123 protein-coding genes and 2 pseudogenes are annotated in these 115,343 nt (G+C 31.6%); 82 read left to right on the top strand and 43 right to left on the bottom strand.

What is annotated here, in order from left to right:
• The first annotated feature begins 130 nt into the window (after positions 1 to 130).
• The 3 genes from F9279_RS08850 to F9279_RS08840 all read left to right on the top strand — a co-directional run bounded on the left by F9279_RS08850 (position 131) and on the right by F9279_RS08840 (position 3,770).
• A complete protein-coding gene (locus F9279_RS08850) occupies positions 131 to 424 on the top strand; it encodes a DUF4258 domain-containing protein (RefSeq protein ID WP_016204952.1) in 294 nt (97 codons plus the stop codon).
• A 23-nt stretch (positions 425 to 447) separates the two neighbouring features.
• Positions 448 to 1,710 carry a DUF3854 domain-containing protein gene (locus F9279_RS08845; RefSeq protein WP_016204951.1) on the top strand — a complete coding sequence of 421 codons (1,263 nt, stop codon included), beginning with the start codon at positions 448 to 450 and terminating at the stop codon, positions 1,708 to 1,710.
• A gap of 167 nt (positions 1,711 to 1,877) precedes the next feature.
• Positions 1,878 to 3,770: a TniQ family protein gene (locus tag F9279_RS08840; RefSeq protein ID WP_016204950.1), complete on the top strand. Its 1,893-nt coding sequence runs from the start codon at positions 1,878 to 1,880 to the stop codon at positions 3,768 to 3,770.
• Between the two features lie 76 nt (positions 3,771 to 3,846).
• Here the strand turns inward: F9279_RS08840 and F9279_RS08835 are convergent, their stop codons facing one another.
• The gene (locus F9279_RS08835; protein WP_016204949.1) at positions 3,847 to 5,658 is read right to left on the bottom strand and encodes a TniQ family protein; all 1,812 of its coding nucleotides are present in this window, start codon (positions 5,656 to 5,658) and stop codon (positions 3,847 to 3,849) included.
• A 62-nt stretch (positions 5,659 to 5,720) separates the two neighbouring features.
• On the opposite strand from F9279_RS08835, the gene F9279_RS08830 reads away from it, so the two are divergent.
• The 5 genes from F9279_RS08830 (at position 5,721) to F9279_RS08810 (ending at position 10,763) form a co-directional block, all read left to right on the top strand.
• On the top strand, positions 5,721 to 6,359 hold the full coding sequence (locus F9279_RS08830) for a TnsA endonuclease N-terminal domain-containing protein (RefSeq protein ID WP_053215733.1): 639 nt from the start codon (positions 5,721 to 5,723) through the stop codon (positions 6,357 to 6,359).
• A gap of 6 nt (positions 6,360 to 6,365) precedes the next feature.
• A complete protein-coding gene (locus F9279_RS08825) occupies positions 6,366 to 8,441 on the top strand; it encodes a Mu transposase C-terminal domain-containing protein (protein ID WP_016204946.1) in 2,076 nt (691 codons plus the stop codon).
• A gap of 10 nt (positions 8,442 to 8,451) precedes the next feature.
• On the top strand, positions 8,452 to 9,423 hold the full coding sequence (locus F9279_RS08820) for a TniB family NTP-binding protein (RefSeq protein WP_016204945.1): 972 nt from the start codon (positions 8,452 to 8,454) through the stop codon (positions 9,421 to 9,423).
• Positions 9,424 to 9,707: 284 nt separating this feature from the next.
• On the top strand, positions 9,708 to 10,166 hold the full coding sequence (locus tag F9279_RS08815; RefSeq protein ID WP_016204944.1) for a MarR family winged helix-turn-helix transcriptional regulator: 459 nt from the start codon (positions 9,708 to 9,710) through the stop codon (positions 10,164 to 10,166).
• Positions 10,167 to 10,235: 69 nt separating this feature from the next.
• Positions 10,236 to 10,763: an arsinothricin resistance N-acetyltransferase ArsN1 family A gene (locus F9279_RS08810; RefSeq protein WP_016204943.1), complete on the top strand. Its 528-nt coding sequence runs from the start codon at positions 10,236 to 10,238 to the stop codon at positions 10,761 to 10,763.
• Positions 10,764 to 11,126: 363 nt separating this feature from the next.
• Here the strand turns inward: F9279_RS08810 and F9279_RS08805 are convergent, their stop codons facing one another.
• A complete protein-coding gene (locus F9279_RS08805; protein WP_016204942.1) occupies positions 11,127 to 11,684 on the bottom strand; it encodes a recombinase family protein in 558 nt (185 codons plus the stop codon).
• Positions 11,685 to 11,858: 174 nt separating this feature from the next.
• Here F9279_RS08805 and F9279_RS08800 point away from each other — a divergent pair, with 174 nt between their 5' ends.
• The 3 genes from F9279_RS08800 (at position 11,859) to F9279_RS08790 (ending at position 14,348) form a co-directional block, all read left to right on the top strand.
• Positions 11,859 to 13,322 (top strand): SulP family inorganic anion transporter, encoded by a 1,464-nt coding sequence (locus F9279_RS08800; RefSeq protein ID WP_016204941.1) that lies wholly within the window; start codon positions 11,859 to 11,861, stop codon positions 13,320 to 13,322.
• 20 nt (positions 13,323 to 13,342) lie between these two features.
• Positions 13,343 to 13,762, top strand: a complete 420-nt coding sequence (locus F9279_RS08795; protein ID WP_016204940.1) for a universal stress protein — start codon at positions 13,343 to 13,345, stop codon at positions 13,760 to 13,762.
• A 166-nt stretch (positions 13,763 to 13,928) separates the two neighbouring features.
• The gene (locus F9279_RS08790) at positions 13,929 to 14,348 is read left to right on the top strand and encodes a universal stress protein (RefSeq protein ID WP_016204939.1); all 420 of its coding nucleotides are present in this window, start codon (positions 13,929 to 13,931) and stop codon (positions 14,346 to 14,348) included.
• 33 nt (positions 14,349 to 14,381) lie between these two features.
• Here F9279_RS08790 and F9279_RS08785 read toward each other — a convergent pair whose 3' ends face one another.
• The 3 genes from F9279_RS08785 to rnjA all read right to left on the bottom strand — a co-directional run bounded on the left by F9279_RS08785 (position 14,382) and on the right by rnjA (position 18,345).
• On the bottom strand, positions 14,382 to 15,656 hold the full coding sequence (locus F9279_RS08785; protein WP_016204938.1) for an MFS transporter: 1,275 nt from the start codon (positions 15,654 to 15,656) through the stop codon (positions 14,382 to 14,384).
• Between the two features lie 174 nt (positions 15,657 to 15,830).
• Positions 15,831 to 16,373 carry a recombinase family protein gene (locus F9279_RS08780; protein WP_016204937.1) on the bottom strand — a complete coding sequence of 181 codons (543 nt, stop codon included), beginning with the start codon at positions 16,371 to 16,373 and terminating at the stop codon, positions 15,831 to 15,833.
• A 301-nt stretch (positions 16,374 to 16,674) separates the two neighbouring features.
• A complete protein-coding gene (rnjA, locus tag F9279_RS08775) occupies positions 16,675 to 18,345 on the bottom strand; it encodes a ribonuclease J1 (protein ID WP_047945031.1) in 1,671 nt (556 codons plus the stop codon).
• Positions 18,346 to 18,618: 273 nt separating this feature from the next.
• Here rnjA and F9279_RS08770 point away from each other — a divergent pair, with 273 nt between their 5' ends.
• The 13 genes from F9279_RS08770 (at position 18,619) to F9279_RS08710 (ending at position 30,467) form a co-directional block, all read left to right on the top strand.
• Positions 18,619 to 19,077: a MarR family winged helix-turn-helix transcriptional regulator gene (locus tag F9279_RS08770; RefSeq protein WP_016204934.1), complete on the top strand. Its 459-nt coding sequence runs from the start codon at positions 18,619 to 18,621 to the stop codon at positions 19,075 to 19,077.
• 69 nt (positions 19,078 to 19,146) lie between these two features.
• Positions 19,147 to 19,674, top strand: coding sequence for an arsinothricin resistance N-acetyltransferase ArsN1 family A (locus tag F9279_RS08765; RefSeq protein ID WP_016204933.1), 528 nt, complete (start codon positions 19,147 to 19,149; stop codon positions 19,672 to 19,674).
• Between the two features lies 1 nt (position 19,675).
• The gene (locus F9279_RS08760; protein WP_109769256.1) at positions 19,676 to 21,046 is read left to right on the top strand and encodes an NAD(P)-binding domain-containing protein; all 1,371 of its coding nucleotides are present in this window, start codon (positions 19,676 to 19,678) and stop codon (positions 21,044 to 21,046) included.
• A gap of 22 nt (positions 21,047 to 21,068) precedes the next feature.
• Positions 21,069 to 21,278 (top strand): hypothetical protein, encoded by a 210-nt coding sequence (locus F9279_RS08755; RefSeq protein ID WP_016204931.1) that lies wholly within the window; start codon positions 21,069 to 21,071, stop codon positions 21,276 to 21,278.
• A gap of 113 nt (positions 21,279 to 21,391) precedes the next feature.
• On the top strand, positions 21,392 to 21,730 hold the full coding sequence (locus F9279_RS08750; protein WP_016204930.1) for an ArsR/SmtB family transcription factor: 339 nt from the start codon (positions 21,392 to 21,394) through the stop codon (positions 21,728 to 21,730).
• 167 nt (positions 21,731 to 21,897) lie between these two features.
• Positions 21,898 to 22,227: an ArsR/SmtB family transcription factor gene (locus tag F9279_RS08745; RefSeq protein ID WP_016204929.1), complete on the top strand. Its 330-nt coding sequence runs from the start codon at positions 21,898 to 21,900 to the stop codon at positions 22,225 to 22,227.
• A gap of 15 nt (positions 22,228 to 22,242) precedes the next feature.
• Positions 22,243 to 23,541, top strand: a complete 1,299-nt coding sequence (locus F9279_RS08740) for an arsenic transporter (protein ID WP_016204928.1) — start codon at positions 22,243 to 22,245, stop codon at positions 23,539 to 23,541.
• 60 nt (positions 23,542 to 23,601) lie between these two features.
• Positions 23,602 to 25,245 (top strand): FAD-dependent oxidoreductase, encoded by a 1,644-nt coding sequence (locus F9279_RS08735; RefSeq protein WP_016204927.1) that lies wholly within the window; start codon positions 23,602 to 23,604, stop codon positions 25,243 to 25,245.
• A 410-nt stretch (positions 25,246 to 25,655) separates the two neighbouring features.
• Positions 25,656 to 26,477 (top strand): alpha/beta fold hydrolase, encoded by an 822-nt coding sequence (locus F9279_RS08730; protein ID WP_047945083.1) that lies wholly within the window; start codon positions 25,656 to 25,658, stop codon positions 26,475 to 26,477.
• 59 nt (positions 26,478 to 26,536) lie between these two features.
• Positions 26,537 to 27,148: a hypothetical protein gene (locus F9279_RS08725; protein ID WP_047945082.1), complete on the top strand. Its 612-nt coding sequence runs from the start codon at positions 26,537 to 26,539 to the stop codon at positions 27,146 to 27,148.
• Positions 27,149 to 27,220: 72 nt separating this feature from the next.
• Positions 27,221 to 28,687: a hypothetical protein gene (locus F9279_RS08720; protein ID WP_109769258.1), complete on the top strand. Its 1,467-nt coding sequence runs from the start codon at positions 27,221 to 27,223 to the stop codon at positions 28,685 to 28,687.
• Between the two features lie 394 nt (positions 28,688 to 29,081).
• Positions 29,082 to 29,414 carry a hypothetical protein gene (locus tag F9279_RS08715; protein ID WP_016204923.1) on the top strand — a complete coding sequence of 111 codons (333 nt, stop codon included), beginning with the start codon at positions 29,082 to 29,084 and terminating at the stop codon, positions 29,412 to 29,414.
• 768 nt (positions 29,415 to 30,182) lie between these two features.
• Positions 30,183 to 30,467, top strand: a complete 285-nt coding sequence (locus F9279_RS08710; protein WP_016204921.1) for a hypothetical protein — start codon at positions 30,183 to 30,185, stop codon at positions 30,465 to 30,467.
• Positions 30,468 to 30,590: 123 nt separating this feature from the next.
• Here the strand turns inward: F9279_RS08710 and F9279_RS08705 are convergent, their stop codons facing one another.
• Positions 30,591 to 33,557 carry a Tn3 family transposase gene (locus F9279_RS08705; protein WP_152112362.1) on the bottom strand — a complete coding sequence of 989 codons (2,967 nt, stop codon included), beginning with the start codon at positions 33,555 to 33,557 and terminating at the stop codon, positions 30,591 to 30,593.
• Between the two features lie 147 nt (positions 33,558 to 33,704).
• Here F9279_RS08705 and F9279_RS08700 point away from each other — a divergent pair, with 147 nt between their 5' ends.
• The 7 genes from F9279_RS08700 to F9279_RS08670 all read left to right on the top strand — a co-directional run bounded on the left by F9279_RS08700 (position 33,705) and on the right by F9279_RS08670 (position 38,509).
• Positions 33,705 to 34,280: a recombinase family protein gene (locus F9279_RS08700; protein ID WP_016204422.1), complete on the top strand. Its 576-nt coding sequence runs from the start codon at positions 33,705 to 33,707 to the stop codon at positions 34,278 to 34,280.
• Positions 34,281 to 34,717: 437 nt separating this feature from the next.
• A complete protein-coding gene (locus F9279_RS08695) occupies positions 34,718 to 35,371 on the top strand; it encodes an ArsR/SmtB family transcription factor (RefSeq protein WP_016204421.1) in 654 nt (217 codons plus the stop codon).
• A 19-nt stretch (positions 35,372 to 35,390) separates the two neighbouring features.
• A complete protein-coding gene (locus F9279_RS08690) occupies positions 35,391 to 36,119 on the top strand; it encodes an MBL fold metallo-hydrolase (protein ID WP_016204420.1) in 729 nt (242 codons plus the stop codon).
• A 48-nt stretch (positions 36,120 to 36,167) separates the two neighbouring features.
• Positions 36,168 to 37,385, top strand: a complete 1,218-nt coding sequence (locus tag F9279_RS08685; RefSeq protein ID WP_016204419.1) for an MFS transporter — start codon at positions 36,168 to 36,170, stop codon at positions 37,383 to 37,385.
• A 136-nt stretch (positions 37,386 to 37,521) separates the two neighbouring features.
• A complete protein-coding gene (locus tag F9279_RS25950; protein ID WP_250637168.1) occupies positions 37,522 to 37,854 on the top strand; it encodes a class I SAM-dependent methyltransferase in 333 nt (110 codons plus the stop codon).
• Entirely contained in the window at positions 37,847 to 38,113 is a 267-nt protein-coding gene (locus tag F9279_RS25945; protein ID WP_142385655.1) for a class I SAM-dependent methyltransferase, read from the top strand. Before F9279_RS25950 ends, F9279_RS25945 begins: the two co-directional genes overlap by 8 nt.
• Positions 38,114 to 38,125: 12 nt before the next feature.
• Positions 38,126 to 38,509: a DUF302 domain-containing protein gene (locus tag F9279_RS08670; RefSeq protein WP_019380820.1), complete on the top strand. Its 384-nt coding sequence runs from the start codon at positions 38,126 to 38,128 to the stop codon at positions 38,507 to 38,509.
• A 130-nt stretch (positions 38,510 to 38,639) separates the two neighbouring features.
• Here F9279_RS08670 and F9279_RS25120 read toward each other — a convergent pair whose 3' ends face one another.
• On the bottom strand, positions 38,640 to 38,816 hold the full coding sequence (locus F9279_RS25120) for a hypothetical protein (protein WP_019380821.1): 177 nt from the start codon (positions 38,814 to 38,816) through the stop codon (positions 38,640 to 38,642).
• A gap of 338 nt (positions 38,817 to 39,154) precedes the next feature.
• Between F9279_RS25120 and F9279_RS08665 the strand changes: the two genes are divergently transcribed.
• Genes F9279_RS08665 through F9279_RS08635 form a run of 7 tightly spaced genes read left to right on the top strand, consistent with a single transcriptional unit; the run spans position 39,155 to position 42,954 of the window.
• The gene (locus F9279_RS08665; protein WP_016204414.1) at positions 39,155 to 39,475 is read left to right on the top strand and encodes a rhodanese-like domain-containing protein; all 321 of its coding nucleotides are present in this window, start codon (positions 39,155 to 39,157) and stop codon (positions 39,473 to 39,475) included.
• Between the two features lie 20 nt (positions 39,476 to 39,495).
• Positions 39,496 to 40,068 carry a sulfurtransferase TusA family protein gene (locus F9279_RS08660; RefSeq protein WP_016204413.1) on the top strand — a complete coding sequence of 191 codons (573 nt, stop codon included), beginning with the start codon at positions 39,496 to 39,498 and terminating at the stop codon, positions 40,066 to 40,068.
• 16 nt (positions 40,069 to 40,084) lie between these two features.
• The gene (locus F9279_RS08655; protein WP_016204412.1) at positions 40,085 to 40,474 is read left to right on the top strand and encodes a DsrE/DsrF/DrsH-like family protein; all 390 of its coding nucleotides are present in this window, start codon (positions 40,085 to 40,087) and stop codon (positions 40,472 to 40,474) included.
• A gap of 14 nt (positions 40,475 to 40,488) precedes the next feature.
• The gene (locus F9279_RS08650; protein WP_016204411.1) at positions 40,489 to 40,725 is read left to right on the top strand and encodes a glutaredoxin family protein; all 237 of its coding nucleotides are present in this window, start codon (positions 40,489 to 40,491) and stop codon (positions 40,723 to 40,725) included.
• A 13-nt stretch (positions 40,726 to 40,738) separates the two neighbouring features.
• Positions 40,739 to 41,875 carry an MBL fold metallo-hydrolase gene (locus tag F9279_RS08645; protein WP_016204410.1) on the top strand — a complete coding sequence of 379 codons (1,137 nt, stop codon included), beginning with the start codon at positions 40,739 to 40,741 and terminating at the stop codon, positions 41,873 to 41,875.
• Between the two features lie 11 nt (positions 41,876 to 41,886).
• Complete coding sequence (locus F9279_RS08640; RefSeq protein ID WP_016204409.1) at positions 41,887 to 42,114, top strand: sulfurtransferase TusA family protein; 228 nt, start codon at positions 41,887 to 41,889, stop codon at positions 42,112 to 42,114.
• Between the two features lie 60 nt (positions 42,115 to 42,174).
• On the top strand, positions 42,175 to 42,954 hold the full coding sequence (locus tag F9279_RS08635) for a sulfite exporter TauE/SafE family protein (RefSeq protein ID WP_019380822.1): 780 nt from the start codon (positions 42,175 to 42,177) through the stop codon (positions 42,952 to 42,954).
• Here the strand turns inward: F9279_RS08635 and F9279_RS25650 are convergent.
• Positions 42,951 to 43,130 carry a hypothetical protein gene (locus F9279_RS25650; RefSeq protein WP_016204406.1) on the bottom strand — a complete coding sequence of 60 codons (180 nt, stop codon included), beginning with the start codon at positions 43,128 to 43,130 and terminating at the stop codon, positions 42,951 to 42,953. The genes F9279_RS08635 and F9279_RS25650 overlap by 4 nt on opposite strands.
• A gap of 111 nt (positions 43,131 to 43,241) precedes the next feature.
• On the opposite strand from F9279_RS25650, the gene F9279_RS08625 reads away from it, so the two are divergent.
• The 24 genes and pseudogenes from F9279_RS08625 (at position 43,242) to trxB (ending at position 57,498) form a co-directional block, all read left to right on the top strand.
• Positions 43,242 to 43,643 (top strand): DUF2892 domain-containing protein, encoded by a 402-nt coding sequence (locus F9279_RS08625; protein ID WP_016204405.1) that lies wholly within the window; start codon positions 43,242 to 43,244, stop codon positions 43,641 to 43,643.
• Positions 43,644 to 43,793: 150 nt separating this feature from the next.
• Positions 43,794 to 44,297: a DUF2243 domain-containing protein gene (locus F9279_RS08620; RefSeq protein ID WP_016204404.1), complete on the top strand. Its 504-nt coding sequence runs from the start codon at positions 43,794 to 43,796 to the stop codon at positions 44,295 to 44,297.
• Positions 44,278 to 45,081, top strand: a complete 804-nt coding sequence (locus F9279_RS08615; RefSeq protein WP_016204403.1) for a cytochrome c oxidase assembly protein — start codon at positions 44,278 to 44,280, stop codon at positions 45,079 to 45,081. Before F9279_RS08620 ends, F9279_RS08615 begins: the two co-directional genes overlap by 20 nt.
• A 96-nt stretch (positions 45,082 to 45,177) precedes the next feature.
• Positions 45,178 to 45,549, top strand: coding sequence for a rhodanese-like domain-containing protein (locus tag F9279_RS08610; RefSeq protein ID WP_016204402.1), 372 nt, complete (start codon positions 45,178 to 45,180; stop codon positions 45,547 to 45,549).
• Between the two features lie 12 nt (positions 45,550 to 45,561).
• On the top strand, positions 45,562 to 45,825 hold the full coding sequence (locus F9279_RS08605; protein WP_016204401.1) for a metal-sensitive transcriptional regulator: 264 nt from the start codon (positions 45,562 to 45,564) through the stop codon (positions 45,823 to 45,825).
• 124 nt (positions 45,826 to 45,949) lie between these two features.
• Positions 45,950 to 46,429 carry a DsrE/DsrF/DrsH-like family protein gene (locus tag F9279_RS08600; RefSeq protein WP_016204400.1) on the top strand — a complete coding sequence of 160 codons (480 nt, stop codon included), beginning with the start codon at positions 45,950 to 45,952 and terminating at the stop codon, positions 46,427 to 46,429.
• Positions 46,430 to 46,473: 44 nt separating this feature from the next.
• Positions 46,474 to 46,836 carry a rhodanese-like domain-containing protein gene (locus F9279_RS08595; protein WP_016204399.1) on the top strand — a complete coding sequence of 121 codons (363 nt, stop codon included), beginning with the start codon at positions 46,474 to 46,476 and terminating at the stop codon, positions 46,834 to 46,836.
• 15 nt (positions 46,837 to 46,851) lie between these two features.
• Entirely contained in the window at positions 46,852 to 47,148 is a 297-nt protein-coding gene (locus F9279_RS08590) for a rhodanese-like domain-containing protein (RefSeq protein WP_016204398.1), read from the top strand.
• Positions 47,149 to 47,208: 60 nt separating this feature from the next.
• Positions 47,209 to 47,784, top strand: a complete 576-nt coding sequence (locus tag F9279_RS08585) for a sulfurtransferase TusA family protein (RefSeq protein WP_016204397.1) — start codon at positions 47,209 to 47,211, stop codon at positions 47,782 to 47,784.
• 16 nt (positions 47,785 to 47,800) lie between these two features.
• Positions 47,801 to 48,034: a glutaredoxin family protein gene (locus F9279_RS08580; RefSeq protein WP_016204396.1), complete on the top strand. Its 234-nt coding sequence runs from the start codon at positions 47,801 to 47,803 to the stop codon at positions 48,032 to 48,034.
• A gap of 12 nt (positions 48,035 to 48,046) precedes the next feature.
• Complete coding sequence (locus tag F9279_RS08575; protein ID WP_016204395.1) at positions 48,047 to 48,439, top strand: DsrE/DsrF/DrsH-like family protein; 393 nt, start codon at positions 48,047 to 48,049, stop codon at positions 48,437 to 48,439.
• Between the two features lie 51 nt (positions 48,440 to 48,490).
• Positions 48,491 to 49,619 (top strand): annotated as a pseudogene (locus tag F9279_RS08570) (MBL fold metallo-hydrolase); the annotation flags it as partial.
• A gap of 26 nt (positions 49,620 to 49,645) precedes the next feature.
• Positions 49,646 to 49,873 carry a sulfurtransferase TusA family protein gene (locus tag F9279_RS08565; RefSeq protein ID WP_016204393.1) on the top strand — a complete coding sequence of 76 codons (228 nt, stop codon included), beginning with the start codon at positions 49,646 to 49,648 and terminating at the stop codon, positions 49,871 to 49,873.
• A 52-nt stretch (positions 49,874 to 49,925) separates the two neighbouring features.
• Entirely contained in the window at positions 49,926 to 50,702 is a 777-nt protein-coding gene (locus F9279_RS08560) for a sulfite exporter TauE/SafE family protein (RefSeq protein WP_016204392.1), read from the top strand.
• Positions 50,703 to 50,754: 52 nt separating this feature from the next.
• Positions 50,755 to 51,102, top strand: a complete 348-nt coding sequence (locus tag F9279_RS08555) for a DsrE/DsrF/DrsH-like family protein (protein ID WP_016204391.1) — start codon at positions 50,755 to 50,757, stop codon at positions 51,100 to 51,102.
• 14 nt (positions 51,103 to 51,116) lie between these two features.
• A complete protein-coding gene (locus F9279_RS08550) occupies positions 51,117 to 51,497 on the top strand; it encodes a peroxiredoxin family protein (protein ID WP_016204390.1) in 381 nt (126 codons plus the stop codon).
• Between the two features lie 319 nt (positions 51,498 to 51,816).
• On the top strand, positions 51,817 to 52,209 hold the full coding sequence (locus F9279_RS08545; RefSeq protein ID WP_019380827.1) for a rhodanese-like domain-containing protein: 393 nt from the start codon (positions 51,817 to 51,819) through the stop codon (positions 52,207 to 52,209).
• Between the two features lie 225 nt (positions 52,210 to 52,434).
• The gene (locus tag F9279_RS08540; RefSeq protein ID WP_016204387.1) at positions 52,435 to 53,097 is read left to right on the top strand and encodes a hypothetical protein; all 663 of its coding nucleotides are present in this window, start codon (positions 52,435 to 52,437) and stop codon (positions 53,095 to 53,097) included.
• A gap of 19 nt (positions 53,098 to 53,116) precedes the next feature.
• A complete protein-coding gene (locus F9279_RS08535; RefSeq protein ID WP_019380828.1) occupies positions 53,117 to 53,842 on the top strand; it encodes a cytochrome c biogenesis CcdA family protein in 726 nt (241 codons plus the stop codon).
• Positions 53,839 to 54,405, top strand: a complete 567-nt coding sequence (locus F9279_RS08530; RefSeq protein ID WP_016204386.1) for a peroxiredoxin family protein — start codon at positions 53,839 to 53,841, stop codon at positions 54,403 to 54,405. Before F9279_RS08535 ends, F9279_RS08530 begins: the two co-directional genes overlap by 4 nt.
• Before the next feature lie 26 nt (positions 54,406 to 54,431).
• Positions 54,432 to 55,031, top strand: coding sequence for a class I SAM-dependent methyltransferase (locus F9279_RS08525; RefSeq protein WP_016204385.1), 600 nt, complete (start codon positions 54,432 to 54,434; stop codon positions 55,029 to 55,031).
• Positions 55,032 to 55,078: 47 nt separating this feature from the next.
• Entirely contained in the window at positions 55,079 to 55,228 is a 150-nt protein-coding gene (locus F9279_RS25115) for a hypothetical protein (protein ID WP_019380829.1), read from the top strand.
• 7 nt (positions 55,229 to 55,235) lie between these two features.
• Positions 55,236 to 56,378, top strand: a complete 1,143-nt coding sequence (locus F9279_RS08520; RefSeq protein ID WP_193224518.1) for an MFS transporter — start codon at positions 55,236 to 55,238, stop codon at positions 56,376 to 56,378.
• Positions 56,379 to 56,546: 168 nt separating this feature from the next.
• A pseudogene (gene trxB, locus F9279_RS08515) lies at positions 56,547 to 57,498 on the top strand (thioredoxin-disulfide reductase).
• Between the two features lie 102 nt (positions 57,499 to 57,600).
• Here the strand turns inward: trxB and F9279_RS25940 are convergent.
• Positions 57,601 to 57,732, bottom strand: a complete 132-nt coding sequence (locus F9279_RS25940; RefSeq protein WP_264298238.1) for a hypothetical protein — start codon at positions 57,730 to 57,732, stop codon at positions 57,601 to 57,603.
• A gap of 715 nt (positions 57,733 to 58,447) precedes the next feature.
• The gene (locus F9279_RS08510; protein WP_016204248.1) at positions 58,448 to 59,782 is read right to left on the bottom strand and encodes a hypothetical protein; all 1,335 of its coding nucleotides are present in this window, start codon (positions 59,780 to 59,782) and stop codon (positions 58,448 to 58,450) included.
• 849 nt (positions 59,783 to 60,631) lie between these two features.
• Here F9279_RS08510 and F9279_RS08505 point away from each other — a divergent pair.
• The 8 genes from F9279_RS08505 to F9279_RS08470 all read left to right on the top strand — a co-directional run bounded on the left by F9279_RS08505 (position 60,632) and on the right by F9279_RS08470 (position 72,095).
• Positions 60,632 to 61,015, top strand: a complete 384-nt coding sequence (locus tag F9279_RS08505; RefSeq protein ID WP_016204246.1) for a pilin — start codon at positions 60,632 to 60,634, stop codon at positions 61,013 to 61,015.
• A gap of 68 nt (positions 61,016 to 61,083) precedes the next feature.
• The gene (locus tag F9279_RS08500) at positions 61,084 to 61,434 is read left to right on the top strand and encodes a PrgI family mobile element protein (RefSeq protein ID WP_016204245.1); all 351 of its coding nucleotides are present in this window, start codon (positions 61,084 to 61,086) and stop codon (positions 61,432 to 61,434) included.
• A 1-nt stretch (position 61,435) separates the two neighbouring features.
• Entirely contained in the window at positions 61,436 to 62,344 is a 909-nt protein-coding gene (locus F9279_RS08495) for a hypothetical protein (RefSeq protein WP_016204244.1), read from the top strand.
• Positions 62,292 to 64,406: a VirB4 family type IV secretion system protein gene (locus tag F9279_RS08490; RefSeq protein ID WP_047944562.1), complete on the top strand. Its 2,115-nt coding sequence runs from the start codon at positions 62,292 to 62,294 to the stop codon at positions 64,404 to 64,406. Before F9279_RS08495 ends, F9279_RS08490 begins: the two co-directional genes overlap by 53 nt.
• Before the next feature lie 20 nt (positions 64,407 to 64,426).
• Positions 64,427 to 68,809, top strand: a complete 4,383-nt coding sequence (locus tag F9279_RS08485) for a hypothetical protein (protein ID WP_053215801.1) — start codon at positions 64,427 to 64,429, stop codon at positions 68,807 to 68,809.
• Between the two features lie 6 nt (positions 68,810 to 68,815).
• Positions 68,816 to 70,888 (top strand): peptidoglycan DD-metalloendopeptidase family protein, encoded by a 2,073-nt coding sequence (locus F9279_RS08480; RefSeq protein ID WP_226793379.1) that lies wholly within the window; start codon positions 68,816 to 68,818, stop codon positions 70,886 to 70,888.
• Positions 70,889 to 70,905: 17 nt separating this feature from the next.
• Positions 70,906 to 71,451, top strand: a complete 546-nt coding sequence (locus F9279_RS08475) for a hypothetical protein (protein ID WP_152112361.1) — start codon at positions 70,906 to 70,908, stop codon at positions 71,449 to 71,451.
• Positions 71,448 to 72,095, top strand: coding sequence for a hypothetical protein (locus tag F9279_RS08470; protein WP_152112360.1), 648 nt, complete (start codon positions 71,448 to 71,450; stop codon positions 72,093 to 72,095). The genes F9279_RS08475 and F9279_RS08470 overlap by 4 nt, the downstream gene beginning before the upstream one ends.
• Here F9279_RS08470 and F9279_RS08465 read toward each other — a convergent pair whose 3' ends face one another.
• Both F9279_RS08465 and F9279_RS08460 read right to left on the bottom strand, forming a co-directional pair.
• Positions 72,096 to 72,842 carry a hypothetical protein gene (locus F9279_RS08465; RefSeq protein ID WP_152112359.1) on the bottom strand — a complete coding sequence of 249 codons (747 nt, stop codon included), beginning with the start codon at positions 72,840 to 72,842 and terminating at the stop codon, positions 72,096 to 72,098.
• Entirely contained in the window at positions 72,835 to 74,016 is a 1,182-nt protein-coding gene (locus F9279_RS08460; protein ID WP_152112358.1) for a hypothetical protein, read from the bottom strand. The genes F9279_RS08465 and F9279_RS08460 overlap by 8 nt, the downstream gene beginning before the upstream one ends.
• Before the next feature lie 347 nt (positions 74,017 to 74,363).
• Between F9279_RS08460 and F9279_RS08455 the strand changes: the two genes are divergently transcribed.
• The 4 genes from F9279_RS08455 (at position 74,364) to F9279_RS08445 (ending at position 77,319) form a co-directional block, all read left to right on the top strand.
• Positions 74,364 to 75,200 carry a DNA polymerase LigD gene (locus tag F9279_RS08455; protein ID WP_193224517.1) on the top strand — a complete coding sequence of 279 codons (837 nt, stop codon included), beginning with the start codon at positions 74,364 to 74,366 and terminating at the stop codon, positions 75,198 to 75,200.
• A gap of 133 nt (positions 75,201 to 75,333) precedes the next feature.
• Positions 75,334 to 75,486, top strand: coding sequence for a hypothetical protein (locus tag F9279_RS25110; protein WP_162837595.1), 153 nt, complete (start codon positions 75,334 to 75,336; stop codon positions 75,484 to 75,486).
• A 338-nt stretch (positions 75,487 to 75,824) separates the two neighbouring features.
• Positions 75,825 to 76,046, top strand: coding sequence for a hypothetical protein (locus F9279_RS08450; RefSeq protein WP_016204233.1), 222 nt, complete (start codon positions 75,825 to 75,827; stop codon positions 76,044 to 76,046).
• Positions 76,047 to 76,056: 10 nt separating this feature from the next.
• The gene (locus F9279_RS08445) at positions 76,057 to 77,319 is read left to right on the top strand and encodes a DNA polymerase thumb domain-containing protein (protein ID WP_152112356.1); all 1,263 of its coding nucleotides are present in this window, start codon (positions 76,057 to 76,059) and stop codon (positions 77,317 to 77,319) included.
• Between the two features lie 20 nt (positions 77,320 to 77,339).
• Here F9279_RS08445 and F9279_RS08440 read toward each other — a convergent pair whose 3' ends face one another.
• The gene (locus F9279_RS08440) at positions 77,340 to 77,987 is read right to left on the bottom strand and encodes a hypothetical protein (protein WP_152112355.1); all 648 of its coding nucleotides are present in this window, start codon (positions 77,985 to 77,987) and stop codon (positions 77,340 to 77,342) included.
• 64 nt (positions 77,988 to 78,051) lie between these two features.
• The gene (locus tag F9279_RS08435; protein ID WP_152112354.1) at positions 78,052 to 79,023 is read right to left on the bottom strand and encodes a DNA adenine methylase; all 972 of its coding nucleotides are present in this window, start codon (positions 79,021 to 79,023) and stop codon (positions 78,052 to 78,054) included.
• A gap of 93 nt (positions 79,024 to 79,116) precedes the next feature.
• Between F9279_RS08435 and F9279_RS08430 the strand changes: the two genes are divergently transcribed.
• From F9279_RS08430 to F9279_RS08415, 4 genes are all read left to right on the top strand, one after another.
• Positions 79,117 to 79,362 (top strand): helix-turn-helix domain-containing protein, encoded by a 246-nt coding sequence (locus F9279_RS08430; RefSeq protein ID WP_152112353.1) that lies wholly within the window; start codon positions 79,117 to 79,119, stop codon positions 79,360 to 79,362.
• A gap of 29 nt (positions 79,363 to 79,391) precedes the next feature.
• Complete coding sequence (locus tag F9279_RS08425; protein ID WP_152112352.1) at positions 79,392 to 80,165, top strand: hypothetical protein; 774 nt, start codon at positions 79,392 to 79,394, stop codon at positions 80,163 to 80,165.
• A gap of 84 nt (positions 80,166 to 80,249) precedes the next feature.
• Positions 80,250 to 80,489 (top strand): hypothetical protein, encoded by a 240-nt coding sequence (locus F9279_RS08420; RefSeq protein ID WP_144545499.1) that lies wholly within the window; start codon positions 80,250 to 80,252, stop codon positions 80,487 to 80,489.
• A gap of 35 nt (positions 80,490 to 80,524) precedes the next feature.
• A complete protein-coding gene (locus F9279_RS08415) occupies positions 80,525 to 80,743 on the top strand; it encodes a hypothetical protein (protein ID WP_144545497.1) in 219 nt (72 codons plus the stop codon).
• 152 nt (positions 80,744 to 80,895) lie between these two features.
• On the opposite strand, the gene xerS is transcribed toward F9279_RS08415, so the two are convergent.
• Positions 80,896 to 82,011, bottom strand: coding sequence for a tyrosine recombinase XerS (gene xerS, locus F9279_RS08410; RefSeq protein ID WP_226793376.1), 1,116 nt, complete (start codon positions 82,009 to 82,011; stop codon positions 80,896 to 80,898).
• 322 nt (positions 82,012 to 82,333) lie between these two features.
• On the opposite strand from xerS, the gene F9279_RS08405 reads away from it, so the two are divergent.
• From F9279_RS08405 to F9279_RS08395, 3 genes are all read left to right on the top strand, one after another.
• Entirely contained in the window at positions 82,334 to 84,481 is a 2,148-nt protein-coding gene (locus F9279_RS08405) for an ATP-dependent nuclease (protein WP_152112350.1), read from the top strand.
• Positions 84,466 to 86,148 (top strand): ATP-dependent helicase, encoded by a 1,683-nt coding sequence (locus F9279_RS08400; protein WP_152112349.1) that lies wholly within the window; start codon positions 84,466 to 84,468, stop codon positions 86,146 to 86,148. Before F9279_RS08405 ends, F9279_RS08400 begins: the two co-directional genes overlap by 16 nt.
• Positions 86,149 to 86,887: 739 nt before the next feature.
• On the top strand, positions 86,888 to 87,541 hold the full coding sequence (locus F9279_RS08395; protein WP_152112348.1) for a hypothetical protein: 654 nt from the start codon (positions 86,888 to 86,890) through the stop codon (positions 87,539 to 87,541).
• 512 nt (positions 87,542 to 88,053) lie between these two features.
• Here the strand turns inward: F9279_RS08395 and F9279_RS08385 are convergent.
• The 28 genes from F9279_RS08385 to F9279_RS08255 form a co-directional block, all read right to left on the bottom strand.
• Positions 88,054 to 89,736 (bottom strand): hypothetical protein, encoded by a 1,683-nt coding sequence (locus F9279_RS08385; protein WP_152112347.1) that lies wholly within the window; start codon positions 89,734 to 89,736, stop codon positions 88,054 to 88,056.
• A gap of 156 nt (positions 89,737 to 89,892) precedes the next feature.
• Positions 89,893 to 90,288 (bottom strand): hypothetical protein, encoded by a 396-nt coding sequence (locus tag F9279_RS08380; RefSeq protein ID WP_152112346.1) that lies wholly within the window; start codon positions 90,286 to 90,288, stop codon positions 89,893 to 89,895.
• Complete coding sequence (locus F9279_RS08375; RefSeq protein ID WP_152112345.1) at positions 90,288 to 90,875, bottom strand: DUF6037 family protein; 588 nt, start codon at positions 90,873 to 90,875, stop codon at positions 90,288 to 90,290. Before F9279_RS08375 ends, F9279_RS08380 begins: the two co-directional genes overlap by 1 nt.
• A gap of 125 nt (positions 90,876 to 91,000) precedes the next feature.
• Positions 91,001 to 91,438 carry a helix-turn-helix domain-containing protein gene (locus F9279_RS08370; RefSeq protein ID WP_152112344.1) on the bottom strand — a complete coding sequence of 146 codons (438 nt, stop codon included), beginning with the start codon at positions 91,436 to 91,438 and terminating at the stop codon, positions 91,001 to 91,003.
• Positions 91,401 to 92,198 (bottom strand): hypothetical protein, encoded by a 798-nt coding sequence (locus tag F9279_RS08365; protein WP_152112343.1) that lies wholly within the window; start codon positions 92,196 to 92,198, stop codon positions 91,401 to 91,403. The genes F9279_RS08370 and F9279_RS08365 overlap by 38 nt, the downstream gene beginning before the upstream one ends.
• Positions 92,199 to 92,290: 92 nt before the next feature.
• Positions 92,291 to 92,845, bottom strand: a complete 555-nt coding sequence (locus tag F9279_RS08360) for a hypothetical protein (protein WP_152112342.1) — start codon at positions 92,843 to 92,845, stop codon at positions 92,291 to 92,293.
• Between the two features lie 22 nt (positions 92,846 to 92,867).
• The gene (locus tag F9279_RS08355; protein WP_152112341.1) at positions 92,868 to 93,674 is read right to left on the bottom strand and encodes a DUF3800 domain-containing protein; all 807 of its coding nucleotides are present in this window, start codon (positions 93,672 to 93,674) and stop codon (positions 92,868 to 92,870) included.
• Positions 93,675 to 94,127: 453 nt separating this feature from the next.
• A complete protein-coding gene (locus F9279_RS08350; protein WP_152112340.1) occupies positions 94,128 to 98,165 on the bottom strand; it encodes a hypothetical protein in 4,038 nt (1,345 codons plus the stop codon).
• A 53-nt stretch (positions 98,166 to 98,218) separates the two neighbouring features.
• Positions 98,219 to 98,773, bottom strand: coding sequence for a GNAT family N-acetyltransferase (locus tag F9279_RS08345; RefSeq protein ID WP_152112339.1), 555 nt, complete (start codon positions 98,771 to 98,773; stop codon positions 98,219 to 98,221).
• 358 nt (positions 98,774 to 99,131) lie between these two features.
• Positions 99,132 to 99,326: a DUF2187 family protein gene (locus F9279_RS08340; protein WP_047944806.1), complete on the bottom strand. Its 195-nt coding sequence runs from the start codon at positions 99,324 to 99,326 to the stop codon at positions 99,132 to 99,134.
• 26 nt (positions 99,327 to 99,352) lie between these two features.
• The gene (locus F9279_RS08335) at positions 99,353 to 100,948 is read right to left on the bottom strand and encodes an NlpC/P60 family protein (RefSeq protein ID WP_193224516.1); all 1,596 of its coding nucleotides are present in this window, start codon (positions 100,946 to 100,948) and stop codon (positions 99,353 to 99,355) included.
• A gap of 261 nt (positions 100,949 to 101,209) precedes the next feature.
• Positions 101,210 to 101,491: a hypothetical protein gene (locus tag F9279_RS08330; protein WP_144545662.1), complete on the bottom strand. Its 282-nt coding sequence runs from the start codon at positions 101,489 to 101,491 to the stop codon at positions 101,210 to 101,212.
• A 15-nt stretch (positions 101,492 to 101,506) separates the two neighbouring features.
• Entirely contained in the window at positions 101,507 to 101,962 is a 456-nt protein-coding gene (locus F9279_RS08325) for a hypothetical protein (protein ID WP_152112338.1), read from the bottom strand.
• Between the two features lie 265 nt (positions 101,963 to 102,227).
• A complete protein-coding gene (locus tag F9279_RS08320) occupies positions 102,228 to 102,482 on the bottom strand; it encodes a hypothetical protein (RefSeq protein WP_016204214.1) in 255 nt (84 codons plus the stop codon).
• A gap of 115 nt (positions 102,483 to 102,597) precedes the next feature.
• Positions 102,598 to 102,924: a DUF4257 domain-containing protein gene (locus F9279_RS08315; protein ID WP_016204213.1), complete on the bottom strand. Its 327-nt coding sequence runs from the start codon at positions 102,922 to 102,924 to the stop codon at positions 102,598 to 102,600.
• A gap of 296 nt (positions 102,925 to 103,220) precedes the next feature.
• Positions 103,221 to 103,466: a hypothetical protein gene (locus tag F9279_RS08310; RefSeq protein WP_144545658.1), complete on the bottom strand. Its 246-nt coding sequence runs from the start codon at positions 103,464 to 103,466 to the stop codon at positions 103,221 to 103,223.
• Between the two features lie 30 nt (positions 103,467 to 103,496).
• A complete protein-coding gene (locus F9279_RS08305) occupies positions 103,497 to 103,670 on the bottom strand; it encodes an aspartyl-phosphate phosphatase Spo0E family protein (protein ID WP_016204211.1) in 174 nt (57 codons plus the stop codon).
• A 40-nt stretch (positions 103,671 to 103,710) separates the two neighbouring features.
• Positions 103,711 to 104,331: a thermonuclease family protein gene (locus F9279_RS08300; protein WP_144545656.1), complete on the bottom strand. Its 621-nt coding sequence runs from the start codon at positions 104,329 to 104,331 to the stop codon at positions 103,711 to 103,713.
• Between the two features lie 185 nt (positions 104,332 to 104,516).
• Complete coding sequence (locus F9279_RS25105; RefSeq protein ID WP_186325669.1) at positions 104,517 to 104,690, bottom strand: hypothetical protein; 174 nt, start codon at positions 104,688 to 104,690, stop codon at positions 104,517 to 104,519.
• A 12-nt stretch (positions 104,691 to 104,702) separates the two neighbouring features.
• Positions 104,703 to 104,891, bottom strand: a complete 189-nt coding sequence (locus tag F9279_RS08295) for a hypothetical protein (protein ID WP_047944802.1) — start codon at positions 104,889 to 104,891, stop codon at positions 104,703 to 104,705.
• Positions 104,892 to 104,956: 65 nt separating this feature from the next.
• The gene (locus F9279_RS08290) at positions 104,957 to 105,256 is read right to left on the bottom strand and encodes a hypothetical protein (RefSeq protein ID WP_144545654.1); all 300 of its coding nucleotides are present in this window, start codon (positions 105,254 to 105,256) and stop codon (positions 104,957 to 104,959) included.
• A gap of 54 nt (positions 105,257 to 105,310) precedes the next feature.
• Entirely contained in the window at positions 105,311 to 105,538 is a 228-nt protein-coding gene (locus F9279_RS08285) for a hypothetical protein (RefSeq protein ID WP_047944800.1), read from the bottom strand.
• Between the two features lie 212 nt (positions 105,539 to 105,750).
• Complete coding sequence (locus tag F9279_RS08280; RefSeq protein ID WP_226793373.1) at positions 105,751 to 106,332, bottom strand: hypothetical protein; 582 nt, start codon at positions 106,330 to 106,332, stop codon at positions 105,751 to 105,753.
• Between the two features lie 294 nt (positions 106,333 to 106,626).
• Positions 106,627 to 109,323, bottom strand: a complete 2,697-nt coding sequence (locus F9279_RS08275; RefSeq protein ID WP_152112337.1) for an AAA family ATPase — start codon at positions 109,321 to 109,323, stop codon at positions 106,627 to 106,629.
• Positions 109,289 to 109,849, bottom strand: coding sequence for an ABC-three component system middle component 1 (locus tag F9279_RS08270; RefSeq protein ID WP_152112336.1), 561 nt, complete (start codon positions 109,847 to 109,849; stop codon positions 109,289 to 109,291). The genes F9279_RS08275 and F9279_RS08270 overlap by 35 nt, the downstream gene beginning before the upstream one ends.
• Positions 109,846 to 111,588: a dsDNA nuclease domain-containing protein gene (locus tag F9279_RS08265; RefSeq protein WP_226793370.1), complete on the bottom strand. Its 1,743-nt coding sequence runs from the start codon at positions 111,586 to 111,588 to the stop codon at positions 109,846 to 109,848. Before F9279_RS08265 ends, F9279_RS08270 begins: the two co-directional genes overlap by 4 nt.
• Before the next feature lie 130 nt (positions 111,589 to 111,718).
• Complete coding sequence (locus F9279_RS08260; protein ID WP_152112334.1) at positions 111,719 to 112,699, bottom strand: helix-turn-helix domain-containing protein; 981 nt, start codon at positions 112,697 to 112,699, stop codon at positions 111,719 to 111,721.
• Between the two features lie 134 nt (positions 112,700 to 112,833).
• Positions 112,834 to 113,157, bottom strand: a complete 324-nt coding sequence (locus F9279_RS08255) for a hypothetical protein (RefSeq protein ID WP_144545643.1) — start codon at positions 113,155 to 113,157, stop codon at positions 112,834 to 112,836.
• Between the two features lie 284 nt (positions 113,158 to 113,441).
• On the opposite strand from F9279_RS08255, the gene F9279_RS08250 reads away from it, so the two are divergent.
• The gene (locus F9279_RS08250; protein ID WP_047944793.1) at positions 113,442 to 114,605 is read left to right on the top strand and encodes a tyrosine-type recombinase/integrase; all 1,164 of its coding nucleotides are present in this window, start codon (positions 113,442 to 113,444) and stop codon (positions 114,603 to 114,605) included.
• Positions 114,606 to 115,343 lie beyond the last annotated feature (738 nt).

The raw sequence follows: 115,343 nt of genomic DNA, 5'->3' as shown, positions 1-115,343 counted from the left end.
TAGTATTTTGTTGCTTTCTTTTTGATAAGCGGTTTAATAATTAATAATAGCGGACTTTGGTTCGTAGTTTTGAGGAGTATTTCTGTCCTTTAACTACATACCAAAGTCTTTTTTTTTGGAGGTGAAGGAGATGAAATTACAAGAAGTAAAAAAAGTACTATTTAGTGGAAAAGGCAAAATCATAATCAGCATTCATACTATGCAGCGATTAGAGCAAAGAGGTTATACCAAAGCAGATATAGTTACTGCCATATTAAATGGAGAAATAGTGGAAAGGCAATCCATTTCAAAAGTTGCAGTACTTGGAAGAGATACTGACGATAATCCAGTGGTTGTAGTAATTGCAAAAGTATCAAATCATCAATTTAAGATTGTTACAACTATGCCACCAATTGATCGTAGTAGATTTAAATATTGTATTTAACAAGACGAAAGAGGAGGATAAGTATGAATTCCTTATATAGAAAAACAAAAGTAAAAGGGTTTTATGAATATTATCGTACTCCTTGTCCTATTTGTGGCAAAACAGGAGCATGCATGACCAATGAAGATAATAGCAAAGTAGTATGCATTCGAGTAGAAAGTGACATTCATTTTTCAAAAAACTCCGCGTTAATTAGTTACTTGCATGTATTAAAAAAAGATAATAGAAATAAAGTGAATGTAAAGGAAATGGCTGAAGAAGTAAATGGATTTCCCAAAAAGGACAGTATCACATTAGATACAATCTATCATGCGCTTTTAGATAATCTAATTTTAGATGATTTTCATTATAATCATTTAACTTCAAATGAACGCAAATTGAGTGATGAACAAATAACTATCAGAAATTATAAATCATTCCCTGATAAGCCGTGGACTATTGTTAAAGCCATTAGCAATGATTTAGGGATAAATGATTTTCAAGGGATACCAGGGTTCTATTTTCAAAATGGTTATTGGAGTATAGCAGGAATGAAAGGAATTCTCATTCCTTACAGAAACCAATATAACCAAATCGAAGGCTTTCAATATAGAATTGATAACCCACCGAATATAGTGGAAGTTAAACTTAATGGGAAAGAATTTCAGGCTAAAGTAATCAAACAGCCAAATGTTGTAGAAGTAAAATATAAAGGAAATATCATATTTCAAGGCGAGGTTCCTCTACAAAAGGAATGGACTACTATTACAGATAATAATGAGTTATTGGGATGGATTAGAGTTAAAAAAGCGAATAGATATTACTGGTTAAGTTCTGCCAATAAACCTAATGGGACAGGTTCTGGTAATCCAGCACCTATTCATGTATCAATTCCTAGTACAAAGTTAAAAAAATGGGTTCCTGGTACTCTTTATAAAGCTAAAACCGTGTGGCTTGGTGAAGGAGCTTTAAAAGGAGATATAGCAGTTGACTTAATGGCTAATCTATATGATCCATTAGAGATAGATCAAATTGGAGATACTTTCATTAGTCTTCCTGGTGTAGGAGCATGGAGGTTAGCAATCCCAGTATTGAAAGAGATGGGGGTTCAAACTATTAATATTTGTTTCGATGCAGATGCTATTGAGAATGTTTATGTAAAAAAACATCTATTGGAGTGTGCAAAGGAATTAAAAAAACAAAAATTTCATGCTAATTTAATTGTTTGGAAAGAATCGGATGGAAAAGGGATTGATGATTTATTATTAAAAAATAAAATCCCTAACATTAAAAGGATTTATTTGTGATTTTTCATAATTCTCCGGAATAATTTCATAATTGACCGGAATAGTTTTTCATAATTATTCGGAATGAAAAATTGAGTAATCTTAAATTGATTTAAGATTACTCAATTATATATTATTATATCTTTTAAACTTATAAGTAAAATAACTTTTTTGGGGGTGATTATTTATTGAACAAAAAATTACTTTGTGTAGTTAAACCTAGAAAAGATGAAAATATCTTTAGTTATATTAATAGATTATCAATTGAAAATATGTATGAAACAAATACATGGATATTAAACGATTCTGATTTTAATCACTATATTGGTCCTCGCAATCTGCTACCATGGAAATTTGATTTTTCATCTTTAATGAATTTAACTGGCTTGTCACTTAATGAATTATTAATAACTACATTTTATAACGAGTTTGATTATGAAAAAGGAAAATTTAAGCATTTTAATTTTACTTTGTATCAAGACAGTTTGATGAATGCTCATGCTAAGGTATGTCCTAGATGCCTTGAAACTGTTGGTATTCATCATAAATTATGGGATATAAGAATTTTTTTAGTATGTCCAATACATAATTGTTTCCTTGTTTCTTCATGTAGTAGCTGTGGAAAACCAATTAAACAATATAGAAAGAAGTTTTATTATTGTAAATGTAATAAGGACTTAAGGACCTTAAAAGTTAAAAATGCTGACGAAAGCAATTCCTTCGTGTCAAGAATCATCTATTATAAATTTAACTCTGATACCAGAAATTTTAAAGAAAGTAATCTAAATTTGTTAACTAAACTTGATCTAAAATATATCTTATTGATTTATCACTTTTTTATAAGATTGTACTATAGAGATAAGAGTAGAGTAGGGAGTATTTCAATTCCATTTGAATATGAAGATAGGGAATTTACTACCTTAATTATGAACATTACAAAAAGATTCGAAAATTGGCCTGTTAATTATTCTGATTTTTTGGAATTGTACAGAAATTTTAAGAAGTGTAAGCCTAAATATGATAGAGGCAGTTATATTAATAACTTTGGCTACTTTTTTATTGATTTATATAATAAGTATAATCATCCTCAAATGGACTTCTTAAGAAATGAATTTGAAAATTATATATTTAAAAACTGGGATAGTTCATTAATTTCAAATAGTAGGAGTTTTAACAAGGATATTTATAGTGCTTATTATCTTTCATTATCACAAGTCGCTAACATGTTAAAATGCAAACATGTTACTGTAAAAAAACTTATAGCTAATGGATTTCTTAAAGCGAGTATTACCAAGGAGAGAGAAGAATTTTTATTAATATCAAGAGAAAGTGTTAATAGATATCTTTCAAATAAAAGATTCTTGGTTAATAGAAAAGTAACAAGTAGTATTTTAAACATATCACTTAACGGTGTGATTTCTTTAGAAAAGACTCTTTTGGAAGTAAAAAGTTCTCCAATCATTAATGGTACTAATGAAGTATTATATGACCGGCGGAAGATTGACCAAATCTTCCGAATTATAGAGAAAAGGTATGAAAGATATTGTTTACAAAGTAATCAAATTTCTTGTAATGAAGAAGAGCTAACAGATATTACAAAGAGTATTAAATATTCAGTAGGCACTAATTTATCCGATATGATTACACTTATAGTCAAGGGGAAAATACGTGTGGTTGATAAAAGAGTGAAAGATACAGGCTTAAAACGATATCTTATTAGAAAAAATGAAGTATGGGAAGAGTCATTAAAAAATAAGTTAGAAACAGGAAAAGGGGTATTATCTCGACTGGAACTAGTTAAATACCTAGGGATAAAAAATAGTCAAATTAGTTTGTTAATCAAATATGGGCTATTAAAACCAACCGAACTAATGGAAAAGCCATATTTTTCAGTAAATGAAGCAAAAAAATACAAAAATAATTATATTAATTTATCTCAGCTTAGTGATCTTGTTTCCCAAGACATTGACTTACTGTTAAACACATTAACTAGTAAAGACATTAGCCCTGTATTAAATCATTTCCAGAATAAATTTAAAATATATAGTAAAAGTGATGTAAAGCTAATTATAGAAGAATAAATATAAAATCTCAGCTTTTTTGAATAATTAATAAAATTCAGTAGATTCAGTCATTAGAAAGCTATTTTAATCTTTATTAGATTATGTTAATTACGCTTTTTAAGAATAATAAGCGTTTACCATCGTTTAATTCAGGTCCTGAAACAGCAATCAATTTCCCCTTATTATATTTTTTTAATATTCTTTTTGTACTAATAGATTTAATCATAGAAATTTGAAAGGTTGTAAAGTACTTGGATTCAAATTTAGTAAAGGAATCGTTTGTAATAGCCCCTGAGCTATTAGTTTTAAGTCTATTTGTACAAATCCAATATTCAATATCCTTTTTCTTAACACCAAACAAGAAGGCAACATCTTTTTGCGATAAAACTCCACTTTGTTTAGCCAGTTTAACAACAATATTTCGAACTATTTTAAAAAGTACTCTTTTTGAAACCAAAGAATTACCCAAAACTTTTTTATCTAATTCGAATGGTAAGCACCCTGCCAACATTGCTTTAATTACAACAAAAGAGTAATGTACACCAACCCACTGAAAGGCTTTATTTAAAATAATTTTTGGTCCAATTATTAGAGTGGTTCTCTGTTGTAACCTTAAAGTGATTTCTTCTAATTTGCCAATAGGGATTTGCCATTGCATTACAGAACCAGTTTGTATGTTAATAGCTGGCCATAATACATTATTGGAAAGTATGTTAAAAGTAACTTTTGGGCTTGTCCGCCAAGTATTCCGTAAGTGTTCTTTTGAAATCGATTCTTTGTAAAGGGACAACCATTTTTCGATTTCAATTTTTTTCACAAAGAAAAATTCCATTTCCTTGAAGTTACACATAAACAGCTGAAAATAATCACTTCTTTTAATTGTATCTTCTTTTAATTTAGTAATTTCACATGCCTTTTTTATACTAATAAATTGATTTGGATAACTATTTGGTAATTGATTCTTAAGTATATAGTTCATAAACTCAGTGTGCAATGGTTCCAAATTAGTGCCAATTAACTTATTAACAGCATTACAAAATAGACGAAAACTATTAAGGTTGTTTTTATTTTTCATCAATCTAATGAATGTATAAAATTGCTTTGGCCAATCCCTCAATAATATGTAAGCGTGTATGTATAAAGGACAAGATTGAATAAGTGTTTTTGATTTTTTTAAACGGCTATTAACAACTGCGTTTCCGCTATATTTAAAACCATCTAATGTTATAATCTCATCAATATTGATTGTTTGTGGTATCCAAGTTGCTAAAAACTCTAATGCATAATAGAATGTCGAAGAATTTGAAATCCAATCATTAATATTAACAGTTTTATCATGGGAGAAAAATTTATCAACCTCTTGTTGATAATTAAATAGAAGAGATAATGTAACATTTTTGGGTTTAGCTGAAGATAAAGGCATCCCACAAACACATTTATCGGAAATAACGGTCTTAATATTTATATCTCTAGAACAATACATACATTTATCAATTAGAAATAATTTGTGCTTTCTACATATAAAACTATATGTAAAACTCCAGTCTAAACGGTGAATCGGTTCCTCTATTAAACATACTGGACAAACCTTTGTTGTTTGGTATGAAAACCAAGGGCACTTAATAGTGTTCTTGGTATAATCTACTCTTAAACCGTGAAATTCTAATAGATAAGTAAAAGTCATACTGTTTGCAAGCTGATATTCGATGCGTAAAAAGTTTGAAGTATCTTTAATATGGTTTTGTTCGCCCCAATTCATTAAATTAACATTAGGCTGATAACCTGTAAATACGGAAAAGTGATCATTAATCCATTTTATGTTATCCATTAAGTTTTCTTTTGCCGTCCTATAAAAGAATCCAGTAAGGCTTTCGTTGTTCTTAGGCTTTAAATAAAAAAGTAACATGATGTTCTTCACCTCAAATATAATAATCTCCAAAAAAATACTCTGGTAAACTAGGTGATAATATGGAACAAGTTAGAAAAATAAAACCATCCAAAAAAGGCAGCTTTAGAGGCTTTATAAATAGCAAAAAGTCTAATGAAATGGTTGCTTGGGAGAGTCTGTTAGAGAAGGACTTCATTAAGGTTTTAGATTTTGATCCTTCAATCATAAAAATTCAATCTCAACCAATAAAAATAGAATACAGATATAAAGGGAAGATATACAAATATTTTCCTGATTTTTTAGTGGAAACTAAGGATAAACAGTATATTATTTTTGAAGTTAAGCCAGAGGATAAGATTAAAGAAGAAGATAATAAAGTTAAATTTGAAGTAGGGAAAATATATTGTGAAAAAAAAGGATGGAAATTCAAAATAGTTACAGAAAAAGATATAAGACAAGGATATCTAATACAAAACCTCGATAAGATTAGAGGAGTCGACGAAAGGTTAACTAAAGAAAGTACAAAAATAAAAATTTATAATTTTATACAAAAAAATGGAAAAAGTAAGATGGAAGATATCATAAAGTTTGATGATAGTATACCTAGTCCAGAAATTTATTCGAATTTATACTATATGATTTATAATCAGCAATTAAATATTGATCTCATAAATGAATTACTCAATGATGAAACTTTTATAGATATTGTGAGGGGATAGTTACTAATGAGTATGTTTGCATTTTTAGCAGGAACAAAGTTAATGATAGATGAAGATAGATATATAGTTAGAAGAGAAATAAATGGAGCAATCGAACTAGAGAATTTAAATTACAATAAAATCGAGATTTGGGATAAAGAACACTTATTAGAAAAGTGGAATAAAGAAGAATTAGTATTCAGAAATAACGATTGGCGCAGCAGTGAATCTGAAATTAGGGACTTTTCATTGCTAGATATAGATTCAGTTAACGAGGCTAAAAGAAGGTATAAAATTATAAAACCAGTGATAGACGGAGAGATACTACCTGCAGAAATTAAGAGTTATTTAGATACGATAGAACCAAAAGTTAGTAAAACAACCTTTTATGAATGGAAGAGTAGATGGGAAAAATATGAAGATATTCGAACTCTTGTAAAAAAGAAGCCTGGTCCCAAAAATCATTATACAAAGGGAGAGATAGTCGAACTAATAGAAGAACTGGTAAATGAATTCCAATATAGTGGTGAAAAGTTTACAGATGAACATCTTTTTTCTGAATTTTCATTAAGAATCGAAGAAATTAACAGATTTAGAGATGATAAAAATAAAATTAAAATAGTATCTCGTTCTACATTTTATAGAAGGAAGAAAACTATAGAAGACAAATTTAGAAAAGAAGAGATTAGGCTTGGTAAAGTTGAAACTGAATTGAGGAAGAAAGGTTCTAGAAAAGAAGTTGTAATTACTAAACCCTTGGAAAGAGTGGAGATTGATTGGACACCTGTCGATGTCTTATTAATTAATCCATCGACACTAAAGCCAGAACGTCCTTGGCTAGTCTATGCAATAGATAAAGCTACCGGTCATCCACTAGGATTTTATGTAACATTTAAGGATGTAAATGCATCTGCGGTGAAACAATGTCTATTACATTCTATTATGCCAAAAACGTACCTGAAAAAATTATATCCCTTAATAGAAAATGATTGGGTAGCATATGGAAAACCCTCTGAGGTAGTATTTGATAATTCAATAATAAATGAATCGTATGATGTTAAGGATACTTGCCAACAGTTAAATATAAATGTTCACTTTTGTAAAGTTGGTGCTGGTTATCAAAAGGGAACTATCGAGAGAGGATTTAGAACACTTAACACTACATGGATTCATACATTAAAAGGAACGACTTTTTCAAATGTTTATGAGAAAGGATTATATGATTCTGTAGGAGAAGCTTGTATAACAATGCAGACGTTTATTTATATGGCTCATCTGGTGATGGTAGATGTAATTGCGAATTCTTATGATAAGAGACGAGGAGGAAAGCCAAAGGATCTATGGCTTAAAGGATTAGTGAATAATCCTTTGCTACAATTACCTATACCACAAAGCAAAAAAGAGCTTAAATTAATTTTTATGAGTGGAATAGATTATAGAAAGATACAAAATAAAGGCGTTGTTATAGAAAACGAATACTATAATAGTAAAGATTTAATGGAACTTAGAGCTAACTTAATTAACGAGGTAAAACACGAAAAGAAAATTGGGTCTGTTAAAGTTCGATATGACTTAGCGGATATGAGATCTGTTTATGTTTATGATAAATTTAAAAAAATATATATTCAAGCAAATAACACATCTCTTGAAAGAAAGGAAATTCCCACGAATTTACCTGTTTATTTGTCTCAGTTAGAACTAGACTCTTCGGTAAGAACACTTGGCGCTAACAAAGATGATGTAACTAATTTAGCAAAAACCATAAGAAAAGTAAAAGAGCTCACAAATTGTGATAAAAAGAAATATAACCAACAAAAACGCAACTTGGAACAGTTGAATAAACGAGATTTGCCTAAGAGTTATAATTATGAAGGTATTTCTTCAATGGGATTAGCGGAACTACAAATAGAAAGTCCTATTGAAGCTGATACAATAGTTGTTCATTTTGATGAACAGAAAGAAAGGGAAAATAAACAGAAAAAATATGCAACTAAAAGTAAAAAAGAGCAATTACAAGATGAAGAAACAATGATTGGGAAAAGTAATAGTGATTATATTGATTTAGACTCATTACCAGATTATGGAGTGAGTTTCAAAAAATGAGGTCATAACGATGAATGAATTATTTAAGCCACTAAAAGGTAAAATTCCTGATGTCAAAGAAATAAAAAAAAGGAAAGAGCACGTTAAAAGTATCATTATTCAATATCCGCGTTATAAAAAAATATTAGATAAAATAGAAGAACACCATCAGTTATCCTTTGGTTCTGTTCAGCCTGATGGTTTATTTATATATGGTGAAACTGGTCTTGGGAAATCTACTCTACTCAAAGAGTATGAAAGTAAATATCCGAGAAAAATTATTGATGGTTTTACAAAAATTCCGATTTTATATTTAACAGTTCCTGTAGGAGCAACACCAAAGTCAGTGGCTTCTAAAATATTGTTGAATATGGGAGATCCAAACTATGATCGTGGTACAGAGAATAATATGACTGTCAGAATATTATCTTTTGTTGAAAAGTGTGAAGTTGAAATGATTATAGTAGATGAGTTTCAACATTTAATTGATAGCGAAAGTAAAAATGTATTAAACAAAGCATCTAATTGGGTGAAAAATTTATCTAATGAAGTTAGAATACCAATATTAGTATGCGGAATGCCTGAATCAAATAAAGTCTTTGTTTATAATGAACAATTAGACCGCCGCTTTTGTGAAAAGCAAAGTTTACAGCCTTTTTCCTACCAATCGAAAGAAGAGGAAATAGAATTTAGAGCGTTTTTAAATGGATTAGATAAGCAACTGCCCTTTCCTGAGCAAGCTTTCTTAGCTGATCCAGTATTAGCAAAGAAGATTTTTTATGCAACTAAAGGAAATCCTTATTATATAAAAAAACTAATAGAAGAATCAACCGTACAGGCTTTAAAAAGTGGGAGTGATTTAATTTCTGAGGATGACTTGTATATTTCATTTAAATCCATTTCATTATCAACAAGACCCTTTGTTATCAATCCATTTAATGATGAGAAATTTAATTTGATTGATGCATTTGAGAAAGAGAAAAGGATGAAAAAATACATATAATAACGCGTAATAAGAAGGTGAAAAATAAATGAACTCGTTTTTACTAATATTAACGCTTTTATAATTGATAAACGTCTAGAACCTTGTTTCATAAGGGATTAGACGTTTTTTATGAGATTTAAGGTTAATAGTAATTAACGCTTAATTTAAAAGTTAACACTCATTTTATTTTAGTGGAGGAGTCTCTTGTGTAACTAAAGGGGGAGTTGAATAAGGTATAAGTTCAAAATATTATTTGACATTATCAATTAATGATGATAACATCTAATTAGAGGCGATAATATATGAAAACACAGGATAAAATTCAAATACGTGAATTGCTCCAGCAATTGGTAAGGGACTTTGGTCTTCTTCAGAAAGACGGATCTGATTGTTGTGGAATTACAGTATCACAAAGTCACATTGTTTATGAGTTAAGTAAGAGCCCAAATGTATCTCTACAGACATTGGCAGAAAAGTTAATGATGGATACAGGGCTTTTAAGTAGACAGGTAAATAAACTGGTTGAACTTAACTTTATTTTAAGAGTTCCAGATCCTAATGATAGAAGGTATGTCCTTTTGTCACTTACGGATGAAGGGGAATTGAAGGCAGAGGAAATTTCCAATCAAATGTTAGAGTATCTAGGTAATATTTTTCAACATATTCAGGAAGATAAACATCAACAGGTAATGGAAAGTCTAAGTTTGCTTCTATATGCAATGAATAAAAACAATGGGCTAGGTAGTTGTGCCACCAAATAAGGTGGCTTTCATTAAATATTATAATTGATAAAGTCAATTAATGTGAAAGTCAATTAAGGAGTTGGAAAAATGATTAGGAAAGTAGAGGAAAGGGATTTATTGGCTATATTAGAGATTTATAATCAAGGAATTGAAGATGGAATAGCCACCTTTGAAGAAGAACTTAAAGACGAAAACTATATTTACAAATGGTTTAATCTCCATAATGGAAGATATTGTGCTTTCGTAGCAACAAACGAACAAGGAGAAATAACTGGTTGGGCTTCCATAAATGCTTATAATACAAGAGCTGTTTACCAGGGTGTAGGAGAACTATCCATATATATACATAGGGGATTTAGGGGGAAAGGAATAGGTCAGCAATTATTACGGGTCTTAGAAGAAGAAGCAAAATCACATGGTTTTTACAAGTTAGTGCTCTTTACATTCCCTATCAATGCTTTAGGTCAAGGTCTGTATCGAAAGCAGAATTATAGGAAAGTTGGATTATTTAAAAATCAAGGAAAATTAAGAGGGGAATTTGTAGATGTAATGATTATGGAAAAATTGCTTTTTGATCAAGATTATTATTTGTTAAAAACAAAGGAGAGTAAATAATATGTCAGAATTCAAAATCGGATTAATTTAGTAATTTTTCCGGAATGATTTGTCATAAATATTCGTAATATAATTGAGTTGTTGTATTAAAATAAAGTTCTAGATGAAAAAAGTTGCTTTTTTACAAAAAGTTCTCAACTGATTTGAAGTTAAATGTAAAATAACTAAATATTTAGTATTATTTCATCTAAGATTAATTAAAATAGACAAAAAATTGGAAAACCTCTGTTCTTAAATTTGACAGAGGTTTTTATATTTTTTCCAATCAATATAAGGAAATTAACAATTATCAGCCAGCACTTGATGTTACCTAAAAATACTTGAAAAAATCACAAATTGGTAGTCACCCAATATAATTTAAGCTTAGGATTTTCCCTCCCAATTTGATAAATATCTGTATAAGCTGGACTTACTAATTCCAGTTGTATTTTGAATTTCTATTAATGAAAACTGCTTACTAATATACATATCAATTGCTTTTTGAATATTACGTAAAGACTTTTTGGGTCTACCTGTATTTTTCCCCTGGTTTTTAGCTGTTTTTATTCCTATTTTAGTGTTTTCACTTATAATATCGCCCTGAAGGTTTATTAGATGTTGTACATATTCATTAAACTTTTCTTCCATTACATTACTCGTATCAATATTCTCTTTAATAAACAAAATATAAGCATCTTTTTCCCTAATAATATTTAATATCTCCTTTAATTTTTTTAATGAATCAGCAATTGTATAAAATTTTTCAACCACAATCTTATCGTGTTTATTTAAGTTTAATAACATCTTTTTAAGTGTAGTTTTATTCTTGTGAGAACTAAGTTCTTCAGTATAGATTACGTTACAATGATAGGTAGTAAGACTTTCTAACTGATCTATACAATTAGGGTCATCTTCAACAGGCCTCATATAACCAATTAACATGTATTAGCCTCCTTAGTTTTTAAGCGTTTAAATAAACCATATCATAAAAATTATTTGAAAAAAAGAACCAAAATGGTTCCATTTTGGTTCTTTTGGTGTTAGACTGTTCAAAGTAAGTTAAAAAAGCTGATTATATATTTATTATATAAAATATTATAACGGAGGTATTTTTTAGTGATTGAAAAAATGAAGAGAGATTGGTTTTCAAATATTCCCGCAGATATTCTATCTGGAATAGTAGTTGCCTTGGCACTGATTCCAGAAGCAATAGCGTTTTCCATTATTGCGGGTGTTGATCCAATGGTTGGCCTGTATGCCTCTTTTTGTATGGCTGTAACCATTTCTTTTGTTGGCGGAAGACCAGCTATGATTTCGGCTGCGACTGGAGCTATGGCATTACTAATGGTGCCATTAGTAAAAGACTACGGTATAAACTACTTATTAGCAGCCACTATATTAACAGGTATTATCCAAGTTGTTTTTGGAGTTTTAAAAATAGCAAAGCTAATGAAGTTTATTCCGAGGGCAGTTATGGTTGGCTTTGTTAATTCTTTAGCTATTTTAATATTTATGGCACAAGTCCCTCATTTTATAGGTATCTCCAATATGACTTATATCTTTGTAGCCATTACATTATTGATTGTCTATATCTTACCAAGATTTATAAAGACGGTTCCAGCACCATTAATTGCAATTGTTTTATTAACAAGTTTAGCAATTTTCTCTGACTTTGATTTAAGAACAGTTGGAGATTTAGGTAATATCACTCAATCGTTACCATCTTTCTTTATTCCTGATGTACCACTTAATTTTGAAACATTAAAGATTATTTTTCCATATTCCATTGCATTAGCTATTGTAGGTTTATTAGAATCTCTTTTAACTGCTTCCATTGTGGACGACATGACTGGAACAGGTAGTAATAAAAATAGGGAAGCTAGAGGGCAAGGAATTGCCAATGTTATTACAGGTTTTTTTGGTGGTATGGCAAGTTGTGCGATGATAGGACAATCCGTTATAAACGTAAAGTCAGGTGGTAGAGGTAGGTTATCTACACTTGTTGCTGGACTATTTCTTATGTTTCTAATTTTGGTATTAGGGAATATAGTAGTCCAAATTCCAATGGCAGTCCTGGTAGGTATAATGATCATGGTTTCTATTGGTACATTTGACTGGTCATCTTTTACTTACCTAAAAAACGCTCCAAAAACAGATGCAGCAGTTATGTTAGTCACTGTTATCATCGTAGTAGCAACACATGATTTATCTATCGGTGTTATAGCAGGAGTTATATTAAGCGCCATCTTTTTTGTGGCTAAAATATCTAAAATTAAGTTGGTTAGGAATGTGAATAACCAGAATATTACTTTCGAGGTAGAAGGGCAGTTATTTTTCGCTTCCGTGGAAGAGTTCGTGGAGCAATTTGATTTTTCTGTGGAGAATAAGAATATTATTATTGATTTCACCAATGCGCACATATGGGATGATTCAGCTGTTGGTGCGATCGATAAAGTAGTGATTAAATATCGAGAAAATCATAACAACGTGACTATTAAAAACTTAAATGCAGCAAGTAAAAAAATCGTGGATAAGTTGGCAGTATTTAACGATCCAAATGCAAAATTATCTGCACACTAAAAAGGGGAGTGAAGTGTATAATGTATAAAAAAATACTATTAGCCATTGATGGATCAGAACATTCTAAAAGAGCAACAGAGGAAGCAATGAAAATTGCTTCTTTAAGTGAAGAAAGTACAATAAAATTAGTTTATGTTGTGGATTTTTCCAAATCAAAAGATGAGGTTTTACACGCTCATAATAAGGAGGAATTGGAGTTATCTCGCAAGAAAAAATTATTGCCTTTTGAAGAGTTATTAAATGCCAATAATATTGATTTTAGTTTTGAATTATTACACGGAGACCCTGGACCAGCTATAGTAGAACATGCTAATAAAAAAAAGTTTGATATGGTTGTAATCGGAAGCAGAGGACTTAACACTCTACAAGAAATGGTACTAGGCAGCGTCAGCCATAAGGTGGTTAAAAGAGCCAATTGCCCAGTATTGATAGTAAAATAATTGTATTATAAAACCCACTTTAAAAAAAGTGGGTTTTATTTTTGAGGAAAATGGAAATGAATGAGTTTAATTGAAAATAAAATAAAAATAACATAAATTAAGTTCCCGTTTTATATAAAAAGTTATATTATATATGTAAGCGCTTGCTTAGTTGGGAGGAATGAAAATGTATAGAAATATCTTATTAGCAACCGATGGTTCCGTACACTCAAAAAGAGCTGCATTAAACGCAATTTATATTGCTAACTGTTGCTCAGAATCTAAAGTAGAAATCGTTATGGTAAGTGATCCTTCAAAGGCAAAGACTGAGACCCTTCATAATTGGAATAGCTCTGAATTTGTTGATAAAAATAGAGGGAAAATTTCAGAAGTGGAAAAGTTAGTGAAAGAATCGGGGCTCAATTATGAAGTTGTTATATTAAAGGGAGAACCAGGTCAAGTTTTAGTAGACTACATTAATAACAAGGGTACAGATCTTGCAATAATGGGAAGCAGAGGATTAAACGTCCTACAGGAATTTGTTTTAGGTAGTGTAAGTCATAAAGTAACTAAAAGAGCTAACTGTCCAGTATTAATTGTAAAATAAACTTGCTAATTAGAAAGAAGGTTAAAACCTCCTCTAATTAGCTCTTTTTGCTATTGTTACTTTCTGAGGTTTTTTTGCAAGGATTGCTCCAAATATTCCAAGAATCGGAAATAACAGTAAAAATAATAAGCTTTCTATATAACTGTGAAAATAATCATATCCTATTCCTAGTGGCAATGGACCAATTGCAGAACCTACAACCATAACCATCATAGCAATCCCGTTTATACTCCCTAGGTATTTTCTTCCGAAATAATCAGACCATATAATATTGAGTGTAATTCTTTCTATTCCATTGCTTGCTCCCCATAATATTCCAAAAATAATTCCAATCCAAATGCTTTTTACATTTATTAACAGAATGAGGAATGTAATCTCTGTTAAGAATATCCCCATCAAAAGGATTTTTGTTTGTATTTTTTCTAGTATAAAACCTGACAAAAATGAAATTGGGAATCCAACTAATGCCATCAGGCTTAAAACACTAGCTGCTAACTGCGGGGACAGGTGCTGTTCTTGAAATATGGATAAGAGATGGAATGTAATAGCTGTATTTACAAGTGCAGGGATTCCCACGCAAACTAAAATTGCCCAAAAAGCTTTAGTTTGCATAGCTTCTTTTAAGGTCCAATCCATCACTAAATAAGAATGGGATATTTTATTATGAGATTTATTCTTGAATTTTTCTGTAATACCATCTGGCAAGGCTCCAATATCCTCAGGCCTATTTCTCACTCCTATTATAGCAAGGGGTGTGAAAATAATTAGTAATGCGACTCCCCATATTTGCCAGGTTGTTTGCCAGTCCCACTTATCAATTAACCACGTATTTGCAATAGGAAAAAAAGCAGCACTTGAAAAGCTTCCTATAGCCATAAAACTCATTGCTCTTCCTCGTTTTTTTATAAACCATTGTGGCACTATGGTATTAGGAATTAACGTCATACTTCCTTGACCCAAGAACCTAATCAAGAAAAAACCAATTCCTAACATCCAAATATTGGTAACAAAACTATTGAAAAAACAAGCTAATGAAAACAAGACACTTACTATTCCGAGCATTCTACGATAACCAAAGCGATCCATAAACTTTCCCATAAACATTATCAGAAATCCAGAGCATAAAGTAGCGATGGAATATAGACTGGATATTTCGGTTCTATTCCACCCAAAACTTTTTATGTATTCCTCAATGAATGTCGAATTTGAATAGGTTTGACCAGGCCCTGAAAAAAATGTACCTAAACCTGCTATAAAAACAATAAACCAACCGTAAAATATAGAAGTATTCCTCTTCCTTTTATTCATAGTATTAACTACACTCCTTTTGATTAAAAAGATGAGAAGATGGCTATCTAAAATAATTCTTGTATTAAGGAGCCAACCTCTAAAGTGATGAATTATAGTGGAGAATAGCTACACTAAGTAATGATTTAGTTTCACTAGTAATTAATTGGAGATTTGTAAAACACTGATGAAGTATTATTTTTCTAGATATCGATACAGAGTAGTTTTACTGATTCCGGTATGTTCCTTTATTTGGGCAAGACTGAATTTTCCACTTTTGTACATTGACATGGCAAGTTTAACATTTTTATCTGGCTTTTTTGGTCTTCCAGGTGCTTTTCCATTTTTTTTTGCTTCAAATAATCCTTCTTTGGTTTTTTCACTAATCAAGTCTGTTTGGAATTCAACTAAATGATTTAGTATCCCAGTAAATTCATAGTGTTTTGTTATGCTAGTATCGACATTTTCATGTAACGACTGCAAAAATGCGTTCTTTTTCTGAACTTTCTCCATTATTTCCAGAAGATGACGGGTGGAATCAGCAAGTGCGAAAAATTTAGTAATAACAATTTTGTCCTCACTTGAAAGAGAGTTTATTAATTCTATTAATTTTATTCTTTTTTTGGCTGAGGAATGGTCTTCTAAAATGATAGATGTGCAATTTATTGCTTCTAATTGAGTTATTTGTTTTTTGCAAGTAAGATCTTCTTGTGTTGGTCTAGCGTAGCCATATAACATATTTATCCTCCTGATGGTGTTGTGACCAAACTATAATAACATATTTTTTTATTGTACTTCCTATGATTTTCCTCTTATTAGAGATAATGTTTTTATTAAGTTTAATTGGACACAAGGTAAATCAATCAACTATGATAGATAATAATTTTTTCATATTTTTATTTATCAGGAGGATAATTGGCTTAGCTTAACAGTGCATCTCTAATTATTACTTTATATAAAAAGGTTTCTTAAAGTAGTTGAAAAAAGAAACCCTTTGTTAGTTTCTGTGACAATTTTTATAAAAGAAAATATTGTATTCTTACACTTCTATAATAATGGGTAGTAACATTGGTCGACGTCCAGTTTCAGCATATAAGAATGGACTAAGAACTTCCACAATCTCTTGTTTAATTTTCCCCCAATTTAATATATCTTGTTTGAGTAGTGTGGATACACATTCATTTACCACTTTTTCTATTGTTCTCATAAGTTCTTCAGACCCACGCATATAAACGAATCCTCTTGTAACTATTGCAGGTGGAGATACTAACTGCTTTTTTTTACTATCCATACTTAGACTTATGATGATAATTCCTTCTTCGGATAAAATTTTGCGATCACGTAATACAATATTTCCTATATCACCTATACCGCTTCCATCAACATAGACACCTTGGGAAGGTATTGTTTTACTGTTAATTCGTGCTTCATCTTCAGAGATTTCTAGTACTTGACCATTATCCATAACAAAGCAATTTTCTAGTGAAACACCCCAATCAACAGCTAATTCTACGTGTTTTTTTAACATTCGGTATTCTCCATGAATGGGCATGAAGTATTTGGGCTTTATTAGTGATATCATTAATTTTTGTTCTTCTTGGGTACCATGACCAGATGTATGAATATCACTAATTTTATGGTGTATAACATTTGCACCTACTCGGAATAATTGATTAATTGTCCGATTAACACTTATAATATTCCCAGGAATAGGAGAGGAAGAAAAAACAACTGTGTCACCTTTGACAATATGAATTTGTCGATGATTACCATTTGCTATTCTCGACAATGCAGCCATAGGTTCTCCTTGACTTCCTGTACATATAATAGTTACTTCATGAGTTGGAAGATAATTAATTTGACTGATTTCAACAAATATATCTTCAGGAGCCTGTATATAACCTAGGTTTTTTCCTATCTGAATTGTTTTTTCCATACTTCTTCCAACGATAGCGATTTTCCGCTTATAACGAATAGAAGCTTCAACTACTTGTTGTATTCTATGAATGTTTGATGCAAATGTCGCAAATAAAATACGAGATTGTGTTGCTTCGAATATCTCTTTAATCGATTCTCCAACTTTTTTTTCAGACATTGAAAAACCGGGTACTTCACTATTTGTACTATCAGATAATAAACATAAAACTCCTTCTCGACCAATTTCTGCTATTTTGTGAAGGTTGGCTTCTATCCCCATTGGTGTAAAATCAAATTTAAAATCACCTGTATGCACAATATTTCCATCAGGTGTGGTGATTACTACGCCGAAAGAATCTGGAATGCTATGTGTTGTTCGGAAAAATCTTACTTTTATATTGTCAAATTGAACATCAATATCATCTGAAATATGTATCATTTCTACATAACCTGTTTTATGTTCCTCTAACTTACTCTGAATTAATGCTGTTGCTAGAGCCCCTGCATAAATAGGTACTTTTATACGCTTAAATAAAAAAGGAACTCCACCTATATGATCTTCGTGTCCATGTGTAATAAATAAACCTTTAATTTTGTCTTTGTTTTTCTCCAAGTACGTATAATCAGGTATAACATAGTCTATACCTAATAATTCGGATTCAGGAAATTTAAATCCAGCATCTACAATTATAATTTCATCATTGTACTCGATTACATACATGTTTTTTCCGATTTCTCCTAGACCACCTAAAGCAAATATTTTTGTTTTGCTGCTATATTGTAAACTATTCATATTCTAACTCCTTCTAAATTAAAATTCGATAAGAGAAATTAATATCGATATATATCTAGATTTTATTAATGATTTTTCTAAATTTCGAAGAATTACTTTTGATATAAATATTTTATCTTCATCTTTCATACCATTATTAAGCATAGTCTATCATTTGTAGACCTAAAAAGGAACCTTTTTGAAACTGTTTCTTATGTCTCATAAGAATTAGGAAGTTTAACATTTGACAATATCAATTAATGACGTTATCATTTAGTGTAGAGGCGATAATATATGAAAACCCAGGATAAAATTCAAATACGTGAGTTGTTACAACAGTTGGTAAGGGACTTTGGACTTCTTCAGAAAGATGGTTCTGACTGTTGTGGAATTACAGTATCGCAAAGTCACATTGTCTATGAGTTAAGTAAGAGTCCGAATATATCTCTACAGACATTGGCAGAAAAGTTAATCATGGATACAGGACTTTTAAGTCGTCAGGTTAATAAATTGGTTGAGCTTCACTTCATCTCAAGAGTTCCAGACCCTAATGATAGAAGATATGTCCTTTTGTCACTTACAGATGAAGGGGAATCGAAAGCAGATGAAATTTCCAATCAAATGATGGAGTATCTCGGTAATATTTTCGAGCACATACAGGAAGATAAGCATCAACAGGTTTTAGAAAGTCTAAGTTTGCTATTGGTTGCAATGAACAAAAATAATGGGTTAGGTAGTTGTGCCACCAAATAAGGTGGCCTTCATTAAACAATATAGTTGATAAAGTCAATTAATGAAAAAGTCAATTAAGGGGATGGAAAAATGATTAGGAAAGTAGAGAAAAGGGATTTATCGGCTATATTAGAGATTTATAATCAAGGAATTGAAGATGGAATAGCCAGCTTTGAAGAAGAATCTAAAGACGAAAACTATATTTACAATTGTTTTAATCTTCATAATGGAAGATATTGTGCTTTCGTAGCAACCAATGAACAAGGAGAAATTATGGGGTGGGCTTCGATTAACCCATACAATAGTAGGGCTGCTTATGATTGCGTAGGAGAAATATCCATATATATACATAGGGGATTTAGGGGCCAAGGACTAGGACAGCAACTATTACATGTCTTAGAAGAAGAAGCAAAATCACAGGATTTCTACAAACTAGTGCTCTCTACATTTCCTATAAATACTTTAGGCCAAGGTTTATACCGAAAACTAAACTATAGGGAGGTTGGATTATTTAAAAATCAAGGAAGATTAAGAGGCAAATTTGTAGATGTAATGATAATGGAAAAGTTGCTTTTTGATCAAGATTACTATTTGTTAAATACAAAGGAGAGTAATTAATATGTCTGATTTTATCTTATCATCTTGCTGTCAGCCATCGGATGAAACTCAAGAAAATACAACTATCAGTAAAGAACTACCTATTGCTATTATTGGGGCAGGTCCTGTAGGTTTAGCTGCTGCAGCTCATTTGATTCAATATAAGCAAAAAGTGATTGTTCTAGAAGCTGGAACAGAAGTGGGAGCAAACATCCTTACTTGGAAGCATATAAAACTATTCTCACAATGGAAATACAACATCGATAAAGCAGCATCTACTTTATTAGAGAGAGATGGATGGGAACAACCGAATCTTGAGGAAATACCTACTGGTAAAGAACTCGTGGAAAATTATTTAATCCCTTTATCAAAGATTCCAGAATTACAAGAAGTAATAGCTTTAAATACAAAAGTCATTTCTATAGCCAAAAAAAATACCGATAAAATGAAGACAGCTAACAGAGAGAATGTCCCATTTGTTATTTATACAGAGTATAAAGGGACTATTCAAGTTCTTGAGTCAAGAGCTGTCATTGATGCTACTGGTACATGGGGAAATCCTAATCCAGCTAACTCCAATGGAGTTTGGTTAGAATCAGAAAAATCCCTGAAGGACAACATTTTTTATGGGTTACCTGATATCTTGGGAGAAAGTATAAACCGCTACAAAAATAAGAAAGTAGCAGTTATAGGAAGCGGTCACTCTGCCATTAATGCTTTATTAGAATTAGGGATTTTAAAGGAAAAGAACCCTAAAACAGAAATTATATGGATTATCCGCAAAGAACGGGTAGAGGATGCATATGGTGGAGAGGAAAAGGATGCCTTAGAAGCAAGAGGATTATTAGGCAGCAGGATTCATGGATTGGTGGATAAAGGGATCGTTCAAGTACACACTTCCTTTAGAGTAGATCAGTTGATAAAAAGGAATAATACCTCAACGCTAAATATTATAGGAGAAGTGAACGGTGTAAAGCTGGAAATTGAATCGATTGATGAAGTTATTGTCAATACAGGAAATCGACCTAGTTACTCTTTTTTAAATGAATTACGTACAAAAGTTGATTTTGCTACTGAAAGTGTAGAGGCAATTTCTCCTTTAATTGATCCTAATTTGCATAGCTGTGGAACAGTTCGTCCACATGGTGAAAAAGAATTGAGGCAGCCTGAGAAGAATCTATATATTGTTGGATCTAAAAGCTATGGTCGAGCTCCAACCTTCTTAATGGCTACAGGATATGAACAGGTACGTTCAATAGCAGCATTTATGGCAGGAGATATAGAATCTTCTGAAAAAGTAGAGCTAGATTTACCTGAGACAGGGGTTTGTAGCGTGAGTTTCTCTAATATTACACCTAATAATAGTTGTGAGACGAATTCGTGTTGCTCCTAATAATTAAGAGTGAGGGTTATATATGGTTATAAATAAAGGTGGCAATCTAAGTAAAGATTATTTTAAAGCTTACTTGAAATTAATCATGAATAGTTTGGAAGTTTCCATTGAATTAGCAAGAGAGAAGGCTTTTGCAAGATTATTTAGCAATAAAGAAAATACACTTGGATCTATATCCTATAGTAATTTCATTCGAGCTTATTGCGAATTAGAGAAGGAAATAGCTCATTAATTAAATATACTATTGAAAAGAGAAAATAAGAGTTTAACTAACTCTTATTTTCTTGCATACTATGACTACTCCATTTAGTATAAAGGTAATTCAAATGGAACGGATGATTATACATGACTATTGAACAAATAGATACTATTGCGAATATTTTGAAACTACTAGGTGATAAGACAAGGTTATCCATAATGGGAATGCTAATGATAAATGACTGCTGTGTATGTGAATTTGTGGATGTGTTTCAAATGTCACAGCCAGCTATAAGTCAACATTTGAGAAAATTAAAAGATGCTGGTCTGGTTAAAGAGCAAAGAAAAGGCAAATGGGTTATCTATTCTCTAGAGCAAGGAAATCAATATTTCCCTATGATTAAAAACATTTTAAATTACATTCCAAATCAAAATGAAAAATTTATTTGGCTTGAGGAAAACGGAATGCGTATTTCTTGTGAATAAATAAAATAATAAGGGTTAATGTGGTTGACATTAACTTTTTTTATAATTAACATATAAGCATATAATTATATACGCAAATGAGTTCTTCATTAATATCTTTGATTGGTTACATGAGTACCATTTTTTTTTGAAGATACTAAGGGAGGTAAATAAATCTGGCAACTGTAATGGATATAAAGGATACTGCAAATGTATTAAAGCTTTTAGGAGATAAAACAAGATTATCTATGGTAAGCATGTTGGATGAACAGGAGTGTTGTGTCTGTGAATTTGTTGAACTTTTTAATATGTCACAACCTTCTATTAGCCAGCATTTACGGAAGATGCGAGATCTTGGAATTGTTAAAGAACAAAGAAAAGGTCAGTGGGTGGTTTATTCTTTAAACACAACAAGTGAATACTACGTATTAGTTAAAGAGTTATTAAAACATGTTCCAAGTCAGAGAGAAAAATTACTATGGCTAGAGGAAAAGGGTTTAAGAATTATATGTAATTAATGGAGGTTAACAGCTTTGTTACAAACTATATTAGCAATAATTATCTTTTTAGTAACACTGACATTAGTTATCTGGCAACCGAAAAATCTTTCGATTGGTTGGTCAGCATGTGGCGGGGCAATATTAGCTCTTCTTGTTGGTGTAGTTGATTTCAATGATGTCATTGACGTAACTGGAATTGTTTGGAATGCAACACTTGCATTTGTCGCAATCATTATTATTTCTTTAATCTTAGATGAAATAGGATTTTTTGAATGGGCAGCTTTACATATGGCAAGAGTTGCTGGTGGTAATGGACTCAAGATGTTTGTTTACGTTGCTATTTTAGGTGCTATTGTTGCAGCGTTTTTTGCAAACGATGGGGCAGCACTAATTTTAACACCAATCGTTTTAGCGATGGTTAGAGCTTTAAAGTTAGACGAGAAAATGGTTTTTCCGTTTATCATTGCAAGTGGTTTTATAGCAGACACTACATCATTACCTTTAGTTGTTAGTAATTTGGTCAACATTGTTTCTGCTGATTTCTTTGATATCGGATTTGTAGAATATGCATCCAGAATGATTGTGCCAAATATTTTTTCTTTAATAGCAAGTATCCTGGTGTTGTACTTATATTTCCGTAAAAGAATTCCAAAGGTTTATGATTTAAATCAATTAAAAGTACCACAAGAAGCAATAAAAGATTTAAAGATGTTTCGTTTATCTTGGATGATTTTAGCTGTTTTACTTATTGGCTATTTCGTGAGTGAATTCCTGTCTATTCCAGTCTCAATCATAGCAGGTGTAATTGCGATTATTTTCCTTGTATTTGCAAGAAGAAGCGCTGCTGTATCTATTAAGAAAGTAGTAAAGGGTGCTCCGTGGGCAATTGTATTCTTCTCTATTGGAATGTATGTCGTAATTTATGGATTGCGTAATGTAGGTTTAACAGACCTGCTATCTAGTGTTATTCAAGCAGCTGCAGACCAAGGATTGTTTGTTGCAACCATGGGAATGGGATTCATTGCAGCAATCATATCGTCCATAATGAATAATATGCCAACTGTACTTATTGATGCATTAGCAATTGCAGATACAAATGCTACAGGAGTAATAAAAGAAGGGTTAATTTATGCCAATGTTATTGGATCTGATTTAGGTCCTAAGATTACACCAATTGGTTCATTAGCAACGTTGTTATGGCTCCATGTTTTATCTCAAAAAGGTGTAAAAATATCATGGGGAACTTATTTTAAAACAGGTATTGTCTTAACTATTCCAACCCTTTTGATAACTCTAATCGGCTTATATCTGTGGCTTTCCATTCTTTCATAAATGAACGGGAATTGTTAATTATACAGAGTAATATTGATACTAATTTTGGAGGATATAAATATGAAAGTACTAATTATAGGATCTGTAGCAGCAGGAACATCTGTAGCAGCAAAGGCACGTAGGAACGATGAAAATGCGGAAATCACTCTATATAATGCAGACTATGACATTTCTTATTCCATATGCGGTATTCCTTATTTTCTAGGTGGAGAAGTAGAAAATCTGGAAACATTAACTCCAAGAAGTGCTGCTTGGTTTAAAAAGCGATATAACGTAGATATTTTTACTCGTCATGAAGTAACTACAATTGATGCCGAGCAGAAGAAAGTTCAAGTGAAGAACTTAGATACAAATGAAATAAAAGAAGACTCTTATGATGTATTGGTTTTTGCAACAGGGGCTTCTCCAATTAAACCTGATATTGATGGAGTAGATGGAGAGCATGTTTTCCAAGTTCGTACGATACAAAATACAGCAGCTATTGATCAATATATGAAAGCAAACCAACCAAAGAAAGCAACCATCATAGGAGCTGGCTATATTGGATTAGAAATGGCAGAACAGCTTACTCATAGAGGTTTAGAGGTAACAATCGTACAACGTAGTAATCATGTAATGGCACATATGGATAAAGATATCGCTTCACGAGTGGAAGAACACTTAGTTAAAAAAGGAGTCAATCTCATCTTAAATGATGAGGTAACTGCGATAAGCAAGAAGGAAGTACAAACTAAATCAGGAAAAGCTATTGAAACGGATATTGTTATATTAGCTACGGGTGTTCGTCCAAATACACAATTGGCTAAGGAAATCGGTGTTGAAATTGGTAGTACTGGAGCTATTGCAGTTAACTCCAAAATGCAGACTAACCTTCCTGATGTTTATGCTGTTGGTGATGTTGCTGAAAGCTACTCCGTTATTACAGGAAAACCTATCTATCGTCCATTAGGAAGTACAGCTAATAAAATGGGAAGAATAGCTGGAGATGTAATAACGGGAGGTTCTTTAGAACACCGAGGTATTTTAGGTACTGGTATCTTAAGAGTATTTGATTTGGCTGTTGGTCAAACAGGTATGAATGAAGTAGAAGCATTAGAAGAAGGCTATGATATCGAAATACTTCATAATATTAAACCGGCTAGAGCAGAGTACCTCGGAGGAAAAGAATTAGTTATTAAAGCAATTGCTGATAGAGAAACTGGCAGAATATTAGGTGTACAAATAGTTGGAGAAGAAGGTGTAGATAAACGGATTGATGTATTTGTAACAGCAATGACGTTTAAAGCAAAAGCAGAAGATTTATTCCATCTAGATCTTGCCTATGCACCTCCATTCAGTACAACAAAAGATCCAGTAATGTACACTGGAATGGCTCTGCAAAATGCTATTGAAAAGAAAAATAAGCTAATTACACCAAAGGAACTAACGGAGAGAATAGAAAAAGGAGAAGCTCTTCAAGTAATTGATACCAGAGCACCAAAACAACATAATGTATCAAAAGTGGAGAGTGCAATAAATATACCACTAGGTGAATTACGTGTGAAAAGTAGAGAGCTTGATCGTAACTTACCAACCGTAACTTACTGTAATGGTGGAGTCACTGGGAATGCTGCACAAAATGTTTTGCGTAACTTAGGGTTTAATGATATATATAATCTTTCTGGTGGAAATAAGAATTACCAAAATTATATGAAGAACAAATAATAATTAACATTTAGACCTCGGGTGTAGAGTACTTGGGGTCTTTTTTTGCAAAAGTGTTATATATCCAATACTAAGTTAAGAAGAAGAGCTTGTAAAAAAATGTACTTAAACAAATGAGTGCTTCCCTTGAATTATTGGAACTTCTCTTCCTTATGTCGCTATGGGAGCAGAATAATTATACAAGGTGATTATTATGATTTTTTCGTTCCAGATAGAAATTGATATAATGAACTCTAATCAAACTTACAATCTTGTTTCAAAAGATAAAGAGATGGTGAAAGTTAGTAATTTTGAAAGATAGCGAAGTTTCAATGTATTTCGCTTATTGTAATGAATGATGAAGCATATCTTGGTATAATTGACTATGAGTGTTAACATTTTGTTATATATGGATAAATGAGGGATTTGAATTGGCGTTAAATTTATTGTTACATAAAAAAAATGATATAAAAAATGATAATTTAATCGTACTGATACATGGACTTGGTGCATCTGATAATACATGGAAACAGGATGGTATTTCATGGATAGATCTATTTTTAACTGATGATACATTTAAAAATGTAGATGTAGCGGAAATAACTTATGATACATTCCATTTAGCAAACGGATTATTGGCTCTAATGGGAATTAAAAAACTTAAACTAGGTAAATTTAAAAGTTTTTCTGTTGGAAAAGGTCCTTTTACTACTATTGAAACTTTGGCTAGGGAATTAAAAAGAGAAATTGACTCGAAAAAAATTAAGCAATATAAAAATGTATTATTAATCGGTCATAGTATGGGTGGATTAGTAGCTATAAGATATATTCTCGAGGAACTTGAACATAATCAAACTCATAATGTAAAAGGTATGATTAGTTTAGCTACACCATATAATGGTTCTTCATTTGCTTTATATAATCAATTAATAAAGAGTATAAACAAGCATGCTCAAATTCCATCTTTAGAGCCTAATAGCAGTTTTTTAGATGAAACGATAAGATTATGGCAAAAGCATTTAGAAACAATTAATTTAGATTTTAAATTTTTCTTTGGAACAGAGGATACTATTGTGCCAGAAAACAGCGCCATTCCACATATTGTCAGATCGAAATGGACAGGAGGAATTCCTCTTCCAGGAGATCATAGTGGGATCTTAAAAGTAGAAAATCATAGTTCTATAAGTTACAGACATGTTAGTGAAGCAGTAAATGAGATTTTTGAAAGAGATATTGTATTAAAAAAAAAATAATAGATGAGCAAAGAAAGCTAACTTTAGCAAAATCTATTTCACGACTTAAGGCAAATGGTTTGGATAAAGAACAAGCTTTATATTTTTTAGAGAATAAACACTATAATTTTGAATATTTAAAGCCAACTGACGAAAAACGATTAGTAGTAATAGAAGGTGAGTTTGGACTAGGTAAATCTTTTGCTATTGATAAGATTTATTTAGATTTGTTATTAAGAGCAGAGAATGAATTTGATTTTCCTATTCCGATAAGTATAAATGCAGCACAATTAGACATTGACGTTCAAAAGTATCTAGAAAAAATAGTTCTTGATAAATCAAAAAGATACTGGATTATAGTAGATGGAATGGATGAAGTATCAGTATCAATCGCATCAAATATATTAGAAAATATGCGTATTGCTATTGAAAGATGGGATAATCTCTGCATAATCCTTACAAGCAGACCATTAAGTATTTTTGCTAATATCTCTGAAAAGATAAGAATGAAAGGTTTGAATGAAGATGAAGCATTAGAGATAGTAAATTTTATCAATAATCAGCAAAAACTTTATCATTTTTACAATCTACCTAAAGACATAGAAGTAGTAATTCAACGTCCTCTTTTCGCGATTTTACTTGGATTATATTTAAGAAAAACAAATAATATAATCCCAAATACCAGTGGCTAACTACTAGCATACTTAATAGAAAACGCCTTTAAAAATGTAGAAATAAATGAATCAAATACAAATCAGTTACTAATGAATTTAGCTATGATAAGTACTAGCAGTGGAAATGTTCCTGTTAAAAAGACTGAAATAGGTGACATTGTCGAAGTTAGGAGTCTCTTAAACAGTGGTTTGATTATTGAAGAAAATGGTTACATATCATTTGTTCTTCCGATATTGAATCAATGGTTTGCTGCTAAGTCGTTATCCGAAAATATGATAAATATTAATCACATAATTGAAAAGGGTACTTTAGATTACTGGAAATATCCTCTTATTATTCTAATTACCATATTTAAGGAGGATACTATTGACAATATTCTTCGCGAAATTGTAGAAAAGGTACCAGGTTTTGCTTCAGTACTAATAGAGGAAAGTATAAAAAAATGGGGAATTCATAATGATATAACCTCTTTATCAACACAAGAATGTGGAGAAAAAATTAGAATGACCATGAGTTCTTGGATAAAATCTTTAGGCATCTTAGCTGATATTATTGCACCAGTGGATATGAATCGAACTATCCTACCTATTGGAATAATGAAAGATGACGAATGGTTATATATATCTTGGTATAGGGGAAGAAAAAAACTGCCTGAAATCAATATCCTAGATGGAAATAAGATTGAATATGACTGGCTAAGTTATAAAGGAGCTAGACCAGGTGATAGATCAAGTTGGTATTGGAGATGGACATTCGAGGAATTAAGGGGTAAATTAACAAAAATAATTAAAAATAAGGCATTGCCCATCTGTACAGAGATAATTTATAAAGAATTAATGTGGAGCACTTCCTTAAAAATAGTCAGGAAAGGCTCTTTATACACCAAAAGTATCAGTATAAATGAAATAAAATCTAGAATTGAAAAAGAATATCAGAATATTTCAGATATAAATGTAAATAAAAAACGAGTTCCAATGTCATTGTATAAGGATTACATTGCAAATTTAGAGATTAAAGGTATTAATGTTGTAGAATGTCCGATACCTGGGGAGGATATTGAAAATCCTAAAGACAATTGGGTATGGAGTGCCTACTCCGATGAACAGCTATATATAAGAACTGTAAAAATTTATAAAGAAGTGATTATTGGATATAAAGAGATTGTTGAAACATTCTTCCCATTATTAAAAAATAGGTTAAGGAAGTTTGTACTTTATCCTTTTACTCTAAAAGGAGATTTACAAGCACCTAAAGAAACAGATGGATTCTCTGCGGGTCCGGGATTAAATTGGCACTTAGAACCTTTGCCATCAGATTATAAAGATTTTATTTTAGATATCCAATTTACAAAAGAAGATTCAGATGATTTTCATCTTGATGATAATATTATCTATGAAATTGGTAAAAAAATTAAAGAATATCGTCGAGATGATTGTATGTGGTTAAGTGTGACTCGTACTGGTCAAGTATTAGATATATTCGAGGATACACCAATAACTGACATTATTTATAAATGGCTAGAGCAAGACTTGAAATCAATAAATTGGGTTGATTAGTATTATATAGAGAGTTAATTAAAATCCTAAAATTTACACCCAAATTTAAAGTTACACATTTTGATTATTTTATCATTTGTGTAGCTTTTTTGAATTATTTTTGCCCCAAAAGTTGCTCTTCCTCCTGCATAGCCACCTTTATATTCTTTGTAGTTCTGTAGCTAATATATTATTTCTAATAGAAAACAAAATATTTTTTCCGATTAAATATGAAAAAATAATTAGTATTTATCTATTAAAATGACCGTTCCTGATAATTATGAAGAAAACAATAAAAAAATAGGCGCTTTAGCAAGATTGCATTCCGAAAGATTATGAAAAATAACATATTGATGGAATTTAGTATAAGTATAAAGAAGTTATAATCTAAAAAATTTAAAAGGTGGACCTTAATATGCCAGTATATAGCATTTTTAATAATACTAAAGTGAAAGTAACTCCAACGGAAGCAGCAATAGATGTTGCAGCCGCTTATATAGGAAATAAAACGCTAACCATCTTACCTAGTTTTAACGGACAAGACTATAAAGGTGATACAATCACTCTCTTTATAGTAGGTGGAAGTTATAAAGGACATGAATATTTACCTGAATCGGGTATTACCAAAATACAAATAAGATATAAATATAATTTAAACGTATTCTTATGTAAATTAAGAGAATACTTCAAGGTCAATATTCTTCATGAAGACATAGTTGATTCACTTTCAGATATCAAAATTAGTTAAATGTAACAATTAAAATGGCATTCAAAAATCTCTCGGCTTGATAGGTACATTATTCAACCGAGAGATTTTTAATATTTAGAAAATGTATTTTATTTTCTACACTTAATAAATAAAGTACATTATTTATTAAGTGTAGAACTATCATAACAACCAAAGATAATTTCTTAGATAAAAACTTATTAATAAGAAATTGAAATTCCTTTTTATTCCTTGTGTTTTCTATTGTTGAACAAGGTTCTTTAATTAATAATCTTTTTCTTTCTTCAAGTAACAATCCTACATCTTTGTCTTCCTCTTTTTTTAGTAAAGCTGCATATTAATGTTAATTCAAAACAAATAGATGAACTATTATATGTTATTCGATTGGAAAATATTCTAAGAAGGTATCGATGAGGTTTTTGAGGTCGGTGGAAGTATTGGTTGCATCATATTGGTTTTTTAGATGGAGTAACAAATCATAGTCGTTCAATTATATCCCTCCTTTCATATTAATCTTTCTATTTCATAAGTATATAATCCTACTAGTTCACAATTTATTCAAAAAAAGTTTAATTTTTGGTACACTCTCTTCACTTTTTCCCTATAACTCTTTAGATGTTTAATATTAACCGTTTGTCCTAATAGAAGTTAAGATTGCAAGTATCTAATTATAGGGCTGAAATTACTCGAACATTTTCCGGTTATATATAAAGGACAGTTAACTATAATAAAGTCACGAACGAAGTAATCTATTTACTTAGAAAGTTCAAAGTGAAAGGAGATAATAAAATGAAGAAAAAAGAAGTAATTAACCAATTAGAAAATTTCTTAAATGAGGTAAACAGAAGAAAGGAAGATCAACTTTTAAAAAAGTTGTATGATAAGCAAATTCTTGATGAATTATCTTCAGATGTTCTTTATATTAAGGTCATCTTAGAAGGAAGTTCAAATAACGAAATTCTTCTCAGCGAAATGGAAGAATTACAAATTCATTTTGACCATATGAAAGAACTTGTTGAATCAGATCTCTTTAGTCCACTCTATCATTTAATGATAGGTTTAGAGTTCTTTTAGAATAAAAGATCCGTTTAACTGGACTGTGTTAGAAAGATTCCCACTCTTTGGGGTAGCGTCAGGAAAATGCGGATTTACAACGATAAGCCTATTTTCCTGACGAATTCTCTATTTTTAACAACGTTAAGAAAGTTTCAATGGTCTTAAAGAATCTAACGAAACTTTTTTATCGGAATTAAAATGGTATTCTCCTAATAAATTAATATGTTCCCAACCTAGAGGTGACATATGGTGCAATAATTCTTCATTTAAACTATCTGACCGTTTTTGATATTCAACTGCTTTTGTTAGATGTAAAGTATTCCAGATACTGATGGCATTGATGATTATGTTTAAGGCACTGGCTCTTTGCAATTGATGCTGTATGGTTCGTTCCCTAAGCTCTCCTTGCTTTCCGAAGAAAATAGCTCGTGCCAGTCCATTCATAGATTCTCCTTTATTCAATCCTCTTTGTATTTTTCTTCTTAAAGATTCATCTGAAATATAATTAAGAATAAAGATAGTTTTTTCTATTCGTCCCATCTCACGTAAGGCTGTAGCTAGGCTGTTTTGTCTTGAATAAGAACCTAATTTCCCCATAATAAGGGATGCTGAAACTGTTCCTTCTCGTATAGAATGAGCTAATCGCAAAACATCCTCATAATTTTCTTTAATGACCTTTGTATTTATTTGTCCACGTAAAATGGCTTCTAATTTTGGATATTCACTTGCTTTATCTATTGTAAATAATTTCGAATCTGATAAATCTCTTATTCTTGGAGCAAAATTAAATCCTAATAAATGAGTCAGTCCAAATATTTGGTCTGTATAACCGGCTGTGTCTGTATAATGCTCTTCTATGTTTAGATCCGTCTCATGGTGCAACAAACCATCTAAAACATGAATCGCATCCCTTGAATTAGTATGAATAATCTTGGTGTAGTAAGAAGAGAATTGATCACTAGTAAAACGATAGATGGTTGCTCCTTTTCCGGTTCCATAATGTGGATTTGCATCTGCATGTAGTGATGAAACACCTAGCTGCATTCTCATACCATCCGATGAGGATGTTGTACCGTCGCCCCAATAGGAAGACAATTGTAATTTATGATGAAAATTTACTAATATGGCTTGTGCTTTATTCATGGCATCTTCATACATGCGCCATTGAGATACATTGGCTAGTTGCTTATATGTAAGTCCGGGTGTTGCTTCAGCCATCTTACTCAAACCAATATTCATTCCCATTCCTAAAAGGGCTGCCATAATAATAATCGTTTCTTCTTTATCCGGTTTTCGATTATTGGAAGCATGAGTGAATTGTTCATGAAATCCTGTTATATAAGCAACATCCATGAGTAAATCGGTTAATTTTATTCTTGGGAGCATCTGATACAGGCTCGCACTAAATTTTTTTGCTTCTTCCGGAACATCTTTTTCCAAGCGTGCAATTGATATCTTTCCTTTTTCAAGAGAAACTCCGTCCAACTTAACGGAATTGGCAGCTAACCACTTTAACCTTTCATTAAGACTTTTGGTTCTCTCCGTCATATAATCTTCGAATGATAAACTAACTGATAATCTCGTATTCTCCTTCGCTTCATTCCATGTATCTTCTGAAAATAAATATTCCTCAAAATCTCTATATTGCCTGCTACCAACAATGGAAACATCTCCTGCCCGAACATGCTCCCGAAGTTCCGTTAAAACAGCCATTTCATAGTAATGACGATTAATTGTTGTACCATCATCCTCGTATAAATGCCTTTTCCAACGTTTTGAAATAAAATCCACTGGTGAGTCATCAGGTACTTTTCGCTTTCCAGATTCATTCATTCCTCGGATAATCTCTACAGCTTGTAAAAGTGGCTCATTTGCCTTTGTAGAATGAAAGTCTAATACTCTTAATAGCGTCGGCGTATATTTTCTAAGTGAATAAAAGCGTTTTTGCAGTAAGTCTAAATAATCATAGTCAGCAGGACGTGCAAGCTCCTGAGCTTCTTCTACAGAAGAAACAAAAGAATTCCATTCAATAACAGATTCCAAAACCTCAAAAACATCTAGTTTATCCTTTTTTGCTTTGATTAAAGCCTGTCCGATGTTCGTAAAGTGTATTACCTTCTCATTTAGCTTTTTACCGTTTTGTTTCTGAATTTCTTCTTGCGCCTTACGGCCTTTTGATAACAGACTTAGTATTTGTCTGTCATGAATTTCAAATGCCTTATCCGTTAACTCCTGAGTAAGATGTAATAAATAGACGGTTAATATCGAATATCGTTTATTTTCTTGAAAGTCACGGAATGCATAAGGCTCATATCTTGAACCTAAGCGAGATAGCTGTAACAGGCGATTGCGATGCAAATGACTAATTTGTACCGTTTCTAACTCCATTCCTCGTATGTATTCGAGTCGTTCTATTACTTTTAGAAATGTTTCGGGTGAAGGATGACCTGGTGGTTCCTTTAACCAACCCAATATCGTTTTATTGGATTCGGATGGATGCTGCGAAGTAATGACCTCTTCCAGCTTTTCTTTTTGCTTTTTTGTTAGAGATTGATTAACCATGTTAAATAGCTTCTTTTCAGCCATCGCCCTTGCCTCCCACACCATTCTCTCAAGTGTGGTGAAAGCAGGTAATATGATTTTATTTCTTCTTAGAAAATCTATGCATTCATGTAGTAAATGTATGGCATCACCATTTTCCAAAGCTACTTGATGAAGATGCTTAAATGTCATTCGATATTCTTTTAGAGTAAAAGTTACAAAGTCGTATTCACTTCGAATTTCTTTCAAATGATCCCAAAGTGTATTTTCTCTTTGAGGATAAAGACTAATCGTGGATGGTGTGGCACCGATTTGTTTCGATATATAATGTATGACGGAATCTGGGATGCTTTTGATATGAGTGTATGGCCATCCGGGATACCGAAGAACGGCCAATTGAACTGCGAACCCTAAACGATTTTCTTCTCTCCTTCGCCTATTTATAATTTCTAAATCTCGTTTGGAAAAAGTGTAGTAGGTTCCCAATACCCATTCATCTTCAGGGATTTGCATTAAAGCAAGTCTCTGATCTGGTGTAAGTAATTCTCTACCTCTCGCAATTTTCATATAGTCTCATCCCATTTCTGTAATTTTTCAGTTAATTAGTTTAATTATATATCAATAGAGTGTACTCTATTGATACAAGTATAGTAGACTGATAAAATCATAGTTAAGAGTGTCTCATAAGACTTGTCTCAAAAACGAGGTGAAATTTTGCAGAAAATCGGTTATATACGCGTCAGTTCGACTAGCCAAAATCCTTCAAGGCAATTTCAGCAATTGAACGAAATTGGAATGGATATTATTTATGAAGAAAAAATTTCAGGAGCCACAAAGGATCGTGAACAACTTCAAAAAATGTTAGAGGATTTACAGGAAGGTGACGTTATTTATGTTACAGATTTAACTCGGATCACTCGAAGTACGCAAGATTTATTTGAATTGATTGATTTAATACGAAATAAAAAGGCAAGCTTAAAATCACTTAAGGATACATGGCTAGATTTATCAGAAGATAATCCATACAGCCAATTCTTAATTACGGTAATGGCTGGTGTTAACCAATTAGAGCGAGACCTTATTCGTTTGCGTCAGCGTGAAGGAATTGAGCTCGCAAAGAAAGAAGGGAAGTTTAAAGGACGGTTAAAGAAATATCATAAAAATCACGCAGGAATGAATTATGCAGTAAAGCTATATAAAGAAGGAAATATGACTGTAAATCAAATTTGTGAAATTACAAATGTATCTAGGGCTTCATTATATAGAAAGCTGTCAGAAGTGAACAATTAGTCACTCCTTATTCCATATAAGGCCCCGATTGTGGAGTATCTCTAATTACGTAGTAGACTAAATACTGCGCAATAAATAATGTCTTAAATTAAGTTATTGCAAGAAAGATAGCAGAAATAAAAAGAGATAAACAGCTATCCATTATTAATGGTTTTTCTTTTTCCACCGTGGTTTGCGGTGTTTTTTTATAAATAAAAAGACCCTATACCTCTTCGGAAAATCTAACGATTGCAGCAAACATTTTGGCTAAAGCATATCCTTCCTAGTTTCATTATTAACTTTATATATCATTTAATCTTCTCAGCTTGGTTAATAATAAAATACATTAAATTTTTCAAACTATATTTTTCCACTTAGCAAACCACTTTACAAATTAAATCATATATTATACAATTCAACTATTCAATCAATAAGTTGAATAGATTAGAGGTGATTATATGGAACCTAGAGAATTTAAAGATCTTGTTTACAGTCAATTTGCTCGAATTAGTAAAGCTCTATCTAGTCCTAAGCGCTTTGAGTTATTAGATTATTTATCTCAAGGACCAAAAACAGTGGAGAGGTTATCCAAAGAAGCAAAGATGTCTGTAGCAAATACATCAAAACACCTTCAGGCACTACTAGAGGCTAGATTAGTTAAATTTAGTAAGGATAAAAACTTTGTATTCTACTCTTTAACAGATGATAACGTAATTGAACTCCTGCATTCGATTAAAAATTTAGCCGAAATGCAGTTTAGTGATATTACACACGTAAGAAAAGGTTATATAGGAAGAGATGAAAGGATTAAAATGGTTCATCTTAAAGATATGTTGAAAGAGATACAAAATGGTGAGGCTGTTCTAATTGATGTTAGACCAGAAGATGAATATAAAAATCAACATATTACGGGAGCTCTATCGATACCTGTTGAAGATCTAGAGGAGCATATTTCTTCTCTTCCAAAAGATAAAAAAATAATTGCTTATTGTCGTGGACCTTATTGTGCTTTTGCAACACAAGCAGTAGAAACATTAAACTCCCTTGGATACGAAGCTTATCGCATGGAAGAAGGGGTTCATGAGTGGAAACAATCTGATTATATTCATTAATTTTAAGGAGGAATTAAAAATGTTATTTCGTCAATATTTACACACTAATCCAGTAGCAGCATCATATTTTTTTGGGTGTGGAAGTCAATCACAAGGAGTGGTGGTAGACCCACTAGAAGATCAAGTTGATTTTTATGTAGAAGAAGCTGAAAAGTTAGGCATGAATATTGTTTATGTAATTGATACACATCTTCATGCTGACCATGTATCAGGTGCAAGAAAATTAGCTGAGAAAACAGGTGCAAAATATGTCCTTCATTCTTCAGCAGAAACAAGCTTTAACTTTACTCCAGTAGAAGACGGGGATGAATTATTAGCTGGAAATACACTATTAAAGTTCTTGCATACCCCAGGTCATACACCAGAGCACATTTCTATCGTGGTTTCTGATAAACGTCGAGCTGATGAACCTTGGTTTGTCTTAACAGGTCATACGTTAATGGTTGGAGATGCAGGTAGAACTGAATTGGCTGTATCTATTGAAGAAGGGGCAAAAGATTTGTATCAAAGCTTAAAAAAGATCACTCAATTAGAAGACCATGTTGAAATTTATCCTGGAGCGTTTTCAGGATCAGTTTGTGGACGTGGTTTAAGTGGGAAACCTTCTTCAACCATTGGATTTGAAAAACGTCACAATGAAGCAATGAGATTTGATAACGAGAAGGAATTTGTTGATTTTATGACAACGAACGTACCACCACAACCAGAAGGTTTTAAAGAGATGAGAAAAACAAATCAAGGAAAATAATAAAGTGGAGAACCTCTATTTGGTTCTCCCTTTTTGGAGGTGAATGGTTTGAGTAAAGTACAAATTGGAATTAAAGAAAATTTAATAAATTTCATACTTCTAGTTGTTACGAACTTCTTTGTTGGTTCAATGGTTGGTTTAGAAAGAACCATTCTCCCGATTATTGGTGAAGAAGATTTTGGTTTGGCATCGGCTAGTGCGGCATTATCTTTTATTATTAGTTTTGGATTTTCAAAGGCTATTGTGAATTATTTTGCAGGTGCTATCGCAGACCGATTAGGAAGAAAGAAAGTCCTTCTTATCGGTTGGAGTATCGGCTTATTAGTTCCTTTGCTGGTTATATTTGCGACCTCATGGTGGATGATTGTAGTTGCAAATATTTTCTTAGGTATCAACCAAGGATTATCTTGGTCCATGACCGTAAATATGAAAATTGATTTATCGAAACCTACTCAAAGAGGTTTTGCTGTAGGGTTAAATGAATTTGCAGGGTATATAGGAGTAGCTGTAATGGCTGGTGTCTCTGGTTTTGTTGCAACAAATTTTTCTAACCGCCCCGAACCATTTTATTTAGGTATTATTATTGTGGTAATCGGTTTTATCTTATCATTACTTGTAAGAGATACAGAAGAACATATAAAGCTTCAAACAAAATCATCCAATAATGGTCCGACTTTATCTGCAAAAGAAGTGTTCAAAATAACTACGTTTAAGAATAAAAGTTTATCTAGCATCACTTTTGCAGGATTAAGCACAAACCTTAAAGATGGTATGGCTTGGGGACTCTTCCCATTATTCTTTACAGGTGTTGGCTTAACCGTATCAGAAATTGGAGTGTTAGTTGCGATTTATCCAGCTTCATGGGGATTTTTCCAACTGTTTACCGGAGCGTTAAGTGATAAGATCGGACGAAAGTGGTTCATTGTTGGTGGAATGTGGCTTCAAGCTCTTTCTCTGTGGATGATTTTATTTGTAAACGAATATAGCCTATGGTTCATAGCAGCTATTCTTCTAGGACTAGGAACCGCAATGGTATATCCAACCTTACAAGCTTCAATTAGTGATATAGCACAACCAGAATGGAGAGCCTCATCAATGGGAGTTTATCGTTTTTGGAGAGATAGTGGATATGCATTTGGAGCATTATTTGCAGGATTTATTGCAGATATGCTTAATATTAGTTGGGCAATTGGTTTAGTTGCTCTATTACCTCTAATTGCAGGAATCATAACAGCAGTTCGAATGAATGAAACATTAATAAGGTAGGAACAGAGTATTGAATCAATATAAAAGATTTATTGAAAAATCCTACTCAATGTACGACAAAGACCAAACTTAAGGCTTGTAGTATCTTATTACTCATTTTATAATTAATATATACCATTACGGGTATACGTATATAATGGAAGGGGGGATGATTCTGTCTCATCGAACTGATCCAAATAGAGCATATAGGCTCTTTGATCCAAAGAGAAAAAAGCTTATAACACCCAATAAGGCATTGGAATTATTAGAACTTGAAGAGTTTGAAAATGTCGCTGATCTAGGTGCGGGTAACGGCTATTTTACACTTTCACTAACGAAAAAATCTAAGATGGTTTATGCTGTAGATATTGAACCCAGGATGTTGAAATTATTAATGGAACGTGCAGAAAAGGAGAACATAAGTAATATCAGGTATGTTGAAAGTAATCTTGAGGATATAAAATTGGAAAAGAATATTGTAGATAGATAAAGCGTTAATAGCTTTTGTCATACATGAAGTGCCTGATATAAAAGCTGCACTCGGAGAAATTCGTAGGATTATAAAGCCAGGTGGAATGTTTGTATTGTTAGAATGGGAAGCGGTGGAATCAGAGATAGGACCTTCAATAGAACAGAAAGTACCGTCTATAACCATGAAAAAGTTATTAGAACAAAACGGCTTTCATCCAAAACTTGTGCATTTAAATCAATCAATTTATGCAATAATTGCTAAAAACATTAAATTTTAAGGAGGATAAAAAATGTTTGACTATACCGTTGAAACAAAAAAGAGTATTAATGAAGCAGTAACAAGTTTAGAAACTAATTTGAAAGAAGAGAAGTTTGGCGTTTTGTGGATGTTTGATATCAAAGACAAACTTCAAGAGAAGGGACTAGATTTTAATCAGGAATATAAGGTCTTAGAAGTCTGTAATCCACATGAAGCTCAGAGAGTTTTAAATGAAAACTTATTAGTGGGGTATTTTTTACCATGTAAAATTGTTGTTTACAGTGACAATGGGCAAACTAAGATAGGGATGCCTAGACCAACAGCACTTATTAAGCTTGTGAATAATGATGAAATCATAAAGCTTGCAAAAGATATTGAGGATCGTTTAATTAATTGTATTAATAAAAGTATATAGAAACTGTGAATTTGCCTGTCAAGAAATAAATATTTTATAACTACTTTGAAAAAAACGGGCGACGATAAAAAACTATCGCCGTCCTTTTTTTTATTTTTCGTTTACTATTTTATTTATCGTATCTATCATTTCAGGACTTTGAAATATTTCTATCATGCCATCTTGCATTTCCGGTACTGCCATCATGTCCAGCATACATATTTGGGCTTATGCCACCAGAGTACATCATATGATCGATGCCACCATATCCGGCAAGAAGGAGTAAGGCTAAAACGGCAACGACACGTTGATTTGTTTTTATTTTCATTTGTTTTCCTCCTTGTTTAGACATTCACTTTTACTGCTTTCCCGAATAAATGTCTTTTATAGCCCTAAGGTTAATCCACCTAATATTTCAAACAAAATTAAACTCCACCTAAAACTCCACCTACTATTATTATTTTTTTATTCATTTTAATCACTCCAGTTCAACTTTATACCCCTGTTAGTATTGTGATATTAACATTACTAAAATCAATTAGTGTGATAAAAGTTACAATTAGAAGCTTATTTTGGATTTATATGGACGTGGCAAATAAACATATTTAACCGATAAAAGAGAATTCTAAGTATGACTTGTATTACTTCAACATAAGGAGTGACGAAATGAATACTAAGTCAAAAGTTGCTGAGATTTTACCAAAAGAAGTATCTGAAAAAGTAAGGCAAGGAAAAGCACAAAGTATTATCGATGTTCGTGAACATGAAGAAGTTGCACAAGGGAGAATCCCAGGTGCTTACCATATTCCTTTAGGAGAGCTTGAAAATCGATTACATGAAATTGACAAAGACAAGGAGCATTTTATGGTATGCCAATCGGGGAATCGGAGTGGAATGGCTGCTGAATTTTTGCAAGATAAGGGGTATAAAGTGAAAAATATGGTTGGTGGAATGCTTAATTGGGAAGATGAAGTCGAAAAACCGTAACCCAAGAAGGAGGAATCTCAATGGAAGTTACAGTTAATAGGGTGTTAGATGCAAAGGGACTGGCTTGCCCGATGCCAATTGTAAAAACAAAAAAAGAAATGAACACCCTTGAACCAGGTGAAGTGATGGAAATTCAAGCTACCGATAAAGGTTCAACAGCTGATTTAAAGGCTTGGGCTTCTAGTACCGGTCATCAGTATTTAGGAACTGTAGAAGAGGGAGAGACCTTAAAACATTATCTTCGAAAAGTTCGTTCAGAAGAAGAAAAACCTGAAGCAAAACATCCGGATGTGGTTCATTTAGATGAATTATTAAAGAAATTAGATGGAAATGAAAAAATAACTGTTTTAGATGTGAGAGAACCGGCTGAATATGCATTCGGTCATGTACCGGGTGCTATTAATATCCCACTTGGTGAATTAGAAAATCGGTTTGAGGAACTTAACAATGTAGACAATCTACATGTCATTTGTAGAACGGGTAGTCGTAGTGATTTTGCTGCACAAAAGTTAACCGAAAAAGGCTTTAACAACGTTAAAAATGTAGTTCCTGGAATGAAAGACTGGACAGGACCTATCGATAAAAATCATTAAACAAGGAGGAATAATAATGAAAGTAGCTATCATTGCCTCAAACGGTGGGATGTTTGATGCCTATAAAGTATTCAATATTGCAACGGCTGCAGCTGCTACTGATGCTGAAGTGGGAATCTTTTTTACATTTGAAGGCTTAAATCTCATTCATAAAGAAGGTCATAAAAATTTGCCAATGCCTACAGGAACAGAACATTATCAAGAAGGATTTAAAAAAGCGAATGTTCCACCAGTTGAAGAGCTTGTTGCAATGGCGAGTGAGATGGGTGTGAAAATGATTGCGTGCCAAATGACAATGGATGTTATGAGTTTAGAAAAAGAGCATTTTGTAGAAGGGATTGATGTTGGCGGTGCAGTTACCTTTTTAGCGTTTGCTAAAGATGCTGACGTAACGCTAACGTTCTAAAGGAGTGAAGAATGATGAATAAGAATGTTACTGTCTATACCACAAACACTTGTCCCTATTGTGTAATGGTAAAAAACTTTTTAAATGAGCAAGGTGTCGCATTTAAAGAAGTAAATGTGCAAGAAGATCCTGCAGCAGGAGATAAATTGGTTGAAACAACAGGTCAGATGGGAGTCCCTCAAATTGAAATTAGTGGTGAGTGGGTTTTAGGGTATGATCCGGAAACGATTACTCAACTTTTAGAAAAGTAAAAGGAGGAGACACATGGGAACAACAACAGCTCTGAAAACAATATCTGTTAAAGATTTAGCCCAGAAAGTCATTAATCATGAAGACCTTTTCATCCTTGATACCCGTAATACCAGCGATTTTGACGATTGGAAAATAGAAGGGCGCAATATAGAGGTAATCAATTCTCCTTACGTTGAATTATTAGAAGGAGTCGATTCAATATTAGATAAACTACCAAAGAGCAAAGAAATTTATGTCATTTGTGCTAAAGGTGGTGCATCAGAATTTGTCGCCGAACAAATAATGGAACAGGGGTTTACAGATGTTTACTCAGTAGAAGGCGGAATGAAGGCTTGGAGTGAACACCTTGAGCCAATAAAGATTGGTGATTTGAAAAATGGAGGAAGCATCTTTCAATTTGTACGGATTGGAAAAGGCTGCCTTTCCTATTTAATTGAGTCTGACGGAAAAGGGGCAATAATTGATACTAACAGAATGTTGTCTCCATATGAAGAGATGATAAAGGAACATAATATTACGTTAACACACGTTTTAGATACTCATTTGCATGCTGACCATATTTCTGGTGGTAGAGAACTTGCTGAAAAACATGGTGCAACCTATTATTTACCACCAAAGGATGCTAAAGAAGTCACATTTAACTACTCACAAATTAATGACGGCGATGAATACAAGGTTGGACAGACAACCATAAAAGCCATTTACTCTCCTGGGCATACCATTGGTAGTACATCTTTTGTCGTTGATGATCAATATTTGTTAACAGGTGACATTTTATTTATTGATTCCATTGGTCGCCCTGATCTAGCTGGTAAAGCTGAAGACTGGGTAGGAGATTTAAGAAATACCCTTTATCAACGTTACAAAGAGCTAGCTGATAATCTTCTAGTCTTACCTGCCCATTACATGGGAATTAACGAAATGAATGATGATGGAAGTATTTCAGAAAAACTTGGTGTACTTTATCAACAAAATCATGGATTAAATATTAATGATGAAGCTGAATTCAGAAAAACGGTGACAGAAAATCTTCCGCCACAGCCGAATTCATACCAAGAAATTCGTGAGACAAATATGGGTAAAATCAAACCAGAAGAAGAACAACAAAGGGAAATGGAAATTGGACCAAATCGCTGTGCAGTGAGATAGGAGGAAAAGAGATGGAAGCAACAAAAGTATTAGATGCAAAAGGGCTAGCTTGTCCAATGCCAATTGTAAAAACAAAAAAGGAAATGGATTCATTAAGTTCAGGAGAGATCCTTGAGATTCATGCAACAGATAAAGGGGCAAAAAATGACTTGACTGCATGGGCACAATCGGGTGGACACGAATTGCTAAAAGATGAAGAAGAAAATGGTGTTTATAAGTTCTGGTTAAAAAAAGGATAGAATTTAGGGGAAGGTACCTTTAAACGGTTACCCTCCCCCTTTGATTGGAGGAAAAAGAAAGTGGATATTGGATTTATCGTGGTTATATTCCTTATCGGTTTTATTGGATCCTTCATATCCGGAATGGTAGGAATTGGTGGATCGATTATTAAATATCCCATGCTTTTATACATTCCACCACTGTTTGGATTAGCTGCATTTAGTGCACATGAGGTATCTGGAATTAGCGCCGTACAAGTTTTTTTCGCCACAATAGGGGGAGTATGGGCTTATAGAAAAGGAGGGTACTTGAATAAAACGTTAATTATATACATGGGTGTTGCCATATTAATTGGTAGTTTTATTGGTGGATATGGCTCAAAGCTCATGACCGAAAGTGGAATTAACATTGTATATGGAATTCTAGCTTTAATCGCCGTTGTGATGATGTTCTTACCTAAAAAAGGAATCGATGAGATCCCACATGATCAGGTGAAGTTTAATAAATGGCTCGCAGCTGTTCTTGCATTAATTGTTGGGGTGGGTGCGGGAATTGTTGGTGCTGCTGGTGCGTTCATTTTAGTTCCTATCATGCTCGTAGTGCTGAAAATTCCAACTAGAATGACGATAGCGACCTCTTTAGCTATTACGTTTATCTCGTCTATTGGTGCAACTGTTGGGAAAATTACAACAGGTCAAGTCGAATATTATCCAGCGTTAATCATGGTTGTAGCAAGCCTAATCGCTTCGCCACTTGGTGCTAATTTTGGTAAAAAAATAAATACCAAAATCCTACAATGGATTTTGGCATTACTCATATTAGCTACTTCAATTAAAATTTGGTCTGATATTTTATTTTAAGAGACCTTATTACTTTCAACGTATGTCTCAAGTGCAGGATGATATTCCTTTTGAAAATGATTATCTGGACATGATTTGATTACAATTGAGAGTAATGAGTTCGTTTTATCGCTGACTAAATTTTTATTACAAGTAGGGCATTTTTCATTGAAAAAAGATTTGAAAAAACGTTTCATATTAGGTTCCTCCTATACCCATTAATTCCTATTGTTATACTAGGTATTGTAGAAGATTTATTTAAAAAACTCAATGGGTTTATATACCAATCAACGAGAGGATGGGAATGTATGAGAGATCTATTTCCACCAACTACGACTAAAGTAAAGTTAAACACAGATGATAGAATCAATAATGATATAGAACGAAAAACTGCACATAATATCAACAATTACTACGGGAAAACTGAAAAAGAAATAGATAAACGTATTAAAGAATTAAATTATGAATGGGATACCGAAAGAGTTTTAGAACTTAACTTTGCATCAATTGTATTGATATCATCTTTACTTGGATTATTAAGCAATAAAAAATGGATGGCATTGTCAGGAATAACAAGTGTATTTATGATCCAACATTCTTTACAGGGGTGGTGTCCTCCATTACCACTGATAAGGAGACTTGGCGTTAGGACTGCAACAGAAATATTTGAAGAGAAGGAAGCATTAAAGAAGATACTAAATAAAAGCTGATATTGGGTTATTTTTTATAGAACACTCGTGACTTTATGAGTGTTCTTTTATTATGAAAACAGAATCAAAATCCTTCTTCATCACCTATTGTTTAAAAGTAATGGTTGAATGGACAAAATAATTAAATATGAACATATAGGAGGGAAATGGATGAATATTATTAAAAACTCAAAACAAAAGTTTATTTTTGCGAATCGCAATTTATTTGGTGGCTTTTTATTTGGGCTTGGTCTTGTAGCTTTTATTGATGAAACGGTTTTTCATCAACTACTACACTGGCATCACTTCTATGATAAATCAACAACTGATATTGGACTAGTTTCGGATGGTCTGTTTCATGCTTTTAGTTGGTTTGCGACCATCTTTTCAGCTTTTATGTTTGCAGACCTTCGCCGCAGAAATGCTTTTTGGCTTGCAAGATGGTGGGGAGGAATATTGCTTGGGGCTGGAGGCTTTAATTTGTATGATGGTATCATCCAACACAAGTTCATGAGAATACATCAGATTCGTTACAATGTAGAAATACTTCCTTACGACTTAGTGTGGAATTTAGTTGCTGTAGCACTCATTATTGTTGGGGTGATTCTCGTATTTCGCACAAGAAAGCAATTATCCCAAGGGGAGGAAATTCTTAGTGGATCACAATCACATTGATAGTTCCGGTTATAGTTATTTAGATTATTTCTTCATTTTGGTATTTGTGTTAATGATTATTCTTTATATAATGGGAGTTGTTTTATCCAATCGAAAGCATAAAAAATGGTCGCCATACCGAACGTTATCTTGGCTTTTAGGGGTTCTGTTTGTAGCACTTGCTGTAGTGGGACCGGTAGCTGAACAAGCCCATATGGATCTTAAAATACACATGCTAGGTCATTTATTTCTTGGGATGTTAGGACCTCTACTTATTGCGCTTTCTGCACCGATGACGCTTTTTTTAAGAACTCTGTCTGTGAAATTAGCACGACGGTTTACACAGATATTAAAAAGTTACCCGGTCCGCATTGTAAGTGATCCTTTTATCGCATCGCTTCTAAATATTGGAGGACTATGGGTACTCTATACAACGGACTTATACGCACAAATGCACGGGAATTTATATCTTTATGTCTTTATACACGTTCATGTATTCATAGCAGGATACCTTTTTACAGTATCCATGATCTATATTGATCCAGTTGCCCATAGAACAAGTTTCCTCTATCGTTCTATTGTTTTAATAATCGCCTCAGGCATCCACGGTATTCTATCAAAGTATATTTATGCCCATCCCCCAAAGAGTGTACCAATTTCCCAAGCCGAGATGGGTGGAGTGCTAATGTATTATGGTGGAGATGTGATCGATATATTTCTAATCTTCATTTTTTGTTATCAATGGTATATATCCACAAATAAAAGAAGGGTATCTGATAAATCAAAATTATTCTTACAAAGTTAAAAAGAAATAAATTTAAAGGTATTGACAATATACCCTAATGGGTATAATATAAACGTTGTAAGACATTCCTTTTTTTATTAGTAAAGGAGACAGCATATGATAGTTGCTATAATAATGAGTGCCATTATTGTTGCTCTTTTTAAAAGACATTTTCCCGTTTTTAGGGTTGAAAATATAACTAATCACGTTGATATGGGAACATCAATAGTCGTAGATGTAAGAGATTATATTGAGTCTCATAACAGCCCAATAGAAAGAGCCATCAATGTTCCAGTGGCATACCTTAATAGGTTTTATTCAGAAATCCCAAAAAGTGACTTGATTGTAGTGGCATCAAACCGCCTTGAAAGGAATCTAGCGATTCGTTTCTTACGCAAAAGAGATTTTAAGGTCGTTGGCTATTTAATTACAAATCAAACACAAACAGTATTAAAGGAAAATCAATTAAATAAAGAAAGTTATTGTTAAGGGGGAAAACAGATGGAATACAACGACCAAATGAAAAACAGAGTAAAGCGCATTGAAGGACAACTTAGAGGAATTTTGAGAATGATGGAAGAAAATAAAGACTGCAAAGATGTTATTACTCAGTTGTCTGCAGCAAGAACAGCGATTGATCGGACGATTGGAGTTGTCGTCAGTTCAAATTTAGTGGAATGTGTTCGTAACGCCGAAGAAATTGGTGAGAAAAATACAGAAGAACTATTAAAAGAAGCTGTCAATCTGCTTGTAAGAAGTAGATAGAAATAAAGGGGTTGACACTCTCTTTTATTTTTAATAATATTATACCCATAGGGGTAAAGGTAAAAGGAAAATTTTTTATACAGAAAAATACCCTAATGGGTAAACAACAAGAGGAGGAACAAACATGACAGAAACAAAAAAAACAACAATCGTATTATTTAGTGGTGATTATGATAAAGCAATGGCTGCTTATATTATTGCAAACGGGGCAGCTGCCTATGATCATGAAGTAACTATTTTCCACACATTTTGGGGATTAAATGCTCTACGTAAGGATGAAGATATTGAAGTGAAAAAAGGTTTCATGGAAAAGATGTTTGGCAAAATGATGCCAAGAGGTGCTGAAAAAATGGGTCTGTCAAAAATGCACTTTGCAGGTTTCGGTCCTAAAATGATTAAAGATGTAATGAAAAAGCATAATGCAATGCCACTTTCAGACTTAATTGAAATGGCAAAAGAACAAGATGTTAAGCTCGTTGCTTGTACGATGACAATGGATTTATTAGGACTTCAAAAAGAAGAACTTTTAGATAATATCGAGTATGCAGGTGTAGCTGCATATTTAGCTGATGCAGAAGATGGAAATGTAAACCTATTTATCTAAACACGTTAGGGGGATTATCCCCTACATAAAAGGAGGGAGTAAGTTTGGAATATCTAAATTATTTAATCATTGGACTCTTTCTGTTATTTATCATTAAACGAATCATCCCGGCTAAAGGTGTTAGACAGATTTCAACAACAGATTTAAAGAATGAATTAAAAGATAGGAATAAACAATTTGTTGATGTACGTACTCCTGGGGAGTTTAAGGGAAGAAACATTAAAGGATTTAAAAATCTCCCACTCCAACAACTTGCGCAAAAAGCGGAGAAGGAACTATCAAAAGACAAAGAAGTAGTTGTTATTTGTCAAAGTGGAATGAGAAGTCAAAATGCTACTAAAATATTAAAAAAATTAGGATTTACGAACGTGACAAATGTAAAAGGTGGTATGAGTGCCTGGAGATAAAAAGGAGGAGAGAAAATGAAACAACTAACAGCAAAAGAAGTGGAAACATCGTTAGTAGAAGGTCAACCATTAAACTTGATTGATGTTCGTGAAGTGGATGAAGTTGAAACTGGGAAAATCCCAGGAGCGATCCACATTCCACTAGGGTTATTAGAATTCCGTATGCATGAATTAGATAAGTCTCAAGACTATATCATGGTTTGTCGTTCTGGTGCACGTAGTGGTCGCGCCTGTCAATTTCTTGAAAGTCATGGGTTTAAGGTAACCAACATGACAGGCGGAATGCTTGCGTGGGAAGGCGAAACAAAATAAGGTGATTTTTTTTAGAAGTCAATATACTCGTAAGGGTAATAAACAGGAGGTTTTTATATTATGAATTCATTAAAAACAGATCTTTTATTAGATGCAAAGGGCCTAGCTTGCCCAATGCCTATCGTCAAAACAAAAAAGGCAATGAATGAGTTACAATCTGGTCAAGTCTTAGAGGTTCAAGCAACAGATAAAGGGTCAAAAGCTGACCTTGAAGCATGGGCAAAAAGCGCTGGACATCAGTATCTAGGCACAATTGAACAAGGAGATGTGTTAAAGCATTACCTTAGAAAATCTTCCAATGATGGAACAATTGAAAGAAAACATCCTAACATCACAAGCAATGAAGAGTTGGAGAAAAAACTAGATGTTAACGAGAATATTGTTGTTCTCGATGTTAGAGAAGCAGCGGAGTACGCATTCAACCATATTCCAAACGCCATCTCTATTCCGTTAGGAGAGTTAGAGGATCGTCTTTCAGAGCTTAATACAGCTGATGAGATTTATGTGGTGTGTCGAACTGGAAACCGTAGTGATCTCGCAGCTCAAAAATTAGCTGAAAAAGGTTTTGCAAATGTGATTAATGTTGTGCCAGGGATGAGTGCTTGGTCAGGCAAAACCAATAGTTTAAATAAATAAGGAGGGGAAATTTGATATGAGCACAGTAACGGTATACACAACCACACGCTGTCCGTATTGTGTTATGCTAAAGAACTTTTTGGCAGATCAAACTATACCTTTTAAAGAGGTAAATGTTGAAGAAAACCCAGAGATTATGAACCAACTAGTCGCAAAGACCGGACAACTGGGTGTGCCTCAAACAGAGGTAAATGGCAAGTGGGTTGTTGGTTATGATCCAAATAATATAATGCTAGCATTAAGAAACTAGGAGGAATTAAGAATGAGTAAAGTAGCAATTATAGCAAGTAATGGTGGATTATTTGATGCATATAAAGTTTTTAATATCGCAACAGCTGCAGCAGCATCTGATCAGGAAGTTGCCATATTCTTTACATTTGAAGGATTAAACTTAATTCATAAAGAGGCATACACACAACTACCAATGCCAGAGGGGAAAGAGCATTTTGCTGAAGGGTTTGCAAAAGCAAACGTACCAGCTATACCTGAGTTAGTGGCAATGGCACAAGAAATGGGTGTCAAATTCATTGGTTGCCAAATGACAATGGATGTGATGGGATTAGAAAAGGAAGCATTTGTGGATGGAATTGAAGTGGGTGGAGCTGTAACCTTTTTAGAATTTGCAAAAGATGCAGATGTAACTCTTACGTTTTAATAAAAATTAATTATTTTTTTGAATTTAAATATACCATAGGGGGTAAAATGATATGACTGTAAAGGCTATGACTTCAAAAGAAGTAACAAAAAAAGTATTTAATAAAGAACCATTATTTATTCTAGACGTTCGTAATGAAAGTGACTTTCAAGATTGGAAAATTGAAGGAGAAAACTTCGACTATTATAATATTCCGTATTTCGAGTTACTGGATGGAGTGGAAGGAATCTTAGATAAAATCCCGGCTAATCAAGAAGTTTTAGTCGTTTGTGCAAAAGAAGGATCTTCATTAATGGTGGCAGAGATGTTATCAGAACAAGGATTAACGGCTTCTTACCTGCAAGGTGGGATGAAAGCGTGGAGTGAGTACTTAGAGCCTGTGAAGGTCGGGGACTTAAACGATGGAGGTGAAGTGTATCAGTTCGTTCGTATCGGTAAGGGCTGCCTATCTTACATGGTCGTCTCAAATGGGGAAGCAGCTATCATCGATGCAACTCGTATGACTGATATTTATCTTGATTTTGCAAAAGAAATTGGTGCAAAAATTACGCATGTATTTGATACGCATCTTCATGCTGACCACATTTCTGGTGGAAGAGTCATTGCTGAGAGAACAGGTGCTACGTATTGGTTACCACCAAAGGATGCAACAGAAGTCACATTTGAGTATAAGCCTTTAGAAGATGGAAATGTGGTAACAATCGGAAATACTGCCATCGATATTCATGCCCTGTATTCTCCAGGTCACACAATTGGTTCTACATCGTTTGTTGTGGATTCTCAGTTCTTATTATCAGGTGATATCCTATTCATCGATTCAATCGGCAGACCAGACTTAGCTGGGATGGCAGAAGACTGGGTAGCAGATTTAAGAGAAAGTTTGTACATCCGTTACAGAGAGCTTTCAGAAGAACTAGTTGTTCTACCAGCGCACTTTATGATCATTGATGAATTGAATGACGATGGTAGTGTATCAGAAAAATTAGGGACACTATTTGCAAAAAATCATGGTCTAAACATCGAGGACGAAAATGAATTCAGAAAATTAGTAACAGAAAACCTACCACCACAACCAAATGCGTATCAAGAAATTCGTGAAACTAACATGGGGAAAATTAACCCAGATGATGAAAAACAACGTGAAATGGAAATTGGACCAAACCGTTGTGCGGTTCGATAAAAACTTATTTTAGGAGGAATAACGAAATGGAAGCAACTAAAGTATTAGACGCAAAAGGATTAGCATGTCCAATGCCAATTGTAAAAACAAAAAAGGCAATCAATGAATTAGCATCAGGTGAAATTCTAGAAATTCATGCTACTGATAAAGGTGCTAAAAACGACCTAACAGCTTGGGCAAAATCTGGTGGTCATGAACTAATTAAGCATGAAGAAGAAAATGATGTATTTAAATTTTGGATTAAAAAAGGTTAAAAAATAAGGGGAGCCTATGTAGGGTTCCCTTTTTTCAAAAGGAGGTAACACCATGGATTTTGGATTCATCATTACGATTTTCTTAATAGGATTTATTGGATCATATGTTTCAGGAATGTTAGGAATCGGCGGGTCTATTATTAAATACCCAATGTTATTATATATTCCACCGTTATTTGGCTTAGCAGCATTTACTGCACATGAAGTTTCAGGCATAAGTGCGATTCAAGTATTCTTTGCAACTATTGGTGGAGTTTGGGCTTACCGAAAAGGTGGATATTTAAATAAAACGTTAATTATGTATATGGGTGCTAGTATTTTAGTGGGTAGTTTTGTTGGAGGATTTGGATCAAAGTTAATGTCTGAAGGAGGCATTAATTTAATTTATGGGATATTAGCCTTAATTGCAGCAGTGATGATGTTTATTCCGAAAAAGGGAATAGACGACATTCCATTAGATCAGGTGAAATTTAACAAATGGCTTGCAGCACTATTAGCCCTTATTGTAGGGGTGGGGGCTGGGATCGTTGGAGCAGCAGGAGCCTTTTTATTAGTGCCAATCATGTTAGTGGTATTAAAAATTCCAACAAGAATGACGATCGCTTCTTCTCTAGCGATTACGTTTATTTCATCAATCGGAGCGACAGTAGGTAAAATTACGACCGGACAAATTGACTACTTCCCAGCTTTTATTATGATCGTTGCAAGTTTAATTGCTTCCCCATTGGGTGCAATGGCTGGAAAAAAAGTAAATACCAAAGTGTTGCAAGTCATTTTAGCGTTATTAATTGGAGCTACTGCCGTTAAGATTTGGTTAGATATTTTGTAAAAACAGGGGAAAATAAAGTGTATTCATAGTAGGTTTGAAAGAAGGGGTTATAATGACGAACAAGAAATTTGTTTATTTTGTATCGTTAAGCTCAAATGTTCCCTATGTGTTGAAGAAATCAATCGAAATGGTTGAACAAAAAAATGAAGTCGCCATATTTTTTGATCTTGATGGAGCGCGTGTTTTAGATAAACGTTATTTAAAAAGAATGACGAGAACACATGGAGTAGATCTATCCTTACTTTTTAACTTGGCTTTAAATGCGGGAATTAAATTGTATGGTTGTCAAATGAATGTGTTAATTGCTGATGGTTTGGAATTAATAGAAGGGGCAGAACTCGCGGGCGTTGTTACCTTTTTAGAAACAGCCTACCAAGCTGATGCTGTTTTAAGTTTTTAAGAGGGGGACTAAACATGAATACGAAAAAAGTTGTCGTTTTAGCACTTCATGATGAATTAGAGTCTGCTTACCCACCTTTAAATGTTGCTGTTGGAGCTGCTTCATCCGGGGCTGATGTGATCTTAGCCTTCTCACGAAAAGGAGTAAACATTTTAGATCAAAAATACATTCCTATTCCATCGGATGGAATTGAATACTTGTCTAATGCTCTAGCTGATTTTAACGCACCTTCAATTAACGATTTACTTGAGATAGCTGTTGAATCTGGCGTTAAATTTTATGTGGTGGACTTAGATATAAAGGACCATACGCAATTTAAGTACCCAGCTGAGCAAGTCCCCATTAAATGGGTTTTAAATGAGGCAGTTTCAGCGGATTTGTTTGTACATTTTTAAATATTGAGGAGGAATAACGTTGATTAAAATTACAGATGCTGCGATATCAAAAATAAAACAAGAAGTTAAAGATGTAAAAAAACCATTTATTCGTCTTGCAATGGGCATTGGTTGAGGGGGACCTCAGCTTCGTCTGGCTCTGGAAGAGTCAGCTTTAGAAAATGATGAGATTATTGAACAAGATGGCATAAGTTTTTTAGTACATGAAACAAGTAAACCATATTTTAATAATGTCAAAATTGATTATACCAAGACCATATTGGGTGGCGGGCAATTTATTGTCCTTACACTATAAGTACATCTGAAAGCAGGAGTTTCCTTGAAGATTAAAACAATAGCATTATATCTACCCCTTGTCATTTTAGTATTATATTTTGGCTATACCCAGTTTGAAAATAATAGCATTAAAACAATTTCAATTAATGAGTTGGAGCAAAAATTACAGGATCCCAAATCAAGTAACATAATCTTTGTTGATGTGCGTGAACCCCATGAATATGAAGCAGGTCATATTAAAGGGATGAAAAACATTCCACTAAGCACATTAAAATCCGATTATAAAGGTCTTTCTAAAGATGCGGAAATCGTTCTATTGTGCAGAAGTGGGAAACGAAGTCTTCAAGCTGCAAACATTTTAAAAGACTATGGTTATGGTAATGTTGTAAGTGTAAGTGGCGGTATTCAAGAATGGCAGGGAGAAATTATAAAATAAGTAATGGAGTAGGCTGATAATATGAATAAAGATCATAACAACTGTGGCAAAGGTAGTTGAGGAATTCCTAACAAAAAATCACGGTCATTTTTCCCACCCATATGACCAGGGATTTTAGTCTGGCTCCTGGTAGGAGTCATCGTCTTGTTTCAAAGAATCTTTTAAGAAGAGGGGCTAAACAGCCCCTTTTTGTGTAAACATCAAGCAATTTTTTTGGAGGTACCCATGGATATCATTCAAATCGGTTCATTTACGATTCTCCTTAAATGGTTTCTTCTTGGAGTGGCAATTCTATTTGGAATAGTTTTTATAAAAGTATTGCTCCTACGCTTACCGAATAGGGAACATAATAAGGCAGTATTTGACTTATTAACTAATAGCGTGTTTTTAGGCTTTTTTATTTGGAAAGGTAGCTTACTTCTTACGGAACCTTCATTAGTAATAAAAAGTCCTTTGTCGTTGTTGTATTTTACAGGAGGAAGAAGTGGCTTAATTTTAGCTATTATTTTTTCAATCTACTACTTTATTTATAAAGCAAGGAAATTAGATATTTCAATGCTAGTTACTTTGAAATACGGCTTACTATTTAGTTTTTCAGTGCTGTCTGTCTATCACTTTTTATCCGCCACCTTTGTAGAGGATAATTTCATTTATCATGTTCTTTTTGGCATTTATTCGTTGACTAATTTGATACTCATTCTAGTTCAAAAAATTCTATCCTCATATAAATCATTTTTTTCTGTCATCGTCTTATTTTCATTCTACAAAATAATACTCTCATTGGTTCTAATCAATGAAAATACGATTTTTATTTTCTCGATGGAGCAGTGGTTTTTTGTAGGATTAATAATCTTGTCTCTTTACCTTTGGGATAGAAAACTACAGTAGAAAGATAGGTGGGTAAGAATTGGAAAATATCACAATATTTTTTGCATTAACTGCAGGGGTACTTTCATTTTTTTCACCTTGTGTGTTTCCATTAATTCCTGCATATGTTGCTCATTTAACCGATGGTTCAGTAAAAGATGGAAAAGTAAATACCCAGAAGAGTGTCCTGTTTTCTCGTTCAATAAGTTTTATCTTTGGATTTAGTATTGTATTTGTGTTACTAGGAGCTTCAGCAAGTGTTGTAGGACAAATATTTTTAGATAATAAGAAATTAATTCAAATGATAGGGGGATTCCTCATCATTATTTTTGGGTTACAGATGCTTGGTGTGTTTAAAATAAAGTTTTTAATGACTGAAAAACGGTTTGATTATAATAGGAAGTCCAAAGCTAGTTCTCTAAAATCATTTATCCTTGGTTTAGCATTTGGATCAGGATGGACACCTTGTGTAGGACTTGCTTTATCGTCCATTTTATTACTGGCTAGTTCAACTGAAACGATTTATTCTGGCATGTTTTTATTATGGATATACGCCTTAGGTCTAGGCATTCCTTTTCTCATGTTATCTTTTCTTGTGACATACTCTTTAAATGTGATTAAAAGAATCAATAAGGTTTTACCAAAGCTTTCGTTAGTTAATGGAGTAATCCTTATCATAATGGGATTGTTATTATTCACTGGTCAAATGGAAAAGATCAGTGCTTATCTCTCTACATTCACGATTTTTGAAGGAGTGGGATTATGAACAAACAAATACTCGTCTTAGTAGGTTTGATTGGTCTTTTAGGTTGGGGAGTATATGACTATGCATTTTCAGAAAAAGACAATATGGATGAAACCTCCCTTAACAATCGAATAGAAAATAATGATTTAATTAGTGGAATAAAAGAAGGAAATTTGGCACCTGAATTTCAACTCCAGACTTTAGAAGGAAGAGAAGTAAAACTGTCTGACTATAAAGGAAAGAAAGTCATTTTAAATTTTTGGGCTACTTGGTGTCCTCCTTGTAAAGCTGAAATGCCTCATATGCAAGAATTTTATCTAGATCAACAAAATGAAAATGTAGAAATTTTAGCAGTTAATTTAACTACTGCAGAAAAGAACACAAATGATATTGGAAAATTTGTAAAAGATTATGGATTAACTTTTCCAATACTGCTTGATACTAAAGGCGATACAGGAGAAACATATCAAGCTTTTACGATCCCAACAAGTTATATAATTGATTCGCAGGGGATTGTTCGAAAGAAAATTGTCGGACCGATGGATAAGGAAATGATGGAGCAATTAATAAAAAGTATTGACTAAAAAATTAAATCAAAGGAGAACAAGCTATGAATTCCTGGAATGATCGATTTAAAAATGAGAATTATGTTTATGGAACTAATCCAAACGTATTTCTTGCGGATGTCCATAAAAAATTAAACCTATCAGGAGATGCATTGGCTATTGCTGAAGGAGAAGGTAGAAATGCAGTCTACTTGGCGCAACAAGGAATGAATGTAACTGCATGGGATTATGCGCAATCCGGACTGGCTAAAACAGAAAAGCTTGCCAAGGATAGAAATGTAACAGTTCAAACAAAGCTTGTAGACTTAAATGAAGCTAACTGGGATAAAGAGCAGTGGGATGAATTGATTTGTATTTTTGGTCACTTTCCAGAGGCATTACGTACAAAAACACTTGAAGGTGTTAAAGATGCAGTTAAACCAGGTGGTTATTTTATTTCAGAGGTGTATTCGGTTTATCAGCTACCATACAAAAGTGGAGGACCACAAAACGTAGAACTACTTTATAAACCAGAAGAGTTTTTAAGCGTTTTTTTTGATTGGCGGATTGTTCACTTTTTTATGGGCGAGGTTGTAAGGAATGAAGGAGAACTTCATAATGGTTTGTCACATGTTATTCAGTTTGTGGCGCAAAAAAGAGAATAAAATAACTTTGGAGTTGCCTTCAGCAACTCTTTTGGTGGTGAATACAAGTGGAAAATACAATGGAGAATATAATGTTTTATGGTATGGGTGGATTAATTATGACCATTTTTTGGGTAGTTATTTTTGTTGGTGGAGGCTATTTTGTATACACATTCATGAAAAATAAAGAAAACGGACATGAAGATAACACAAAATAGTCGTGAAATGAGTGAATTGATAATGAAAAATCCTATTTTTATTGTTTTATTTATGAATACCGTCTTCTCAGGTGTGTTAGCTTTTTCAAACTTATATATAAACATTTTTTTATGGAATCAAGGAGCAAGTCTTTCTACTATAGGAGTATACAATGCCTCGGTTTTTGTATCTGTGTTCATAGGAACAATGATAGGGGCATATACGATGAGGTGGATGAATAGTCGAATGACGTTTGTTTTATCTTCTTCCTTTCTACTAGCGGTGTTCGGATTACTCATAAGTAAAGAAGAGAATGTAATAGGATATATTATCATTTTAGGTACTTTATATGGTACAGCTGTAGGATTGTATTATTCTGGATTTAATCTTTATTCAATATTATTAACCAACCCTGAAAATAGGCAACTTTTTATGGGGATGGAGCAAGGTATGAACCGGATCACCGCAGTCTTAACACCATTAATATTTTCTTATTTAATTCTTTATTATGATTATAATGAAACATTTCGATTAATATTTGTTATGTTGATTATTCAAGTGATTATAAGTTTATTTACACCAAAATATAAAAGCAACTTCAATATTTCATCCTTACGGTATAAAGATATATGGAAGGAGTATAAAGCTGTTCTCGTTTCTATAGTGGCTTTTGGTTTCTTTCAAAGTATAATTCAACTCGCATCCAGCATTCTCTTATTTCAATATGTTCAGAAGGAAACGATTGTTGGATGGTTAAACACATTATTTGCAATTACAGGAATCTTAACACTTGTTTTCATAAGCCGTCCACGACTTGTAAAAAGTAGAATGAAGGTAACGTATGTAGGTGCTATATTAGCGACCGTCATGACTATTTTTTTATTTTTCCCGAGTTTTTCAACATTGATTATTTTTAATGTATTGGCAGCAATTGCTTTACCTCTAATATGGATCCCGGTTAGTGTTATTCATTATACAAAGATTAAGGAGCTAGCTTGCGAGTCAGAGGTGGATTGTGATATTGGATTAACGGCTCACTATCTGTTAATTAGGGAGTTTATGCTCAATGTGGGGCGTACTTCCTTTTATTTATTCCTTATTATGGGGCTAGATTTTACACAGGGATATCATTACATACCAATCTTTTTATTTTCTTTGGTTATCCACTAGTAATATATATATGTAATAAAGGTCTGTTTAGAGAACTAGGTTAATTGTTATGGAATTGCTAGTGTAGTAACTCTTCCTACCTTTTAGTTTTATTTTACTCCTTGGGTAAATAAAGAAAAGATGGGATAAGATAATCGTAAAATATTAAAATCAGTGGAGGATATAATCGTGGAAAAAGTCGTTATTTTAGGAACGGGTCCTGCAGGTTTAACAGCTGCTATTTATTTAGCAAGAGCAAATATGAAACCAATTGTTATAGAAGGAGATCAACCAGGCGGCCAATTAACACTAACAACTGAAGTTGAAAACTTTCCTGGTTTTATTAATGGCATTATGGGACCAGAACTCATGGATAATATGAGAAAACAAGCAGAACGTTTTGGAGCTGAGTTTAAAAGAGGATGGGTAACTAACGTTGATTTTTCGAAAAAACCGTATACCTTACAAGTAAACGGAAAAGCAGAAATTGTAACAGAGTCTCTCATCCTTTCAACAGGTGCTTCAGCTAAACTTTTAAATATTCCTGGAGAGAAGGAAAACATCGGGCGAGGAGTGAGTACCTGTGCAACCTGCGATGGATTCTTCTTTAGAGGAAAAAAGGTAATTATTGTAGGCGGTGGGGACTCTGCGATGGAGGAAGCAAGTTTTTTAACTAAATTTGCAAATGAAGTCATTATCGTGCATAGAAGGACTGAACTCCGAGCCTCAAAAATTATGCAGGACCGCGCAAGAGAAAATACAAAGATTACTTGGGAATTAAATAAAACACCTATCGAAGTTTTGGCAGGAGGGAATGGCGTTACAGGTTTAAAAGTGAAGAATAATGAGTCTGGAGAAGATGAAGTGATACAAACAGATGGGATATTTGTAGCGATTGGACATACACCTAATACCGGTTTTTTAAATGGTCAAATTGAAACCGATGAAACGGGTTATATCAATGTTAAGTCTGGAACAACAGAAACGAATATTCCTGGAGTTTTTGCATGTGGGGATGTTCAAGATAAAAAATACCGGCAAGCCATTACAGCCGCAGGTACAGGTTGTATGGCAGAATCTAGATGCAGAAAGGTACGTAGAAGGTAGTGCTGTTCACGACTGGAGTAAAACATTTAGTTGAGTGGATAGTAAAAAACATTACAAAAAGTAGAAAAAACGAGATTGAATCTCGTTTTTTTAATTAGAAGTTCGTTAAATTATGTTAAGTCCAATTTCTATTTCCTTAATCTCCATAAACATCTACTTTTTCTACACTAGTTTGTAGTAATGGTTCAGCGCCTTGGGGTGGAATTGAATCAATAGTATCCCTAATGTTTTGAATCGACTTCTCAGGTTTTTGCTTCTGTATTAACATCGGCAATAATTTTTTCCATTCAGTCCTTTCCTTTTCTTCGTTAAGGTCTTCTATTTCGATTAATCCAGCAGTATATGCTTCTTTTTATGGGCGAAGTTTTACTCCAAGAGGGGGAGCTTCATAATGGATTGTTTCACGTCATTAAATTCGTAGGGCAAAAAAGAGTATCGGTAAAAAAGAATGTATTATTGATCGAGACAAATGCAGATTAGAGACAAGCAATTTTTTCCCATGATATGGTGAATATAGTATAAAGAGGGAAAGCTCTAAATAAAAAAAGTAAAGAAAGGTCCTTTAATTATACATAGAATTTCTTTACTGCACAGTACAAAAATACTGTTCAACAAGAAAATTATATTCTACAATCAGGCGCTTTAATTGAGAAATGAAAAAAGCCTAGTTTCTTCACAGTTAATTGAGAAATTAGGCTTTTTGATATTGAAATTTCCTTAACGTTGTAAATCCGCATTTTCCTGACGCTACCCCTCTTTGGGGAATAAGTCAATACCCTAGGGGAAAATAAACCATATATCATCATAAGGATAAAGAAGGGGTAATCGTCAGGAAAATAGGTTTAGCTTTGCAAAACCGCATTTTCCTGACGCTACCCCATGCTATGAGAAGAAAATTTTAATACTCGCATTTTTTTACTTTATTTGATGTAAAAACTTTGCTTCAATACACCTTCTAGTGAGCACAGTTTATGGTTTTATTATTACATATCAAAACTCCATGATCCTTGTACGACACCAAAAAGCAATAAAAATTCGAGTGAACTAGTAACTTGATGGGAATAAATTTTCTTGCTACCAGTTGGGTAATTCATATAAAATTCATGACTTGGTGCTCTATCATGTTTTCCATAAGCAATAAATGATTTATTAGAAAGTTGAGCAACATAATTATAATCAATTTTAGGAGCAGAAATTTTTGGAACACCCACTGCATGATTCACAGCCCACATTAAGTCATTAGTTTTAACTCTATGTTTAAGTAATTTAATTCCACTATCCGATGCAGTTCCAAGAGATTTTGGTGATGAACAGCTTGAAGCAGTACAATAATGTGATTTTGAAACACTTTTCCATAAGGTTACTGCTGCTGGTTGACTTAACATTGCATATACTCTAGCTTCTGTTCTGTATTTGTCAGAATAAGCAGTAGGATTTGATCTATTATCTCCTTTTAAGTAAGGATAGTCATCATTAGTTAAAACATTTGGATTTTTAACTGACTTGAATGGTATATAAGTCCTGTAATCAAATGAAAACTCATTTGATTTAGGAATTGCTTTTGTACCAATAGTGCCGCTACCCTTTGCCTTTTCAAAGATAGGATCCATAATTGGATCTTCAGTCAATGACTCTTCCTCTACGGATGGTATTGCTACTAGGGTAGATATTGAGCCATCATATTCAAACATTTCATCAGTTAATACTATTTTTTCTTTTATTGCTTCATTTTTTATTAAATCTGCAGTTTCTTCAGAAACAACATTATTAATTTTTAGCATGTAATTGTATTCTTTGCCACTCTCTACATTAGTATCAACATAATGTAGATCTGTTGTCTCAGCGATTTTTACATTATTTTTGAATATTTCATAAACATTATCTTCATCTGGAAGTTTAGGCCATTGTATAGTTACTGAATTAGAGGTGACGATAGTTTCTAATCTTGTATTTTGAACTATGCTATCAATATATTCCTCTTTTTCTGCGGTATTCATAGATGTTGGTTCAAAAATATTATGTTTATTATCAGCCGCTTTAACAGAGAGTACCTCGTTTAGTTTACCATTTGAATAGACTCCTATTTTATATTTTTGTGATTGATCAATATAGTCTGTATATTTATTGTTTGTACCACTATATTCTAACTGGTCGTCTTTGTATATTTTATAGTATTCGTTCTTTTTAGGGCTTAACTCTAAGATCACCTTATTATCATTTGTTTTAACAGTTACATCATTGTCAGCGCTAACAATTAAGGGAGACATAGCAAATCCTAAGGCTATAATTGAAGTAAAAATAATCTTTTTTTTATACATTTTTTCCTCCTTTTATTTTTTAAATTTTCATTACAAACCTATATATGTATAGTAGTAATGCTATAATTAATTGTAACAATATACATCTATACTATATATAGGTATAACTTACTAATATTGGAATTAGGAGGAGGTACTATGTTTATCATGAAATTAATAAACAACTTTTTTATCAGACTATTAATTTGTTCTGTTTCTTCAGCTTTTTTTCTTGCTCTTTTTTTGTTTTACTTTATTAACACGGTTCCATTTTCTATTTTCGACTCTTTTGATTTAGCTTCATTCTTGTTATTTTTTACAATTTTTAGTTTAATCTATCTAGTATTAGGAGCGCCCATTCAATTTTTCTTTAGAAAGTCCCTAAATAATTCCTATATTAAAAATTTTGTATTATTTTTTATATTAGGTTTTATAGTTAATTTGATTTTCTATCCGCTTGCTACCGATCTAAATCCCAAATTTTACTTAGACCAAAATTTTTATTATATGATCATCTCTAGTAGTGTAATATTTTGGTTGAATGATTTAATTTTCCTAAGAATTAATCACGAGAAATTAAAATTCTAAAATCATATTAATAAATATATCAAGAGCAGCATTATCTAGTATTTCTTCTAATAGTTTTACTTTCTGATGTTTTAAATTAAAGTTGGGTTTCGTATCAGTATATTTTTTGGCTAAAATACCTTGACCATATTTCTTGTTTTTATTATGATAAGGTTACAAGTGAAAAAACAACGGGAAGTCCCCGAGAATTCTATGGCATTGTACATAAGTACAATCTTCCATAGTCTTTTCGGGGACTTTTTTTATTGGTTTTTCCTTGATTTAAAAGGAGGGATTTTAAGAATGAAGACAGGGGCAATCAAAAGAGTAAAAGGGTTAAATGATATTCCTTTTTACCTAGGGGCACTGATACTAACCTATCTTTACTTATTTGTTCCAGAGTCTGCATTAGCAGCATGGAAAAAAGCTGGAATCACCAGTCAAGGGAATGTAAAAGACAGTAAGATATATACCCAGTTAAATAACGTTGTATATCTTATCACAGGAATCGGTGCAATATGGGCACTAGCTTGTATTATCTTTGCTGGAATGAAGTTATCAGGCTCACAAGGGAATCCACAAAATAGAACACAAGGTTTTATTGGTCTTGCAATGGCGGGTATCGGAGTCTTTGTTATTGTACAAGCAAAAGTAATAGCTGGTTATTTTGCAGGATTTGGAGCTTAAATATTGATTTGAAACCCCTCTATCGTACTTTACATTGAGGGGTTCATTTCTAGGAGGGAAATTATTAAATGAGTCGAAGAGCTGAGGTTCCAATAGATATGGCATCTGAACAAAAAACTATTTTGGGATTCATCTCAATTAGACAATTGATTTATCTAGGAGCAGCAGGGTCAATAGTTTATGCATATATCCCAATGGTATACAAAATATTCTCAAGTGCCGGTGTTATTGTGGCATTGATAGCATGTGTATTTAGTGTTATTCCAACAGCAATTTTCGTAATTGTTTTTGGCTTTTTTAAAAAGAAAAATCTTCATTTAAACTTCGATCAGTACTTTTTAATAAAAATGAACATGAAAAAACAAAATGGCATATGGAGAAAAGGAACGTATCCAAAGAAATGGATGGTGAATAGTTAAAGTGGGAACTCTTTTGATTATGCTGCTCTTTGCAGTTGGTGCATATGTTTTCATGAAAATCATGCTGAAGGAACCGATTATCCCAGGTAGAGGAAAAAAAGCAACACCAATAAAGTTAAATAAGAAAAATAATGAAAAAGGGAAGAATAATCCTCTTCAGGCCGAAGAAGATCCAAGAATATTCGAAGAGTTATTCTCAGATGTAAAAGATATATCTAATCACCTTATTCATTATACTGATTATTCTTTTTCTATAATCGCTGAAGTAGACCCTGTTAACTATTTTCTTAAAAGCCAATTTGAACAAGAGGCAATTGATGTGACTTTTGAGAGTTGGACAGCAACACTTAATTATCCTGTAAGTGTTTATCTCCAAAATAGATTCGTTGATGTTTCGGAGCCTATTGAAGCAATGAATAAAGTAATGGAAGAATCCAAGGATTTAAATGAAGCTGCCCTTTCATTTGGAAAAGCGATGATTGCAGATATTGTTGAATGGCAAAAATCTGCACCAAGATTTGAAACTAAAATTTATATGATTTTCACTCATAAAATAAATGTTAACTCTATTAGCGCGGATTCTGAAGAAGAGTTAGAAGAAAAAATTGTAGATAAAGCTTTTGCTGAATTAATGAGAAGGGTTAATTCAGCAAGAAATCAATTGCGAAAAGCCGATATACATGTCTCTCTTTTACCAACAGAAGGTATTTATGAATTACTTTACTATACATTTAATCGTCGTAAAGCTGTAAAAAACCGATTTAAAGATTTGGTTAATCAAGAAAAGGATGCATTATATGTAACTGCAGATCAAACAGACTCTCATATTGACTTAGTAAAGGAGACGATTCAGGAATATGAAGATAATGAAAACGAAAGAGAGAGAGCAAGAGAAAAAGAAGCTAGCTAAAAAAAATACTAGTAAGAAAGCAAAAGGGAATAAAAATAAAAAAAGCAATGAAGTAAAAGATATAGATTATCAAATTGATACAAAACCAACAATGTGGGAAATTATTTCTCCGGAAGGCTTAAAAATTGAGTCGGAAGATTATGGGGTTATAAAGACATCATTAGGTACAAAAACATATTTTAGACCAATGTACATACCTCGAGATGGATATCCACGGAAAATGCAAACCAATTGGCTCAATTCCTTACTATCAAGTGGAGAGGTAGATGTATTTCTTGATATTCATAAAGTTGGTAAATCAGATGCAATCCGTACTCTTCAGCGACAAATTACAATGTTGGAATCTAACCTCTCCTTTCAAACGAAAAGAGGGAATATTGACCAAATTAATGATTTAACAGCAAAGATAAGAGATACAGACTTATTGATGTCTGAAATACAGTTTGGTGAAAATGATATGTTTAATGTTGGAACTTTGGCCATGTTATATGCAGAAAATGAGAAGCAATTAAACTATTTTAGTGAGTCTTTAGAGGATGAATTAAGTAGTTCTTTCTTTGGATTAACTAGTACATGGGGCAGGATCCAAAAGGGGTTCAAAAGTATCTTGCCCTTTGGAAAAAACCAAATACATGATTCTCTTAGAAATATAGATAGACGTGCTTTATCTACTTTCTCGCCTTTTATTTCTGGAAGTGGAAAGTACATGGGTGGAGTTCCTATTGGGATAAATAAAATTACTGATCAACTTGAATTTATAAATAGTTTCGGAAATGAAGATTTTCGACCTGATAATTATAATATGTTTATTTCTGGATTTTCTGGTAGCGGAAAGTCCGTTACTCTTAAACTCTTAATTGCAAGAGAACTTACCGGAGCAGATGTATATGCTAGATTAATAGATCCTGAAGGTGAATTTGTTAAAATTACAAAACGTTTAGGTGGAATTAATTTAAATATTAACGAAGAAGAAGATATCTGTATCAACCCTCTTGCATTAAACTATTCTGATATTCCCTTTGAAGATGGAGATGAAGAACTTAGTTTAATAGAAGAAAGCGACGAAAAGGAAATTATAGAAAAGGATGGGAAAATCTATATTCGATTTGTACCTATTCGAGAAAAAATCAATGAGGCAATCGATTTCTTTGACATTATATGTAGAGGTAAAAACCAAGAAGCTGAAGGTTTAGATGTCTTTGAAAGAAACTATTTGGAAGAAGCACTTCAGCATGTTATTCATAACAAATTAAACATAAATTCACACCCTGAATCCTTATTTGAAAACAATGTAAGAACTATCGATAATCATCTTGTTCAATCGAGGGTTAGAAAACCAGAACCAACAATAAGTGATGTTAATGAATACTTAATAACAAAATACGGCGAAGAACCAAGGGCGTTTCGCTTAATAGCTGCCATCAAACCATTCTTAAGAACTGGTAGTAAACCTATTTTTGATGGACAAACTTTTTTAGGAAAGGGAGTCACTCAATCATTAGAAAATGCTAGACTCGTAAATTTCAATATTAGTCAAATGGAAGAAGGCTTTTTAAGACCTATTGCTTATCATGTACTCCTTAACTATACATGGGAACACTTTGTTAAGAGTTTGGATAACGCAAAGAAAAAGAAATTTGTTTATGCCGATGAAGCTTGGACTTTAATAGATTCAGAGCAAACTGTTAACTTTCTTGAGAAAATGGCAAGACGTTCTCGTAAGCGGAACGCTGGTTTAAGACTTGCAAGTCAAGATTTTGTTCGTTTTGTTGAAAATAAGAAAGCTAGGGGGATCCTACAAAACACTTACTCTTTTATGTTTTTAAAACAAAGCAAATTGGATTTAAAAGCTATAAGAGAAAATTTTGATTTATCTGAAGGAGAAATTAACATTCTATTCGGTAATCCGGATAAAGGAGAAGGAATTCTCCGAGTCGGAAAATCATCTGTATGGTTACGAACGAATCCTAGTAAAGAAGAATTATTCTTTATTGAATCCAATGAAGCGGTTTATGAAGAAACAATGCAAAGACAAAAACAAAAAGCTAGTAGTTTTTATTAGGAAGGAGGCGTTATCTTGCTTTGAATAAAATCCAGGAACTTATATCCTCACTTTTTTCTGCTATGGGTGATTGGATAGCATCGCCTTTTAAAAGTCTCCCAACATTAAAGAATTTGATTTTTGGAGGGGATGAAAATTTAGCTTTCTTAACTTTTACAGAAAATGAAATTACTAAGGTTTACACTCCAGGAATGAATATTTTCACAGCCTTAGCAGTTACCGCTTTATTAATTAGTATTATTATGGCAGCAATGAAAATTTCATCGACCAGTATCAATCCATCTAATAGAACCTATGTAATTGAGTATTTTAAAGAATTATTATTAGTTTCAGTACTATTCGCAAACTTATACTCAATTTATGCCATTTTGTTTCTTACTAACCAGGCAATTGTCGGATTATTTGGATCTGATGTAGACTTGTTAAATTTAAAAAATGCTATAGAAATGTCTAAATATCCAGGTGGAGTGTTAGGTGTTTTAGCAATTACGATTGTAAAAGTCGGTCTTTGTATATGGGCTTATTTCTATTATTCAATGCGGAAATTTACACTTATGTTGTTGTTAATTACCGGTCCTTTGATGCTGGTATTTTTCTTAATTCCTCAAACAAAGTCCATTACAGTGGCATGGTTTAAAGAATTAGTAGGCACTATATTTGTTCAATCTATTCATGCAGCCGTTTATTTCATAATGGCTGTTATGGTTGGTGCAGCAAATCCGATTGAAGCAGTTATTCTAATGATTATCTTTATTCCAGTAACTGAATCTTTAAGAGCTTTAATAGGTCTTGGAGGAAAAATGAATGATGGCTTCTCAAAAGCAGCTGCTATGATGGGTGGGTCCGCTTTAGTTGGTATGTATGGAGCAGCTAAAGGGGCATTAGAAGGTACATCCGTTACAGATGCTATTAAAAGGGGATACCTTAATGCTAAAAACAAAGGTAAAGGTAACGGAAAAGACTCTGACAATGTATCATCAGAAGATAATGATACAGTAGGTGACATCAAAAAAACTCTTGCAGGAAATACAGGAACAGATACTGGGACTACTGCTAATGCTGAAAAAATGTTAAAGCCAGGAAACATTTTGTCTAGAAGTGGTAAAGCTGTATTTGGGGCTACTGGTGCCCTTGCTGGTTCTGCTCTTGGACCAATGGGTGTGCTAACTGGTTCAACAATTGGTTTTCATGCCGGCGGTGTTGCTGGTGGACTTGCAGGAAGAGTTGGTGGAGCAAGTGCTCAATTATTAGCAAACAGAGGTTCAGCTCTTTTAAAAAGTGGACTTAAAGGTTTTAAAGATATTAATAATGCTGATAAAGCAGCGGATGAACAACTAGCTAATACTATTGCTGATGAAAAAGCTACAGCATGGGCAAATGAAAATGAAGAAGGGTTCAGAAAAGACTTTAAAGAACGTTTCCCGGATGCCCATGAAGAAGCTGTGAATAAAGCTTGGGATAATGAAAAAGCTTCAAAAAAAGCAGGATTTTTAAATGAAGCAAGAGGAATGGTTGCGGGTATGAAAAGCAAAGAAGGGAAAAATGCTAATGCTTCTTCTTTAGTTAAAAACGCAACTAGTAATCTAACTAATAAATGGGCAGAGAAAAATAAAGAACCATTTATGAAGGAATATGATCAGAAAAATCCTCTTCCCGAAAATGCAAGTAAAGAGGAGATATCACGCCATCAAAATGCTCGTGAAAATGCATGGCAATCTCAATTAAAGGAAAAAGAAAGCTCGATACAAAATTTAGCGAGTGATGTTGCTAATGATATCGGAAATGGTGCTTCCCTAAATCATAGTTATATAAATAAAGAGGACTTTGAAAAAAGAATGGCCGAAAGAATGGCTGGTGGTATATCCCAAAAGGCTATTGCTAAAACAAGTACAAACCTTGCCAAAGATTGGGCTAAAGATAACAAAGATAACTTTATGAAAAATTATGATGAGAAAAATCCTTTACCTTTAAATGCGACTGCAGAACAAAAATCTGCACACTCAAATGCTAAAGCAGAAGCATGGAAAAATGAAATTGATAATAAACAGAAAAGTATAGCTAATGTTCTTGGCAATGGGAATTTGAAATTAAGAAATGGCCAAGAAAAAAATCAGCTATTTACTAATCAATTGGCAAAAGATATCGGTTCTATTATAGGTGTAAACGAAAACTCAGAAAAAATGGATCAAATAAGTGATCAACTTCATAATGTGTATTCACCTAATCCGATTTCTACCGCTACTCAATCATTAACATCCAGTTGGGCTAAAGATAATAAAGCTAGCTTTATGAAAAATTATGATAAATCTAATCCACTTCCAGATAATGCAACATCTGAAGTAAAAGCAAACCATGCTCAACAAAAACAGAATGCTTGGGATAACCAGGTACAACAAAAGCAACAAAAACTTGGAAATATTTTAACTAGCCAAAGTAACGCAATAATGAGTGGTAAAAATGTTCCACTAGAAAATGTTACAAAGTCAATTGCACAAGAACTAGGAATTAGTACTTCTGATAGTAGTAAAATGAATGCTATTTCATCACAAGTACAAACTGGATTGTCGTCAGTACAAGGTGCTAGTTCAAAAGTAAGCAATACTACTGAAGTATTAGCATCTAGTTGGGCAAAGAACAACAAACAAAATTTCATGAAAAATTATGATAAGTCTAATCCACTTCCTGCCAATGCAACTTCTGAAATGATAACGAGTCATAATCAACAAAAAGAAAAAGCATGGAATTCTGAGGTTCAACAAAAACAACAAAGTATTAGTAATATTATCCGAGATAATAGCAATGCTGTTCTTCATGGAACTCCTTCTCAAATTAGTAAAGTAACTTCAGCTATCGCAAAAGAAATGGGAATTAGTTCTAACAATACAGCTGGTATGAATGCTATTACTCAACAACTTCAAACAGGTATTTCATCACCATCGTTAGTTGATAAAGGGTTAAAATCAATTAGTTCTATTAATAATGTAAAAGATTCAATTGCATCTGTTAAAGGGACTTCCATGTACTCTGGTAAGGAAGTGAATGTTCCTTATGTTAATAATCAAATAGCAAGTATGAAAATAAATGAAGCTAGAGAGACCTTTGCGAATAATAGTAATCTACCACGCGCACAAGCGTATCAAAACTTTGATTCAAGTGGCAAAGCCCAAGAGATTACTTCGTCTGTTCAAAAGTCGATGCCTTCTAACATTCCATTAGGACAAAGAATTATTCAGAATTCAGCTGGACGTATTACAGCTGGACTAGGAAATGGATTAGTACAAGGTGTTGTTGGTGCCTCTGGTCTTAAAGAGGTAAGTCAATTTGTTGGAGATACCAAAATTGGTCATGCTACTAAATCATTTGGTAATGCAATGGCGACTTCATATATTGCTAAACAGCCAAATTTAACAAGCTTAACTGATAAAATGACGGCAGCTAAGGAAAGCTTAATTGATGGTAGTAAGGCTTTTACCAATGATTTTAAAACATATACTCCAAGTAATTTGGTAGAAAAGCAAGCGAAATTCCGAAACGCTGTTGCTTATGCTGGTGGTATGGTTGCAGGAGTTGGGGGTTATCAAGTGATGGCTAAATATGCCGCTCCAAGTATGAGCAACTCAAAGGCTTTTGGTCTAAAAGGTTTTAATCCATATAATAATGCAGTTAATAAACAAATAAAAGAAATTTCTGATGTTGCACATATGGCTCAAACAGTTACTTTAGATAATGGCCAAACTGAAATTGCACAAGGGGCTATTCAAATGGTAACTGATAATAAGAATACAGTTGTCCAAGTTAGGGATAAAACTGGTCAAACTCATGTAGTTTCGCGTATGGCTTCAGGTCACTCTGGACTGAAAAATAACCAAGTGGTTTATCAAGATTTAACTGTTAGGGACGGTCAATTATTATCCGCAAGTTCTTCCTACTCTTTAGACAGTGGAGGTGGTAAAGTACCAGCACCTAAAATTAATGTAAATCCAAACCAGTTATTTACCAATAGAAACACTAGTAAGACTCCAAGAGTAGTACAAGAGGTTCAAAGCTACAATCAATTAGTCGATAGTGGACAGTATTACATGAAAGATGCTTTAAACGAAATGGAAAACATCAAAATGGTCATTGATCATAATAGAAGTTATATGACTGGTACTAGAAATGGAACGACTTATCGTATTTCTCCTTACGGTCCAGGGGATGCAAGAGTTCAAAATGATAAAACAATAACTGCTAATTGTGAAGTACGAAATAAAAAATTAATTCCTTCTTTTAGTGATAGTGACTTTACAACTTCACTTAAACCCGAAGATTTAATGGCATATGCTGTACCAAATAAACGTAATTTTGCAAGAAAGCAATTAGAAATGCATAGAAATAAGGCATTTACTAGTTCTTTAAGGTGATAAGTGATGAGTGATAACAAAAATACTCAAGAAACCTTAAATGAAAAATTAGTAAATGGAATGAAGGGATTAGGTAGATTACTATCTAAACCCTTCAGTAAAAAATTTAAACAAAAAGCTGCTGCGGTTGCAAAAAAAGCCATAAAAGTTGCAGCCAAAGTAATATTAAAAGTACTAAAACAGATTTTTGCTTGGTTAATTGGTACAGTAGGTATTCCTGGTATCTTAATAACTTTAGGAATAATAATTGTAACTGTTATCATCTCTGTTGCATTATCCTTTTTTTGGACTTCAGATGATAATTTAAGTGGTGATGATGCAAAAATTCAAGCGTATATTAAGGAACAATCCGAATCTACTGTGAATATGGATAGTGATTTAGAAAGACCTTATCGTGTACCAGAAGGGTTAATATCCTCAACTATAATGTTAGATTTTTTTGAGCAAAAAGATTACAGTCTTTCCCAAACGAAAAAAATTATTAGAAACATGGCTACTAAACTCGCTCCTGAATTTGAGTATGGTCAATATGATGAATGGAAAGAAAAGCAAGTGACTGTTTGTGAGGAAGGTAAAGAATGTAATGTTGGGAAAGTTCAACATACAAAAAACATGGTAACCAAATTAAATTCTGTAGAATATTGGAATGGTTCAACTATATTCACCTATAAACCCAAAGTCACAGCGTGGAAATCAAATACAGTCATTACCCACAAAACCATAAAAGAAAATAAAAAAGTTGACTATTGGAAAGCGTTAGAAGTCCCTATGTATCTTGTAGATAGGTCAGATCCTTACTTTCCATTTTATAATTCAAACAGCAAAACGTGGAAATCACTACTAGCAGAAGAAACCAGACAGAAAAAAAATAAGATTAACACTTCAGGTTATGTTAAAGTGTACCTTTTAAAAACTAAGACAGTTAAAGTTGAAAGAATTGTAGAAGTAAAAACTACAACTAAAACTAGACAGCAATATTTTGAATCTAGTAAACAAGTAAAACAAGATTATGCGAATTTTGATGCAATATTAAACTCAATGGGACTGGGCTTGGACGATAAGATGCTTATAGAAGCAAATTATAGCTTCCTTGAAGGAGATATAAATTATATAGATTGGTTGAAAGGGAATGGTGGCGTATATGGGTTTGATGATATCAGTTATGATGGTGACATAATTCCTGGAGCTGGGGTACCTCCGCAATACATGCCTATATACCTTGCTGCAGAAAAAAAGTATGGGGTACATTGGTATACACTAGCCGCTATTCATAGTAAGGAGACAGCCTTCAGTACAATAAAACCAATGCTTTCTTATGCAGGAGCTGTTGGTCACATGCAATTTCTTCCTGCAACTTGGGCAGGATGGAAATACAATATTGGAGGGGGAAGAGTTTCAAATACTACAAATTATACAGATTTGAATGTTATTAAAGCAGGTGGAGGATACGGAGTAGATGGTAATAATGATGGAAAGGCAGATCCATTTACTTTAGAAGATGCTATTTTCACCGCAGCAAATTATCTTTCAAAGAACGGCTACTCTACAGATAAGAGAAAATCAATTTATCAATATAACCATGCAGATTGGTATGTTAACGATGTACTAGCTAGGTCAGAAAAATTCAAAACAAGCGCTAGTTATAGCGGTGGATCTGATTCACCAGAACTAAATCCAGGAAGTTTTATTAGACCTACCACAGGAAAAGTTACTTCTGGATTTGGTGCAAGATGGGGTGCTACTCACTATGGTATAGATATTGGATTAGGTGGTAGATCAAACGTGAAAATATATGCTGCTGCAGATGGTGTCGTTCATAGATCCTATCTAAGTAGTTCATATGGGAATGTTGTTTACATTCAACATACAATAGGTGGTAAGAAATATGAAACTGTATATGCACATATGCAAAATAGAGCTGTTTCTGCCGGTACAAAAGTAAAACAAGGGCAGTTTTTAGGATATATGGGTAGTACTGGGAACGTCACCGGACCTCATTTGCATTTTGAAATCCATTCACCAGCATGGACTGCAAATAAAGCAAATGCTAAAAATCCCGCTTTATACATCAAATTTTAAGTTATAGGGGTGAGTATATGAAAGGTACTAGTAAACTACGTTTTTCTTTTCTAATTTTGTCGTTAGTAATAATTTTAAGTGGATGCTCTTCAAGTTCTAAAGCTAATATAAAAGTGACAGAAGATAATATAGACTACCTCATTGAATACGATGAATCGTTACAAACATTTATAACAGAAATGACTAGTATTTTAACAAATTTTAACAATTCTTTAGATGGACTATACACCCATGAGGTAAGTAATAGTCAATTTGCAACAATAATGAAAGAAACAATAAAAAAATCAAATGAACTAGTTTCCAACGTGGAGGCACTAGATGTTAATCCAGAACTTTTTGAGGCACACCAAAATCTTATTGTCTTAGTCAATCGTTCGCATCAATTATTACTTACAGCAATTGAAAGTGCCAATAATAGTAGTACAGATGAATCTAATACCATGGATAAGGACACATTAAGACAAGAATATATAGAAATTAAAAAGGAACAAGCAAATACTGCTAACCAATGGAAAATACTAAGAGAAGAGCTGGCAAGTGCAGCTATGGAAGAAGAAAAATGATGAAAAAACATTATATTTGGATTATCAGTATCTCAATAATCACAATCTGTATTGCGATATATATCAATGTTTCTTCCAGTCAAAAACTTACTCCAGTTGATTTAAAAGATATGCAAAACAATGTGGCTAAGGAAGTATCATTTAATAAAGAATATCAAAAAAAGACAATGGAGTGGGCAGAAAAAAATGCAAAAGGTGACATGGAGTTAGACTTAGGTTTTTATGAACCAAATGAACATAGTGACGTTTCTCCTCAGAGAAACGTCATCAACTACTTTATGACTGGGTTATTACAAGATAATATTGATTATTTTACTTCTGCATTTGATATTGAAGTTCTTTCACAGGATTTATTCCAATCAAAAGAAGAGGACAAAGAATTAGTGGTAAAGGAAATAATAAACAGAATTTCAAGAAACGGCAGTATTGAGGGATTAAAAATCAAAGAAGCGAAAGAAGGGATTGGTCCTAATTCTAATAGAGTATTATTAGAATTAAAATACTCAGACGGTCTTTCTAAAAGGATAGAAATTCGTATTTCTCCCTCGGAGTACGCTCACTCAGAGGAGCATCACCATTCCACATATTCTATTGTAACTTCCGCTTGGGAAATAGTTAAACAAATAGAAGGTACGGTAAAGTAATTATTCCGTACCTTTTGACATTGTTAGATAGGCTTTATCAATTTCTTCTTTTGCTTTTAACCATGTATCGAAAGTTTTTATATACTTATATGAAGAAGGTAAATTATTTTCCCTTGCAAATTCATCCCACTTTGTTTTAGTAGAATTGAGAAATTTGTATAAATACTCTGGTTTTAATGTAAGTATTATTAGTTCTTCTTTTGATAAATTAAAAACTTTTTTCTTTCCTACTATATCCAATATTTCATCGTACGTATAATGATTTCTAATTGTTTTATAAGTTGGTAATTTATTCTCAGAAGCATATATATCCCATTGAGAACGTGAAATAAAAAATTCATTATGTTCTTCAAGAATTTCTTTTATTTTTTGCTTTGTATACTTCGGAGTTCTTTCATTCTCTACTCCAATGGCATTTTTAAACGATGACCAATCTTTAAATACTGTTAAAATCTGACCAGGAGACGGAAGATCTAGTGTTTGATTAGCAGAGTAATCTTTCCACATTCTTATTGTTTTAGCGTGCTCTTTATGTTCCTTTCCGATTTGAATAAGGCTATTTCGATCATATTTTCCCTTTATCTCTGTTCCTAAAGCGATTCTAATTTCGTTCCAATCATTAAAGAACTTTCTTAATGAGTAATAGGATGGTAGGTTGTGCTTTGAAGCATATTCTTCCCACTTGCCTACCGTTGTTAAATGTTCTTTATGAGGAATTAACAATTCTATTAAAGTTTCTTTATTCATTATTCACTCCTAGTATTTTGGGAGAATCATTTATCATTTTAACTATATCTTCATTTGTTGCATTTAATTCTTTAAGGTCATTAGTAACTTCTTGAAATTTTTCGCTTGATATGTCTCTATATAAAAAATTTAAAAGATGTTGTTTTTGAGAAAAATACTTTTCTACCTTATCTTCTAAATAACTTCGATAATCATTTCTTTTGCCGAAAGAGCTAATGTAATGCTTAATGTCTTTTAAATCAAGATCCGGCATATAAAAAGACTTGATATCCAAAAAGTCTATATCCACTAAAAATTCATATTTAATTAATTCACTATTTACATTATACTCGGGATTTTTCTTCAAAGAAATGACCATTTTTTCTGGTCTATATTTCATGATATTAGAATCATCTTTTTTTTCTAACACAACATTTTTCACAGTAAATGGTACTGCTTTAATAGGAGTAGAATAGTTCCTCCTATATTCGATATCCATCTTTCTATTATATTTCAATAAAGGGTCAGGCATTAAGATATAGAGTGATCCATCATAGGTTTCTCCTAGCATGAAAACTGTATCACCAAACATGGGCAATCTATTTAACTGACTAATTGTATCCTCTATATAATAAGTAGTGCAGTATTTTTTTAATAAATCAGAAGGGGAAAGACGAGACTCTTCATACTTTAATTGCTCTTCCTTATATCTATCAGAATGTTCTCCAAAAGTCTCTTGATGCCAGTTTTCATATGACTCCTCTGCCTTTTCCTTTTTTGTTCGGAAACCCAATAAGTGAAGAATCTCATATCCTATAATCCACAAGACTGCCAATGGTGTCATAATAACTAATACAACGTATGCTAATAAATTTTGGCCTAACTTAGAAGATCCAATAATCATTAAAAATAAACTTAGAATTAAAGCTACTGCTAAGAAAAACATTATTACTATTGCTGCTCTTGATAAGAATAACATTATTGCGTACAACGTCGTTCCTGGTTCGCCCTCATATATCAAACCCAAATTATCAAAGAAATCAATAATTTTTAGCGATTCTAAAATTGGATAAGTAATATCCCATCTGTAAACTGCCAAAACAAAAATAATAAGTCCTAATAATCCAGCTAAACCTGTCTGTTTCCCCCTTCGGTATTGAACAAAACCGTTAAGGAATGTAAGTATCGTATTCATAACTGCCCTCTCCCTTTTTATGAACAAAACAATGACTACACCGCTTATAACTGAATTATAAATTATTACCAATGTTTAGTCAATGTTCTTCGCCACGATAAAACTGTAATCAAAATTAATACAATCATACATACTTCAAATGCATAAAATAGACGGGATGGTTATATATTAGTCTTAAAGCATGAATCACCACACTTAAGTCCTTCTAATAAACTGAAGGGCTTATCCTTGGTTATGTCACCACATTATTCCTCTTTTAACAATAACGTTCTATTTATCGACCAATCTGTCTCTGTTATGATATTAGAAGAGGTGAAAAATCTGTGTTAAACACTCCTTTAAAACCAATGTTATTACAACCATCTGAGGTTATATCAACTGATTCAAATTATATACATCAGTTGAAATTTGACGGACATAGAGCTTTATTCCATTACGATCATGGGAAAATCACTATCTACACCAGACATGGAAATGATGTTACATTAAAGTACATTGAATTACTTAATTTAAACTTGCCTGTCCAAACATGTATATTGGACGGAGAAGTGATTGTTCTTGATAAGAATGGTGAAATACCCAAACCAAATTTCGAATGCCTAATGGCACGATTTCAAGCGTCTCAAAGAGATAAAATTGTTTCTCTAGCGAAAGCTATCCCCGTACACTTCGTTGCATTTGATATTCTTTTCCTTAATGGAGTATCTACAATACATGATCCCCTAGAAAAGAGATTAGATATCTTAAGTTCGATTATTGATAATGACCATCTAATTTCAGCAGCTACCTCATTTAACGATGGACTAACCTTATTTAATAAAGTGAAGGAGCTAGGATTAGAAGGGATAGTAAGTAAAAAACTCTCATCTAAATATATATTAGATAGTCGAACCTTCGCTTTCCAAAAAATCAAAAATTACCAATTCTTAATAGGAAATATTTATGGATATAAAAAAAACTCTTTTGGATGGTTGATAAAAGAAGGGAACCAATCAAGAGGAATTGTGGAATTTGTCCCCAAAAAGGAAAGGGAAGCCTTTTATAAAATTTCAAAACAATTAATTATCGGAGAAGATAAGAACTTTGTATATTTAGACCCTCTTCTAAAGGGCGAAATTAAATATCAATGTTTAACTTCTAAAGGTTTTATGAGAAGTGCTAGCTTTCAAAAATTTATCATTTAACACCCTTTACACAATGTAAGGGGTTTTGTTTGTCCTAATGGAAAAATGGTGTGATATAATGGTGATACAACTACATAGGTGCGGGTGGTATGCACTCTTTTCCTGTCTAAGAGGGAAAGGAGGTGACATACAAATGGATTTCGTATTGGACTTACTCAAAGATGTAGCAAAAATCTTTTTTACTACTCTTGCTGCAGGCTATGCAAATCGCTTTGCAAGCAAAAAGAAGAACAAACGAAAACCCGCCCCGCGCCGTAGGAAGCAAAAGGGTGGGTCTTCTAAATAACTATTTAGCATACCACTCGTAAGTAGTTGTCCAAGGAGTTGTAGCTCCTTGGTTTTTTAGTTTAATTCTTATATATTATAATATACCCTTACTACAAAAATTTCAATCCGTTAGGATCTAAAATCACAGATAGATAATCCTCTAACATTCTCTATTCATCTTCAATTAAATTCTCCAATAACAGGTATTTTTATTTCACCTTCTTCTTCCATTTTCTCATTTCATCATATCAATTATTTGAAATTCGATAGTATAAATCACACATTCCAGTAAGAAAATAACATTGTAATCGAACATAAGTTCTTATATAATTTTTATATTAATTGGAGGAGATAGTAATGACTTATTCTTTTCTTGAAGAAGAAACAATTTATAATGCAATGGAAACTAATTCTTCGGTTTCTTTTTATGTTTTTGACCACCTAGCATTAGGCGAGACAATCATAACAGGGAAAACCATATTCATTGATTACAACAACAAGCATTTTCGATTAGTTAAAGATACAACAGAAGAAATTTTATATTTACCTTTTTCAATGATAAGTAAAATAACAAAATAGGTGATTGTTTATGTTCGACTACTCTCAGTTTCCTCATAAAAACATACTAGCCGTTGATATGAAGTCATTTTATGCATCAGTATCAGCTGTATTATTAGGTCTCGACCCTCTTACTTGTCACTTAGCTGTAGTAGGGAATATGGAGAGGGAGGGGAGTATAGTACTTGCTGCCTCTCCTGCTATGAAAAGAGATTTTAAGATAAAAACGGGTTCTCGGAAGTTTGAAATTCCAAAAGATCCTCGTATTGTTGTAGTGGATCCATCGATGTCCTTATTTGTCCGCGTATCTACAGAAATTATTAAGTTATTTTATAGATATGTACCTCCTAATAAAGTACATGTTTACTCCATCGATGAAAGCTTTTTAGAACTTGGCCCTTCTGATAAATGGGGCACTCCAGAAGAAATAGCTAAACAAATTCAATATGATATTTACAGTGATTTCGGACTCCCCTGTACAGTAGGAATCGGTCCAAATATGCTTATGGCAAAACTGTGTCTAGATTTAGAAGCTAAAAAGGTGGATAGTGGTATTGCAACTTGGACTTTCAATGATGTACAAATGAAATTATGGCCAATATCACCATTAAGTGAAATGTGGGGGATTGGTAAGCGAACTGAAAAAACATTAAACAGTATGGGGATATTTTCTATAGGGCAACTTGCTAGATACGATTTAAAATTACTGGAAAATAAGTTTGGAATATTGGGAAACCAATTGTTTCATCATGCTTGGGGAATAGATTTATCCGAAATTGGTTCACCAATTATGGCTGGACAAGTCAGTTACGGTAAAAGTCAAATATTACTTCGGGATTACAAGGAAAGAAGAGAGATAGAAACTGTAGTATTAGAAATGTGCGAAGAGGTATGTAAAAGAGCAAGAAAAAATCATCATGCGGTTCGCACTATAAGTTTTGGGTTAGGATATAGTCGAGATGAGTATGGTGGGGGATTTAATCGGTCAAGAACAATCGAAAATCCTACTAATGCAACCATGGATATATATAAGGTATGTTTGGATATTATGAGAGAAAATTATCGCGGACAAATTGTTAGACAAATATCTGTTAGTTTGTCCAAACTCGTAGATGATTACGAAGTGCAATTGGATCTTTTTGATACTAATAGTTGGAAAAAACGAAAAATAGGTTATGTAGTAGACGAATTAAGAAATAAATTTGGTCCCACCTCTTTACTAAGGGCAGTCTCCTATACTCCAGGAGGGACAGCTGTACACCGTTCCAAATTGGTTGGTGGGCATAGAGCCTAATCCCCCCTTAAAGGGGGATTTTATTTTATACCAAGACTCTCCAATGTCTCTCGTACATTTTCGGGGTATACTTCAATATACAATTCCTGTAATTTTTTTCTTAGTTTTCTGTAGATTAAAAATAGTACTAATGAAATGATAACTACTGGAATAGTTGTTAGAAAAGCATAGAGAGGATTAACTAAAATAAAGAATCCGTAACAATGAGAAGAAATGAGATTTATAATCCTATCGAAAGTATTTATCCGTCTTAAACTATTTTCAGTTTTGAAATACCTCTCTGCAGCTGTTAATTCACGGTTGGTTTTCCCTTTCCAAGACCATTGAGCCTTCTCGAATTCTATCCATTCCTCTTTTTCCACTTTCGTTTCCTTTGAAGAAGCAGAATTCCTAATATCGCTCTTTTTTTCTGAGTAGAAATGAGCATATGCTTTCTTAATTTCTTGTCGATAAATTTCCCCCTCGATTTCCTGCACCTTTTTATAAACACCAGTTAAGCAGGATATCAAGTATGCACCATAGCTGAAAAACATTACAGCAAGGAATATAACTATCGTTTCATTAAAGTAATTTGGATATATGTATGTAATAGCATAGATAACTATAAAACTATATATAACAAATGAGAGATATAAAAATAATCTTTCTTTACTAAACGGCCAACTCATTATAATTTACAATCTCCTTTCTTATCTACTATTATTATCGACGATTTTAAAATGTTCTTGATATTTAAATGGTGTAAGCTCTTGATACAGCTTTAACAGTTGGGTATAAATATAAGCTCTCCAGCCATTCATTATTGTCATAAGTTATAATTAAGTCCGCACCATCAAAACCATGATATAAAGTATCTAATAAACAATTAAGTTTAATGTGATCCTCTTCTTTGTAATAACATCGATATAGTGAAGAGGCTTTATTGACATATGGGGGATCAATAAAAATAGTAGTTTGATCCCACCAATAACTCTCTTCAATCATTTCACAAGCATCCTGATTAGTTATCGTTACTTGGTCTGAAAAGGAATGTAATTTTTCTATTCGTCTTATTAGTTCATCTGGATTCCACCTAGAAGTTAATTGTTGCGGTGTACCTTTCTTTCCTCCCAGTGGATTAGCATTAAATATTCCGGAATAAGCTAACCTGTTAACAATCAAAGTATTCCATGCTGCCTCTACAATGTTTATTTTGTCAAAGTCCTTCTTAATAGTAAGTTGTGCTTTGTAAAAATCCTCACGTGAAGGAGTATATGTTTTCAATCGTTCCGTTAAAGCAAATGGCATATTAAAAATTACCCAATAAAGGGCATATACACCAAAATCATTATCATTTATATGTAAGTGGTTAATAACGCCCGCTTCTAACAATGCGAATTCTACACTTCCACCACCTGTATATGGTGAAACAAAGTGATTCATTTTTTTATTATCGAGTTGATTATATATGTAATTGACCATTTTACTCTTACCACCAGGATAACGTAAAGGTGAGAGTCTCTTTTTAAACTTAATAGTAGATGCAATGGATTCGTTTTTTCCAGAGGAATCTTCTAATATAAGTAAATACCTTCCTGTATCCTTTTGATTAACTAAAGTAAACCCATCACATACCTCACACCAATATCCAGTTTTATCTTTATTAAAGGTAAGATCCTCTACTTCTTCATTATAACAATACTGACATTTAAAATTTTTTATCATAATCAAACTCCTTCAACAAAAACTATACATGGTTGTATTATAACCATATACGGTTTAAAATGGTAGTAGAAACAGCATAGAAAGGATTTTTTTATGAAGAAAACAATTGATAATTTTATGACGGTTTCAGAAGCAGCTGAAAGGTGGGGTGTTCCTGCCGATACTATAAGAAACTATTTAAAACCTTCAAATAAAAAAAAATGGCAAAAAACAGAAAAAATGATTGAACTCGGCTTGTTAAAATACCACCAAAGTAAATTTGATACCAAAAAAGAGTGGATACTTTCAAAGGACGCAATGGAAGTTTGGTTTGGTGTGGAAAAGAAGGAAGCGGAGTAACATTCAAAATTAGAAAGAGGGGACAATATATGAAGTTATTTAATAAGAAACTAGGAACAGTTAGGGGATTAGTACAACTACCAATAGCTGTATTATCCATGTCTATTTATCTTCTCCTATTTATTTTTTTAATATTTGTTACTTACCTACTTATAGGAAAATGGTTAACATTGTCACTATTTATACTTTTATTTATTTCTTATGAATTTTATCTAAGAAGAACAAATAATTTTTATGTTTATCCTATTACTTCAAATGAATATGAGGAAATCAAAGATAGGCACTTAATACATTACACTAATTCCATATCTGATGAAGACTATCAGTATTTTTTACAAACAGGTAAAATTAGATTGAAAGCTAAAAGTAGTGCCAAGACAAATTATGTAATGAAATTTAAAAATAAAAGAAAAAACTACATATGGTTTCATCAAGAGGAACAAAATATGGAGCCAAATTTCAATTCTTATTACTTTTCACATATGCATGAAAATTCACCTAGAAAGTATAAAGTTATTATTAGAGTTTCCGATCTTGAGAAGGAGAGAATGCTAGTTCGACCAAGTAACAATAACGTAATAATAATAAACGACTTAGAGGTTCCAGGAATCATTTATACAAAGTATAATTCATATAATACAAAATTCTACTTAAAAAAATTAATTATTGGTGGATTATTAGGATATATTCATCCTAAAGTTTGGCTATCTTTACTTCATCAAACTTACGGAATAGTAGTTGATTTTCTTTTAAAATTTTATAAAGGAGAAAGGAAAAAGAAAGAGCTTAATTATAAAATATAAAGTTTAAAAAACTTGGCTTTTGAAAGATCATATTCAGGGAATTACAAACTTTGCACCCACTAATAGAAGAAAGGAAGTCAGATTGTGTTTTCAAAAAAAACTAAAAATGCAGAAATAATTTTTACAATAGGAGAAACAAAAATAGCAACTAAAATTAATATTGAGAGTGCAACAGAAAAAGCAGATTTGAATGGAGATAAAAATAACCCAAACAAAGATATTAACCACATTTCATTAATAGTTAAGGCTTCAGATAAAATAAAAAAAGATTTAGGTATAGTAATTCAGGATCTCAATCCTTCAGTAGAAGTGCGTTATTTATAATAAATAACAAATAATTAAACAAAAAGGGTGATTTAATGTTTTTTGAACCAACCTTAGATCATACAATTATTCATATGAAAATCAAGTGCTTTAATAAAAGTTGTGATAATGTGATTGACTTTTCATATTCAGAGGATTTCTCTCCTAGAATGGTAGGCGAATGTCCGAAGTGTGGGACTGAGTATTCTCGTAAAATACATGGGTTAAAAGATTCTGAAATTATTAGTAGAACAGAGCAACCAGTTTATCGTTAAGTAAGTCAAAGTAACAACGAAAAAAATTACTTATGGATGTTACGTTCACGAAGTGACTTTATTGTACTTTTTAAACAGCTATTTTATTTTTAATCATCTTTATTATTTCTAAACAAAGGGAGCATTAAGTTATCACTTTAATGCTCCCTTTGTTATTTATTTCTCCTTTGATCAAGACGTTCTGCAGCAAGCTTAGCTTTTTCTCTAGATGTATTGATATAAAGCAAGGAAATGTCAGATTGTGTATGACCCAATTGGTTCATAATAAGCGGAATGTCTCCTCCTGTTTGTTCTGCTAAATTAGTAGCGTAAGTATGTCTTAATTTATGGGGGGCCATTCGTTTATCAAATGATTTGGTATACTTATAAACTATATTCTCAACAGCACGTGCAGTAAGAGGGAGTGTATCTCCCTTATATTGTTTAACAAATAAATACTGACTTTCCTCATTTCCTGCGTTATACCTTTCATTTCTTATAGATAGATAATCTAATACATCTAACATCGAAGAAGGAGTAACTGGAATAGTATCTTTCTTACCGCCTTTTCTAATAATACTTATTTCGTTATTTTTACTATCGATATCTTTAAGGCGTAATTCTATCAGTTCATTTACTCTAATTCCGCTACCCAAAAATAATGAAATGATAGCAAAATTTCGTTCCTTGTCACGATTAAAGAACTTTAATTCTGAAGGGGAAAGAGTGTTTTCATATTCATTTTTTATATACTCCAAAAAATTGAGATCTTCATTTCCTATAAAGATTTTCTCCGAAATCTTTCGTGCTCTTTCATTAAAAGTTTCCGAAACTTTCTTGATAGGAATTTTTTTCATTACATTTCGATGAAAGTATGGTTCACCTTGTGTTCCTAAAACTTCTGCTTCAATCGTTAAATAATTGAAAAGCGAACGAAGGGAGGACTTATGCCTATTAACCGTTTTTGAACTTATTTTATGAGATTCATTTGCTTTCTCGTACTTTTTTCGACTGACATATTTAAAGTAATCTTGTGCATCTGATAGGGGAAGAGATCCTAACAAGCTTACTGGAAATGTTTTTAAACTAGACCATTTGACCCTTTCATCAGCCATTAACCATGATAAAAACTCCTTATAATCTCTAACATAATTGAATAGGGTAAGAGGGGAGCGATTATCCATTTTGGCTTCTACATATTCATTTATAAAGTCTGGCATTTCCTTTAGAAGTTCCCCTAATCGCTTTTCATAATATTCATGTTGTTTTGTTATAGCCAATTCTATCACCCCTAAATAAAAACATTTCTTTACATAATGTATAATAACTCTTAAATAATTTCTAATGGTAAACGTCTAAAACCTTGGTATATAAGGGATTAGACGTTTTCTTTATTATATCATAATTCAAATTAAGAAGGATTAACGCTTATTACTGCCTGAAACTGTGTATTTAACAGAGATAAGTATTTATTCATATGTCAAAATGGTAGATTAGTTGCCGTATAGAGGAATAAGAATAAAGGAAATGTTCGAATATTGTAAATTAATATATGTTAATATATAAATAATTAAATAGAATTACAAAATTTAACTATTAAGGAGTACTTTAATGTTTATATCAGAATTAAAAGTTACTAATTTTAGAGGATTTACTAGTGAACCAACTGTTATTGAATTTAAAGAAGGGATTAACGTGATAATTGGTCAAAATAACGCAGGGAAGACTACAATAATTAAAGCTTTAGAAATCTTGTTTGACAGTAAATCCTCTAGAAAACTAAATATTAATGATTTTAATCACAATTTAGCATTAGATAAATTAAAATCTAATCCTCCCAATATCTCTATATCCGCGAAATTAATGGAATCAGATAATGAAGAATCGTACTCGGATGAATTGGTTGCAGTTTCTAACTGGCTGACAAGTATAGGTACTCCATATGAAGCTACTATAACATTCAATTTTTTCTTACCTGATAATGATGTAGATACATACAGAAAATTAATGAATGAAATATCTAGTACTGATATAAATGTTTACTGGAAAGTAATCGAGCAACATTTTTTAAAGAAATATGTTAGCAAAACATATGTGGGAAATGCAGATTTAAAAAATCAGGTTAATTTCTCAGAACTATCTAGATTCGACTTTCAATTTCTTAGTGCAATAAGGGATGTTGAAAGGGATTTATTTAAAGGTAACAATATGTTATTAAAAGAAGTAATAGATTTTTATATGGACTATGAAATTAAAAATGATGTAAATTTAGAAATCCAAGAAAAGCTTGATAAAATTCAACAAAAAAAAGATAGTTTTGCTCAAGAATCAAAGAAATTAATAAAGTCATTAAAAGATAGAATGACTCAAGGTGAAGAACAAATTCTGAAGTATGTAAAAAATACGGGTGCAGGTATAGACAATTCGAAACCCGTTTTTGAAGGTGAAATTCTCGATAATGAATTATATTCGGCTTTAAGATTAATTGTAGAAAAGGAAACGGGTGTTAAGTTACCCGCAACAAGCAATGGTTTAGGATATAACAATTTAATCTTTATCTCTTTATTGCTTTCCAAAATGCAAAAGGACTCTTCTGGAGAGTATCTAGGATCTAATTCTAAAGTATTTTCAATTTTAGCAATTGAAGAGCCAGAGGCTCATTTACACCCTAGTATGCAATACAAGTTTTTACAATTTCTAAAAAGAAATAAAGAATCTGAAGTAAGACAGATATTTATTACTTCTCATTCTCCTAATATAACAGCCGCTGTTGACTTAGAAGATATAATAATTATGCAAAAATTAAAAGTTAACATTGGAAACGAAAAACCTATAGAAGTTATAAGGCCGGCTTACCCATATAAAGTTTTTGAAACTAAAGAAGGTAATACCTATTCTGAAGAAGATCAGAAGTCTAGAGATTATGTAAAAAGATTTTTGGATGTAACTAAGGCGGATCTATTTTTCGCAAAAAATATTATACTAGTTGAGGGAATTGCAGAACAACTAGTTATACCAGAGTTTGCTAGTAAACTAGGGTTATCTTTGGAAGATAGCCATACAACAGTTTTAAATATTGGTGGCAGATATTTTGATCATTTCTTAAAATTATTTAATACTATTAAATCTCCTTATGCAATTAATAAAAAAATTGCTTGTATTACGGATTTAGACCCGGTGAGAAAGAAAATAATTGAAGGAACATCAGCAGAAGCAAATGCTAATTATGACACTACAGAAGATGATTCAAGCAATTGGGAAAAATGTCATCCTATTTTTTTTAGTATAAATAATGAATTATATGATTACAAAGAAACATCGAATCACCTTATCAGTAACAGAGAAAGCTATTCATCTAACATAAGAGTATATACACAACCAATTGGTTTGAGCTCTACTTTTGAATATGAAATGATCAGAACAAATTATACCAATGATATCTTAGTAACAAGTTCAATCTCTAATAGTAATGAGTTGAAAGAATTATTTAAAATGGTTGACCGAGAAGAAGCTTTAGAAGAAATGATAAGTAGGATTAGAAAATCAAAATTTAAAACGGAACTATTAGAATCGGTAGAAAATGGAGTTTTGAAAGATTCTAAGGAAAATAGAATTGCATTACTTGCAAGTAGATTTCTTTTATCTGTTAAAAAAGGGGAAGCAGCACAAGAAATGGCTTACTTAATTAGTAATGATGAGGAAAACTTAATTAGTCCCCCAGATTATATAAGAGAGGCGATAAAATGGATATCTCAGTAGCAATTGAATTGGAAAATAGCTTAAGTGAAATTCCTATTGACCAGAATTTTAAACTCTATGCAGGTCCAGGTGCAGGGAAAACTACTTTTTTGACAAATCATATTAGAAATATTCTCAAAAAGTCACATAAACTAAAGAAATCCAGACAAATTGCTTGTATCACTTATACCAATACAGCGGTGAATACTCTAATTCAAAGATTGCAAGGTTGTACAAATTCTACAGAAGTTTCCACAATTCATAGTTTTTGTTATAAATTTATTGTAAAGCCATATATTTGGGTTTTAAATGATCCTTTAATTCCTTTAGAAAAAATGGATGGGCACGAGGAAATTAAGCTAAGAAAAAGTCAGTTAAGAGATTTTAAAACAAGGAGTCAGCAGTTACATTTTGCTGATGATAAATCTTTAGTAGAAGCATTAGGGAAACTAAAATGGATTTTAGAAGCTGGGGAACCAGTACTTAAGTTTATAAAATTTAATGATGGACGAATTGGAAGCTATTCAATTAAGAAACAATCGTATATGCTTTATAAACAATTATATTGGACGGAGGGTAAAATAAGCCACGACGATGTCCTTTATTTCACCTATCGTATTCTTAAAGAAAAACCAGAAGTCATAGAAATTATAAGAGCTAGATTTCCTTATATTTTGATTGATGAATTTCAAGATACTAGTCCAATCCAAACAGAAATTTTAAAAATGATTGGTGAAAAGGAAACTTGTATTGGGATTATTGGTGATATATGTCAATCTATATATTCCTTTCAAGGAGCTAATGTGGATTTATTCAGAGAATTTTCTTTAAATGAAATGAAAGTTTATATTTTGTCTGGAAATCGACGATCTACAAATCAAATTATTAATGTATTAAACCATATGAGAGAATCAGTGGATTTTAAGCAATATTCCCCTACTAACTTAGATGGTCCAGCACCGATGATTCTAGTTGGAGATAGTTCAGAAGCAGACTCTTATTTAAAAGATAATTTAGGGCAGGTTATGTTTTTATCGTATAAAAATACCAATCAACCCAATGTGAATATTTTGGTAGATGATTCAGATGGAGATAGAAGTTGGAGAATATATTATTTAGTTCAAGCTTTAGAACTAGCTAAAAATCTTGATATAAAGAATGCATTAAAATATATGAAACAGGCCTATCGGAAGACAATTGGGTTTACTGAAAAGGAAGCTTTAGAAAACTTAAGGAGACTTATAAATGATTATGAAGTTATCCAAAATGAAAGTATTACCGATCTTCACAATAATTATATAGTTGGTCATTATGACGTAACAGGGAAAATTACTAGAGGTAAAGTAAAGGCTTTATATGATAAATTAACTTATATACAGCTAGTCTCGCAAATAAAGATTATAGAAAATGGATTGATCAATTTTAAAACTATTCATCAATCTAAAGGTGAAGAATATGAGACAGTTTGTGTAAGTCTACCTTCAAAGGGTGATGGCAAAGAAATTGATTTTCTTATTAAACCGGATATGAATAAAGAATCACATAGGGTTTACTATGTTGCGTTGAGTAGAGCTCAAAACAGGTTAATAATTAAAATGGAAGCTATCAGTGATGAAAATAGGATGAAGCTTGTAACTTTAGGTTTTGAAGTAATTCAACTAAGAGAAAAAAGTACATTAATAACATGATAAAAGGTAGTTAATTATAATGTTATATGGAAGTAATTATGCTTAAAGATAGATAATGAGAGGCTTGTTAAAAGAGGTAATAAAAAATAAAAGATGTTGTATATTGTAAAATAGAAGAGCAGAGATCTTCACTTTATAAAAAGGATAGCCCTTCAATTCCCTCAACTGCAATAGGGCCAAACTAGCTTATGGAAGAAAAGGGGCAGCAAGCAACCCTGTAATAAGTGAAACCCTTGCTAATAATAGATAAAAGGGGGGGCGATTGTTGAATATAAGGCTCGTACTTATATTTATCTAATATGAATGAGTCCTTATATTCTCTATATTATTTTAATTTTAGTCTTTATGACAGGAAATCTTCTTGCTACAGGTATTCTTCAACAAGTTTCACTAATAACGGCGTCATTAGGAAGTTAAGATAATATTATCCTTCGATTAACTTCTATATACAAATAATTCTAATACATAAAAGAAGCTGATTATCTGCGACTCCTTTTTTTGAGGTAATCAGGTTTTCAGAAGAGATATAGGATATTCCCCTTCCCCAAAATTAAAAATGGCCACAGATTGATTAAAGCTAATAATTAACCTTGCTCTTGTTTTTTCCAATTGTTACTAAACTTCTAGAACAAAAATATGATATAAATATAAGAAGATTTATTAAATTTAAATAAGTATAAATTTATATTGAAAGAGAAAGAAATACATAAAATATTGGTAATAGATTTGAGGGTTAATTATGAATCAGGAACTACTAACAGATTTAGAATTATTAAATAAATTTAAACAGATTAATTTTCATAGGCTTGATAATTTTTTCAGTGACTTTTTTATAGAATATAGTGACTCTATTGAGATTAGGCATTTGAATTTAATGGAGGATTTATATAAAAAATTGAAAAATGCGCCAGTTCCCAATTTTTCAAGATTTGGTATGAAACAGTTTTATCATCGTGAATTTTATTTCGATGATGAAGATTTTTTTAGTTTGTATTGGGATATTGAATTAGCTACCAAAATAATAAAAAGGAATAAGCTAAAACCAGAGGCTGTACCAGTAAAATATTTACTTGATGGACTAACACAATTAAACCCTTTAAAAGTACAATCTTGCATCAATTTCACAAAAGTTAATCCAATATTTATCGTTGCATATGATCCTCATAATACTGTAATTGTTATCGATGGAAATCATAGAGTCAAAGCACAAGAGCTTAAAAGGAATCCATATATTGATGCTTATTTACTAAATGATACCCTTTCAATGGAATGTATGGCAGGAGATATATTTAGATACTTATATGCAGTTCATACAAATGCCACTCTTCTAGTTAATTCTATAGAAAACCAATCCTATAATGGTAACCTAGATGATTTATTGATAAAACTCTAACATAATTTATGGTCAACACTTACACTAAAAATTATATTTAAACAAAAAAACCGAATAGCAATATCTACTGTCCATATTTGCCAAACCAGGGTGTTATTGTAAAAATCTAAGTCGCCCAGGTCAGAAATTTGATGTTCTCGATTCTCTTATGAAGTAATTGTAAATCGAATAATAAAGTAACTAATACGATAAATGGCAGCATGAATAAAGCCATGCTGCCATTTTATCTAACAAAAAGTTGTAATAAGGTAAAGTTGAGGTTATACAAGAAGATAACGGTCATTCATATTTCCACTTTTATGATCCAAATGGTAATTAACTTCAAGTACATTGGTAGGAAGAAAATAAATTTCCTTATTGCATTAACGGGCTCTTTATTTAAATAAAAGGACAAATTAATATTATAAGGTGAAATTAGGAATATTTATTAAATAATATATTCCATAAATAACAAATATATTTTATATAACCGAATAGAACAAACATTCGTATAATACAATAATTACGAAATATTATTTTTTAATCGCTTTAAATCTAATAAGATTTAAGATTAACATACTAAAACAGAGTATTAACCAAAGAGAAACTGTCCATCTAAAGGGATGCAAAGCAATTATCTCCCCAACCTTAAATGGCAAATTAAACAATAACCCCTCTACTAAGTACTGAATTCCTCTGTAACCTAATAAGACAGTTAGAATTGAAGATATAATAAGTATATAGGTTTCCGATTGTTTTATTGCAAATTCTCGTGCACTACTAATATCTTCTCGTGCACTAGTAAAAAGTTTCTCAACTTTATCTACTATTTTATCCGTCCCAGACTTTTCTAGTATATTAATGTACAACTCCATTGGGCTTCCATAGGTTTTAAAAAGAAGTTGTTCATCATAATTTCTTTTTAGAGCATTAAATTCTTTCCGATTAGAGTTATACTCTTTTAATGAATTAAACGAACTACTAGATAAGCTATTTAATAATTTTAAAGCATAGAACCTCTTAATAAATGTTAATTCGTAGAATCTTAGAAACTCAGACATATAAAACATAGAATATTGAATATAGCTTTCACTTAATGCTTGATCGTATACTTTTTCCTTTTTTAATTCTTTTTCATTTTCCTTTAAAGCTGCAACTGCTTCCTTATGAAAAGCAGAGTGAGAAAAACTAAGTAATGAAATAGCATCAGAACAATAAAAATGCATAGTGTTATATTTATTAATTATTGTTTTATTTAAGTATTCATCTAAATACTCATCTGGCATACGCTCTATGATATCCTTTTGTGCGTTTGTCAAATAGGAAACATATAAACCTTTATTTTTGTCGACAAATTCTTTATGCAACGATCTTTTATTTGGTTCAAAATCTCCTAAAACCCATGCGATTTGTTTTTGCGATTGAGGGACTAGTTCTTGTTTCTTACAAATTAACTGCAGCAAATCGAAATAGTAATCCATGATTTGATAAATTGTAACACTATCAACTTTCTTTCTTTTCCAATAATCCTTTTTCGAGAAATTATTTTTTTCCTGATAAAACTCTACATCTGTTAACTGAATGGAATTAGGTTCTTTGTTTGTAATTTCAATTTTCCCTTTAGAAATAGCAATTGAAAGTTGAATGGTGATTATACCGACATCATATACATTCACAATTACAACCGGCTTAACATACTTGTTTTCATATTTTCCTAAAAAGGGAATTAAAAAAAATCTTTGATAGTTATTAAATAAAAAAGTGTCGTTTAAATACCGTCGATTAAGTTGTTCATAATGATTATCAAGATCCACAGCTAAATGAAACGTACTATATTCAATCGGAATCACTTTATGAGTAGCTGTATACACAGACTCTTGAGAATGTTCAATTCCATATTCATACTCAAAGTCATCGTTCATTCCATGTTCATTGAGAAATTTATCTATCATTTCAGTTGAAATACTCTGGGGTGTTAACAACGAATAGATACTCGTTGTATTCGAATCCTTATTACGTTTAGGTGCATTAAAAGTATAAGCTGCCTGTTTTAACATAACATAATTTTCATACCTTTTATTCAGAGTACCTTTATCCTTACTAGATTCTACGAATGAAATATAAGCTTTGGAATCTTTTATTGCTTTAAGTATTTTATTATAATTATTGGATTCAAATGTAAGAATTCCAAATAAATTTAAATTTTTATAAAACATAATTTAGGAACCACCTTAAATCATTCTTAATTAAAGTACAAAAGTAGGGCAAACTAGCGTATTGATACCCCTTTAAACACTCCATCTTATTACTTATCAAACTCTATAATATATTATGTGAGATACATTACATAATATCTTCACATTTTATATTTTTTATAAGTAAATTGTCTCTGCATCAATTGCTTGTGTTAAACTCTGATCTTCAATTTTTCTAATCTTTTCTATTTCATCGCATTCAATTATAACAATATTTTTTTGGGCTCTACCAGTCACCAATAACATGGTCAAATACCTTAGTGGATCTCCACAACCATTAGTTAACGTTTGAGTAAAAAAAGCACCAATTAGCTCTTTAGTAGCCTCCCACTGTAGAATGTCATTTATATGCACTAGATGGAGGGTATACTCATTTGTTATCGATACTCCAGTTTTCTTTTCATAATCTTTTGCAATTTTTTGTAATAGATTTTCTTCTGTTTTCTCCTCTATTCGGGTATGATCAATTTTAAATTTAGTAATTGGTAGAGAAGTTATTACACTCTTAAACATTAATCTTCCTCCATGAACTCCATTTTTTTTGATAAATCGTATTGTTTTTCATCCGTAGGATTAGGACTCCAACTACTACTAATATTTTTATTTTTACACATAACATAAGCCTTATAAGAGAGGAGCTTTTTAGTTTTATCCAGATTTTCTGGTGATACTTTTTTTATTTTGTGATTTATCCAGCCTTTAAAATAAATCTTGTCTGCTTCATCCACGTCTTTTCTATAAGTAGCAATAGTACTAGGACGAGGTACATTCGTTCTTAAAGCTTGATTAGGTATTTGCTTATTAAATACTTCAAAAAAATAACTGGGTTTAAATGGGGATTCCTTGTTGCTTTTAAATTTCATAATTTTGTAAAATGTACTTATCTCTTCTATAAATTCTCTTATATAAAATCCAGCTTTAACTTCTGTTTCAAAATAATAATTATGTGTCTTTATCCCGAATCCCAATTTATTAGGCACTTCATCTATAAAGTAAAGTACATCAAATTTTACATTATAGTATGTAAAGTCGAATTGGTATCTATCAATATTTTGTTGTTTCATACTTTTATATAAATCTTTTAAACCAGTAAGTTTCATAATTCTACTCTCCTTTCAAACCGAATTAGTTATTTTTCTCAACAACTATATTAAGAATTAAATATTTTATCTTTAGCCTTATTCCAGCTTCCAAAACGTTGTTCAAATTCTAAAACTATTTTATTTTAATAAACTTGTTTAATACACTCACGATAGTACTTCTCAAAAAATCTCTCTATATCTTTATCTGTTAAACTTACCTTTTCAGAAGGATTGGAACCACTAGTAGTTATGTCATACATCAGATACACCATCTGCGGAGTATTCGGGTGACTATCTAGAAATTTCCCATGCCCTCTGAATAGCAAATAGTCTCCTATATATTCAACTATATCTCCGTAATAAAGCCATTCAACATCTAAATCGCTAAATTTAAATTTTTCTACTACCGAAAGTGGTGGTAATGCTAAGCCTCTAAGATACGAATTGAGAGTAGCTTTTGGAATTTCTAATAACATAGCCATTTCTGATAAAGATAGACTATACTCTTTTTGAATTGCTTTTAACCGTATTGCTACCTTTTCTTTAATGGGCTTCATGTCTCTTTGAGGTATTGCTTTCATTTAAATAATCACTCCCTGACGGATGATATACAATTGCACTTACTAACCCTTTAAAAAAATGCTGAACTAAATAATTTTTTGTTTTAGAATTGAAAATAGGATGCCAAAAATAATCATCTTCAAAATTTTCTAGGTCTCGGGATAAGAAAAAAGGTAAGTTATGAATACCTTCAGCTACTTTCATTGAAAATTTACTAGAACGAAAGTTACCATGTTGACAATCCAAAATATATGTTTCAATTAGTGACAAATAGGCTTTCTTTTTTATATGTATTGGGAGAATCAATATTTCATTAATAAAATCAGAATAAGAAACTGATAAAATGTTCTTGATATTTTCTCTAGTTATTGTATTGTTTTTTTCTTCACATATCTTTTTTAATATATGTGAAAAGGATTCCTGTGTAATTTCATCTGATTTCTGTTTAACCATACTCACACTTTTCTTAAGTTGTGTTATTTTCCTATTTAATTCATTTGTACGCTTAATAAAATCATCTTCAAAAACATAATAATTCCAGAGGGATTCTATCACCGTTAATGAACTCGAAATCCTAGCAAATAATTCCTCATATGTTTCTTCACTGTTTTGTCTTTTATATAGATTTACATTACTTACAAAATCTGCTTTTTCTATTTTTTCACTCCATTGAGCATAATCAGCTACTATGAAATCTACTTCTCTCTCAAACCTTGATAAAATTTTGTAAAAATATTGCATATTTGGTTTTCTACTAAACAAACTAACTATTTTAGTCATTTTTTTCATCTCCTTTTTAAATCATTGAAGTAATAATAATAAAAAATGAAGTTACATTTATAACAGATGGCAGAGGAACATCTTCTATTACTTTAAGAATTAAATATTTTATCTTTAGCCTTATTCCAGCTGCCAAAACGTTGTTCATAGACTTTGGAAGAGGGGAGATTATTAATTTTAGAATAAGTTGTCCATTGACTAATAGTTGTGAAAACTTTGTTGTGTTTTAAAGCAATATTTACTAGTTCATCTTCTTCATAATATCGTTTTCTAACAGATGAATTGTTAAAAATCACTTTCTTAGCGTTGTTCCATGAAGAAAATATATAAATGTAAACTTTGGAAGATGGAAGACCCTGTACTTTACTAAAATCATTCCAGTTTCTAGCTGTAGTAAATTCCTTTTTATATGTTTCAGCGAATTTTATAAGATCTTCTTTGGTATAATCAGATAAGAATGGATTATAAACTTCAATGTTCGGAAACAATTCCTCTTTAGCCTTATTCCAACTCCCAAAATAATATGAAAATGTCATTGCTCTTGGAAGATTATTCTCTTGAGCATGCTGATTCCAGGTTGAAACTGATGAAAAATATGCTGCATTCTCTTTTGCTACTTTAATAAGATATAATTTATCATATTTCAAATTTACCACCATCCTAGATTTCTCATTCGAATGTCTGATTTGAACTCATAAAAATATGAACATAATTTTCAAAGTCTACTTCAATTAATTCTGGAGAATTTGACCATTCAAAGTATTTAATTTGCGTAATAAAACGATAAAATTTTTCATTTAGAAGCAACTTCATAACTAGATTATTTTTTTCTCTAATTCTCTTGGAAGTAGGGGAGTCGTTGCGAATTATAGTACGTACCATACCTAAAAGAATATCTATTGATTCAATACCAACTTCTTCTTGTTTTGAATAATAGTTAGATTCTTGGATAGTAAAATGTTCACCTCTATAAACAGATTGTATATTCAACTGTTCAAAAAGTTGATTTCTTAAATCGTAATTTTTATTTTGATAAGTGGTATCATGTTCTATATAAATTTGAGTATTTAAGTGAACATGAGAACCATATTTTCTTAAAAGTCCATATATTATCCTTTCAGGAAATTTCATATAAATTGTTTGATCAGCAATATTTTCATAAACATTTTTGATTTTTTTGGAAATTTCCTCAATCTTTGACTGGTTATAAGAAATAACATTCATTTTCAATAGGTATTGGTGTTCTAGCAATGTCAATATTATTTTCCAAATTATATTTCTCTCTGTACTATCACCTCCATAGGCAGTCCAATGAATTTCTTTTTTTCTTATTAATTCATTTAAAGCAAGTACTTTAGGCGAGTTATAATAAGACTCTGGAATTGCTAAACCGCCCATTAAATGAGGTTTTGTTTGATTTTTACCGCTTTCATCAAAAAATATTTTTAAATTTATACTCCCAAAGTCTCTTTCCATAAAATCCCTCTTTACAATTTAATTATAATCATGCATAATAATATATAAATCATTAATTTTGGGTATAGTAATACATAACTTGTTGCGCCTTTAAATAGCGACACGTTATTTATTACTTGGTGGAAGTACTCACTGCGCCATTGAATCAGCGGTGCGTAGTTCCCATACCTATAATAAAAAGGATTAGAATATTGATTATTCTAATCCTTTTTATTATACCAAACATACATTCTGATTTCTATATATTTATTCGTAAAATTTGTATTATACGAATAGTTAAACACCTGCTATAAATGCTGTCCCTTCTTTAGTATAATCCAAATTATATAAAAAAATCCTTCTCTACATTTTATTATAGCAAAGGATTTTTATTAATAAAGATCATCTATAGTTTTGAGCGTCTTACATTTTCGAAAAAATCAATGTCTCTACGATTTATAACATAAAATAAAACTACTTCCTTTTATTTCTAACAATATAACCTTTTTCTTCTTCTGTATAATCAAGTATTACTTGTAGATTTACTTTTAAGTACTCTAATAGTTCGCTTATATTATTATCTACAGTATCAATCTCTACCTTTTTACCGTTTCTCTTTATTTCATTAAAAGGTGTTTGTATTTGTGAGAGGACTATAAATGTTTCTTCCCGATCAAAAAGTTTTACTTTCAATAACTCTAATAACATAGTTGAAGCATTTTCTATAGGTAAATTTCTGATTATTCCTATGATAGACACATTTTCTAGGGTATCAATAACAAGTTCACTATTATTTTGAAAATGCTCGTATATTTTTTTGGAAACAACTGAGTTAATATTGATATTTAGATAATTATTGTTAATTACAGACAGACTTAAGCTGACGTCCGCTGAGTGTTTAATTAGTCCTTCAAATAATTTCTGATCCATTTGAATACTATCTATTTTTTCTTTATTATCTATTAAGTATATACTTGCAGCGTCGGCACTTATTTTTCTGACCTCTTCAAAGAGTCTATAATCCCAAGTAATTTCATCTTCTTCAAATACTTTTATTACCCTCTCTTCACGACCATTTAATAACAGAAATAGTAGGTATTCAATTACTAACTCACTTTTGTTAGGTTCATTTAACAATGACTGAAGGATATCATTATCATAACTGATAAATCCCTCTTCTAATATAAATTTAAATTCTCGTAGCTGTATCTCTGAAACTTTATTACTAAGGTAGTTCTTAATAGTTACAGTTTCTGTATTACCTTCCTCGAGAATTATTTCTAAAATATTTAACGACCATTCCATTTCATTCTCTGAAATCAGAGAAGATATATCTTCTTTTGCATCCTTAAATTTGTCTAAGACATACTTATTTTTATGATTTAAAGATTCTAAATGAATATATACGGATTTATCCCATATAAGTAATTCATTATCAATAAGCACATTCAATGTTTCCTGATTTATATGAAAAGAGGTATCAAATTTTACAGGGTAGTTTAACTTTTTAATAAACATTTCTAACAAGGAATAATCTTGGATACCTAATTCCAAAATCGAGTTAACAAATCCATTATAAAAGCCGTTATTAGCATTTACCTCTTGTATAGAATTCAAACTATTTTCTATTAAATCTAACCAATTTTCATCAGTTGATAATAAATGGCCAATTTTAAAGCTAATATTGCTATTTTTAAATGCCTCTGTACAATATTTTATATTTGACCAAGTGAGAGAAAACTTTTTATTCTTATATAACATTTCTAACAAACTAATTGGATTTATGGCAGATAAGTCACTTACAGTACCATTCCATTTTACTATCAAGGGTTCCAGAATAGAATAATCTTCTTCTTCAATAGTATTAATAAAGTTGATTAATACCTCTTCATTTTCATTATATTCACTTTGAAATACTAAAACTTTATCTATTAAGATATCAAAATTATTAAAGGTATATTTTTCAACACTTTTATTTCCTTTAATTAATTCTATAGAAATTTTCTGTTCTTTAAATATTTCACTTAAATTTTCAAGAGTTATTTCGTAAGCATCTATCTCTATTAAACAAGCGAGTACTTCATCTGAAAAACCAATTAAAGAACTAAATTTAATATCTAGTTTTCCAACGATTTTAAGAAAGTTTTCGGATAGAGAAATATTAGTTACATCAGTTTCTTTTGAGATATAGTGACGTAAATTATCAATACTCTTCAATTTTTCTAAATCAATAGAATCGGCATTCATTAAGATTAAATTTACATATTTATCAATTAGTACAATAGGAATATCCTCATTCATTACTACTATATCCCATATATCAATGTCGTTAGTAATAGCTTTTTTCAGAAACTTTCTAATTAGGTTTTCTGATTGGTCGTTCTCATCCCGTAAACTTTCAAGAAACTCTATATATTCTTCAATCTTTTTTTCTTGTTCACTATCCTCTTGCTCAATATCCATATATAAAATATTTATTATCTTCGATAGTTTTTCATTATTTTCTTCTGTATTAAACTCTAGTAAATATTTAATAAAATATATATTAAGTACAGCTACACTAGATATATCATCGACTCTAATTTTCTTTGAGATTTTCTCAATACTCTTTAAAGGAGCATCTAGATGTTTTTTGTCATCCAATCCTCTTTTAACTGCTTGAATAAACTCTATATCTAATTTTTTTAGTGAACCTTCCTGAAAAACTGACAAATAATCTTCATAAGACTCATTTAACCAATTATTTCGTATAAGTAGCTGCAGTAATCCTTTATTAGATAAATCAACATGAAGATCTATTTTATCTTCTAACATTAACCTTGAGATAGACTTGGATTGTATATTTTTTATTTTTTTCTCCAGGTTTTTAATTTGCACATCTACTTCTAGTTCTTGTCGAACAATATTTCGATCAAAATCTTTGTATAGATTTAAAAAGTTAGTATTATCAATAGTAACAAATTCTTCTAAATTTGAATATGAATTTATCATATTATAATGATTATCCCTGGAGTAGACCCCAAATTGACCAACTATTCCATTATTCATAATATAATCAAGCACACTTATCCCAACAGCCGTATAATCTTTAGAATAACTAGTCATGTTCAATATTATATTATGTTCCTGTTTTAAAACCGTATCCATTAATCTTTGTTTTCTAGCAAACAACATAGCAACATCTTCTTTAGACGTTATTATATTACCGATTCCATTTTTTGTTTTATTTTCTAGTTCTGATATCTTATTTTTTAAGTTTGAAATAATTTCTGTTTTATTATTAAAAATTCTATAAACTAATCCCTTATTCTCTAATAAATGTGAATAATCCTTAGGATAGATATTCTTATAAACAATGAAAGCAAAAAGTTGATCATAAATAACACTAGAGTCTTCTAACCTAGTACGGTATACTTGGAATTCATTACAAATGTTAATGAGGGTACGCATATCATTAATAAATAAGGATAGATCTTCTATTAACTTTTTGCTTATTTTTTGCTGGTTACTGACTACTCCGATTGAATTCTCTTCTTCAATTACATCTTTTAGTTTGCCCAATAGAAATGATTCAGCATTAGAGCTATGCATAACTTTAATTGTTGGTATTATAAAATCAAAAAACTTTGTACGATTATTAATTAGCTCTGATTCATCTTCGTTAGTGAAAATATCATCTTTTAATGCATAGATGAATTTTATATCTGAATCTTTTAATAGGGCTGAATTATTAAGTGTAGTATTTAAACTCCTAAGGCTTTCATATATCTTTAAATTTTTAAATCTATCTAAGTCTTCAAATACAATATATTTGTACTTTGATTTGTGAAAGAGATATATTATTTCGTCCATATAATTATTAAATACAGTGTTTCCATCCTGCAATTTAAACTCAATGTTTGCATTTGCAATTCCAAACTTACTAACACCTAGTTTTCTAAAAATCATTAACATCAAATAAATAGCAGGAGCATAAAGTAATGTTAAAATTATATATCCTAAAAATAACATTACGTTTGACCACAATCCTTTCCCCACCCAATCAATTAAAACTTCTTTAAGACTATTCATCCATTCATTACTTATTAATAAATAAGTAAAAATTATGGTGGACATCAGAAATACTAATATACGAAAAACATACCAAAAATTTAAATCGCTAATCTTAGTAAATCTTGAATTAGGAATTTGGTCTGGATTTACTTGGTAAAACATTTGTTGCAAAATTTGTTGTTCTAGTAGATTTTCATTTAAATTCGGGTCCGAATTCTGTTCTAATTGAAATGTGGCAATTGATACTCGCATCATTTTTTTTGCTTTTTTATCATTTTTTTCAAAGTAAGATTCTATTATAGTGCTTTTTCCCGCACCATAACCACCTGTAATAGCAATATTCTTATTATCCCTTTCCTTTAACGCTTCATCTAATGCATAAAAGTAGGATTTCTTAATTACATCATCTTCACCAAGATCCTTCTTAGCTGCTAAGCTCTCATATTTAATTTCGGTCATTATATTCTCCTCTATTAAGCAACTTCCATATTCAAAAATGATTAAAATGTTAATTAATATCTATCATTTATCCAAATAATATCAGCTGCTTTATGAACATGTCTTTTGTTATCAAGCCAGAATACAGCAAATCCATGTTTTTTATAAAAATAATCTAGTTTATCAAAATGATCCTCATCAGCATAAGAAATCCATCCGGATATTTCTTTAATAGAATTCTCTAGCGCAATATCAATCAAAGCAGTTAATAAAACTGAACCATATCCCCTATGCTGATTATCTCCAAATACTTGTATTTCAAGAATTTCTATTACTTCTCTCATTATATATTTCGCCGCCAATCTAACCCTGTCTTTTAGAACGCCTTGAGAAGTAATTACTTTTAGTTCAATGAAAAAATTTCCATACTTGTCCTCTAAATCAAGATTATTACGATATACAATTAATATTTCTTCATTTTTGTACACTACATCTAGTACTAATTTTTCAGGATCATCTCCTATTTTAGTTAGTTCATTTTTTAAGACGCTTTTCAAGTCCTGTGAGTTTACTTTAGAAAAAGATCTCTTATTTCTATATTTATCTATCTCCGACATAAAATCAAACATAACCCCGTATCACCTCATTGTATTCAAAAAATTCTATACTCATAGCTATTTTCTATGTTAGCATTTCATATGTTTCTTCGCTACAAGTTGAACAGCATTAGTAGCAGGTTTCATCCCTTTAAATGTCATCCTAGCAGAGATTTCAATAGCAGAGATTTTAGATTTGCAAGGGAGGATTCTCTTTTAATAACTATGTAAGGTGTTTCTTAGTAAAAGAGACTCCAACTTTCTTTAAAACATTATGACTGATATCAAATCATCACCTTCTTCTTTTAAATTTTTCTTTTTTATATCAAAACTACCAAAAGAACCTAAAGTTTCCTTTTTAGAAAGACTTTAGGTTCAGCAGTTATATAGATTAATTTGCTAGTACAGTGTAATTCTTATGATTAACCACTGTTAAATTACTTTCATATTGAAGAAAATTTGTATCATAAGAAGATAACTGAACAATAACTGAATTTTCCTTAACTAAGGTTACTACTCCTGTCACCTCTTGGTTTGCTCTCAAAAAGATAATCACATCGTCTATTTTCGCTCTGATTTTTATCATCCATTTCCCATTCCTCCAGCATGTCATTAATGGGTAATCCTTTTAACTCTTCCATTAAACTTTTGACTCCAATATCCTATTTCCATATCTTCAATTGCAACTCCGGTAGAGCTTTGGGCGCCGATGAATTTCCCTTCTCCTAAATAAATCCCAACATGCCCATCTTTTTTATAAGTATCAAAGAATACGAGATCTCCTGGTTTAGCAGCTTCATAATTAACCGCATTCCCCATTTCTTTAAGAGTGTCTGTTGTCACTCCGCTTCTATTGCCTAAGGTTACTCCAACTTGTTCAAATGCCCAATGAACAAAGCTAGAACAATCAAAATACCCTCTACTTATATCCTCTTTGCTCCTTCCTCCTCCAAATACGTAATAAGAATTATTTATCCACTTATATCCTACTGTTGTAACATCAATCCCACTACTTTTATTAATATTTAGATCGATTATAGATATGTCCTTTTGGAACTTAAAGCTCTCTGCTAACTTTATAACTTTATCAACATACCAATCTGCATGGTTATAGGCCCATATTGCCTTCTCTTTGTTATTTTCAAATCCATGAGAGGCTAAGTAATACGCTGCGCTTGCAATGCTGTCCGCTGGATTCCATGGGTCTGCTTTTCCATCATTATTAGCATCAATTCCAAACCCGTTTCCTCTTTTTATGGTTTCTAAATCGGTGATGTCTATATCTTCAGCTACTAATCCTCCACCAATATCGTACTTATATCCTACCCATGAAGAAGGCATAAATTGCATAGGTCCTATGGCTCCAACACTGGATTCCATGGTAACATGAGTGGAAAAGGAGGTTTCTACAGCATGTATAGCCGCTAAGTAATACCATGGTATGTTATATGTCTGTTCACCATAAAGATAATATAGCATATATTCTTCTGGTACCTCTTTAGATGATGTAATGCTTTTTTGGTAAAAATCACTTTCAAATCGTTCTCCATTTACCCTGGCATTTTCATTAGTAATAGCGGCTTCAATCATCTCTTTATCCTTTGATAAAGTTTTGCTTTTTAATTCTAATTTTTCTTTTTCTACTTTATAAGTATCCTCTTTTTCATTCAATGCATCTATTAATTTACTGGAAGCTTCCTGTTGTTGTTGCAATTGTTCATTCAAATCGCTAAATTCATTAAGTAATGTTTGTTTTTCCATTAAATACGTAAAATCTCTGTTCAAATCTTCTACGAAATTAAAGTTCTTTACGTGCTTCTTTATAATAATATCTTCATTTATCCCGGCCAAATTATCCGAAAGAAAGGGTAGATCATTCACCGAACTTTTCTTTTTTTCCTGATATTCATGTTCTTTCGCGGCCAGTTCATCTTTAACTTTTTTTACCTGCTTTTTATTTAAGTCTATTGCTGTTTTTAAATGATTTAGTTGCCTTTTTTTTAAAACTAATTCATTTTGGGTTATATTTATAGCCTTATCCATCTTTACAATTTGTTCTTTCAAATTTTTATTATATTCATCAATCGAATCAATCGTTGTTATTTCTTTTTCACTCTCATTTGCATCAACATGGATTGGTCCATTTATCAACCCTATGGATAACCCAATAGCAGAAAGAAAAGTGATACTTTTAATTTTACTACTCATTTTAACCCTCCCCAAAAAATAACCCCAAGAATACATAGAAATGAATGTCTCTCTATGAATCTTGGGGTTATCCCATTTGAATTTTCAATTTGTTCAACATATTCATGTATTAACACTTTAAATAATCAATTAAAATTAGGATTAATTGAGGTAATGCTAGCACAATGCCCATATTCAGACCAAAAAGTACTTTTCCTATACACATTTACTTCTCACTCTCTATCAAACCTTTGTTAAATCAAGTGATTACTTTCTCAAACATTACTCTTTGGTAGATAAAGCTACTGCTAGGATCCCCAAATACCCTTTTGTCGAGCTATTTCTTTTTTGAATACGGTTTATCATCTCAACAAGCGTTTTTTTCTCTTCTCTACTACTTTTTTCTATAATTAATTCTGCTAATTCTTTACTCTCAATTTTTTTTTTAATAAAGGGTATTTCAATATATTCATATTTACTTAATTCATATCTAATTACCATATCTGTATAATCTGTAGGAAATTGAATAAAGTCGTTTTTAACTAATTCTGAAGATAGAGACATTTGTTTCTAAGCCCCCTATTCTACTTCAGCAATTGTGTCATTAATCGCATTTGCAAATTCTTGTAAATTCCCTCTTTCCAGTATAGAAATCTCAATAGGTAAAGCTACCCCTCCATTATTCGATACATTTAACGAACAAGTATAACTGTTAAACAAGGGAACAATACCGATAAGAATAAGGACTAATCCTATGAAAAAATCACCATTAACAAAAGAAGGAAGTCCTAATATGAATGTAAAAAACAGACCAAACAAAAATCTCTTTAGATGAAATTTTGTTGATGTTGAAACACTAGCTATGTTCTTTAAGGACATAGTAACTTCATTTTTTCCTATAGGCATTAAACCTAAAACGGTATTACGATCATACCCTTTAAACCTTTTATTAGTTAATAATAAATCTGTTGTTAACCATCTTAATAAAACATTCGTACAGTATGTGCCTTCTTTCAGTTTTTTCTCTCTTTCCATGACGTTTTTTCTCCTTTCAACAAAAAAATCCCCCTAGAATAAGACATACAGTTTATATGTCTTCATCTAGGGGGATTCCCTCTTCGTTATTTATATAGGTAAATTATAGCAACCATATAACGAAAAGTCTAGTTGTTATTAATTTTCATTAATTTAATGTTCCTTTATCCTATAAGCACTTTTATTTTCTTATTTTCATAAGAATCGTGCTTATGTACTTATCAAAAACAAAACAAAAAGAAGAGATTATTAATCTCTTCTCTGTTCAGTAAGATGATACTTTTCTTAATCGCTTAGGGGATCTTCTATGAAATATCCTTCTATCTTCCTGTAATGAAGCGGCTTGCTCTTTATTTGAACCTATTGATTCATAATATCTTTTTTTAGCTTCATTAAAAATCTCTTCTATAGCCTTAGTTATCTTATCCATTTGGCGTTCAGTAATACAATCGTCTAACTCTACCATTAAATCATTAACTTGTTTTTTTTCTTCTTCCGTTAGGATATCATTCAGTTTCATGATTTCTCTCCTCTCGTCTATCTTACCTCGACTATATTCTATGCTCTTCTGCACTATACTACGATTATTGTTATAAATATTATAACATATCGAAATCATGTTGAAAAAATAAACACTACAGATCCTGATTTATCTTTCTGTTTATTTCCTCTATTCTGCTTTCCTTCTTTGATTGAAGTGATTCTTCAACTTTAATAATTGCATTTTCACCTACATATCCACCTAAGATTGATGTTAAAATTACTCGTTCCGTTCCATTTGGATCACTGAATAAAATCGTAACAATAGCTCCAACAGCTCCAAAACAACCATCCAATAAGAAACCCGGATAGAATGTAAGTTTATTATTCCTCGGTTTTTTTATTGTCCCATACCTCTTTGCGTGAGTTAAAACTCCCATACCAAATCCAATACAACCAGCCAAAATTATTTTATTTAACATGCCTATTCACCTCTCTTGAAAAATTTGCGCAAACACAAAAAAGCCTTTGAGGCAATAGACAATAAATACATGCGTTACATGTATTATGCCTATTAGCCCAAAGGCTGCGTGTTTATTAGTTAAGACGCTAATCCTAAATAGGATTGCCAAAAAAGAAAAAAGAAAAAATGGTTATACATTTATTATACGATTTTCTTTCTTATAACACTACACAATTTAAAAAGAGATAGTAAACCTATCCCTTTTTACTAGATATAAATTTTCAAGTCTAAGAATTTTTATTATTTGATCACTTCTCACCATAAATTAAAATCCACATAATTTTTTGCTGACTTTAATGTAGAAAATAATAGTCGTACGTCTCCCGCTTCTTCTAATGGAACGTACTCTCCTCCTATAAATGGATAAAACATACCAATTATCCAACCGTCCCCATCTGGATTTTCTAGAACCAGATACTTAGGTATTTCATCACCATAATAAGTAATTGTTTTATGATAGCTAAAGAATCTATTAACGTCTTCTTCTCTCCAATCTATCATTATGTCCCCTCCTAAACTATTCTTACCCTCTTAACAAATTCTAACTTCTACCGATTCATTTTGGTTCATTTGCTGATATCTTAGTATTAATTCATCTAACTCTTTACTCTTCTTTATTGCTTCGGGAGAATTAAATCCCTCTGAGAATGCAATTTTTAACATTTCTTCTCTTACCCGCTCTATTTGATCTCTTAGTTTATACATGAGTATTCCTCCAATTTTATTGTTTTAGAATATCTTTGTATTACTTAACAAAACCATTTAAGTCAGTATCTGCATAACCAGGGATGCTCCAAATATTTAATTGTTTTTCTTTTGCTATATTTTCTGCATCCTTATAGACATCAATAAATTCATATTCATCAAATAAGTAAGCTAATTTAACATATCCCTCTTTTAATAAATATGACTGAATACTAATTTGATCTAAAAAGACATGCGCCAAAATTCTTCCGTACTTATCCTTTTCATCAGCATTAGGATCCAATTGATAGGTAATTTCCTTTCCTTCTATAAGGTTAGCCAGATATTCCTTACCTTCTTGTCCAAATGGCTCATTCTTCCCTTTTGTAATTTCAGGTCCATTTATTCCGATTAACCTCAAAGCGGTATACTTATCTGCTTCCAAAACTAAAGTGTCAGCATCTATCACTTTTTTTACTATAGCTTTGTGTTTTTCTGTTTTAATATCAGCTGCCTTTTCACTAGAACGATTGACATCATTAAAGTACTTCTTAAACGAAATCTCCTTTTCTACCTGATTATCAGTCTTGTAGTTCTCTTTAGACTGGTAAGTAACTAGGCTATCTGTTGAACATCCACTTAATAAAAATAAAATAAATAAAGTGGAAATAATCTTTTTCATCTAAACCCCTCATTTCCAAAAAAGAGAGCACTCCAATATACTAAGACTTTACTTAGTAATTGGGGTGCTCCCATTTCTCAATATATTATATTCACTCTTCTAATTTCCTATATATTTATAATAAGGATAAAAATAGAAAAATTCAACCCAAAAAAAACTAAACTCTCCTTTCAGAAAAGGCAAAGCTAAATTGCTTCTATATCCTCCATGATTTTCTTAGTTTTTTCATTATTATTGATTCCACTGGCCATGGAATACCACCAAACTAAATCTTTTCTTCTTTTCTTATTATCTATTCTTGCTAACTCCATAACTAATTTAGTCACAACTTCTTTTTCTTCTTCAGTATAACTAATCATTAAATAATCCTCCTATATAGATACTTTTTTGGTATTTATATCTGCTAGTAATTCATTTTCCATTAAAGTTAATGACAAAAGTGTTAAATCATCTATTTTTTCATCATCTTTATTTCGTGTGATCCCCTTTTCTTTTAGGAATTCGATTATTCTTTTTCTCTCTCTTTCCACTCTTATATGTATTTCACGATCGTAATACATCTCAGTTCCTCCATTTAACCTGTACCAATTATTACTAATATGATTTCAAAAAAATATCAGAATTTTTAATTTTCTTTATAGTAATCATCAGAGAAATCTGGTACATCCTTTTGGTTTTCACAAATATTTTTAATCTTTTCGATATCAAATAAATAAGAAACCTCTTCGCTAATATCATAATCAAACTCATTTGCAACAAATATAGCCGCTTCTTCATTTTTATAGATCATTAAACGAAATGAACTAAACTCCGATTGTGCCTCTTCAACATATAATCCATTATGCGTGGAAAATTCATAAGTTTTAAAACATGAAGTTTCAACTTTAAAGTTCACCTGTTCTACAGTATTTATTAAAGTTTCCATTCTTTTGCCTCCCTTTTTATTTAAAAACCAATGATAAATGCCAACTGATCTCTTTTAGAAAAATGAAATCTGTCCTGAACTGCTTACTTTAAATGTAACCTCACTTTTCTCCCTTGTTTCCTCATTAATTTCAAAAGGTGTTTTTTCGTAGCAACCAAAATGAGCCTTCTTATTGTTAAAACGAGAAACATAAAAATAATCCTTACCATTTTCAAATAAGTAATAACTCATTCCAGGAACTAAGTTAGCACTATCTGCTTTTCCTAAATATTTCCCCTTCATTAATTACATGCCGCTCCTTTCTGTGATAAACACAAAAAAGCCTTTGGTCCTTTTATTAACCTAACAAAAATATTGTTAAGTAAAAATCAAAGGCCCAAAGGCTTCGTGTCTATTAGAATATGCTTATCATAAAGATAGCTAAAAATAAAAATTACAAAAAAATGTATATATAAATTCTAGTTGATTATTTTGAAAAAAGCAATAATTACTGATTATTTACCACTTAATTTCTTATATTGGTGGGAGTTTACACAGAACTCTTTTATTATCTTATCTAGTTGTTCCTTTGTAGCTTCAAACTTTGACCTTATCTTCTTTACGGCAGGCGTTAAATTATCAATTCTTATATTCTTAGGAACGCCTTTTGCTTGGTGAAACAGCAATTTAAGCCCTTGAAGAAAACACTCTTGGTTTTCTGATGGTAATGGTACAACGAAAGCTGCATTGCTGCATGGGTAAGACATCACAAGGGCATGTATATCAACGAATTCTCCGTCTTTTACTGCTTCCATTATTCCGAAATCTACCTGTGCTTCACTAGGAGGGTGTTCTAAACGATCATGGCCTTTATCTTGGTGATCATTATGGCTATTTTCCCAATCAGATACAAAATAGCAAACAGTTCTGTAAGAACCTTGAAATCTATGACTTTGAAGTTCTTCAAAAATTGCTTTCTTCGTATGACGTGACTTTTTCTTTAACTTACTGTCCTCAAAGAGGCAATCGGAAACCATCTCGACCCAGTTACCTTCAGTCATCATTCCTTTCTTCTGCTTTATTTTAGATTGAGGCAATTGTTCATTATCCCCATACTTCTTAGCTGTTCTCCAGTTAATACCAAGTGTTTTTTAGATCTTAGATATAGATAAACCCTTGTTGTTTCTCAAGTTTTTGATACAATGAGTACCAGACATTGCTAGCATCCTTTCATATTCCTCCACTTGTAAATGATTCGACACCATTACAGTAGAGGGACTTGGGGTGACGGGCAAGTCTTTTTTTATGCACTTATAAAATAAAGTGCAGGACCCTGCATTTTACCTATGCAAAGCTCTGCACTTTTATTTTGCAATAAACAAAAAGTTTGTTCAAATTGATCTATGAGAATCAAATTTAATCATTTCTAATTTGTCAGAACTAATGTAAGGACTTTTTAAATTATAGATAATTATATCATTTTTTCTATGCTCATTTTTCTTTATAAATAATTTTAAGAAATTAAAATCATGTGTAGAAACTATGAGTTGCTTTTCTATATTATTTAAAACGTCACACATAGTGTATTGATTAATATCATCCATATTTTGGATTGGATCATCTATACCTACAAAATTTAGTGAATGTATTTGTTGTTCTTTATTAATTGCTAAAAATATAGATATGGCTAATACATTTAATTGCCCTGAACTTAAAATATTTTTAGCATTACTTTTTCCACCAGGCTTATCACGTAATTCTTTATTATACGCTACTTTTATATTTATTTGCTCTTCGCTTCCTTCAAATACTAAATCACAATCACTTGGAATCGGATCTAAATATCTAAAATATCTTTGCACGGTAGAATTGCCTCGATTAAGAAAATCCGAAATCCCATCTCCTATCAAACTTCGTTTTTCTTGCTTATATTTTTCTAATAAACCTATATAAGAATTCAATTTGCCCATTTTAGAGTTTAAATCATTTTTATTTTTTTGGATATTAGAGATTTGTTTTAGAACATTATTATTAATTTCCTGTTTCACTAACAAATCTTTAATAAAATTTATTTCATCAATCTCAATGTCAATTTTTTGTATTGATTCTAAAGCAAAATCAAATATTTCTATAAACCTTTGATTATATTGATTCTCATTCAATAAACTTTGTAGATTGAGAATAATTAAATTTACGCTTGAAATATTATTCTTTATTTCTTTAAGTAAAGAAATATTATTTTTATATTTCGCATTCACAAAATATTTTCTCGCAGTATTCTTATCAACACTTTTTTTCAGGTCTTTAGCAGACTTTATTTTATTAGTAACTTTAGAGGTTTTTTCATAACCTGATATATCACTTGATACTTTTTCTATTTTTAAAATTACTTCAATTGCTTCTTTTCTTTGATTTATTTCTAGTGAATTTTTTGCTAAATGCTCTTCTAGAATAGATTGTTTTTCTGAAAATAACATTTCATCAAATAAATCTGATGATTTATAATTAGCTATTTCATTATCAAAGTTTTTTATTTTAGTTTCATTTTCCTCTTGATTTCTTTTTAGCCTTCTAATTTCTTCTTTTAATTTCTTCTTTCTATTTTCAAGATGTTTTGATAAGCTTATAGATTTCTCATAATAACTACTTTCATCATTAAGTTGATTCAAATAATCATTTAAATTTTGAGCTATATCACTATTTAAATTATTTGTTTGTGAAGAACAAACAGGACAATAATTTAAATCATATTTATTCGTGTATACTTGAACATCTCTAATGCCTGATATTAATTTAGCTAGAACTTGATCTTTATTCTCCTCAATAATTCTCTCTATTTTCTCCGATACACTATTATTTTTTTGAAATCGACTACTTAATCGTTCTAATTTTTCCATTATAAAATCAATAGATTTTTTTGCATTTTCAATCAGAGGAATATTTATACTTTTAAATTTTACAGCTGCTAAATTGTATTCTATCTTTAATTGCTCACTTCTTAGTAATTCAAGCTTTTCATTTAATTCATCGATATTACTTTCTTCAACATTTAACTCTTTCAATAAAATCTGTAGACCATTAAGTTCACCTTTTAATCCGTTAACTTTTTCTAAATTCTCTTCTAAATTTGACAAACTCAGTATTTTATCGCTTAAACGTTCTAATAGAAGTTCTGCTTTTTTCTTTTTACCTAAAAGAAGTTCTTCTCTAGATTCATAATCATTCAAAAGATTCTTCAATTCATTAAGGCTACTATTTCTTTGCCCATCTTCTATTTTACTGTAAAATTCTATGTATTTCTCTAAATGGTTTTTAGTATTTAGTCTTTTAGCTATTTCATTTTCCACATTGATTTTTGTATTGCCATCCGATAATAAAATTCCATACGTACTCGATAATTCGTCTAATTTCTCTCTTTCAAAATAGTGCATTGTTTCTTTCTTGTTTATTATAGCCTTATCTAACTCACTAATTTGGTCAGATAAATTATCTTTATTTTTTTCTAAACCTTTTAATACTCTTTTAAAATTATCAAATTCGAGAAGCATTGATTTTAAACCCATTATATTAGCTAAAGCTTTATACCGTTCTTTCGAATCTTCACTTGTAATAAAATCTGTCACTTGATCTTGAGATAGAATATAAGCTTGCTTTAATAATTGACTAAAACCCCCTCGTTCATATGTAATAGAATTCGCAGTGTGCATTTTTAAGAAATTTTCTATTTGTTCTTGACCAATATGAACATTGTCATCTTTTGATATAATTCTCACTTGCAAATTTCCAACGTTACCATTTGTTACATTAAAGTATCTAATTAAAGTATTCCCATCGAATTCTAAAGTAACTGCTACTTCAAAGCTCTCTTCAATATGAATTCTTTTATTAACAATATCGTATTTCAGCTCATTTTCTGAACCATCAAATCTATTTATTTTTCCTGTTAAACACCATTCAATAGCATCAAAGAAAGAACTTTTACCAAATCCATTGGCACCGTATAGAAGTATAACTTCCTTGGATAAATCAAATACGACCTCTCCCATATAGTTTTTAAAATTCTTTATTATCAACTTTTGAATGTTCATAATCAATTTCCATCCCTTGCATTAAAGTATTTACTATTTCCCCAACTTGATAATCTTTCAATTTAATATTTTCACTATCATATTGTTTTAAAAGAGAAAATAACACTTTCACTTCCTCATTATATTCAGTTTCCCTTAAATTTTCTGAATTACCTCCTTTTTTATCGACTGTATTATCCAAAAATGGAATTCGATTTAAATCATTTTCATCCCTAACAACATACTTTCTTAACGCTATATTATTACGTTCTATCATGAAAAACTGTTCATAGTTTATTTCTTCATCTGTACAAAGGATAAAATAACTATTATAAATATTTTCACTTTGCTCTAATAGCAGTATTCTTATTTGATTGGAATAGATATTTATATTTTCATGTTCTAATTCCATGTGTAATCGCTTAAGAAAAACTCTAATTGTTTCATTTCCATATAGGGAAAAGCCTAGCTTCTCCACTTCTTCATTTTCTAATGCTTTAAAATTCTTTTGAATTAGTCTATTATGTACTAAATTAAAATTATTCAAAGAACACCCTCCTCTAACTCTTCTAACCTTTCCACTAAATACTTTTCTATATCATCTTCTTCCAAAGCATCATAAAAATCAGCTTTCATAATATTTCCGGGTAATAATTTAGCTATGATTGGAACCTCATTTAGTTTTTGGTTATCTTCCAACTCTTCAATATCTATTGATTCCTTAACGTATATCTTGAGAGGTTCAATTTTGTCAAACTTTCTATCATTATAATTTTGTATAATGATATTTAAATCTATTCCCATTAGATAAAGCTGCTCTTTTAAACTTGCATTTTTTATAATACCGTTTAATCTTTCAATAACTTCGGGTTTCTTTTTTGCAACTTCTAATCTTAAAAATGCAAAAATTTCATCTATATCTTCAAATTTTTTCGCTACCAATGATTCGTTTCCATCGAATCTTGTCTTTTTATTTTTACTCACTGTGAGCATTATTATTAGAGTAAATAACTCCAATAAACTATTTTCTTTCATATTAGTGCTTAATCTTGAATAAATTGAGGTTTTATTAGTGCCATCAAATAGACGTTCAAATAATTTTTTTATATCTCCACCCTCATTTAATATCCAACACTCTAAATACTTCTTATATTCATAAATTAAACTATTAACGATTTCTGAATTTCTAAAGTCTTTAACGCTATTTAATAATTCATCTATAACTCTATTAATAATAGTAATGCCTTCATGCTGGTTTACTATTAAACTGGCTTGGGACAGTGCTTTCTTTCTAACGATATCTAATAAATTAACGATCTTTTCCTTTGTAATAATTAATCGTTCTATATTAGTTTTATCAGTACATTCTTCAAATAAATACCCTATAATAAAATTTAAATCTGAAACGGCAATAGATACATTTTCCCCATACCCACTAAAAATAATTCTATTAAGTTTCATACATAAATAATCTTGAAACTTATCTATTTCTTGCAAAGATGATCCCGTATGTAAATAAAAACGTTTTAGTAGTGACTCTATACTTTCTCCACATAAACTTAAATAAGTAAACTCTGTTCCTTTATCGTCAAACACTTTCTCCGATAATACTTTGAGCAAACCATCATCTGAAGAAACCTCTTTATTAAATAACTTATTATCTGTATAATGATCAAAATTATAATTTTTGGTACGAATAAAATGATAACTTGAATATAATTGAAATTCTGTTTCGTATTCTTCAGATTTTTTAGTTAGAGTTGCATTTAATAACAATTTATCTACCCAGGAATTAGCTTGAAGAAATTGTTTCTTGTTTATTTCTTTATTGCTCCTTCTATATAAACTTGAAGCAGGAGACTCCGTGACTTCCAGTTTGATTTTCTGACTAGTTTTTACTTGTACAAAGCGAACTTTATTGCCTTTACCTACTACAATATCATCATGGTATTCCATAATAACAAAATCCCATTTATCCTCTAACATCTCTACAATATATTCAATTGTAACTAAAAATTGATAATAAAATCCCGATAAAGCTGTCAAACCGCCAGTTTCACTAACAGTAGCATTTATTAAATGCTCTGCGATTTCTTCTCCTTTCCTATTTCGAAAATATTGATTAATAATTTCTTCCCTCTCTGGATCAATAGGACCAATATTATCTCTTTTTAATATATATTCATCTACAACATTTCTTACCGTGTTTATCATGCAATCTCCTTCTCTAAACCTTCGTTTTTTAAGTGTATTAATAGCGAAAGATACGACAATTTCTAATTTCAATGTTAGATTTCAATAATTTTATTAATTAACCTCTCCGCTCTATGCTTAATACCCACCTTATCCTTTTGCATTTTAGCAGAAAGTCTAAATTACTTTTTCCTATAAAACGAGTTTATTCAGATAAAAAAGTTTAGTGTTTTTCGTTAACATACTCTAAAAGAATTTCAGAAACCAACTCTTCTAAAGTAAAATTCCCCTCAGAAGCAATCTGTTTCAAAGAATCCTTAACCTGGGTAGGTATTTCTATAGATAGCAACTCATATTCAGAATCTATATAAATTCCTTTAACCGTTGAGATTATAGAACCTTCCACCATATACTTCTTAATAGTTTTAATCGTTTCTTCATCTAAAGTATCGTACGGAAAACAATATGGTTTAATTTCTAACTCGATTGTTTGTTTATTTATGTTCATCTTCATATTTGTTGGAGTGATATATTCATAACATTTATCTATGAAAGAGTATATATTAGTTTTAACCTTATATTCATAAGGGAACACAAACTTAGCAAATTTCCTTTTGGAAATTATAGAACCTCTTTCAATTAAATAAACCGGTTTAAAACCATATTGCTCAATTTTCGTATATGGAATCTTATTTCCACTAGCAGTTAATAAAAAGTAATCTTCATCTTCCCCAACCATCAATCTTCCATGTTCTTCACTTCTTTCATGAATAAACAATTGAAACCAACCATGTTTATTTGGTTTGGAATAAAACTCTTTATTATTTCTACTTCTCATATTTTTATAATTTTTTTGAAAACGTTCAAGCTCCGTTTGTTTAATAAAATATAATTCCCTACCTCTATAAACTTCTTTCTCTGCAGTAAGTTTACCATCCTTTATATAGTTAAATACCGTTACAGTAGATACACCTAATTGTGCAGCAACTTCACCAGTGCTAAGTCCTGGCTTTTTTAATTTGTCTTTTACCTCTTCTACATCATCTATATAAAAGTACTTCGTATTGTCAATTTGCCAACTTTTTTCATTCACTGCAGTTAATATGCCTTGTCTGGAATATGATAAAACTGTATTCTCAGCAACACCTAATAATTCTGCAGCCTGTTTTGTAGTAATTTGCTTTTTCTTATCTTCTTGGCCCATTTTATTCTCCCCAACTAATCATTATTAAAATAGTGTATACATATCATTTAATATTAACTCAATATTATAATCTATTTATATGTTACCATTTACTATAGTCAATATTCAATTGGGGAATAATTCTAATTTATGTATTAATTCTTGCTTTGTTTACAATACTCACTAGCATTCTCTAAAAAATCTGTTATACATTCTTCTACCTTTTTTCTTGTTGGTTTTTCTAATGTAATACTTTTAAAAGTTTTATCAATAACTACCCCTCCTCCCCCTATCAATAATTTAATCTCCACTGTATCTTTTTCTCGACTCAAACTTCCTCTTTTATCTACAAATCTACTAACTTGCACTCTAAGACCATATTTGGATTTTTGTAAGAAATAAGTTTTCACTTGCACTTCATATTTACTTACAAAAAAAGTACTTTCATCTAATGCTCGGTATAAACTTTCGCTAATCAAAAAATCCACCTCTTCCTTTTATCATTAATAAGATTATAATATGTATCTTAATATTAAACAAAGGTTTAATATCTATTTTATATAAAAAAATATAATACCTACTATTTTATATTAAAATGTATTTTAAATATTAATTTTATTTATATGTATATATAGTAGACAAATAAAGTATTTTTCTACTAATATAGAAGTAGATATTAAATATACCTAAATTAAATTAATAACGAGTCACATATAACCATATAATCACTTTGTTTTCAAAAAATGCTAAAAGAGGTGAAAAAATGCTAGAAAAGGAAATTTCATTCCATTCGAACAAAAATTCGTTAGAATTTACTGGAAGTCAGTCGTCCATCGCATCGTTTTCAAAAACTTTAACAGATCCATCGCTATTTCAAAATTTACCTGACGAGTTAATCATTATGGAGGACGTATCTAACAATAAGGAAATAAATGACTTGGAAATGATGTATTTATTTTTACACCAAAAGAAAGATATGGATATACGAAAGAATAAAATGGAGAACACCATCAAAGAGTACAGCAGAGATTTACTTATCATGTATAAACAGATAATAGAAAATGCTTTTTCCATTGGATTAGATTTAAATGCACAGCAAAATCCCTATCAGGTATTTAAACTACTCAATCATGTACATATTAGAAAATTTCAAGAGTGGTTAGCTGCAGCTCCGTTAGGGAAGGGGAAGAAGCCATACGCAGTTTCTACACTGAGTCGTAAAATGGTAGTTCTTAAAGGATTTCTTTCTTTTTTGTATAAAACAAAGTATATAGAAGTTCCGCTGCATGAAAAAATGTTGAGTAGTAATGTGCGGGATATTGATCGGCCAGATAGGGATTTAGGAAAAAATGAGGTAGTGCAGATATTGGACTATTATAAAGACCATCCCATTGTTCATGGTTTACTAGCAACCTTAATTACAACAGGGCTTAGAATAAACGAATTATGTCATAGTAAAATATCGGATATTTCTTATGTGGATGGAGATTACTGGTTATATGTATTAGGAAAAGGGAGACATGAAAGAGAGGTACTCTTACATCCATATATAATAGAAGAAATACGGAAATTTCGACGAACAAGACGGTTAGATTTTATATTAGATGGTAGTGATAATTCGTATATTTTTATGACGAACAAAGGGAAACCATACAATTATAAGTATTTATCTAATTATTTAACAAAAAAAATTAATGAAGCGGATTTACCTTTCATCAAAACAAGGAAAAATCCAATTACACCACATACACTAAGACATGCTTTTGCACAAATTAGTTCTGATCAAGGGGCGAGTTTGGATCAAATTAAAATTGCATTGGGGCACAAATCGATTCAAACAACATCTATTTATCTGCAGAAGAAATCAAGAAGAGAAAACAATGCGGGACATGCTTGGAAAAATTCAAGTATCATTAATTCATTGTGATTTACAGGTGACAATATAAAAAAAAGGGTTGTATATTCGTACAACCCTTTGATAAACAAAAAAAACAGACCTTATTCAGTCCGCCTTGTTGTCTATTGTACCATCACATTTATAACGAGTTTATATTCATTGTCTTCATCTAGTCTTAAGCGTACTCCGCTAAAGCCTCCCTTATGACCTTACCTAAAAAGGATTGTTCAGCGACCAAGACAGCTTCTGTAGCGCTTGTTGCGTTTATTTGGTAACCTCACACATCCGCTACACCTTTTAGCATTGATACGTCCCAAACGTCATTCATAAATACTACTCCTATTAGTAATTTATTAAACCATAATTCATTTTCTCTGACCATCTTTTTTGTCTTTCGTGAATGCGACCCAATCCCCATTAACCTTTTCTATTTTAAATACTTGTCCGATTTCTATATCTTTCGTTATTCTTTTCAGGGTTCTATTAGGGGTAGCGTCAGGAAAATGCGGATTTACAACGTTAAGGAAATCAAAATATAAAAAGTCTAATTTCTCGGTGTTATAAGTGAAAAATTAGGCTTTAGTTACTTCATTAAAGCGCCTGATTGTTGAAGACTAAAGTTTATATTCACCAAGAAAATTGATGTGCTCTTATCCTAACAAATTTTATTTAGGACTTACATGTATGCCTTCACTCTCTCGCCAATCTGCGTAAAGTATACGCTTTACATTATCATATCCATTGGTAGTTAATTGGTTATCTAACCAC

This window comes from Bacillus sp. B1-b2, from assembly GCF_009183415.1.
Taxonomy (GTDB): domain Bacteria; phylum Bacillota; class Bacilli; order Bacillales; family Cytobacillaceae; genus Niallia.
This window is presented reverse-complemented; position numbering and strand designations above follow the sequence as displayed.

Coding starts and splice junctions, on each gene's coding strand:
- F9279_RS08850 (WP_016204952.1), top strand. CDS start 131: ATGAAATTACAAGAAGTAAAAAAAGTACTATTTAGTGGAAAAGGCAAA.
- F9279_RS08845 (WP_016204951.1), top strand. CDS start 448: ATGAATTCCTTATATAGAAAAACAAAAGTAAAAGGGTTTTATGAATAT.
- F9279_RS08835 (WP_016204949.1), bottom strand. CDS start 5,658: ATGTTACTTTTTTATTTAAAGCCTAAGAACAACGAAAGCCTTACTGGA.
- F9279_RS08830 (WP_053215733.1), top strand. CDS start 5,721: ATGGAACAAGTTAGAAAAATAAAACCATCCAAAAAAGGCAGCTTTAGA.
- F9279_RS08825 (WP_016204946.1), top strand. CDS start 6,366: ATGAGTATGTTTGCATTTTTAGCAGGAACAAAGTTAATGATAGATGAA.
- F9279_RS08820 (WP_016204945.1), top strand. CDS start 8,452: ATGAATGAATTATTTAAGCCACTAAAAGGTAAAATTCCTGATGTCAAA.
- F9279_RS08815 (WP_016204944.1), top strand. CDS start 9,708: ATGAAAACACAGGATAAAATTCAAATACGTGAATTGCTCCAGCAATTG.
- F9279_RS08810 (WP_016204943.1), top strand. CDS start 10,236: ATGATTAGGAAAGTAGAGGAAAGGGATTTATTGGCTATATTAGAGATT.
- F9279_RS08805 (WP_016204942.1), bottom strand. CDS start 11,684: ATGTTAATTGGTTATATGAGGCCTGTTGAAGATGACCCTAATTGTATA.
- F9279_RS08795 (WP_016204940.1), top strand. CDS start 13,343: ATGTATAAAAAAATACTATTAGCCATTGATGGATCAGAACATTCTAAA.
- F9279_RS08790 (WP_016204939.1), top strand. CDS start 13,929: ATGTATAGAAATATCTTATTAGCAACCGATGGTTCCGTACACTCAAAA.
- F9279_RS08785 (WP_016204938.1), bottom strand. CDS start 15,656: ATGAATAAAAGGAAGAGGAATACTTCTATATTTTACGGTTGGTTTATT.
- F9279_RS08780 (WP_016204937.1), bottom strand. CDS start 16,373: ATGTTATATGGCTACGCTAGACCAACACAAGAAGATCTTACTTGCAAA.
- rnjA (WP_047945031.1), bottom strand. CDS start 18,345: ATGAATAGTTTACAATATAGCAGCAAAACAAAAATATTTGCTTTAGGT.
- F9279_RS08770 (WP_016204934.1), top strand. CDS start 18,619: ATGAAAACCCAGGATAAAATTCAAATACGTGAGTTGTTACAACAGTTG.
- F9279_RS08765 (WP_016204933.1), top strand. CDS start 19,147: ATGATTAGGAAAGTAGAGAAAAGGGATTTATCGGCTATATTAGAGATT.
- F9279_RS08760 (WP_109769256.1), top strand. CDS start 19,676: ATGTCTGATTTTATCTTATCATCTTGCTGTCAGCCATCGGATGAAACT.
- F9279_RS08755 (WP_016204931.1), top strand. CDS start 21,069: ATGGTTATAAATAAAGGTGGCAATCTAAGTAAAGATTATTTTAAAGCT.
- F9279_RS08750 (WP_016204930.1), top strand. CDS start 21,392: ATGACTATTGAACAAATAGATACTATTGCGAATATTTTGAAACTACTA.
- F9279_RS08745 (WP_016204929.1), top strand. CDS start 21,898: ATGGATATAAAGGATACTGCAAATGTATTAAAGCTTTTAGGAGATAAA.
- F9279_RS08735 (WP_016204927.1), top strand. CDS start 23,602: ATGAAAGTACTAATTATAGGATCTGTAGCAGCAGGAACATCTGTAGCA.
- F9279_RS08720 (WP_109769258.1), top strand. CDS start 27,221: ATGAATTTAGCTATGATAAGTACTAGCAGTGGAAATGTTCCTGTTAAA.
- F9279_RS08715 (WP_016204923.1), top strand. CDS start 29,082: ATGCCAGTATATAGCATTTTTAATAATACTAAAGTGAAAGTAACTCCA.
- F9279_RS08710 (WP_016204921.1), top strand. CDS start 30,183: ATGAAGAAAAAAGAAGTAATTAACCAATTAGAAAATTTCTTAAATGAG.
- F9279_RS08705 (WP_152112362.1), bottom strand. CDS start 33,557: ATGAAAATTGCGAGAGGTAGAGAATTACTTACACCAGATCAGAGACTT.
- F9279_RS08695 (WP_016204421.1), top strand. CDS start 34,718: ATGGAACCTAGAGAATTTAAAGATCTTGTTTACAGTCAATTTGCTCGA.
- F9279_RS08690 (WP_016204420.1), top strand. CDS start 35,391: ATGTTATTTCGTCAATATTTACACACTAATCCAGTAGCAGCATCATAT.
- F9279_RS25950 (WP_250637168.1), top strand. CDS start 37,522: ATGGAAGGGGGGATGATTCTGTCTCATCGAACTGATCCAAATAGAGCA.
- F9279_RS08670 (WP_019380820.1), top strand. CDS start 38,126: ATGTTTGACTATACCGTTGAAACAAAAAAGAGTATTAATGAAGCAGTA.
- F9279_RS25120 (WP_019380821.1), bottom strand. CDS start 38,816: ATGAAAATAAAAACAAATCAACGTGTCGTTGCCGTTTTAGCCTTACTC.
- F9279_RS08665 (WP_016204414.1), top strand. CDS start 39,155: ATGAATACTAAGTCAAAAGTTGCTGAGATTTTACCAAAAGAAGTATCT.
- F9279_RS08660 (WP_016204413.1), top strand. CDS start 39,496: ATGGAAGTTACAGTTAATAGGGTGTTAGATGCAAAGGGACTGGCTTGC.
- F9279_RS08655 (WP_016204412.1), top strand. CDS start 40,085: ATGAAAGTAGCTATCATTGCCTCAAACGGTGGGATGTTTGATGCCTAT.
- F9279_RS08650 (WP_016204411.1), top strand. CDS start 40,489: ATGAATAAGAATGTTACTGTCTATACCACAAACACTTGTCCCTATTGT.
- F9279_RS08645 (WP_016204410.1), top strand. CDS start 40,739: ATGGGAACAACAACAGCTCTGAAAACAATATCTGTTAAAGATTTAGCC.
- F9279_RS08640 (WP_016204409.1), top strand. CDS start 41,887: ATGGAAGCAACAAAAGTATTAGATGCAAAAGGGCTAGCTTGTCCAATG.
- F9279_RS25650 (WP_016204406.1), bottom strand. CDS start 43,130: ATGAAACGTTTTTTCAAATCTTTTTTCAATGAAAAATGCCCTACTTGT.
- F9279_RS08625 (WP_016204405.1), top strand. CDS start 43,242: ATGAGAGATCTATTTCCACCAACTACGACTAAAGTAAAGTTAAACACA.
- F9279_RS08620 (WP_016204404.1), top strand. CDS start 43,794: ATGAATATTATTAAAAACTCAAAACAAAAGTTTATTTTTGCGAATCGC.
- F9279_RS08610 (WP_016204402.1), top strand. CDS start 45,178: ATGATAGTTGCTATAATAATGAGTGCCATTATTGTTGCTCTTTTTAAA.
- F9279_RS08605 (WP_016204401.1), top strand. CDS start 45,562: ATGGAATACAACGACCAAATGAAAAACAGAGTAAAGCGCATTGAAGGA.
- F9279_RS08600 (WP_016204400.1), top strand. CDS start 45,950: ATGACAGAAACAAAAAAAACAACAATCGTATTATTTAGTGGTGATTAT.
- F9279_RS08590 (WP_016204398.1), top strand. CDS start 46,852: ATGAAACAACTAACAGCAAAAGAAGTGGAAACATCGTTAGTAGAAGGT.
- F9279_RS08585 (WP_016204397.1), top strand. CDS start 47,209: ATGAATTCATTAAAAACAGATCTTTTATTAGATGCAAAGGGCCTAGCT.
- F9279_RS08580 (WP_016204396.1), top strand. CDS start 47,801: ATGAGCACAGTAACGGTATACACAACCACACGCTGTCCGTATTGTGTT.
- F9279_RS08575 (WP_016204395.1), top strand. CDS start 48,047: ATGAGTAAAGTAGCAATTATAGCAAGTAATGGTGGATTATTTGATGCA.
- F9279_RS08565 (WP_016204393.1), top strand. CDS start 49,646: ATGGAAGCAACTAAAGTATTAGACGCAAAAGGATTAGCATGTCCAATG.
- F9279_RS08560 (WP_016204392.1), top strand. CDS start 49,926: ATGGATTTTGGATTCATCATTACGATTTTCTTAATAGGATTTATTGGA.
- F9279_RS08555 (WP_016204391.1), top strand. CDS start 50,755: ATGACGAACAAGAAATTTGTTTATTTTGTATCGTTAAGCTCAAATGTT.
- F9279_RS08550 (WP_016204390.1), top strand. CDS start 51,117: ATGAATACGAAAAAAGTTGTCGTTTTAGCACTTCATGATGAATTAGAG.
- F9279_RS08540 (WP_016204387.1), top strand. CDS start 52,435: ATGGATATCATTCAAATCGGTTCATTTACGATTCTCCTTAAATGGTTT.
- F9279_RS08530 (WP_016204386.1), top strand. CDS start 53,839: ATGAACAAACAAATACTCGTCTTAGTAGGTTTGATTGGTCTTTTAGGT.
- F9279_RS08525 (WP_016204385.1), top strand. CDS start 54,432: ATGAATTCCTGGAATGATCGATTTAAAAATGAGAATTATGTTTATGGA.
- F9279_RS08520 (WP_193224518.1), top strand. CDS start 55,236: ATGAGTGAATTGATAATGAAAAATCCTATTTTTATTGTTTTATTTATG.
- F9279_RS25940 (WP_264298238.1), bottom strand. CDS start 57,732: ATGTTAATACAGAAGCAAAAACCTGAGAAGTCGATTCAAAACATTAGG.
- F9279_RS08510 (WP_016204248.1), bottom strand. CDS start 59,782: ATGTATAAAAAAAAGATTATTTTTACTTCAATTATAGCCTTAGGATTT.
- F9279_RS08505 (WP_016204246.1), top strand. CDS start 60,632: ATGAAGACAGGGGCAATCAAAAGAGTAAAAGGGTTAAATGATATTCCT.
- F9279_RS08500 (WP_016204245.1), top strand. CDS start 61,084: ATGAGTCGAAGAGCTGAGGTTCCAATAGATATGGCATCTGAACAAAAA.
- F9279_RS08490 (WP_047944562.1), top strand. CDS start 62,292: ATGAAGATAATGAAAACGAAAGAGAGAGAGCAAGAGAAAAAGAAGCTA.
- F9279_RS08480 (WP_226793379.1), top strand. CDS start 68,816: ATGAGTGATAACAAAAATACTCAAGAAACCTTAAATGAAAAATTAGTA.
- F9279_RS08475 (WP_152112361.1), top strand. CDS start 70,906: ATGAAAGGTACTAGTAAACTACGTTTTTCTTTTCTAATTTTGTCGTTA.
- F9279_RS08470 (WP_152112360.1), top strand. CDS start 71,448: ATGATGAAAAAACATTATATTTGGATTATCAGTATCTCAATAATCACA.
- F9279_RS08465 (WP_152112359.1), bottom strand. CDS start 72,842: ATGAATAAAGAAACTTTAATAGAATTGTTAATTCCTCATAAAGAACAT.
- F9279_RS08460 (WP_152112358.1), bottom strand. CDS start 74,016: ATGAATACGATACTTACATTCCTTAACGGTTTTGTTCAATACCGAAGG.
- F9279_RS08455 (WP_193224517.1), top strand. CDS start 74,364: ATGTTATTACAACCATCTGAGGTTATATCAACTGATTCAAATTATATA.
- F9279_RS25110 (WP_162837595.1), top strand. CDS start 75,334: ATGGATTTCGTATTGGACTTACTCAAAGATGTAGCAAAAATCTTTTTT.
- F9279_RS08450 (WP_016204233.1), top strand. CDS start 75,825: ATGACTTATTCTTTTCTTGAAGAAGAAACAATTTATAATGCAATGGAA.
- F9279_RS08445 (WP_152112356.1), top strand. CDS start 76,057: ATGTTCGACTACTCTCAGTTTCCTCATAAAAACATACTAGCCGTTGAT.
- F9279_RS08440 (WP_152112355.1), bottom strand. CDS start 77,987: ATGAGTTGGCCGTTTAGTAAAGAAAGATTATTTTTATATCTCTCATTT.
- F9279_RS08435 (WP_152112354.1), bottom strand. CDS start 79,023: ATGATAAAAAATTTTAAATGTCAGTATTGTTATAATGAAGAAGTAGAG.
- F9279_RS08430 (WP_152112353.1), top strand. CDS start 79,117: ATGAAGAAAACAATTGATAATTTTATGACGGTTTCAGAAGCAGCTGAA.
- F9279_RS08425 (WP_152112352.1), top strand. CDS start 79,392: ATGAAGTTATTTAATAAGAAACTAGGAACAGTTAGGGGATTAGTACAA.
- F9279_RS08415 (WP_144545497.1), top strand. CDS start 80,525: ATGTTTTTTGAACCAACCTTAGATCATACAATTATTCATATGAAAATC.
- F9279_RS08405 (WP_152112350.1), top strand. CDS start 82,334: ATGTTTATATCAGAATTAAAAGTTACTAATTTTAGAGGATTTACTAGT.
- F9279_RS08400 (WP_152112349.1), top strand. CDS start 84,466: ATGGATATCTCAGTAGCAATTGAATTGGAAAATAGCTTAAGTGAAATT.
- F9279_RS08395 (WP_152112348.1), top strand. CDS start 86,888: ATGAATCAGGAACTACTAACAGATTTAGAATTATTAAATAAATTTAAA.
- F9279_RS08385 (WP_152112347.1), bottom strand. CDS start 89,736: ATGTTTTATAAAAATTTAAATTTATTTGGAATTCTTACATTTGAATCC.
- F9279_RS08380 (WP_152112346.1), bottom strand. CDS start 90,288: ATGTTTAAGAGTGTAATAACTTCTCTACCAATTACTAAATTTAAAATT.
- F9279_RS08375 (WP_152112345.1), bottom strand. CDS start 90,875: ATGAAACTTACTGGTTTAAAAGATTTATATAAAAGTATGAAACAACAA.
- F9279_RS08370 (WP_152112344.1), bottom strand. CDS start 91,438: ATGAAAGCAATACCTCAAAGAGACATGAAGCCCATTAAAGAAAAGGTA.
- F9279_RS08365 (WP_152112343.1), bottom strand. CDS start 92,198: ATGACTAAAATAGTTAGTTTGTTTAGTAGAAAACCAAATATGCAATAT.
- F9279_RS08355 (WP_152112341.1), bottom strand. CDS start 93,674: ATGGAAAGAGACTTTGGGAGTATAAATTTAAAAATATTTTTTGATGAA.
- F9279_RS08350 (WP_152112340.1), bottom strand. CDS start 98,165: ATGACCGAAATTAAATATGAGAGCTTAGCAGCTAAGAAGGATCTTGGT.
- F9279_RS08345 (WP_152112339.1), bottom strand. CDS start 98,773: ATGTTTGATTTTATGTCGGAGATAGATAAATATAGAAATAAGAGATCT.
- F9279_RS08340 (WP_047944806.1), bottom strand. CDS start 99,326: ATGATAAAAATCAGAGCGAAAATAGACGATGTGATTATCTTTTTGAGA.
- F9279_RS08335 (WP_193224516.1), bottom strand. CDS start 100,948: ATGAGTAGTAAAATTAAAAGTATCACTTTTCTTTCTGCTATTGGGTTA.
- F9279_RS08330 (WP_144545662.1), bottom strand. CDS start 101,491: ATGTCTCTATCTTCAGAATTAGTTAAAAACGACTTTATTCAATTTCCT.
- F9279_RS08325 (WP_152112338.1), bottom strand. CDS start 101,962: ATGGAAAGAGAGAAAAAACTGAAAGAAGGCACATACTGTACGAATGTT.
- F9279_RS08320 (WP_016204214.1), bottom strand. CDS start 102,482: ATGAAACTGAATGATATCCTAACGGAAGAAGAAAAAAAACAAGTTAAT.
- F9279_RS08315 (WP_016204213.1), bottom strand. CDS start 102,924: ATGTTAAATAAAATAATTTTGGCTGGTTGTATTGGATTTGGTATGGGA.
- F9279_RS08310 (WP_144545658.1), bottom strand. CDS start 103,466: ATGATAGATTGGAGAGAAGAAGACGTTAATAGATTCTTTAGCTATCAT.
- F9279_RS08305 (WP_016204211.1), bottom strand. CDS start 103,670: ATGTATAAACTAAGAGATCAAATAGAGCGGGTAAGAGAAGAAATGTTA.
- F9279_RS08300 (WP_144545656.1), bottom strand. CDS start 104,331: ATGAAAAAGATTATTTCCACTTTATTTATTTTATTTTTATTAAGTGGA.
- F9279_RS25105 (WP_186325669.1), bottom strand. CDS start 104,690: ATGATTAGTTATACTGAAGAAGAAAAAGAAGTTGTGACTAAATTAGTT.
- F9279_RS08295 (WP_047944802.1), bottom strand. CDS start 104,891: ATGTATTACGATCGTGAAATACATATAAGAGTGGAAAGAGAGAGAAAA.
- F9279_RS08290 (WP_144545654.1), bottom strand. CDS start 105,256: ATGGAAACTTTAATAAATACTGTAGAACAGGTGAACTTTAAAGTTGAA.
- F9279_RS08285 (WP_047944800.1), bottom strand. CDS start 105,538: ATGAAGGGGAAATATTTAGGAAAAGCAGATAGTGCTAACTTAGTTCCT.
- F9279_RS08275 (WP_152112337.1), bottom strand. CDS start 109,323: ATGAACATTCAAAAGTTGATAATAAAGAATTTTAAAAACTATATGGGA.
- F9279_RS08260 (WP_152112334.1), bottom strand. CDS start 112,699: ATGGGCCAAGAAGATAAGAAAAAGCAAATTACTACAAAACAGGCTGCA.
- F9279_RS08250 (WP_047944793.1), top strand. CDS start 113,442: ATGCTAGAAAAGGAAATTTCATTCCATTCGAACAAAAATTCGTTAGAA.